The following is a 111,715-nucleotide window of genomic DNA, read 5'->3' as shown; positions in this document are numbered from 1 at the left end:
ATCAGCCTTGCCCTTGAGGGCCGACACGACCGAGGTCACAAGCTCTGGCAGGCTGGTCCCGACGGCAACGATGGACAGGCCGATGACGGTCTCCGAAATGCCGAACATGCGCGCCAGATCAGAGCCGCCATGCACAAGGAAACGCGCCCCGAAGATCACACCTGCAATGCCGCCCACAGCAAGCAGCAATGAGACGAGCAGTGGCTCCTTCGTTTCGATCACTTCCGCTTCGCCGGAATGGACTTCACTCGCGGCAGAGCCCTTGCGCCGGTCGAGCAGCACTGAAAGCACAAGATAGACAAGAAGGACGCCGATGAAGGCAAGGCCCGTCATCCGCGTGAAGCCGTCAATCCAGATGACAGCCGCGAAAACCGCCGTAACAGCCACCATGAAAAGACCGTCACGGGCGAGCGCGCGCGGGTTCGTGACGATTGGGCAAATGACGCAGGCCGCGCCAATAACGAGCAGCACGTTGGCGACATTCGACCCGATCACATTACCAATGGAAAGTCCGGTCGCCCCATCAGACAGCGCCTGAAGGCTGGTGACGAGCTCGGGCATCGATGTGCCGAAGCCCACCAGGGTCAAGCCGATCAGCAGCTCTGACATGCCGAGCCTGCGCGCGACGCCGACAGAACCGCGAACGAGGAATTCGCCGCCTGCAAACAGCAGGACCAGGCCGCCTAAGATAAGGGCAATCATCATTGTCATAGTCATCTAACTCCCAACCAGAACGGCATTCTGCTCACGCGCGGCGCTCAATATCTGCCGCGAATTCCCTTGCGGGATGAAACGGCTACACTGGTCGCGTGAATGGAAAGGAAAATCAATGCGTCTTGCATACCGTGCCCCACTTCTCGCAGCCTGTCTCTTTCTGGCGTCCTGTGCCTCACAAATGACCGCCGACACTTCTGCAAACTCGGCTTCGCTTCAGACCGAGCGTATCGAAGCTGTGATCCAGAAACAGGCTGACGCCTGGAATCGCGGCGATATCGACGCTTTCATGGATGGATATCTGCGTTCATCCGAACTGCGCTTTGCTTCAGGCGGCACTGTCACGCGCGGGTTTGAGCCAACGCTTGCGCGCTACAAGGCGCGGTACGACACGCGCGAGGCGATGGGCACGTTGTCATTCACCGAGCTCGAAACCGTCCTTCTATCCAAAGACGCCGCCGTGCTTCACGGCCGCTGGCAGCTCACCCGCGACAATGACACCCCCTCAGGCCTCTTCACGCTTGTCTTCCGCAAGATTGGCGGCGACTGGCAGATCATCAGCGACACAACGACTTCGGCAGACTGATTGCGCTTGGCGCCCGCTTCGACATAGACAGGCGAAGACGCCAGCAGGCATCATGAATGGGGGACGGACAGGATGGCGCGCGCTACGCTCGATCTTGAGACACATACATCGCGGCTGGAAGCAGCCATCGAAAGCATCTGGTTTCGTAACCTGATCACGGCGCTGATCATCCTGAACGCGATCGTACTGGGTGTCCTCACCTATCAGGAAGACTTACCGCCAGCGCTCGTCGTCTCACTCAACGGCATCGACAGGGCGATCACTTATATCTTCGCGGTCGAGATTTTCCTGAAGCTCGTCGTCTATCGCCTTCTTTTCTTCCGCTCCGGCTGGAACTGGTTCGATTTCATCGTCGTCGGCATATCGCTTGCGCCGGGAAGCCAAGCCTTCTCGGTGCTGAGGGCGCTGCGCGTCTTGCGGGTGCTACGGTTGCTTCACGTCGTTCCAATGATGAAGCGTATTACCGAAGCGCTCTTGAAAGCCCTTCCGGGTATGGGCGCCATCGTCGCCGTCCTGGCCCTGCTGACCTACGTCTACGCGGTCATGGCGACCAACATGTACGGGAATACCGACAATGAAGAGGTGCTGCAGCTTTTCGGCGACCTGCCGAGCTCTGCTTTCTCGCTGTTTCAGGTCATGACGATGGACGGGTGGCGGTTTGAAGTCGTTCAGAAAGTTATTGATGATGGCCATCCATGGGCCTGGCTGTTCTTCGTCACCTTCATCTTCATCGCCAGCTTCGCCGTCCTGAACTTGTTCATCGCCCTTGTTGTCGAAGCTCTCGCCGCTGAGCAGAGAGCGGCAACCGACGAGCTTCTGGAAGATATCGAGGAAGACGTTGAGCACGCCGAAGAAGAGCGTGACGAGATCCTGAAGCTGCTGACGTCGCTGCGCGAGGAAATTGCCAGCGTGCGCGCCGCCGTCGATCAACGTGAAAGCAGCGGGAAGACCAGCGAATAGCAGTGAATTCTCACGAACTCGTAATGGTTATTATTGCCATTTGTGAGTATAGGTCCCTGTCCCCACGGCCCAATCCGATTATACTGGCAGTCTAATGAGCCTTTGGCAGTTGCTCATCGATGGCGGAAAACGCCTCTTCGATCCCGATACGCCGGAAGAGCCGGTCGGGAGCGAACAGGCCTGCGCGCCTGATCCCAATGATGTCGGCTTCACCGCAGCGGTGATCGGTCTCAGCGCCAAGATGGCGGCGGCGGATGGCCGGGTCAGTGATGCCGAAGTGATGATGTTCTCGCGCATCTTCCGCGCTTCGCCCGAAGACGAAGCACAGGTCCGGCGCGTCTTCCGCATCGCCCAGCAGACGGTGCGCGGATACGAGGCCTATGCCCGCAAGATCGGCAAGAAATACTCCGCGCGCCCCTGCCTTCTGGAAGGTGTCCTCGACGGACTGTTCATGATCGCCGGCGCTGATGGCGCGGTCACCAGCGATGAGATGGAGTATCTGCGTACGGTTTCAGAGGCCTTCGGCTTTGACGAGACGACGTTCCGGCGCATCCGGGCGAGCCATCTCGGGCCGGACCGCGACGACCCCTATCATATCCTTGGCGTCGCCCATGATGCCGCCTTCGATGATATTCGCCGCGCCTATCGCCGCCTCATGGCCGATAACCACCCCGACCGGATCGTCGGGAATGGCGCCCCACGCGAGTTTGAGCTCGCCGCCCATGACAAGGCTGCCGCCATCACGGGCGCCTATGCGCGCATTCGGGCAGAAAGAGGCCTGATTGCGGCAAACTGAGGGTTTCCGCCGCAGAGAGATTGATTCCGGCGCTTTCAGCCTTCACATTCGTCTGCAGGAGACACGCACATGACATCAGCACGCACCCCGATTTCAGCAGACCTGTTCCTCAGCCGGATTGCTTACGCCTTTAAAGAGGCGGCACGCTGGACGCTAAAGGGCCTGCTTGCGATCGCGATCGTGTTCATGGCCGGTGTCATTGCAGTGATTACTGCTGCCGCGGGCCTGTTCATCGCAGCCGTTGCCGTGCTGCTCAAACTCACGACAGGCAAGGCAGCACCGCGTCGTCCGCAATACGCTGGCGGTGAAACCGACGAAAGCGGTATCACGCTGGAAGCCCACCGCACCGCACGCGGCTGGACCGTCGAACGTTAGAACCCGGCCGCTGCTCGCTCACCCCAGATCGTAAAAGTCACGTACCGAACACGCTTGCCTGCGCATTAAACGCATCTGCATCGACCTCGTGACGTAAAGGCTGTCCCGCCAGGAAACTCGACAGGTTTTCAAGAAACTGCTCGTCATTGCGGCGCTCGGTGCCTTCAGTTGTAGGCGCCGTATGCGGCGTGAGCGTAATGGACGGATGCTTCCAGAGCGCGCTGTCAGCCGGAAGCGGCTCCTGACGGGCAACATCGAGCGCCGCGTGTGCAGGACGACCCTGATCCAGCGCCGCCATCAACGCGGCTTCGTCGACCAGTGGTCCTCGCCCGACATTGAGGAACAGGCTGCCAGGAGACATGGCAGAGAAGAAAGCAGCATTCGCCAAATTCTCCGTGGCTGTTGTAAGCGGGCAGCAGAGAAGCACAGCGTCGGCAAGGCCTATGTCTTCCGGCGTCAGCTGATCTGGATGCAGCATGTGATCGGCGAATGGAGAGACCGCGCTGGAGCGGCGCACCCCGGTGACATGCGCGCCAAGGGCTTTCAGCCTGCGACCGACATTCTCACCGATATGGCCGAAACCATAGATCAGCCATCTCGTCTCGCCGACTTCACGAAAAGGGACTTTCTGCCAGTTTCGCTCTGCCTGAGCACGTCTGCGCGCAGCGCCTTCGCCAAAGAAGTCGAAAGCGGCCCAGAGCACCCATTCAGCGATGGCGTGGGCTTGTACATGGCTGACGGTGTAGATCTCGGCCTTCTGACCCACCGTCTGGAGAAACTCATTATCGAGACCTGCGGCGACCGACTGGAACCAGGCAAGGCGCTCTGCGGAATAGACGGCTTTCACGAAGTCACGCACCGCCGGGCTGAAAAAGGCATCCGTATTGCCGTAGACAATAACACCTTTGGTCCCTTCGCTGCCCCATGGCCGCCTGAATTGCGAACTATCGTTTAAGGTGTGGGGCGCTATTTGTTCAGCCAGCGGCTTGAGACGCGCCTCCAGCCGGGAGAAGGTTCTTTCATGTATAAGAAGATCGTACAAATCGCGCTCCCGTGCCTGCTTGGAGTGGCCTTTCTGCCAGTCCAAGCCGCCCATGGCCAGTATCAGGCCGAGGGAGAGTACGCAGATGTCCGAAGCCAGGACTATCTGCGCGACGTCGTGGCCCTCTCTTCGACGCTTGGCTCTGCCCACGCTCTGCGCGTGCTGTGTAATGGCCGCAATGACCAGTACTGGCGCAGCTATATGCAGGATCTGCTGAGCCTCGAAGCGCCCTACCAGGGCCGTCTGCGCACCTCGATGGTCGACGCCTTTAACACCGCCTATTCGGCCGAGGCCGCGCGCAGGAACTCCTGCGACGACAGCGCCGTTTCGGCCGAGCGGGTTTATGCTTCAACGGGTGAGCGGCTCGCCAATGCGCTTGTGCAGGCGAACCTTCCCGAAAGCGCGCGCGGAAACGAGAACTAGTCCTCGCGCTTGATCCTCGCCTTGCCACGGCCGATGGCAAGCGCCTTCACCGCACCCCTGAATGTCCGCACTTCCTGACTGGTCCACTGACCGCGAATGAACGCGTTGCGTAGATTCCGGGTCATGAGCGGCGTCTTGTCCGGCGGATAGAAATAGCCCGCGCGCTCCAGCTCATATTCGAAATGCTCGAACATGCCGATCAGCTCGGCGCGGCTGGCAACGTCGCTGACCCCTGCCTCGGCACCCTCAAAGCGGCCTTCCTGACCAAGCGCATCACCCCAGGCATGAGCGAATACAATGACAGCCTGAGACAGGTTGAGAGAGGCGAAAGCCTTGTTGACCGGATAGGTCATGATCGCATCGCTGAGCGCGACATGGTCATTGTGGAGGCCTTGCGCCTCATTGCCGAACATGATGCCGGTTTTCAGAGACTGCTGGCGGACGAGCCCCACGGCGCCTGCCGCCGTAACCACAGGCTTTTCCATACCGCGCGGCCGGGCTGTGGCCGCGATCAAGTAGCCTAGATCGGCGCAGGCGTCCTCAACGCTGTCGAAAACAGAGACTTCGACGCCTGCCTCAAACGCGCCTGCTGACATCGGTTCAGCCGCCGGGTTGGGCCAGCCATCGCGCGGCGCCGCAATGCGAAGTTCGGTCAGCCCGAAATTCAGCATGGCGCGAGCGGTAGAGCCGATGTTTTCGCCAAGCTGCGGCTCTGCGAGAATTATGATTGGCCTAGTGGACATAAGCGAAAGCCTATGCCGCGCAGGCTTTTCAGGAGCAAGCACCAAGCCGCATTTCGCACCCGGCCATGGCCCTAATGGTCGTTATCAATACACTGGGTCGAACAGGAATTCAGGGTCGATTGAAAAACAGAGTTGCACGGGCCATCAGTTCCACCATTCCCAAGACAATCGCTTTGCGCGGCCCGGGCATGGTCGAAACAGTGATTGTGGCATTGCTGAACTGTATGCTCCGGCGGCATATGGAAACCTGCCGTCAGGCCCCGCCAGTCACCATAAGTGCCCCAAGTCGACATTCCATTCGGCATCGTTGGTATGGCACTATCATAGTATGGGTCATCTGGGCACTGAAGTCCGAAACACGCAAATCCGCTTTCGGTTAGTCCGACACTGCCTCCTGTCGTACTTTGTCCAAAGGCGGCTCCACAGAATGTAGCGACACAGAATGCGGACGCTCCGATTATTTCCTTCACCATCTTCCTCCCCTTTCAGTTAAGCCCATAGGCTTTCATGACAGGGAAAAAAAAATCAACCCAAAGGGTAACCACGTACTTAAAGTTATTTTTCGGTCATTCGCCTGAATAGTCCGGCCAGCCCATCGAACGGAACTGGCCATTGGCAGTAAATTGCGGCTGGAGACCTGCATCCTGCAGAAGCTCGCGCAGCGCCCGGCGCGGCTGGCTCAGCTCATCTTCAACGATGGCGCGTATGCGTTCACGCTGCCCCGGTGTCGCGCCCATCAGCTGCAGCGACGTGAAATAGACTTGCTTATCGATGACACGGTCAGAACTGCGGGATGCCCAATCGCTAAGCCCGTCCCAGAACCCGAACAGGTTGCGCTGCTTCAGATAACCATCTGTCGCCAAGGCAATAAAATCGCCGCAGGCGAAGGGCCCGCTTGTCGCGCCGCGCTCAACCGCCGTCTCCAGCGAACCGCCCTCAAGGGTCGTGACGCAGTCCTCGAATGCATTCTGATAGACGGACGACAGGAAGCCTTCCGGCGCCTCCATCTTTGATGCGATCAGCTGGTAGGCGATGGAATTGGCAAAGCCGTCATGGATCCAGGCAGCTTCTGGACCGCCAAGGACAACACCGTTCCGGGTCTGGAACAAGCTGACGAGTTCGCGGATCGTATACCAGTGCAGATAGGCAAGTGCATCGCTATTGCGATTGGAGAAGCCCTGCCCGCCAAGCTCCAGCATGATCTGGCTGTCCAGCACGCTCCCCTCAACCGAAAGCCCGCGCGCCTGCGCGCCTTTATAGGCCACGATTACCGAAATATCGCGCTCCAGCTCAGCGTCCCAACTGGTTTCCAGCGTAGCGAGAAACCCTTCAATGGCGCCCGGCAAGCTCGAAGACAGCCATTCCGGAAGGTAAGGGTCTGCGAGGAACGACAATCCGTCATGAGCCTCATACTCGCCGTCCCCTATATAGATGTACTGGTCCTGCACACGGGCGCTCAACGTGTCTTCTGACACATCTTCGCTGGTCAGGACCGGCCCTTCCGCTTCGACTGTGAGGGTCATCGGCAGCACGTCAGATGACAGGGCACTCAGATCGCCGTCCAACGCTTCGACGCTTTCGATATCCTTGAACCCGATAAGTTCGAACTGCGCGTCGTGCACGGCGATGCCGCCACCAGCAAACGTGACAAACGGCGTCGGGTCATTCGGCAGCTGCCCGGTCAGGGGGATGATGCTGAACTCGATCTCATCGACTGGTTCATCCATGACGATCACATCGATGCCATCCAGCCGTCCAAGGCGGACACCTTCGGTCTCAGGCGACCAGGTCGCGGACCGGTAGCCCGTCTGCGAATGCGCGAGTGCATAGACAGGCTGCGGCGCATCGAAGCTGTAACGGACAAACCAGTTGCCATCGTCTCTCGGACCGACCGTGACACTGGCCGCTGAAGCGTCCCTGTCGGCCTGTCGTGACTGCGCATTTGAAGGCACGGCGAGCACGCAAAGGCTCAGCGCGGCGGCAAGACTTAGTCGGGTGAGTTTCATGGGTACGCTCAATCAGCTGTTGCAGGCGCGAATACCGCTTTTGACCATTCGACCCCTTCTGCTATAGCCGCCCGGGATACAGTGCAACTAAGAGGACTTTCACACGATGGCAAAGATCAAGGTCAAGAATCCGGTCGTCGAGCTCGACGGCGATGAGATGACCCGCATCATCTGGCAGATGATCAAGGACCGCCTCATCCACCCCTACCTCGATATCGATCTCAAATATTTCGACCTCGGCATCGAAGCCCGCGACGCGACCGATGACCAGATCACGATCGACGCGGCAAACGCCATCAAGGAACATGGCGTTGGCGTCAAATGTGCGACCATCACGCCAGACGAAGCCCGCGTTGAGGAATTCGGCCTGAAGAAGATGTGGCGTTCGCCAAACGGCACGATCCGCAACATCCTCGGCGGCGTCGTCTTCCGTGAGCCAATCGTGATTTCCAACGTGCCACGTCTGGTGCCAGGCTGGACCCAGCCAATCGTCATCGGCCGTCATGCTTTCGGCGACCAGTACCGCGCAACCGACTTCAAATTCCCTGGCAAGGGCAAGCTGACGATGAAGTTCGAAGGCTCGGACGGCACCGTCATCGAGCACGAAGTGTTCGACGCGCCGTCCTCCGGTATCGCCATGGGCATGTACAACCTCGACGAGTCGATCCGCGACTTCGCACGTGCCTCGTTCAACTTCGGCCTGTCGCGCAAGTGGCCTGTTTACCTGTCGACCAAGAACACCATCCTGAAAGCCTATGATGGCCGCTTCAAGGACCTGTTCCAGGAAGTGTTCGACAATGAGTTCGCCGATGCCTTCGCTGAGTTCGGTGGCACCTATGAGCACCGCCTCATCGACGACATGGTTGCAGCAGCCATGAAATGGTCCGGCGGCTATGTCTGGGCCTGTAAGAACTATGACGGCGATGTCCAGTCCGACACCGTTGCCCAGGGCTTCGGTTCGCTTGGCCTCATGACCTCTGTTCTGATGTCGCCAGATGGCAAGACGGTCGAAGCTGAAGCCGCACACGGCACGGTGACCCGTCACTACCGCAACCACCAGAAGGGCGAAGCGACCTCGACCAACTCGATCGCGTCGATCTACGCCTGGACCCGTGGCCTTGCCCACCGTGGCCGTCTCGACAACACGCCTGAGGTCACCAAGTTCGCTGAAGACCTCGAGCAGGTCGTCGTCGAAACCGTTGAAAGCGGCAAGATGACCAAAGACCTCGCGCTTCTCATCGGTCCAGATCAGGACTGGCTCACCACCGAAGGCTTCCTCGAGGCCGTGGCTGAGAACCTCGAAAAGAAGATGGCATAAGGCGCTAGCGCCCCATCACCACATTGCGAAGCCCCGGTCACATGGCCGGGGCTTTTCTTTTGGCCCTTTCCGCTGTGCTTTCGGCAAAATGCTGGTAGGAGCCGTGAGGAGCAGGGTGATCTTCGATGCCTGATATGCAGAAACATGCAAAGCAGCCAGGTTGCCTCTGGGCGATCGGGGCTTTCTTTGGTCTGCTCCTCGTCGGCTATATATCCACCCTCATCTTCCAGCCACACCGGCTTGGGCAGGTGAACCATTGCCTCGGCCCGATCATGAACGCCGAACCGCCGCTCCAGAATACCTGCATCTTCCCGATCAACGCTGAGCTCTGTCTCTATTCAAGGACAGCAGACGACATCTGCAAGACAAAACGGCTGGAGCCTGATGAGGGTTTCGAGCGGGCCGAGATCGAAGCCGATCTCGCGCGTCTCAGCGGGCTGCTCAGAGTGGAAACCTATGCCTGCAAGCTGCCTTACATGCCCGGCATGGTCGAGGATATGAATACAAAGCGGATGAAACAGGGCTGCCTGCCAGAGGGGGAAACACGCCAATGAAAAAGTTGCTCTCGAAAGTACCGAACTGGCTGCGCATCGTCCTGGTTGTCGTACTGGTCACGATAAGCGCCAACGTCCTGTCGCGCTTCACCAATCCCTCCGCGCATGCAGGCGCCAATGACTGCCTTTCGCGTGATGGGAATACCGGCCCTTACACCAATGCCTGCGAGAAGCCGATCAATGCGCGCTACTGCTTTCGGTCTGCCGGGCTGGAGAAGACATGCGGCGTCGTTGAGCTCGCTCCTGGCGAGATGATGAGTGACCTTCGTGAGGAGGCAGATGCCGCGCGCGAAATGCACGACTTCAACCGCACGACCGTGCATGCCTGCGCCCTGCCCTATGTGCCGCAGGACGTGCCAAGCACCAATAATAGCGCGCGTATGGTCGATGGCTGCCGCAAACCCCGCGACTGATCGCGGTTTTTTGGCGGGCCGAGCCTAACCGTTGATGATGATCGGGTCGCCCGGCTTGGAAATTGGCGCGGCCTCTTCGATCGCGATCGGCCCTTCACAGATATCGGTCAGCCGGCCACGCTGGCGCTCGGAGGCTGGCTGCGGAATGCGATCCTCATAGCCGTCGGCAATGAGGTCACAATTGCAATCCACGCCGTCGATCTTCTCGCCATCGATGAGGTGTTCAACAATCTTGCATCCGGCGTCGTCGGCCTTGGTCCACATACGCGTATTGAAGCTCTGCCCGCTTTCAGTGTCCCAGCTCGTGGAGATGGAGCGGCAGATTTCCTCAGCCGTTGCAGGCAGGCATACGGCGATGGCGGCGATAACAATAAGACGCTGTTTCATACTGCAAACCAAAGCATGAACTGGGCCAGTCTATCCAGCCCTAACCAATGATGACGTGTTCCTCATTGAACCAGAGAGGCGAGCGCGGCAAGTCGATAAACTTGCGCTCATCCTCCAGCAGCGCTGCGCCAGCTTCGGCATTGCCTTCATTCTGGCCTGCCTCGAACAGCGTGTCCCAGCTTTCGAAGTAGATTTCCGCGATGCCGTCATACATGTCCGGCGCGTCCCGGCTCGCGCGCATCACGCCGTTGAAGTCATGTGTCAGTGCATGCACCTGCACATAGCGCGCAATACCCAGCGTCTTGGCATGTTTGGCGACAAGCGGGGCGTGGTTCTCTCGCCAATAGGTCTGGAATTCATCCCGGCTGAGATGCGGCAGCCTGTGCAGGCAGAATGTAAGCTTGATCATTGAGGTCCTCCCTTATGTTTCGGGAAGACTAGCGCGGAAATGGCCTAATCGACCAGTTCGTAGCGATAGGATTCGATCACCGTGTTCGCGAGCAATTTCTCGCACATTTCCTTGACGCGAGCGTCCGCCTTGTCCTTGGCAACGCCTTCGAGGTCGAGCTCGATCACCTTGCCGATACGTGCGCTGTGCACTTCGTCATAGCCCATACGGCCAAGCGTGTCGGCAACCGCCTTGCCTTGCGGGTCAAGAACACCGGGTTTCAGGCCGACATGGACAATGGCTTTCATGACACTCGTCTCCGCTCGGAATCGACGCTGCTGCGTCCTTGTGATCTGACGTCCTATTGAAAGGCGAGCGCCGCTGCAACTGCGCCCGCCACAACAAGTGCACCGACGATCCACGGCGCGCGATTGAGCCAGGTGAAAGCCGCCACACGCTTCTTAAAATCAGCCCGGTCATTCACATTCGGAAAAGGGCTGTCCGGGATAGGCACGCCGAGAAACGCACACAGCGGCTCCCAGCCTTCCTTCGGGTGGAAAACGAGCAGCCGCTCTGCCGGAATCTCAGCCTTCACGGCCGCCTCATGTTGTTCGAAGATCTTGCGTGCATAGTCGCGATCCTCGAACTTGCCGTGAAACACCCGGTCCCAGATCGTGCTATAGGTCATTTCCTTGATCTTGCGGACCTTCGGAATGAACGTCATCCAGTTCGGGATTTTCTTGCTGACCGGATAGATCGTTTCCAGCGCGCTTTCATACCAGCTGTCAAAGCTGCGCGTCGTGAGGATCACCTTGGAGCCCGGAAAATGAACCGAAAGCTCACGCCAGTAGGCCGAAGATGGAAAGTCGACACTGGCGTGAAAGCCGTGAAACACTTCATCCCAGTCCGGCTTTTCACCGCGCCCGATTGAATGCCAGCTATTGAGCTGAAACTCACTCGGAAACACCTCCATCATGTGGTGGCACTTGGCAAAGCCAAGCTGTTCCAGAGCCACTTTCATTGAAAGCGTGCCGGTGCGGCCGAAGCCTGCGCCTACAATCTTGAGTGTCATGTTCCCGTTCCCCCACAGAAGGGAGAACGCTACTTCATGCCGCTGGTGAAGTCGATCACATCGCCGCCCTGGGCGCTTTCCTTGATGATGCCAAGGCGCCGGGCAACTTCTGCATAGGCTTCCGTCACGCCGCCAAGGTCGCGGCGGAACCGGTCCTTGTCGAGCTTTTCATTGGTCTCATAGTCCCACAGACGGCAGCTATCAGGGCTGATCTCATCAGCCAGGATGGTGCGAACCATCTCGCCTTCGAAATGGCGGCCAAACTCAAGCTTGAAGTCGATCAGGCGGATGCCGACGGCCGAGAAAAGGCCGGACATGAAGTCATTGATCCGCAAGGCGAGCGACACGATGTCGTCCATCTCCTGCTGACTGGCCCAGCCGAAGGCCGCGATGTGCTCTTCGGAAACCAGCGGGTCGCCCAGCTCATCCTTCTTGTAGCAGAACTCGACGATGGCACGCGGCAGCGTTTCGCCTTCCGGAATGCCAAGGCGCTTCGACATGGTGCCCGCAGCGACGTTGCGCACGATCACTTCCAGCGGAATGATCTCCACCTTCTTGATCAGCTGCTCACGCATGTTGAGGCGCTTGATGAAGTGGTTCGGAATGCCGACCGCTGACAGGCGGGTCATCAGGAATTCGCTGATGCGATTGTTCAGGACGCCCTTGCCGTCGAGCACGGCTTTCTTTTCAGCGTTGAACGCCGTCGCATCATCCTTGAAATACTGGATCAGGGTGCCGGGCTCTGGTCCTTCGTAAAGGATCTTGGCCTTGCCCTCATAAATCATGCGTCTGCGCGACATCGCTATCCCTCCGCCAAGGGGAGACGCGCTGCAGGATCAGCCGCTCTGCGCCCCCAAGAACAAGGCGGAGTGATAACGCGAGTGCTCTTGCTAAACAAATGATGATTCAGCAGGCGCCGTTGGGGGTTGCGGCACTGACGCACCGCTCTAGCGTCTTGCGCAGGCACGCCATGGCAATCTATATCCCGGCAAAGCCAGTCATGCCCAATCAAGAGGAGGGCTTACCATGAGCACATTCGACGATCGCGAGCGCGCCGAGGAAGCAAAGTACGCGCACGACAGCGCGCTGCAGTTCAAGATCATGAACCGACGCAACAAGCTGCTCGGCCTCTGGGCTGCAGACCTGATGAACCTGTCCGGCAGCGAGGCTGAAGCCTACGCCAAGTCCGTTGTCATGTCCGACCTCGAAGAACCAGGCGACGAAGACGTTTTCCGCAAGGTGCGCGGCGATTTCGATGCCAAAGGCGTCAACCGCTCTGACGCACGCATCCGCGAGCACATGGCAGAACTGCTGGCCGTCGCGCGCGAGCAGATCATGAAAGAAGTCAAGGACTAGGCCTGACGCTTACTGCTGCTGGGCCGGCTGCTACGGCCGGCCACAGCATGCATGCTGAGCGCGAGCAGGCCTTGAAGCAAGCGCCTGTGCGCCACACATTCCCTGCAGTTAACGGGAATTTCCGATTGGAGACGAGAATGAGCGACGACGTCCAGCAAGCCATCGACAAGGCCGTGAAGAGCAACGATGTGGTGCTTTTCATGAAAGGTACGCCCACCTTCCCGCAATGCGGTTTCTCGTCGGTCGTCGTTCAGGTTCTCGACTATCTTGGCGTCGACTACGCCGCCACCAACGTGCTCGAAGACCAGGCCATCCGCGAAGGCATCAAGGTCTATTCCGACTGGCCGACCATTCCGCAGCTTTACGTCAAAGGCGAATTCGTCGGCGGCTGCGACATCATCAAAGAGATGTTCGAAAGCGGTGAACTGAAAGAGTTCATGGCCGAAAAGGGCATCGAAATGGAAGCGGCCTAGGGCCCACCATCCTTCAGATTAGCAGGATCGAGGCGCCGGAGACGGCGCCTCTTTTCGTTTGTGTTGCCACGCCGCGCGCGGCCGCTAGTTTGCTTGCAACGATATGCCGGCAAGCAGGGAGCGCCCGATGAAACTATTTTCCGCTATCACCTTCGCTGCAGCATTGATTGCTCTGCCAGCCAGTGCCGAAGACTGGGCCGCGCAGGCGCAGAAGCACACCGCTCAACTCGACAACTTTGAGTTCGGCACCGGCGAAACCATGCCGATCACCATGACTTATTATACGCTCGGCACACCAGAACGGGATGCCGACGGCAAGATCACGAATGCGGTCATGCTTCTCCATGGGACGGGCGGCAGTGGCACCTCCCTTCTGCGTCCGCTCTTCGGCGACGAGCTGTTTGGCCCGGGCCAACCGCTGGATCTTGCAGACACCTACATCATCTCGCCCGACAATCTCGGCCACGGCGACAGCTCCAAGCCGAGCGACGGCATGAGGCTGGATTTCCCGCGCTATGATTATGACGACATGGTCCGCGCCCAGTATCGCATGCTGACAGAGGACGCAGGCGTCGATGGCCTCGACATGATCATCGGCACCTCCATGGGCTGCATGCACAGCTTCGTCTGGGGACCTGAGTATCCCGGCTTCGTAGACCGCTTCGTCCCGCTTGCCTGCAATGCCATCGAGATTGCTGGCCGAAACCGCATGTTCCGCCAGATGATCATCGACGGCTTCGAGGACGATCCTGACTATGACGCGGGTAATTACGAAGACGCATCAGACCTTGAAACGGGCCAGCTCATCTATGCGAACACGCTTATCCTGGCGGGTGGAAACCCTTACCGCCTTCAGGCTGAAGCCCCGACGCGGGAGGCGGCGATTGAGGCCCTGCACGCCTCGCAGGAAGGCCTGAGAGCCCGCGCCGTCGATCCAAATGACACGATCTACCAGTTCGATGCGTCACGCACCTATAACCCTGCGCCGCGCCTCTCTGAAATCGAGGTGCCCGTGCTCTGGATCAATTCGGCCGACGACTTCATCAACCCGCCCGGCCTCGGTGATCCTGAAGCCCTCGCCGCCCGAATGCCAAACGCCCGCTTCGTGCTCATTCCAGCCAGCGAAGAAACCCGCGGCCACGGCACACATACGGCCGCAGCCATCTGGAAGGATGAACTGGTCGCGTTTCTGGAAGAGCAGCCGGACTAGATGCTCGCTGCGGGATAAGGCTGCGCTACCGCGCTATCACGCTTTTCATTGAGCTCCGCCGCTGGTAAACGCGCGCCCCATGAGCACACTTGTGGAAAATCCGCCGATCGCGCCTGTGAAGCCCCAGCCGAAAGTAGGCATTGTCTCGCTTGGCTGCCCGAAGGCACTGGTTGATTCAGAGCGCATCATCACGCGCCTGCGCGCGGAGGGCTATGCGATCTCTCCGGACTATGCCGGCGCAGATCTTGTCCTCGTGAATACGTGCGGCTTTCTGGACAGTGCGCGCGATGAGAGCCTTGAGGCCATCGGCGAAGCGATCGAGGCAAATGGCAAGGTCATCGTGACCGGCTGCCTTGGCGCAGAACCCGAGGTGATCCAGAAGGCGCACCCCAAAGTGCTCGCCGTCACCGGTCCGCACCAGTATGAGCAGGTCATGGACGCGGTGCATACGCACCTGACTCCGCCGGCCAATGCCTATACCGACCTCGTGCCGGAAACCGGCCTGAAGCTCACCCCGCGCCACTATTCGTACCTCAAGATCTCAGAGGGCTGTAATAATCGCTGCAGCTTCTGCATCATCCCGAAGCTGCGCGGTGACCTCGTCTCCCGCCCGATCCACCATGTGCTGACGGAGGCTGAGCAGCTTGTCCGCGCCGGCGTGAACGAACTTCTCGTCATCAGCCAGGACACCTCCGCCTATGGCCTCGACGTGAAATACGCGCCGCAGATGTGGAAGGGCGAAGAGTATGACACGCGCTTCCTCGACTTGGCGCGCGGCTTGGGCTCACTCGGCGCCTGGGTGCGGATGCACTATGTCTACCCCTACCCGCATGTCGACAAAGTCATCCCGCTGATGGCTGACGGGACCATCCTTCCCTATCTCGACATCCCGTTCCAACATGCTTCGGCCAATGTGCTGAAAGCGATGAAGCGCCCTGCCAAGCAGGACCGCGTGCTGGAGCGTATCCAGCAATGGCGCCGCGATGTGCCGGGCATGACGATCCGCTCGACCTTCATCGTCGGCTTTCCCGGTGAGACTGAGGAAGATTTCGAGATCCTGCTCGACTTTATCCGCGAGGCGAAGATCGACCGGGCTGGCTGCTTCAAATACGAAAACGTCCAGCACGCCGAGAGCCGCGACCTGCCGGGTCATGTGCCTGAAGAGGTCAAGGAAGAACGCTGGCACCGCTTCATGGCCGTGCAGGCAGCCATCTCAGCTGAGCGCGCCGAAGCGCAGGTGGGCACGGTTCAGGACGTCATCATCGACGGACCGGGCGAAGCCGATGGCGAAATGTTCGCCCGCACCAAGGCCGACGCGCCGGAAGTCGATGGCATGGTCTATCTCGACAATGCCCGCCACCTGAAACCAGGCGACATCGTCAGCGCCCGTATCACGGACGCCGACGAATACGACCTCTACGGCGAACCAGCCTAGACCGGGCGGACCAAAACCGCCCTCATCCTGAGCGAAGTCGAAGGACGAGGGCGCCTTATGGCCTAAGGCATTCCAGCCTAGTTGCTGATATCGTTGCGGATGCGGACGGCAGCGTCCTGCGGAATGCCGAGCTCTTCGAACGTCCAGCTCAGCTCAACGCCTTCAGGCACATAGGCTTCGCAATAGTCCTGACGCTCGCGGTAGAAGCCGACGGAGAAGCGGTTGTCGCCCGTCTTGTCTACGTCTGCACCGATGAAATCCTTGGTCGTGCAGCCATTCGACGTCACGCGGGCGGTGATGATCCCATTGCTCACATCGGCGCCCATAAGCTCACCATAGGAGCGGTCGCCGCCCCAGTCCGCGCGGACATGTTCATCGGCATCGACGATCACGCAGCCGCCCAGAAAAAGGGCGGCACCAGCAGCCGCGATGGACAGGCGAAGGGCGTTGTTGAGTTTCATTTCGAAAATTCCTTATTGACTTGCGATAATTATTCGTATTGTTTTTCGATAATCAAGAGTCAAGCGAATAGTTCGCCAGCCCACACAGAAGTCAGACAGGACCACCAAATGACCCGCCGCATTGCCATCGCCGCCATCGCCCTCAGCACCGCCTCTGCCCTGCCCGCACTCGCCGAAACCCGCACTTACGACGTCGGCAATTTCGAAGGTATCGACGTCTCCGCAGGTATCGAAGTGATCTATGAAACAGGCACGGCCAAGTCAGTCAGCGTCGAAAACAAGGACGGCGATTTCAGCGACATCATCGTGGAATCAAAGGGCGGCGAACTCGTCCTGAAACGCCCGCGCAAAATGGGCTGGGGCCGTCGCCGCGCGCCATACACGGTCACCGTTGGCGTACCATCCCTCAATTCGATTGAAGCCTCATCCGGCTCCAGCGTCTCTGGCGATGGCCTCTCTGGCCCACGCGCCAATGTCGAGGTTTCCTCAGGCGCAGACGTGGAGATCCGCGGCATCAACGCTGAAACCGTGATCGCCCAGGCCTCCAGCGGCGCCAGCATGGAAATCGCCGGCACGTGCACGACCATTGATGCCGACGCCTCCTCTGGTGCGAATCTCGATGCAGGGGACCTCATCTGTGAGCGCCTGACGGCTGACGTTTCCTCAGGCGCGTCAATCGACGCTCACGCCAGTCAGAGCGTGCGTGCAGACGCGTCCAGCGGCGGCAGCGTGAGAGCTTTCGGCGGCGCAGGTGACGTGTCGGTCGAGAAATCGTCCGGCGGATCTGTCCGCGTCGTCAGCTGACCCCGGTCCCACCCCGGGGAATGCGAGAGGCCTTCCATCTGGAAGGCCTCTTTCTTTTGTGGTCCGGGAATCAGGACCCGCCTAGCTGAAATCATAATCCTCGGCGCGAAGCTCCAGCTGCGGCCAATCCAGCTTCATGTCTTCAAGCGTGCCGCGCACGATACGCGCGATGGCCGCATTCCGGCGGGTGCGGCTGTCAGACGGGATCACATACCACGGCGCCCACGGCGTCGAGCATCGGTCCACCATCGTCTCGTAAGCATCCATGAATTGCGGCCAGAGCTTGCGGTCATCAAGGTCACCCGGATTGAACTTCCAGCGCTTGTGCGGCTCGGTCACGCGTTCCTTGAGGCGTATGCCCTGCTCCTCATGGCCAACGTGGAGCATGAACTTCAGAATGGTGACGCCATTCTCACTCAGCAGCTTCTCGAACTGGTTGATCTGCTCATAGCGCTGCTCGACCATGTCGGCAGGCGCGAAGTTTCGCACTTTGACGACCAGCACATCCTCATAGTGTGAGCGATCAAAGATGCCGATGAAGCCTTTGGGCGGCACCGCCTCATGCACGCGCCAGAGATAATCGTGAGCCAGCTCTTCCTTGCTCGGTGCCTTGAAGGCTTTCACTTTCACGCCGAGCGGTGAGGTCTGCGCAAAGACATGCCGGATCACACCGCTTTTGCCTGACGTATCCATGCCCTGCAGAACGACAAGTAGCGCGCGCTTCTGCGAGGCGTAGAGCAGGTCCTGAAGCTCATCGATAGCCGCAGCGTCGGTCTCCAGCTGCTTGCGGGCATGCTTCTTGTCAGGGAAGAGCGCCCGGTCGCCGCTATCGCGCGATGAGAGATCAAAGCCCTGCCCCGGCGCAGCCAGGAAACGCTGACGGACCTCCTCGATTTCTGGTGACGACATCAGGGGTCTCCTACATTCCGGTCAAAGAAAAAGCCGCGCCCAGAGGAGCGCGGCTTGATCGTAACTTCAAGTGCCTGAAACGGCTTAGGACGAATAGAATTCGACCACCTGAGCTGGTTCCATCTTGACGGCGTAAGGCACGTCAATGAGCTCAGGAACGCGGACCAGCGTTGCGGTCATCGCCTTCGGATCGACTTCAATGTACTCCGGGATATCACGCTCTGGCGAACCCAGTGCTTCGAGCACCAGTGCCATGTTGCGCGACTTCTCGCGGATTTCGACAACGTCGCCCGGCTTCAGACGGTAGGAGCCGATGTTCGTTTTCACACCGTTCACTTTGACGTGGCCGTGATTGACGAACTGACGGGCAGCAAAAATGGTCGGCACGAATTTCGCGCGGTAGACAAAAGCCTCAAGACGGCATTCGAGCAGGCCGATCAGGTTCTCTGCCGTGTTGCCCTTTTGACGGTTTGCTTCGTCATAGGTGCGGCGGAACTGCTTCTCGGTGATGTCGCCATAGTGGAACTTCAGCTTCTGCTTCGCCATGAGCTGAAGACCATAGTCAGACGTCTTCTGACGGCGGCCCTGGCCGTGCTGGCCTGGCTTGGTCGGACGCTTGTTGACTGGTGATTTGGGGCGGCCCCAGATGTTTTCACCGACGCGGCGGTCGATCTTGTACTTCGTCGAGTGACGACGTGACATGGTAGTCTTCCTTTTACGACGTGGGCCGGTGAAGCGTCCCTAACGAGCTTCACGATTACAACGGCGGCGCCACACCATCCCGTCCTGAAGGCGCGGGTTAAATGCGAAAAGCCCCGTCAGGTCAAGAGGACGCGCTGCTTTGCTTTTGCCGGCCCTGACTGGCGTTTCCACCATTGCCGCGATTGCGGTTCCGGTTGCGCGAGCGAGGCTTGCGTTTCGCCCGCTCACCGCCGCGAGTCGGATCGAAATTCTTGCGCTCGCTTCCGCCGCCCTGTTCGTTGAACTCAGGCACTATGCCTTCGGTCGGGATCTTGGACCCGATCAGCTTTTCGATGTCGCGGAGCAGCTTGCGCTCCTCGCCGTCGCAAAGCGAGATCGCCGTGCCGCTCTCACCCGCGCGCGCCGTGCGGCCAATGCGGTGGACATATGATTCCGGCACGTTGGGCAGCTCATAGTTTACGACGTGGCTGACCTGGTCGATGTCGATGCCGCGGGCTGCGATATCCGTCGCCACAAGCACGAGAAGCTTGCGGTTCTTGAAGGCGTCGAGCGCCTTGATGCGCTGGTTCTGGCTCTTGTTTCCATGGATCGCCGCAGAGGCGAGGCCTGCCTGCTCCAGATGGCGGGCAACACGGTCGGCACCGCGCTTGGTCCGCGTGAAGACGATGGCGCTCTCGACCTTCTTGTCCCGGAGGATATCGACGAGGATATCGCGCTTCTGCGTATGCGGCACAAAGCGGACGGTCTGATCGATCCGGTCCACGGGCTTCGACACCTGCGCGACGGCAACGTTCACAGGATCGTTCAGGAACTGGTCTGCAAGCGCGCGAATATCCTTCGGCATGGTCGCGGACAGAAGCGCGGTCTGGCGCTCCTTGGGCAGTTGCTGGAGGATTTTCTTGATCTGCGGCAGGAAGCCCATGTCCATCATGTGGTCGGCTTCATCCAGAACCACGGTCTGGATATCGTCAAACCGGACGGCGTTCTGCGATTTGAGGTCCAGCAGGCGGCCCGGCGTCGCGACAAGAATGTCGACGCCGCGCTCCAGCGCGCGGATCTGCTTTGAAATCTTCAGGCCGCCAACGACAACGGTGGAAGACAGATGGCCATGCTTGCCGTAGGCGCGAACGCTCTCTGCAATCTGGGCAGCAAGCTCACGCGTTGGCGCCAGGATCAGCGCGCGGCAGGTCTTTGGCGACGGACGCGTACCAACACCCAGCAGGCGGTGAAGGATGGGCAGGGTAAAGGCAGCCGTCTTGCCGGTGCCGGTCTGCGCCGTCCCCAGCACGTCGCGCCCCGTCATCATGGCTGGTACGACCTGCGCCTGAATTGGCGTCGGCTGGTCATAGCCTTCAGTTGCGAGTGCACGAAGGAGAGGCTCGGCGAGGCCGAGGTCTTTGAAATTGGTCAAAAGAATATCTTTCAGTTGTGGCCTGACCGCGGTCATCTTCCGCGGAGGCGCAATAGGCTTGCTCGCAGCAGACCAGTCTGCCGCGTTCGGGTTCTGCGCTGATCAGGACTTGCTTTCGTCAAGGCAACGATCGGTTGGGAAAGTCGCTCGATCCGGGCTGTCTGGCTCTCGGATCACAAGATCGATGCCTGAGGCGTCTGGGGGTCGAGATAAGGCTTCCGCTAGAAAGCGCAACCTGAATTCACTGCAGTGCAGCAAATCTGCGTGTCAGACACCCGGCTCAGGATCGAGATAGTCAGCCATCTTGGTCTTGTCAGCCTTCTCCGAAACCCACGCCCAGGCGGTAAGCGTGATGAAGAAGATCAGCAGGCACGTGCCCAGGATAATGGCGAGCCAGCCCGGGATGGCGCCGATATGCGCGCGCTCCAGCGCCTGCTCGATGGAAGAGGCCTCGATCGGGTGGATCCAGATTTTCGCGAGATAGGCCGCATACTGGATAATGAAGATCCAGAGATAGTTGCGCCGCAGCCTCTGCCCCATCGCCCGGAAGGATGAGATGCGATGGCGCGGGTGGATGTAATCGTCTGAGAGCGCGCTGCCGCGGTCCTGCGGGATCATGGCGCCCCGGCCGCGCAGGATCGGCACCATCACGGCAAGCTCGAGCAGGCGCGCGCGAAACTTCCAGACCATGAAGTAGCGATAGCGGCGCGCCTCAAGGAACAGGAACATCACCGTCAGCATACCCACCAGAACAATCGGCAAGGGCGAGGCGGTTGCGCTTGCAAAGCTGACGGACAGGGCGATACCGGTCGAGACCACGGCCCAGTTCGTCGTCATGTCGAGACGCTGGCGCCAGATCGTCGAACGATAGACTTCAGCGCGGTAAAGGTGCGCAAGCGCGCCTATTTCCTTCGACCCGGCTATGGGCTCGCCTGATTTCTGCGGGACTTCATCGTCTGACATGATCGGACCATAGGCTGCTTCGCGCACTGCGTCACCATTGAGAAGGCGTCCATATGCCCCGATTGGGCCTACCCTGCGCACGGCGCCCCCTGCCTTGCAATTGTCATAATTTTTCTATTGACCACAACTGTAATCAGGAATATCGACTACATCCGTAATCAAAAGAGGCTGTATCATGCAGATCGCGCCTGCCGAACTCGAAATCATGAATGTCCTGTGGGACCAGCCCGGAATCGGTGCTGCCGAGATTGCGGACGTCCTTGCTTCCGACAAGAGCTGGAACATCCGGACCATCAAGACCATGCTCGGCCGCCTTGTCGAAAAGGGCGCGCTCGCGACCGAGGCTGAAGGCCGCCGCTATCTCTACCGGCCACTGGTCAAGCGCGGTGACTATCGCCGCAAGGAAGCGCGCCAGTTTGTCGACCGCATGTTTGGAGGACGCGCTGCCCCGCTGGTGGCGCACCTCGCCGACGGCAAAGGGCTCAGCGCCGAAGACATTGCTGAACTTGAAGCACTTCTGGGGGAACTGAAGAAATGACCTTTCTAAACGAGCTTCATCCGCTGCTGCTGAACAGCATTCAGACCAGCCTTGCCGTTGGTTTCCTGTTCGGACTGGTTCTCGTCGTCAGACGCCCATTCGCCCGCCAGTTCGGCGCAAAGGCGGCCTATGCCCTCTGGCTCGTGCCACTTGCACGCCTCGCCATGCCGCCGCTGCCTGCAAACATTTCCCTGTTCGGCTTTCTGGCCCCAACCGAGCCACAGCACACGACGACCGTTTCGAGCATCACCGAGCGCGTTCACGCGGTCGCCGTCGATGCGGGCACTGTTGCACATGCCCGTTCGTTCGAAGCGCCTGCCGCACCGGTTGCACCGCTCCCGGCCCCGGTCGAAGCCGCTGAGCCAGGCATGCTCGATGCGCTGATGCAAATCGCACCCCAGCTCATCCTTCCGGTCTGGATTGCCGGCAGCGTGCTTGTGCTCGCGACCGCATGGCGCAAGCAGGCGGTCTTTCACGGCCTCATCCGCGACGATTCCGAGCCTGCCTCGGACCGCGTTGCAGAGCTGACGGCCAAGATCGCGAACGAGCTCGGCGTGAAGCGCAGCTATGATGTGCGCTCCAGCCTTCTGAATGGCAGCCCGCTGGTCACGGGCCTCGTCAAACCTGTCATCCTCCTGCCAGCCTGGTTCGAGGACGACTACTCCCCGCGCGAACAGCGCGATGCGCTGACGCACGAGCTGACGCACGTGAAGCGCAATGACCTCCTTGCCCTGCAGGCCGCCCAGCTCGTGCTGGCCCTGCAGTGGTTCAACCCACTGGCTCACCTCGCCATGCGTGCATTCCGCGTGGACCAGGAGGCAGCCTGTGACGCCGATGTGCTTCGGGCGGGAACATCGTCGGCGTTCTCCTATGGTCAGACCCTTGTGAAGGCGGCGCGCCTTGCAGGTCCGGCCGATGGTGCCTTTCGCGGCGCCAACCTCACCCTGACGCATCCCATAAAAGAAAGACTTATACTGATGCAGAACACCGCCCCGACGCTCCGCCGCCGCCTGCTCGGCTCAACGCTTGCCCTGACCCTAGGCTCTGCCGCCATCGTCGCGACCGCTTCCTGCGCCGCAAATGCATCCCCGCAAGACGCTGCGAACAACGAACTGGCAGGTGGCGCCGAGACCACCGAGCGTCACGCAAAGGTCTATCGCTTCAGCTCGAACGGCAATGACGATGACCGCCAGTTCGTATTGCTGAGCGACCCATTCCAGAAGCTCAGCCCACGCCTCGAAAAGCTGGAGGAGCTGGATCTCTCCGACCTCGAATCGGAAATGAATATCCTCGCCCTCGAAATGAGCGATCTCGGCGAGCTTGAGGAGCTTAAGGAACTCGAAGGCCTCACGATCATGGGCGACCTGTCCAAGCTCAGCGGTCTTGCTGAGCTCGGCAACATGTCCTTCGATTTCGACCTCACGGTCTCGGATCTGGACGAGCTGGGTGTCGAAACGGTCGAAACCGAGAACGGCGTGAAGATCATCATCCCGGGCCGCGAACTCATGCTGTCGCGGAATGGCGAAGGCGCTCTCTCACTCGATGTTGAGGCGCTGGAATCCTTCATCGAAGCTCATGCCGAAAGAATGGAGCACATGGCAGAGCGCCACGCTGAGCGTGCCGAACGCATCGCTCTCGTTATCGAAGAGCGTGTCGAAGCCCGCGCAGAACGAATGGAAGAACTCGGTGAGCAGATGGAGCTTCGCATCGAGCGCGCCTTTGAGGACGGCCTCGAAGAAGACCTCGAAGCCGCCGGTGCAATCGTCGAGGAGATGGCTGAGCAGTGCGAAGAGCGCGAAGCCGACCTCAACACCCCGACCATCATTAGCTTCACCGAAAATGGCGAGACCTATCGCGCCCTGTGCGTGAATGGATCGAGCGATCGCCTCCGCGACGAGGACGTCACCGCATTCATCGCTGGCAACCCGGAACTGACCGAAGCTGAACGGGCCCGCTTCGACGAAGATCGCTCCTACAGCTACAGCTATTCCTGGTCCGAGAACTGATCTTTCTTCTCACACGAGCGAGATGTTCTCGTCAGGATAAAGGCCCCTGCTCCGACCCGGCAGGGGCCTTCTTTATTTCAGCAGTCTGCCGCGCAGAGCCCGCTGGACCAGCAAGGCAATGCCGAACAGGACAGTCGTCAAGCCAAGGAAAGCTGCCAGCTTCAGCCACCAGCTGTCGAAACGGTCCTTGCCGGTGATATCCATGATGTGGAAGCGCCAGAGCACGTCGAAGAGCCTCCACTTGTCAGTGCGTACCGCCCGCACCTCGCCGCGCGTTGCATCGACCCAGAATGTCGCCTTGTCCTGCCCGTCGAAATCGACCCGCCAGAGCGGCGATGAACTGCCCGCCTCACGCGGCGGCGTCTCGACCAGCACCGCAGAAACGATCTCCCCCCGTCCCCGCCAGCTTTCCAGCGCAATAGCACGCACTTCCGCTGCCCCGATGGGCGCCAGCGGCTCACCAGTCTCGAAATCATGAAGCGACGCGCCGGTCTCACCAGTGGCAAGCCAGACCGTCTCGCCGAGCACGCGGCGCACTTCGAGCTTGATCGGTGCAGCATCCAGCTGCGGTAGCGACGTCTCTTCCAGCGCAGCCATGTCGATCGGTTGAGGGCCCGCGCGCAGATGCTCGCCGCGAATGGTCTCGATCGGGAAAAGTGTGAAATAGAAGCCGCTCAGCGTCCAGAAGAGAAGCTGCGCCCCGACAACAAGCCCCAGCAGCTTGTGTGCCCGGCTGATCTGCCTTGCCCGCTTCGACATTCGGTAATCCCCTGCACTCTTCCCGCTCCCCAGAAACGGCGAAGTTGCAGCTATGTCGAGAGTAGGCCCTCAGCCCTTATTGACGCAGGAGGCTGCCGATCTCCTCTGGCAATTGCCCACGCCTTGCGCGTTCGAGTGCGGCAAACACCATGAGGTGCGTGAACGCGTCCGTGATCTCACCATCGAGACACATACCGACCAGGTCCGGGAAAGAGACACGTTTCACCGTCAACGCCTCAGAAGGCTCCGGCTGCGCCTCGCCCTCTCGCAGCCCCCAGGCAAGATAGCCAATCGCCTTCTCATCGCTCACGGAATTCGACACATCCCAGCGGCCCAGCGCCTGCCAGTGCTCGGCGCGAAGACCTGTTTCCTCAGCCAGTTCGCGTTTCGCCGCATCTAAAGGGTCTTCCGCCTTGGGGCCGCCGCCTTCAGGCAGCTCCCAGCTATAGGCATCAAACGGAAACCTGTGCTGGCCAACAATCCAGGTATGACCGCTCGCATCAATCGGCAGCACACCAATGGCGAGGTTGGCGTAGCGCACCACGCCATAGATGCCCGGACTTCCGTCTGGATGGGCGACCTGGCTGGTCTCCACGCGGATCCAGGGGTTCTCATAGGAGAGCGCGGTTTCGTGGACCGTCCAGGGGCCGTTGCGGCGGGGATGTGCATCATCAGACATGACAAAGCGATTAGGCCCTCACCTGCCTCTTGCAAAGGGAAAGGCCCGATAGGCCAGATGCTGGCGCACGCTGCGCAATCGGCGTATCGCAAGACCGCATGAGCCCGCTTAGCGCCGCCATAATCCTTCTTGCCACGCTCGTGACGGCTTTCATCTCGGGCATTTTCGGCATGGCGGGCGGCCTGATCCTGATGGGCGTCCTGACCGCTCTCCTGCCCGTGGCCACGGCGATGATCGTTCACGGCGCCATCCAGATGGTGTCCAATGGCTGGCGGGCCTGGCTGCTTCGCGGGCAAATCAACTGGGCGATCTTCGCCCGCTATGCGGCCGGCTCGGTTGGCGCGGTCCTGCTGCTTGCGCTGCTCGCCTGGCGCCCGGACAAGACCGTGGTCTACCTCCTGCTCGGCCTCACCCCGCTCATGGTCTGGGTGCCGCGAAAGATCATCGACGTCGACATCCAGAAGCGCGGACAGGCAGAGGCGGCGGGTTTCATTGTCCAGGCTCTCAATACGCTGGCAGGCGTCGCGGGGCCACTGCTCGACCTCTTCTTCGTGCGCACCGACATGACACGGCAGGCCATCGTGGCGACCAAGTCGGCAACGCAGGTGCTCGCTCATCTTATAAAGATCGCCTTCTGGAGCCTGCCCATCCTTGCCGCAGCAGGTGAGATATATATTCCACCACTCTGGCTCTTTGCACTGGCTATTTCGCTCTCCATGAGCGGCACCTGGCTCGGCGGGCTGGTGCTGGAGCGAATGAGCGACATCAATTTCAAACGCTGGATGCGCTGGCTCGTGACGGTCATCGGCCTTGTCTACCTCGCTCGCGCAGCCGGGCTTCTTTAGCGCAAAAGAAAACGCCGGCACCCAATAGTACCGGCGTTCCCTGTCAATCAAACGAGGCCAAGCCCTAGAACTTGTAGCCTGCGCTGAACATCGCAGCGTGCGTGTCCGTATTGCCGAAGCCATACCAGGTGTATTCACCCCGCAGATTCCAGTTCTCCGTCAGCGCATAATCGAGACCACCGCCAAGGGCTGCGCCGTCTTCAGAGTCCTCGATCGTGGTGATGGCGGTGCCACCCGGCGTCTGGATCTCAGCGTCTAGGTCGACAAAGGCGTAACCGGCGCGGCCGAAAGCATCGAGACGCTCGGTGACCGGCACTTCTGCCTTGCCGTAGATGCCGACAAGATAGTTGAGGCCAATGTCGCCGGAACCCGCGATCAGGTCGTTGAAGTCGCCGTCATTATTGTCATCGAGATTGAACTCGTCTTCATCGACATTGTAGTCGAACTCGCCATCATCGATGCCGGTCGTGATATCAGACTCAAGGCTGAACCAGTCATTGAACTGATAGCCAGCGCGCGCCGTGATGGCGTTCGTGTCGACGCCGCTATCGGCACCATCAGGCTGGATGTCGAGATAGCTATAGCCACCTTGCAGATAGAAGCCCTGTTCGTCGGAATAGGATTGCGCCGAAGCCGATCCGGCAGCGACGATCATTGCACCTGCTGCGGCGGTGCCAATAAGCATGGTCTTCAACATGGGAGGTATCCTTTTTACGTTCTGTAACTCTACCGCTCCGGTTTATGTCCGGAACGGGAAGGGAAACGACGCGAAAAGAACCCCGTTCCTGCCCTGCATGCACCCACATGCATGTGTGGCAATCAGGCATCACTTTCTGTAATTTAATTTAACAATTCCAAAGTGTTAACGGCTCTCTTCTGCCTCATTCCCGACATATTCCAGAAGGTCTCCGGGCGTACAGGAAAGCGCGTCGCAAAGCCGGATCAGCGTGTCGAATCTGACGCCTTTCACCTTGCCCGATTTGAGCAGCGAGAGGTTGGCTTCCGTCATACCGATTTCGGCGGCCACATCCTTGGCGCGGCGCTTCCTCAGCGCCAGCATGACATCCAGCCGGACAATGATCTCACCCGGGAGGGCATTCTCCTCAGACGAACTGGTCATTGTCATCCTTGAGCGCGATGGCATCCTCGAAGACACTCGCCAGCCCGTGCAGGGCAAATCCCATCAGACCAACGCCGAGCGCGAGATCGGTAAAGCTGAATATGTTGCGGCTGGTTTCATCACCGACCCAGCCGAGCACTGCCGGGATTATCACGGCGCTGGTGACCGCTGCCCAGATCAGGCTGTCCGCACCCTGACGCAAGGTCTTCAGATTCCGCGCCGTGAACACCTGACCCTGACCGCAACGTCCAAAGAAAGACGCGAAATCAGCCAGCGCAAACGCGATGAAAATTGTCGGCCCGGCTTTCAGGAGGCCGATCATGAAGCCATTGAGAAGCGGAAGAATGTCCGCGCCGCTCTCGAAATACTGACCGCCGACTTCCTCGCCGACAAAGTAGGACACGTTCACCGACAGAATGGCGACGGCCACCCACGCCAGGATTGAAAGCGTGTCATATGACCCCGCCTTGCCATTACCGCTTGAGTTTTTGTCGTGCGCCATGACCGCCCCCATCCAGAAAAGATGGATGCCTTATATCAAAGAATTATTGCTACACAATAATTATTTATCTTAACCTGTTTCCAGATCAGTGCATTCAGCCTCGCCAACCTTGAGGTCATACTGGCGTGGCCCGACCCAACCATCTGGCATGCGCTCGCCGGTGCCGGTGAGTTCCACGATCAGCGTACATTCGCCAGCCGTGACGATGTAGGTATCAAACCCGTCCGTCTCGATGGCGTCGATTGGCCGGCCATCCAGCGCATCGGACACTTCACCGCTCTCTATGATGCTGACCAGCTCGCGCTGGCGCTGATATTGCGGCGGCAGGGCCGCGCTCGCGATAAGCGGCAGGGCAACGAGCCCCGTCAGGATCAATGCTGGTTTCATGGTGTGGTCCCCCTTCAGAAGCGATGCTGCCCTGAAAGCTGCCACCCGATCAAGGCGAGATCATGCCCGGCGCGCGCGAAAGAAGTCGCGAAGCAACTGGCCCGCTTCCTCGGCATGGCCAAGGTCCTGATAGACTTCAGGCCGCCAGTGACAGGTCGGCTGGTCAAAGAAGCGCGGGCCGTGCACCACGCCGCCGCCCTTGGGGTCTTCCGCGGCATAGATCAGCTTGCCGATCCGCGCGAACGAGATCGCTCCGGCGCACATCGCGCACGGCTCCAGCGTGACATAGAGCCAGAGGCCTGTGAGCCTGTAATTGCTCCGGTTCATGCCTGCCTGACGGATCGCGACAATCTCTGCATGCGCCGTCGGATCATGGATCCCGATCGGTCCATTGCGTCCTTCGGCGACCACTTCATCGGTGCGCGGGTCCACGACTACGGCGCCTACCGGCACCTCGCCATCGGCGGCAGCCTCGCGTGCAAGCTCAAGCGCGCGCGTCATATGTCTGGAGTCTGGCACCATGCTTTCGCTCATACAGCCGCCCACGCTTTTCGCCACCCCTGCATGATGCTAAGCGCCTCGCCCATGCGGATCATATCTGGAAAATTCAAAGGTCAGGCCATCGCTGCGCCTGCGGGCCGGGACACAAGGCCAACCTCTGACAGAGCGCGCGAGAGCCTGTTCAACGTGCTGGCCCACGCGTCCTGGGCACCTGACCTTGAGGGCGCACGTGTCATCGACCTGTTTGCAGGCTCTGGCGCGCTCGGCTTCGAAGCGATCTCGCGCGGCGCAGCCTTCTGCCTCTTCGTTGAGACCGAAAGCGCGGCCCGCGGCGCGATCCGCAACAATATCGAAAGCTTCCAGCTTTTTGGAAACACGCGCATCCATCGCCGCAGTGCCACCGATCTTGGGCCGAAGCCCGCAGGCGTTGGTGAGCCATTCACCCTCGCCTTCATGGACCCGCCTTACAATAAAGGGCTGGTCGAGCCATGCCTCGCGACGCTCAAAACCGGCAACTGGCTTGCCCCGGACGCACTGGTCGTCGTTGAGACCGAGGCCCGCGAAACCTTTGAGCATCCGGGCTTCACAGAGGTCGATACGCGCGAAGCCGGCAAGGCGAAGATCACCATGTTGCGCTTTGGCGCCTAGGTCTTGAAGAAGACCTCCTCGATGTCGACGGTGGAGCTATAGCCCACCTTGTCTTCGCACTTCTTCAGCCAGTCAGCCGCCGCCTTGCGCCCCTTGTCCCGCAGCCCGGTCAGGAACTGCCAGCTTGTGTCGAACTTGGTATCGAGGCTCAAAAAGGACAGCACATCATCGCCCTGTATGGCGTGCATGAGTGGGCCATCGGATTTGGTCCTACCAAACGGCCATCTTCTTGGAGGCTTCGCCTCTTGGACGTTATCTTTGCGAAGCTGGTTCAGAAGCGACGTGTTGAAGATGATCTCGTTCAGCCTGTCCTGGATCTCCGCTGCACTTCGCGGCGTCGTCGTCCGCTTGATCGGGTTCAGCGTCACCAGAAGGATGTCGCGCGTATCTTTCCGCTTCAGCAGTGGTTCGAGGTTGGGATTACCGACATACCCGCCATCCCAATAAGGCACGCCTTCAATCTCGACCGCCTGAAAGACTTGCGGCAGGCAGGCCGAGGCCAGAACCGCATCGCAGGTCAGCTCGAGGCCGGTGAAGGTCTTCAACCGCCCCGTCTGCACATTGGTGGCAGCGACATGTAGGTCGACACCGCTCGACCTGACCGCATCGAAATCGATCGTTTTCAGGATATCGCGCAGCGGGTTTATGTTTGCCGGATTGAGGTCGTACGGGCTGAAGAAGGTCGTCATCACCTTGGCGACATTGGTCGTCCAGAACCCGAACGGACTGCCGATCAGTTCCTGTGCCATCGGATTGGACGGCGCGGACCGATAAAGCGCGCCCTTCTTTGAAATGTCGCTCCAGAAATTCTCCAGCGCGACGCGTGCGCCCTTGCGTCCGTTGTTCCGCAGACCTGAGAGATAGGCCACCGCATTCATGGCGCCGGCGGACGTCGCCGAAATCGCGCTGATCTCCAGCTTGTCCTCTTCGGCCAACCGGTCCAGTACACCCCAGGTGAAGGCGCCATGCGATCCGCCGCCCTGCAGGGCGAGACTTATCCGCTTTTTGCTCGACGATGAGCGCGCCATACTGTGTCCCCCAACCTCTGGAATTAGATTGCACTTCAGGTTTGCTCAATGCCATTCGTAGAAAATTCACCAAAACTTGCCGACGGCGTCCGGCCCCAGCCAGCTGCTGGCATTGTGTGCCTGCGCGGTGATCAGGTCCTTCTGATACGTCGTGGGACGCCGCCAATGACGGGGGAATGGTCGCTGCCCGGCGGGCGGATCGAAGCGGGCGAAACCGCGAAAGACGCCGCCCTGCGCGAACTGAAGGAAGAGACCGGGGTCGATGCGCGCATTGCGGGTCTTCTCGATGTCGTCGACGCCATTATCAGGAACCGCGAAGGCACGCTGATCACCCGCCACTATGTGCTGTGCGACTATCTCGCCATCTGGACGGCGGGCGAACCGGTCGCTGGCGACGATGCGGCAGAGGCGCGCTTCTTTGATCTTGCCGAAGTCCCGGGCCTCAAACTCTGGGATGAAACGAGCCGGATCATTGATGCAGGCGTCGCGCTTGCCGCCTCGCTTCCTCAGAATGGCAAATGATGGCATAATCTCCTGATCGAAGCGCTCCGCCAAAGAGAGCGCAGAAGGGAGACTTGAGGTGAAACTCACCTCCACCATCGCAGCTTTACTGACCGTGCTGACGCTCGCGCCGCTCAGCGCGCACGCCGCTGTCAGCGATGATATCCCGTTCGAGATCACAGACTCCGGCCATATGGTGGTTACGCTTCGCCTGAACGGGCGCGAAGATGTGGACGCCATCGTCGACACCGGCGCCACCTTTCCCATCATCGACAGCCAGTCCGCCGCGCTTATTGGCGTGGCCCCGCCCGCCAGCCCGGCTCTGATCGAGATCATCGGCCTTGGAGACGTACGCACCTTTCCGGTCATCGACGTTGACCGTATGAGCGTCGGCCCGGTCCGGGTGGACGCCGCGCAGGCGGCCTACAACAACAAGGTGAGGTTCCCCTCGACCGGAAATGTCATCCCGGCGAGCAGCCTGCCGCAGAGGACGCTCGATTTCGATTTCGAGAGATCCCGGCTGCGGGTCTATGACGGCGCGCCAGCCCATATCAGCCGGTCGCTTGTCACCCGTCTTGAGGTGACACGAATCGGCGGACTGCCCTTCATCGAGGTGAGTGTGAACGGCACAAAGGGACTGGCCCTCATTGATACCGGTGCCAGCGTCTCGGTCGTCAATTCAGCTTTTGCGGAAGGCGCAAGCCGCTCGCGCGATTCCGTCCGCGACATCGAACTCGTCGGGGCGACCGGAAACATCACCCCCGTCAAAGTCCTGTTCAGCCGCCGGTTTGAAATCGGTGACTTCGAAGTCGACCGCTTCAATGTCATCGTCTCGAACCCCGAATTTCTGGACCGTTTCGGACTGTTGGACACGCCGGTCATGATCCTCGGTCTCGATATCCTGAAAGCCTTCAGGCTTCAGATAGACCGCGAGGAAGACCTTGTGCGCTTCGCCCTGCCAGATCGTGGCCGCAGGCCCGGCGCTGGCATTTCCCTTCGCGCGCGATAGAAACCAGATCTCAGCGGCACACAACTTTCCCCCTCGTCATGATTGCATCCGGCAAGGCTCTGCAGCTTTATGCCGGTCAAACATTCAGGGAGAGTAATATGGCCTACGCACCTTTTGATCTGACCGGCAAAGTTGCGCTCGTCACGGGCGGCAATCGCGGCATCGGCTACGGCATGGCAGAGGCGCTGGCCGCGTCGAATGCACATGTCGCGATCTGGGGCCGCAAGGAAGCGGCGAACAAGGAGGCGGTGGAGGCACTGTCGAAACTTGGCGCAGGCGACGTAAAAGCCTGGAGCGTCGACGTTGCAGATGAAACGGCCGTGGTGGATGCCATGAAAGCGACCGTCGACGCATTTGGCCGCGTGGACACCTGTATCGCAAATGCGGGCGTCGGCTTTGGCGCCTCCAGCTTCATGGAAATGACCACCGAAACCTGGAACAAGAACATGGCTGTCAATCTCGACGGCGCGTTCTGGACCCTTCGCGAAGCAACCAAGCACATCACAGAGCGTGCGAAGGCCGGTGATCCGGGCGGCTCCCTCGTCGGTGTGGCTTCGCTCGCCGCAATCTCTGGCGCTGCGCGCAATCAGGCATATGCAGCAACCAAGGGCGGCCTTATCTCAATGCTGAAAGCGATTGCGGTTGAAACGGCGCGCTACGGCGTCCGCGCCAATGCGATCCTGCCGGGCTGGATTGCCACCGACATGACTGAGACCGCGCAGAACACCGAAGTCTTCCAGACCAAGGTGATCTCACGCGTTCCGGCCCGCCGCTGGGGCGAGCCGAAAGATTTTGGCGGTGTTGCTGTGTATCTAGCCTCAGATGCCTCGTCCTACCATTCAGGCGATACGTTCCTGATCGATGGCGGCTACAACATCTTCTAGATCTTACTGGGGGGTGGTTTCGCTGGTCGTTTCCGGCGAACCATCTTCTTCCATGCCATATTCACCGGTCAGGTCGCCCTCTGGCGTGGGCACAGAACCTTCGCTGTCCATGTTAGCGGGACCCGTGTCGACGCGGGTATCAACGACGGCATTGTCGTTCGGCTCCTCTGAACCGTCGCCATCAATCAGGTCTTCTGTCTCGGCGCTACCATCCTGCTCGCCGTAGACATATTCAGGCGTCCCGGTTTCTGCGCCAACTTCTTGCGACACATCCTGTTCGCGGTCGGTGCACGCGCCCATCAGAAGTGCGGACGCTGCGAGAAGTACGATCTTGAAGTTCATTCTAAACTCCTGTGGCGGTGGGCCACGGCTGCTCGGGTTAATCTGTGTAAATAATCGGTGAAGCGGCGATTGGTTCCGGGCGGCGGCGTTAACACTCTCGTCCTGCCGTCGCGAGACGACTTCACAAACCAGCCTGAGAGCGCATTGATGGCGCCCAAGATACTTTGGGAGATAGCATCATGAGCCTGCACACACCGCTTTGCGATTTTCTGGGCGTGAAATACCCGATCATGCTCGCCGGCATGGGCGGCGTCTCGTACGCTGAGCTTGCCGCCGCCATGTCAAATGCCGGTGGCTATGGCGTCCTCGGCATGGCTGGCACGACGCCGGATTTCATCGCCGAACAGATGAAGAAGGTCCGCCAGCTGACGGACCAGCCTTTCGGTGTAGACCTTCTGGCCGCCTCGCCCGAAAGCCTCGAGGAATCCGTCGATGTCATCATCAATGGCGGCGCAGACAGCTTCGTAGCCGGTCTCGGCGTGCCAATGCCGATCATGGAGAAGCTGAAAAAGGCCGGTCTGAAAGTCATGGTCGTCGGCGGCGCGGTGAAGCACGCCATCAAGGCGGAGCAGGCAGGCTGTGACGCCGTCATCCTGCAAGGCGGCGAAGGCGGTGGCCATACCGGTCTTGTCGGCACCATGCCGCTGGTCGCGCAGGCCGTCGAAGCCGTCGACATCCCAGTCATTGCCGCGGGCGGCATTTATGATGGGCGCGGCCTCGCAGCGTCTCTTGCCCTTGGCGCTGTCGGCGTCTGGATGGGCACGCGCTTCATCGCTTCGGAAGAGGCGCACGCGGCAAACCTCTACAAGCAGACTGTGGTTGGCGCAGGCGATACCGACACGACCCGCACGCGCTGCTATTCCGGCAAGCCGATGCGCTGCCGCACCAATGAGTATATCCTCGACTGGGAAAGCCGCCCGGAGGACATCCAGCCCTTCCCGCACCAGGCGATCCACTCCAACAAAACCGGCGTGATCGGCGGCATTGGCGGCATCACCGATGAAGCCAAGCTCAATGCGGACACGTCCTGCTTCGCCATGGGCCAGTCTGCAGGCGGCGTGAAAGACGTCCTGCCGGTGAAGGACATCGTCGAGCGTATCATCGCCGAAGCCGATGCCAGCATCGCAAAAGTCGCGGGCTACCGCTCAGAAGTGATAGCTTGAGCCTGATCCTTCCGGCGATTATTAGTACACGTTCTAATTTTTTGAACGGTGCCAATCGCCGGAAGGACAGGACCCATGCAGAAACTTAAATCGTATCTGGGCTGGAAAGTAGACTTCACCACGCCTGAGGGCGAAGCGGCGTATGCTGCGCCCGATTCCGTTTCCTGGCGCGTCTTCAAGAACCCGATCGCGCTTGCCATTGGCGGTGTTGCCGCTGTCCTGCTTGAATTTGCCGATGCCCGCATCCGCTCTGGTGTCTGGGATCACTCGGTCTTCAAGACCGACCCTATCGGCCGCTCACAACGGACCGGCATGGCCGCCATGGTCGGTGTCTATGGCCCGGCCAGCGCCGCACGCCGTATCATTCAGGGCGTGACCAACATGCATGCCAAGGTCGAAGGCACGACCCCGTCCGGTGAGGCCTACAAGGCGCTGGACGTGGAGCTGCTCGACTGGGTCAGTGCGACAGCTGGCTATGGCTTCCTGACGGCCTATGACCGCTTCGTGCAGCCGCTTTCCTATGAGGAAAAGTGCCGCTTCTATGAGGAAGGCGTCGACGTTGCCCGCCTCTACGGCGTTGAAAGCCCGCTGCGCAAACCCGAAGACTTCGACGCCATGCTGGCCAGCCTCCTGCCACGGTTTGAGCCGCACCCGATCAACACCGAATTCCTCGACATCATCAAATCCGGACAGGCCGCGCGCAACGTGCCAAAGGCGCTGCACCGGGCGCTCGCGAATGCCTCTGTCTCCATCCTGCCATCATCGGTCCGCGACCGTCTCGAACTTGGCAAGGAATACAACCTCAATCCCGTCTCATCCCTTGCCGTGAAGGCCATGGGCCGGGTGGCAGAGCACACGCCCGTCAAAGGCAGCCCGCCCGCCGACGCTGCCGTCCGGCTCGGCCTACCATGGAACTTCGCCTGGAAAAGCGAGAGCGCCAAGGCTCGCCTGATGGCGGAACATGGCGCCGCGCAGGTTGCTGCCGAATAAGCCTCTCTCCGAAGGAGAAATCGCCGCTGCAGCCCTGACCCTTTTTTGCCTGCAGCGGCGATAGGTCTCCCTCAATCGACTTGCCAAGTTTTGCCTGAGGGTGTTGGAACGCATCCAACCCTTTTGAACAAAGCGATTGAGGAGGAAATTCATGGGCGTACTCGACGGAAAAGTGATCCTGGTCACCGGTGGCGGTAACGGCATCGGCAAGGAATGCGCGCTGCTCGCAGCCAAGGAAGGAGCAAAAGTCGTCGTCAATGATCTCGGCGGCGGCCTCAGCGATGCGGGCAGCGATGCCGGCGATGCGGGCCCGGCCGAAAAAGTCGCTCAGGAAATCCGCGCCGCTGGCGGCGAAGCTGTTTCGAACTCTGACAGCGTGACGGACTACAAGGCCGTCGAAGGCATGATCGAACAGGCCAAGGATGAGTTCGGCGGCCTGCACGGCATCATGAACCCGGCTGGCATCCTGCGTGACGGCATGTTCCACAAGATGTCCGAAGCCGACTGGAAGGCCGTCATCGACGTTCACCTCAACGGCTCCTTCAACGTGACCCGCGCATCAGTGAACCATTTCCGCGACCAGGAAGACGGCTCCTACGTCCTCTTCACCTCGACGACGGGTCTTATCGGAAACATTGGCCAGGCAAACTATGGCGCCGCCAAGCTCGGCATTGCCAGCCTGTCGCGCATCATCGCCATGGAAGGTGAGCGCAAGAATGTTCGCTCCAACGTCATCGCGCCATTTGCATGGACCCGCATGATCGCGTCCATCCCTGTGAAGGACGAAGCCGGCCGTGAGCGCGTCGAGCGCATGAAGAACGGCATGCGCGCCGATCAGGTCGCCCAGCTTGCCGTTGCACTCTGCGCTGATGCTGCAAAGGATGTCAGCGGCCAGATATTCTCTGTGCGCGGCAATGAAGTCGTGCTCTTCGACCAGCCGCGTCCGGTGAAATCGGTTGCCCGCCTCGAAGGCTGGACGCCAGAGACGCTGCTCAATCAGGGCCTGCCTTCGATGAAGGGCAGCTTCATGGACATGGGCGCGACCACCTCGGTCTTCCCGTACGAACCTATCTAGGCATCAGGCTCTGGCTGCAGCGTCCATTCATTCGGGCGCTGCATAAGTCATCTGCCCAACACCCCATTGGCGCGGCAGCGATGCCGCGCCATTTCTGTGTCCGGAACACAAAACCGGAGATGACCCATGATCGATATCAGACGTTTCACAGGGCTCGGTGCATTCAGGAATGAGTGGCTCGACGCCCATTATCATTTCTCTTTCTCGCAATATTACGACCCGTCCCGCATGGGCCACGGCAAGCTGCGCGTCTGGAATGACGACAAGATCCGTCCCCAGACCGGCTTCCCGCCGCATGGCCACCGGGACATGGAAATCATCACCTATGTCCGCTCTGGCGCGATCACGCACCAGGATTCCATGGGTAATAAGGGCCGCACCGAAGCCGGTGACGTCCAGGTGATGAGTGCCGGTCGCGGTGTGCAGCATTCTGAATGGAATGCTGAAAATGAGGAAACCACCCTCTTCCAGATCTGGATTGAGCCAGCCACGGCAGGCGGCGAGCCAGGCTGGGGCGCACGCAAATTCCCGAAGGCGGACCGGTCGGGTTCGTGGGCTGTCCTCGCGAGCGGCGACGTGAGCGATGAAGCTCTGCCGATCCGTCAGGACGCAAAGGTGCTCGGTGCGACCGTAAAGGCCGGCGAGACGCTGGAATACAGCGTTTCGGCAGGCCGCCACGGCTATCTCGTCCTTGCAGACGGATCGGTCGACCTCAACGGCAAGGACCGCCTGAATGCCCGCGACGGCGTTGCGATCACGGGCCCCGAGAAAATCACCATTAACGGTGTGTCTGACGCAGAGATTGTCTTCGTCGATACCGTCTAGGCCGCCCCTCAAAGCTGCTGCCTGCCTCGGCGGGCAGCAGCTATATCGCAACCGCGACTACGCTGGGCGCGTTTCTCTGCTATAATAGGCAAGTGCCTTTTAGAGGAGGTAAGTTCATGAAAACCGCATTTCTCGCCCTTACAGCGATGGCGCTCTCCCCGTTTGCGTCCGCCACGGATATCGAAATCACCTATTCGCCTGAGTTTCAGGAAAAGCTTCAGGATGATTACGGCATCAAGGAAGGCGACAAGCTCAAGGACGACATTCGCAGCGATCTCGAACGCGAGCTGGGCAAGGCGAACCTCGATCCGGCGCGCGTCTCGGTGACGATCGTCGATGCGAAACCCAACCGCCCGACCATGGAGCAGATGGGACGCCGCCCTGGCCTCGACATGCTTCGTTCAAAGTCGCTCGGTGGGATGGAGCTTGCAGGTGTTGCCTATGACGCAAGCGGCACGCCCGTTGGCCAGCTGCAATATGACTGGTTCGAAAATGACATCACGCAGGTCGTCGCCTCTGGCGTCTGGAGTGATGCCTCACGCGCCTCGCGCCGCTTTGCGCAGAAATTCGCTGAAGAGCTTTCAGACCCGGAAAGCTAGGGCCTACTGACCAAGCTCCAGCGTGCAGCTTTCATTCAGGCTCGGCCGCGACAGCGTGATGCGGCTGAGCCCTGGAAGCTCGGCTTTGATTTCACGCGCGGCCCAGAGGCAGATGCGCTCCAGTGTCGGCACTGACAGCCCATCAATCTCATTCAGAAGCGAGTGATCGAGCTTCTCTGCCGTCGCCTTGAGCGCTTCGGTCAGCTTGCTGAAATCCTCGACCCATTCCTCGCCCGGCTTTACCCGTCCCTTGATGGCGGCCTCGAGGCGGAAGGAATGCCCATGCAGATTGCGATACGGGTGGCCTTCAGGCTTCCCGCCCATGAAATGCGCAGCCTCAAAGGTCACCGCCTTCGAGATCTCGAACACTTCGCCTGACGGGCTCAGGGCAGCCCGATCAGTTTGTGGGTTTGTAAGCTCAGTCGCCATTCCGGATGCTTCATACAGTAGTCGGCCGCAGCCGCGATGTTTTCGGCCTGCCTGTTATCATCTTTGGGCTGAAGGAAGAAGTGTTCGAACTGCAGCGCAGCAAAACGCTCTGGCTGCGCTTCTGGCTCGGTCTGCGGATAGACGAGTTTCAGTTCATTCCCGCTAAGCTGCACGATGTCCGAATTTGCCTTGGGCGACACGCATATCCAGTCGAGGCTCGCTGGCGCAGGCAGGGTCCCGTTCGTTTCCACCCCAACCTCGAAGCCGCGGGCATGCAGCGCAGCAATCGCCGCCTCATCAAGCTGCAGCAGCGGCTCACCGCCCGTGCAGACCACATAGCCCGCGCCGCTTTCGCCCGTCTTCTTCCGCCATACGGAAACAACATGATCGGCCAGCGCATCTGCGCCTTTGAACTTGCCGCCATTCTCGCCGTCCGTGCCGACAAAATCAGTATCGCAGAACTTGCAGACCGCGCTTTCGAGGTCGCGTTCCAGTCCGCTCCAGAGATTACAGCCCGCAAAGCGCAGGAAGACGGCCGCACGCCCGGTCTGTGCGCCCTCGCCCTGCAAGGTCACATAGGCCTCTTTCACGGAATAGGTTTTCAACTCTGGCGCTCCCGCCACTTTTCATAGCCCTTGGCGCGAAGGTCGCAGGCAGGGCAGTTGCCGCAGCCATAGCCCCAGTCATGGCGGGTGCGATGGTCGCCCATGTAACAGCTATGGGTCTTCTCGACGATGAGATCGACGAGCGCCTCGCCGCCAATGTCAAAAGCCAGCTGCCATGTTTCCGCCTTGTCGAGCCACATGAGCGGCGTCTTCAGGGTGAATTGCCGGTCCATGCCGAGCGACAGCGCTTTCTGCTGCGCATCAATCGTGTCGCGCCGGCAGTCCGGATAGCCGGAATAGTCCGTCTCACACATGCCTCCGATGATCACATCAATCCCGCGGCGCCAGGCCAGGGCGGCCGAAAGCGTCAGGAAGATGAGATTGCGCCCCGGCACGAAGGTCGACGGAAGACCGTCCTCATTCTCCGTGATTTCAGTCTCGCGGGTCAGCGAGGTTTCGCTGATCTGGCCGAGGACGCCAAGGTCGATCAGATGGTCCTCGCCGAGACGGTCTGCCCATTGCGGAAAGTCCTGGCGAATCGCGGTCAGCACATGCTCCCGGGCATCCAGCTCCACGCGGTGGCGCTGGCCATAATCAAATCCCACAGTTTCAACGTGGCGATAGCGCTTTAGCGCAGACGCGAGACATGTTGTGGAATCCTGTCCGCCGGAAAACAGGACAAGTGCTGATGATGACTGGCTCATAGCCCGGGCAGATAGCAGACGGGCCAAGTCGCTCCAAGCTAAACCTTCCTTAAGGTCAGCCCCCAGTTACCCAAAAAACACGGCAAATATTCAAGTTCTCGTGTACCGAGTAAGTTGTTGACAAATTGTCACATCTACCGATCAACTATCCAGCGGGGCACGACCAAAAACAAAAAAGTCGGCCCGTGAGGAAACGCAATCAATGAGACGGTCGACCAGAATGGCCGCTCATCTGGGAGGAGTTGAGATGACTAAAAAGACACCCGAAAAGTATCTAATGCTGGCGGGCGCCTCGGCGATCGCACTCAGCATGCTTGCGCCGGTCGCGACCGCGCAGGACGACGGCGGCGATGTAGAAGTCCGCCGCACGCTTGGCACGGTTCTCGTGACCACGCAGAAAACCGAAGAGTCCATTCAGGACGTTCCAATTGCCGTGTCGGCCTTCGATGAAGAAGCGCTCGAAAAGCTTCAGCTGACCGGTGGCCCTGACCTCGTCCGCTCGATCCCGAACGTGTCGTTCACCAAGGGCAACTTCGGCGGCTCCTATAACTTCAAGATCCGCGGCATCGGTGCCGACCTCGTTGCCCAGTCCGGTGACGCTGGTGTGGGTGTCCACCAGAACGACGTGCCTCTGACGGCCAACCGGCTCTTCGAAGCTGAATTCTACGATGTGGAACGCGTCGAAACCCTGCGCGGCCCGCAAGGCACGCTTTACGGCCGTAACGCAACGGGCGGCGTGATCAACGTCATTACCGCAAAGCCGGTCTTCGAAGAATTCCAGGCTGACCTGAACCTCACCTACGGCAACTACAACACCTTCAAGGCGAAGGGCATGTTGAACGTCCCGCTCGGTGAGAAGGCCGCATTCCGCCTCGCTGGCTCGCTGCTTCAGCGTGACGGCTATGTGGACAACGTCGTCACCGGCAACGACATCGACGACCGTGATCTCTACGGCTTCCGCGCCACGCTGGCCGTTGAACCGACAGACCGCCTCCGCGGCTTCATTTCCTATGACTATTTCGAGGAAGACGATTCGCGTCTGCGCTCGGGCAAGCAGCTCTGTGACAAGGATCCGTTCCTGACGAGCTTTGCGAACATCCCAATTTCCGGCGCTGACCAAGTCTACACCACGCTGGGCTGTCAGGAAGCACCTCTCAGCCAGTCTACTGACCGCGTGAACTCTGCTGGTACGCTCGGCGGTGGTCTCGGTATCGCGGCGGGCCTCCTCAACGGCGACGCCTTCACCGATCCGCTGATCCAGGATCTGCGCACCATCGAATCGGCTTTCGATCCTGTCTACAAGGCTGACCAGGAGCTCTTCACATGGAAGGCCGAGTTTGATCTCACTGACTCTCTCTTGCTGACCTATCTCGGCAGCTATAATGAGACGTCTGCCGTGTCGGTCGAGGACTATAACAAGATCGCACCGAACGTGACGTTCAACGATCTCTCCGGTATTCCTCCAGGTATCAGCCCGACAGCGGACCTCTACAACGCCCTCTTCCCTGGCGGGGTTGTGAACGATCCACAGCTGGGCGCGTCGAACACGTTCCGCACGTTCGACATCTCCGGCGGCGGCAGCGAGCAGACCACCCACGAACTGCGCCTGCAGTCGGACTTTGATGGCCGGTTCAACTTCAACCTCGGCGCCATCTCCGTCGACTTCGAAGCTATCGACCCGAATGACCCGACCGCTGGTTATGTCGTTCTGTCCAACACGCTCACCGCGCTGACCCAGTTCAACAACGCGACCGGTGGCGGCGTCTTTGGCGGTCCGGTTCCGATCGACACCTCTGGTGGCTCGGTTGGCCCGATCAGCAACTTCAGCGGCTTTGGCGGCAACTATTTCCGCTCGCTCTCGCCGTACCGTCTGGAATCCTTCGCTGTCTTCGGTGAAGGCTATTTCGACCTGACGGATAACCTCCAGCTGACCATCGGTCTTCGCTACACCGATGACCAGAAGGAGCAGGACAACATCCCGACGGCCCTGTTCGTGCCTAACCCGAACCCGACAGCCAACCTTTCACCACAGCCAATTCCTGGCAACGACAATGACGATGCCGGCGACGGCAGCTACAATGTCGCTTTCGAGGAAACCACAGGCCGTATCGGTCTCGACTGGCAGCCTGATCTCAGCTTCACCGATGATACGCTGATCTACGGCTTCTACTCGCGTGGCTATAAGGGCGGTGGTATCAACCCGCCACAACCAGCCGGTGCGTCGAACTTCCCGCAAACCTTCGATCCGGAGTTCATCGACTCCTACGAAATCGGTACGAAGAACACGCTCGCCTCAGGTGCCCTGCAGCTGAACGCAACGGGCTTCTACTACAACTATGAAGGCTACCAGATCACGCAGATCGTGAACCGCTCATCTGCGAACTTCAACATCGATGCAAAGCTGCAAGGCTTCGAAATCGAGACGATCTGGAACCCGGCGTCGACCTTCGTGATCAACGCCAACCTCGGCCTTCTCGATACCGAGATCCAGGACACCTTCGCGATCGACGTGCTTGACCGCACCAATGGCCGTGCTGACCTGATCACGCTGAAGAACGCACAGACCTATTCGAACTGTGTTGTCTCGGCGCAGGGTTACGCCACCGTGCTCGGCGCGATCCAGGCCGGCCTGCTGGCACCTGGCTCTACCGCAGGCCTCTGCGTCGGCGCCTTCGCCGGTCAGGAAGCCGCCTTCGGTGTGCCAAGCGTGACCTACACGGACTCGACCGGCACGACCCGCACGATCGGCGGCCTGACGCCGTTTGATGGTGAGGCCAAGGATCTCGACGGTAACTCCATTCCAGGTGCGCCGGAAACGACGCTCAGCCTGGGTGCAGAGTACACCTTCGAAGGCATCTTCGGCGGCGCCTGGGATGCTCGCATCCGCGGTGACTACTACTACCAGGGCGACAGCTTCAGCCGCGTCTGGAACACCGGCGGTGACCAGCTGGAAAGCTGGAACAACCTCAACCTCGCTGTCGTCTTCTTCAATGACGAGAACGGCCTCGAGTTCGAGATCTTCGGCAAGAACGTCACCGATGAAGAGGTCATCACCGGCCGCTACCTCACCGATGACAGCTCGGGTCTCTTCTCCAACATCTTCCTGACCGAGCCACGCCTCTACGGTGTGCGGGTCCGCAAGAGCTGGTAGTCAGGTCTGATACAAATCCTGAAAGGGCGGCCCTCGAAAGGGGCCGCCCTTTTCTTTTGGGCAGGTCAATTGCGTTGCCCGGCCAAGCCCCTAGATTACCGGACAGACAATCGTGGGAGAGATCATGAGATTCCTGGCACTGACAGCGAGCGCCCTTATTCTAGCGGCCGCCTGCTCGCAGCCCGACACTGAGGCGCCTTCGCAAACTGCCGAAACCGACACGCCGGCGGCAGAAGCAAGCGAAGGAGAGACCGGCGAGACCGCGGCTGATGCGCTTGTCAGCGAAGACGGCTTCCGCCTGACGCCCGTCGCCACTGGCCTCGAATTTCCCTGGGACATGCTCTTCCTTCCTGACGGCACAATGCTCGTCACAGAACGCAGCGGCGCCATCCGCCTGGTTCGCGATGGCGAGCTTCTGCCAGAGCCGGTCGCCGGGACGCCAGAAGCTCATGTGAATGCGCAGGGCGGGTATTTCGCCATGGCGATCGACCCGGACTTTGCCAGCAACCGCAAACTCTACCTCGCCTTCGCCAAAGGCACCGCCGAAGAGAATACGACCGCCGTCGTCTCCGGCGTCCTGTCGGATGATGCGAGCGAACTGACCGATGTGCAGGAAATCTTCACCGGCGCGCCGCGCGAAACCTCCCACCATTATGGCGGGCGGCTGGCCTTCCTGCCCGATGGCACGCTCATCGTCACGCTCGGCGAAGGCTTCCGCTATATGGAAGAAGCCCAGAACCCGCAGAATTATCACGGCACAATCGTCCGCCTGAACACGGACGGCTCCTTCCCGGAAGACAATCCTTTTATCGATGGCGAGAACGGCCTGCCCGGCGTCTGGAGCTATGGCCATCGCAATGTGCAGGGCCTCGTCTGGGATGAAGCCCGCGAAACGCTCTGGGCGCATGAGCATGGGCCAAAAGGCGGCGATGAGCTGAACCGTATCGAAGCCGGCAATAATTATGGCTGGCCAGCCATCACCTATGGCGTGAACTATGACGGCACCATCATCACCGATGAAACCGAAGCGCCCGGCATGGAGCAACCGGTCATCAAATGGGTGCCCTCCATCGCCCCGTCAGGCATGGCGCTTGTCAGCGGCGACGTCTGGTCTGAATGGGACGGCGACCTCATCGTCGGCGCCATGAATGGCCCGCGCGGCCAGAAGCTCGTCCACATCATGCTGGACGAGGAAGGCAATGTGACCGGTCAGGCCGACCTCATGGCCGATCTCGAAATTCCCTTCCGCGATGTCGCCATCGGCCCGGACGGCAATCTCTATGCGGCGACCGCCAATATGGACGGCGTCGTCTACCGCATCGACCGAAACGAATAGGCCAAGGAAGCCACTCTTATGATCATTCTCCACCACCTGCGCATCGGGCGCTCGATCTTCACTGTCTGGCTACTGGAAGAGCTCGGCCTCGACTACGAACTCAAGGTCTATCACCGCCATCCGCAGACCTTCCGTGCGCAGGAAGACCTGAAAGAGGCCACCCCGCTCGGCAAGTCGCCGACCCTCGAAATCGACGGCGTCATGATGACCGAGTCCGGCGCCATCGCCGCCTATCTCGTCGATCATTACGACCCGGACGGCAAACTCGCCCCGCCGCGCAGCGACAAGCAGGCCTGGGCCGAATTCCAGCGCTGGCTCCACTATCCGGAGGGCTCTGCCTTCCTGCCGCTCTTCATGCGGATGCTACAGGCGCGCGAAGGCGACAATCCTTCTCCGGTTCACAAGGCGTTTGCAGATGGCGAGGTGCCGCTCCATCTCGGCCTGCTCGACAAGCAGCTTGAAGGCCGCGAGTTCATCCTGGGTGACAAGTTCCAGGCGCCAGATATCGGAGTCACCTATATCTGCAACATGGCAGAACGGCTTGGAGAGCTCGGCCCCTACAAGAATCTCCAAGCCTATTATCATCGCAACATGGAGCGCCCCGCCTGGAAGCGCGCCAAGGAACGCGCGGTCGAGTAGCGCACTCAGTTCCCCACCCCGACCCTCCCCGCTCGCGGGGAGGGGGCGATGCTCACAATGGGAAGCGCAAGTTCAAAGCTCGGCGAAACTGTATCCCCTCCCCTCTAGGGAGGCTTAGGGTGGGGCCTTCCTAGCGCCGCGAGCGCATCGCCGCCGCCAGCGTACCTTCGTCGAGATGATCAAGCTCGCCGCCATGCGGCACGCCCTGGGCAAGCCGCGTGGTGGTCACGTCCAGCCCTTCCAGCTGGTCGCGCACATAGTCGACGGTGATCTGCCCATCGAGCGTAGCGCTGAGCGCGAAGATCACTTCCTTGACCTCGCCGCCTTTGACCCGGTCCACCAGCATGCCGATGGTCAGGTCTTCAGGTTCCACGCCGTCTAGCGGCGACAGCACGCCGCCAAGCACGTGATAGCGGCCGCGAAAGGCGCTCGCGCGCTCCAGTGCCCAGAGGTCCGGCACATCCTCAACCACGCAGATGACGCTGTCGTCCCGGCCCGTATTCTGACAGACCGCACAGGGCTGCAGCGTGTCGTAATTCCCGCACGTCTTGCACTGCTCGATCCGGTTACCGGCCTCGGCCAATGCGTCCGCGAGCGGCATGAGCAGCTGGTCCTTGCGTTTCAACAGGTGCAACGCCGCTCGCCGGGCCGAGCGCGGGCCCAGACCGGGAAGCTTCCCGATCAGCTCAATCATTTTCAGGATTTCAGGTCCCGCGCTCTTCTGGCTCATTGAAGCTTAGAACGGCATCTTGAAGCCGGGCATCATGCCGCCAAAGCCGGAGGTGGCTTCCTTCATGGCCTTTTCCATTTCCTCGTCGAGGCGCTTTCGCGCATCGCCGTGCGCTGCCTTGACCAGGTCTTCGATGATCTCGGCTTCGTCTTCCAGAAGGGACGGGTCGATGTTCAGGCTGACCATTTCGCCCTTGCCGCGCAGGCGAACCGTCACGAGGCCAGCGCCAGCAATGCCTTCAGCTTCGATCTGTTCGATCTTCTGCTGGGCTTCCTGCATCTTGGCCTGCATCTCTTGGGCCTGCTGCATGATCTTTGAGAGGTCTTTCATACCCACGGGACCTAGCCTTTCCTTTGATTGGCAACGCGCAAGGGGACGACATTGTCCTCTGCCACGGGCTCTTCAAGTGTATCGCTGCCGCGCACGTCCAGAATCGTGAGGCCGGGAATGGCGCTGATCGCGGCGGCGACGTCCGTGTCGGCCTTTACCGCTTCGATCCGTTCGCGCTTCAGCCGGTCTTCGCGCTCGCTGATCGTTTCGCCCGGCGTCTCGCCCCGCTTGGTGCTGACGTCCCACTCATGGCCGGTGGCAATCTCGAGGAAGTCTGTCAGCCTGCGAAGCAGATCGACCGGCGCGCCATCTTTCAGGTCGCAGCTGATCGTGCCGTCGGCAAAGACGAATGGGCGGATATAGGCCTTCGCCTCACCCCAGAGGACGGGCTCACGCTCTTTCTCCAGAAGGTCGAGCACATCTTCAAACTTAGAGAGGCGCGCGCCCGGGTCGCCGCCGACAGGCACGACATTCGGGTCAGACTTCCCGCCCTTGCCGCGCGCGCTGGAACCGCTATTGCCGCCGCCTTCGGCGATCATCCGGGCCGCATCTTCCGGGGAAGGCAGGCCCGCCGCCGTTACAAGGCGCAGGATCACCATGCGCAGGGCGACGTCCGCCTCCGGCGCACTTTGCGTGTCGCGATAGCCCGATAGCAGGATCTGCCAGTTGCGCTGAGCCTGCGCCGGGGTGACGCTGTCAGCGATCTGACGGGTCCGTGTCGTCCAGTCGGACGGGCCGGGCAGCGTATAGTTGTCGCCCATGGCCTGAACCGTCGCGACATCGGCAGCGATCTCCAGCAGGTCCTTCATCAGGATCAGTGGGTCGGCACCGATCTGGATCTGGTCAGTGATCTCGCTCACCGCCTCGCTCGCCTTGCCGGTCACCGCGTACTCAAACGCATCGAGCAGGCGAAGCCGGTCGCCGAGACCCAGCATGTCGCGCACCGCTGCGCCAGTAATCTCGCCGCCATCAAGGCCCTGCACGATAGCCTGATCGAGGATGGAAAGACCGTCGCGGACAGAGCCTTCAGCGGCCCGCGCAATCAGTGTGATGCCCTCTTCGGAAATCTTCGCGCCTTCGCGGCCAGCGATCTTGCCGAGGTGCGCAGCAAGCTCGCCCGTATCGAGGCGTTTAAGATCAAAGCGTTGACAGCGCGACAGCACCGTCACGGGCACCTTGCGGATTTCGGTCGTCGCGAAGATGAACTTCACATGTGGCGGCGGCTCTTCCAGCGTTTTCAGGAGCGCGTTAAAGCTCGCCGTCGAGAGCATGTGAACTTCGTCGATGATGTAGACCTTGTAGCGCGCCGAGACGGGCGAATAGCGCACCCCGTCCAGCAGGTCGCGCATGTCTGCCACACCAGTGCGGGACGCCGCGTCTAGCTCCAGCACGTCCGGATGGCGGCTTTCCATGATGGCCTTGCAGTGCTCACCCGGCGGGTCGAGCTTGAGGCTCGGGCCCGGATGATCCTCACCCTCATAGTTGAAAGCGCGCGCCAGAAGCCGGGCGGTCGTCGTCTTGCCGACCCCGCGCACGCCGGTCAGCATGAAAGCGTGGGCAATGCGATTGAGCTCGAACGCGTTGCGCAGCGTGCGGACCATCGCCTCCTGACCGATCAGGTCAGAGAAAAGCTTCGGGCGATATTTGCGCGCCAGCACCTGATAGGACGGCCCCCCCGAACCGGGGGCAGCTTCTTCCTCCGCAAACATGGAGAAAGTCGCGTCATCGCGCTCATCGTCGCCGGGAAGATCAGTTTCGTCGCTCATGCGCGTTTACTAATGGCAGGGACTCGGGGGTCTCGGCAATGGCGCGCCAGCGGTTTTGCAGCCTTTGCCTGTGAACCGATCGACCTAGCTCTAGCCAGCGATGACCAAGGCACTCCTGATCTTTCCGCACCATCTGTTCAACCACCATCCGGGGCTCGACAAGCGCCCGGACCGGATCTGCCTCGTCGAGGACACGCTGTTCTTCGGCGACCGGCAATATCCGATGAGCTTTCACAAGCAGAAGCTCTGGCTGCACCGGGCGAGCATGGCGCGCTATGCCAAGCGGCTCGAAGGGCTGAAGCCGGAATTTGAATATGTCCGCTATGAGGCTGGCAAGCCTTTGCTGAAGCCCCTTCTAGCACGCCTTGCCAAGGCGGGGATCAAGGAGATCGTCACCTGCGACCCGTCTGACTTCATCTTGGAAAAGCGCCTCAAGGCCTATTGCGAGGCCCACGACCTCGACCTCACCCTGATCAATACGCCGCTCTTCCTGAATACACCGGGCGAGAACCGGGCGTGGCGGGAAGATAACAAGTCCTGGTTTCAGGCGGAGTTCTACAAGCGCCAGCGCCGTCATTTCGATGTCCTCATGAATGGCGACAAGCCGAAGGGCGAGCAGTGGAGCTTTGACGATGAGAACCGCAAGAAAGTCCCGAAGAAGCTGAGGGACAGCGTTCCCCAGCTCCCTGCCAAAGAGCCGGACGAGATCGAGGAAGAGGCCCGGCGGTCAGTCGAAGAAGATTTCCCGGACAATTACGGATCGCTCGACACCCTCTACTGGCCAACCAGCCATGAGGATGCCGAAAGCTGGCTCGGCGCCTTCCTGAATGAGCGGTTCGAGCTGTTCGGACCTTATGAGGACGCCATTCTGGAGGGCGAGAGCCTGCTCTGGCATTCGGCGATCACCCCTATGCTGAACATTGGGCTCCTCACCCCGCAGCTGGTTCTGGATGCGGCCAAGGCCTTCATCGAGACGAAAGACATCCCGATGAATTCCGCCGAAGGCTTTATCCGGCAGGTCATTGGCTGGCGCGAGTTCATGCGCGCGACCTATGAGGATATCGGCGTGCCGATGCGCACGACGAACCATTGGGGACATACGCGCAAACTGCCCGAAAGCTTCTGGACCGGCGAGACCGGGATCGACCCCATAGACGATGTCATCAAGCGCATCCTCAGGACTGGATACTGCCACCATATCGAGCGGCTGATGGTGCTCGGCGGGTTCATGTTCATCTGCGAGATCGACCCCGACGATATCTACAGATGGTTCATGGAGATGTTCGCCGACTCCTATGACTGGGTCATGGTGCCGAACGCCTATGCGATGAGCCAGAATGCCGATGGCGGGCGCATCACGACGAAGCCTTATTTCTCCGGCTCAGCCTATATCCGGAAGATGGGCAACCATGAGAAAGGCGACTGGTGCGATATCTGGGACGGCCTTTACTGGCGCTGGATCTGGCGCAACCGCGAGCAGCTGGCAGGCAATCCCCGCTGGGCGATGATGGTGTCCATGGCCGAGAAGATGGATGAGGGAAAGCGGGACGGGCATTTGAAGACGGCGGCCAATTTTCTGAGGGGCTTGGGGTAGGCCCCACCCCGACCCTCCCCAAGGGGGAGGGGGATGGCGTCGTGCAGGGTTTTGAAGCAAGCGCCTTTGCTGGAAGGTCTGCGCCCCCTCGCCTTAAGGGGAGGGTCGGGGTGGGGCCAGCACCAGCAGCCGCAGACCCGGTTGGGTGCGGCTTTTCAATCGATTTCACCTGGGGTCAGCGCGTACGCCCGCGTCCTTCGACTTCGCTCAGGATGAGGGCGTTTGGGATTGCAGTCTAGGGCGGCAATATCACCTGCGGCAGGCCAGCGATGGCATCGCTCTGCCCGGCCAAAACGCCGCCAATACCCATCATCAGCACTAACAGCGCAAGGCCCTCGCCGGCACGCGCCATCAATGCGGCCGCGCGGGCATCAGGGTCGAGCTTTTCCCATGGGGTGCGGGCGGCATAGGCCGTCCAGTCGCATGGGTCCTTTGCGTCCTCGCGGACATCGAGCGTGATATAGATCCGCCCATTGCGGGCGACCGCATAACCGACAAGGCCGGAGCCGCCTTCGGCGCGGCGCGCCTTCAGATAGGCCTCAAGCCGGTAAAGGTCCCAGAAGAAGACCGGCCAGAGCCAGACTTCCAGGACCGCAAGCGTGCTGAGGATGAAGGAGCGCTTGACCATGGAGGCGACCATAGTCGGGCCGCCAGAGGGGCGGACAAATTCGGTGCAAGGGCGGTGTATCTGCCGGTGTACTGGCGGTGCAGCCACGGTGTTTTGAGGGAAGCTGGTGCAGACGCTGGACTTTCGCCCCGACGGGGTGAAAAATCAGGCGGGACAATTTTCCAAGGCTTTTGTGGTGGGAGGCCTCTTCATGCTCAAATGGCTTCAGGCAGCGCTTCTGGCCGCCTCATTCTTCGGGGCGGCGCATGCCCAGAATTTGGTGATCACGCCAGTGCCCGAAGCGCCGTGGGCAGAGCCCGGCAGCGTCACCTACCTCCAGAATGAGCGCGCCAAGACGCTCTATGCCAGCGGGCAATATGAAGAAGCGCGCCAGATCTGGGAGAGCCTCATCCCCTATGGGAGCCTCGAGGCGCACACCAATCTCGGCGTCTATTATCGCCAGGGCAAAGCCGTCACACCCGACTATGACAAGGCGGTCGCGCTCTGGCAGGTGGCGGCGGCGCAGAATTTCCCGCCGGCGCTCTACAACCTCGCCGCGCTTTACCGCGAAGGCTGGCCGGGCCATCCCGCAGACCCCCAGAAGGCGTTCGAGACCTACGTCATGTCGGCGCGCGCGGGCAATGAGACAGCCGCCTATGTCGCCGCGCAGATGGCTTTCAATGGCGAGGGCGTGCCGGTGAATTTCGAGGATGGCCACAGGCTGCTGCGGCTTGCTGCAGACCTTGGGCATCCGAACGCCTTCCTCACCATGGGCAAGTTCGATGAGCTCGGCCTCAACCCGGAAGGCGACCTCCTCTCTGCCCGCGAATGGTATGAGAAGGCCCAATCGATGGGCCATCCGATGGCGGCGAGCGCCATTGCCTCCCTGCCCCCGCTCGACATTGAGTTTGCGACTACGCTGATGCGTCAGGGCCGCCACCAGAAGGCGCGCTATCTTGCAGACCGGCTCTGCTGGGAGATGAATGACGCCTATTCGTGTGAGCTGGCGGGCCGCTATGACCTCCTCGGCGCGGACGGTGTGCCGCGCAATTATGAGCGCGCCGCCATGTCACTGGAGCGGGCCTGTCTCGCTAATGTCCACAAGGCCTGCGTGAACTTTGCCCATGCAGTGGCCGAGGGCAGCCAGATTGCGCCGGAGAAGTTCACGCCGCTGCAGTTCCGCCGGGCCGAAAACAACTATGCCGCCGCTTGTGACCACCAGCAGGACTATGCAGCCTGCGCGGGTGTCGTCTTCTTCAACTATTACCCCTATTTCGGGCTGAACAGCCGCGAGCGGATCATGAAATATGGCGCGCGAGGCTGCATGAATGGCGGCAACCAGTTTGCCTGCGATGTCTGGATGCCGATGTTCAATGCCTCGCTGCCGCCTGTGCCGCGCGAACGCTCCAGTTCCGGCTTTGGCAATTTCCTCGGCAATACGCTGACCGCCGTGGTGGGCGGGCTGGCGGCCGGGGCAGAGGCCTATGCGGCGAATAGCGGGACGTCGAGCGGGTATTCCGGCTCATCCTACTCAAGCGCATCAAGCAGCCAGAGCTCCACCGGCAGCATGCGGGACTTCAACCAGTATCTGCGGGCAGTGAACTCCATCGGGACGGCTTATTCGGCGCCATGCCCGGCGAGTAATCCTTATTGTTGATGGGTGTTGCTCCCTTCTCCTTGGGGAGAAGGGCCGGGGATGAGGGGGCCTGCGTGTTCGGCCAGTCACGTACGTGTCAGTGATGCGAGATGATGACATCACTGCCGGGGAACCACTTTGCCCAAACGTAGCGCCCCCTCACCCCTAGCCCCTCTCCCAAGGGAGAGGGGAATGCCGTTACCAATGATAAACGCCCTCATCCTGAGCTTGTCGAAGGACGAGGGCGGTGAGCGGAGCGCTTTAGAAGAAACACATGCCCCACCCCCTGCCCCTCACCCTGATCGCAACCCTCTGCCTCACCGCCTGCGCCGCCTCCCCCGCCGTGGCCGACCAGAATGCGGCGGACAGGGCGGCACGCGACCTCATCGAACAGCTCGGCGCCCAGCAGACCTTTGCGATGCTCGGCTGGCAGCAGAACGCCGACTACAAACCGGCGGAGACCTGTTTCGAAACGTGGGCGGCGGCCGCCGATTTCACCGCGCCGGGCCTGCCAGATTGCGACGCCCACGCCGACGACCTCGCCCGGCTCTATGCCTCCTATGGCACTGAGGTAGACCCGGTGGTTTTCAAGTCAGGCGCCTACTGGGCCGCGTGGGCGGATTTCGGCCTGGCGTTTCCGGGCCTCGTCGCGGACTGGGAAGCGGCTGGTGGCAGCGAAGGTGATGCGAGCTTTCTGGATCACCCGGTCTGCGCCGCGCCGCTGCAGCAGGGCTGGGAAGGCTCGGCCTATTTCTATGACGGCGCTGAGCATCCGCTGTGCCGGCTCTACAAGATCGATCCGGTCGCGGCGGCGCAGTAGGGGGCGTTTCTCCCTTCTCCAGAATGCGGGGGAGGGAATAACTCCAGCTCTTGAACGTCATCCCGGAATTTGCGCCAGCAAATATCCGGGACCCAGAGCACTTTGAGACACTGGGTCCCGGATCGCCTACGGCGTCCGGGATGACGATTTTTGAGACGTGAGCCGTATGACCGCCCTGTTTCAGGCGCTCAAGGCCGGGCGGCTTGCAGCCGTGCCTGCGGCAGCCTTGACCGCCTGAAACCGGCCTGTCCTTGCTGGCTATGGCCGAATGGCGGGGTCCGCCATTCGGCCAGCACTAGAAACTTGCTGGCCCGGCACGAACACCTCAATGTGCAATTGGTGAAGCGATTAAGGAAGCACTGTGGTTAAGGCTGTTTTCGTGCAGGGCACTGCGTCCAAGTACGACGATCAAATCGGTAAGTATTACCATTTTCCGCGCCGATATCTGCAACGCGTGCAGGAAGCCCTCGGCGATTGGGTCGTCTTCTTTACCCCGGTAAAAGATCCGGGCGTCGCACCAGAAGAACGTGGCACTTATCGCGGCACGGCCCGACTGGTAGACATTCAGCCAGACCCGAATATCGCCGACCATTTTTATGTCAGCCTTGAACGGCCCACTGTTCAGGACTTTGCTATTGGCGTGCCGCGCATTGTCGATGGTGAGTTTCTGGAACCGCGCCTGGCTGGAAAAGCCGGACGCGTGAACACGGGCGTCGCTCTTCAGGCGGTGCGTCATATCTCGGATGAGACATTCGATAAAATCATTGCCCAAGCCGTGAAGCGCGAAGCGATTGAGCTTCCCCGCTATGAGGATGTTTCCGAAGATGAGCGCCCCGGCTTTGCCGACGCGCCCACTCCATTTCTTTTTGACCATGATCGTCAGACGATTGCATCACTCACAAACAAGCGCGTTCGCGATCGACGGTTCAGGCTGGCAGTCTTGATGGCTTACGAAAAGAAATGTGCCATTACCGGCTGGGACTTCGTGAACGGTGGCGGGCGCGCGGAAGTCGAAGCCGCTCATATCATACCAGTAGAGAACGACGGGCGAGACATCGTCAACAATGGCCTGGCGCTCTCTGGAACTGTCCACTGGATGTTCGATAAAGGGCTGATCAGCGTTGCTGATAATGACGAAATTCTGATCTCTCGAAAGGTCAATGACGCATCAAGCATCGAGCGAATTATCAATCCGTCGGGGCGTCTTATTCGACCAAAGCGCCGCGCACACCAGCCACACCCAGCGTTTCTGGACTGGCATCGCCGCAGGCACGGTTTCGCTGCTTAAGGGTTTGGGTGAATAAAAGCGGAGACTGGACAGTGACCCGAAGCGAAACTCGTTAGGGCTGCTTCGTTCCCGACCTGACCCGGTTGGCGAGGACTTCGTCCACCGCCAGCCTCCTGACCCCCATATCGCGTTTTGAAAGCGGGGTGACAAGGGGGCGGATGCTGATAGGGATATCGGCATGGCTAATACGACCAATTCCGATTTCATCCCGCTGGGCGCTCGCCCGATTGACCGCGCCGGCCATCACCGCACCGATGCTGACTGGCTGGCCTCTGCCTATGCGCGCGATGATGTGCTTGTCCTGTTGATGCAGGGGGGCCTGCCGCTGCTGGCGAAGGATGGCGGGCTTGTCTGGCTGGGGCCGGAGGCGGCGAAGCTCGCGCCCGGGTCTGAGCCGCTGTTTCTGGGCCTCGACAAGAATGGCACGCCTGTCTTCGCGGTGGAGATGCCGGGGGACTTTGATGTCGAAGCCTCGCTGATCGCCGGGACGGGGGAGTTTACTGATTTTCGCCAGGCCATGGGCCTGATGAGCGAGATGGAAGCCAACCTCGCCTCTACGGCGCGGTCCCTGTTTGAGTGGCATCGCTCGCACCGATTCTGCTCACGCTGCGGGGCAGAGAGCGCGCGCGCCGAGGCAGGCTGGAAGCGGGCCTGTACCGAGTGTACGGCCGAGCATTTCCCGCGCACCGACCCGGTCGCCATCATGCTGGCAGTGAAGGGCGACAAGTGCCTGCTGGGCCGTCAGAAGATGTGGCCGAAGGGCATGTGGAGCTGTCTGGCGGGCTTTATCGAGCCGGGCGAGACGCTGGAACAGGGCGCCGCGCGCGAGGTGCATGAGGAAGCGGGCATCCACTGCGACCCCGCCAAGACCGAATACCTGTTCTGCCAACCCTGGCCGTTTCCGTCGTCCCTGATGATCGGGCTGATCCTGCCCGCCGAGAGCGACGAGATCTCCGTCGACAAGAATGAGCTGGAGACCGCGCGCTGGTTCTCGCGCGAGGAAATCCGCCGCGTGCTGGCCGGCAAGCATGACGAGATGTTCGCGCCCCCGCCCTTTGCCGTAGCGCACCACATCATGAAGGAGTGGGCCGAGCGGGACGAGTAGTCTGGTGGTTCGCCCCCTCCGCCCTGCCGGGCACCTCCCCCGTCCACGGGGGAGGATGGCGTGACGCCGATGGTGGTCCTTCTTCCCCCGCATGCGGGGGAAGTGGCCCGCGAATGCGGGTCGAAGGGGGCAAATTCATCACACCGGAACGAGATGCCTGAGCTGGCGTTTGTCTGTTTTTAGACGAGGGACCCCATCATGGACGTAATCCGTATTCTTCTGGCCATCCTGATCCCGCCGCTGGGCGTGTTCCTGCAGGTGGGTCTTGGCCTGCACTTCTGGCTGAACATCCTGCTGACGCTGCTTGGCTATGTGCCGGGCATCATCCACGCCGTCTGGGTGATCCTGCGCAAGTAGTGAAGGCGTCGAAGCGAGAAAAAAGGCCCGGCTGAACGATCCCAGCCGGGCCTTTCTGTGTTCAGGTCTAAGCTCTGCTCAGCCTAGAACTTGAAGACTGCTGCGACGGTAAACGCGTCGGCTTCGATATCCTCGATATCGTAGCGGGTATAATCGCCGCGGACGCCGAACTGCGAGCTGACCATCAGCTCTGCGCCTGCGCCATAGCCGACGCCGCTATCGCTGCTGCTCTCGGCGAAATTGAAGCCGCCGCCCGTTGCAGACCCTTCGACTTCGGCATTCACGGCACCAACGCGGCCATAAAGGCGGAATTGTTCGTTGATGGGCAGGTTGGCGCGCGCAAATGCGCCAACGATGTAATTGAGCTCAAGCTTCGCATTAACGCCTGCAATGCTAGCTTCCTCGTCGCTGACGCCAACAGCGGCTTCGCCCTCAAGCGCAAACCACTCGTTGAAGTCATAGCCCACGTGCCCGCCGACAGCGCCGAGGTCGATCTCACCGGACTGACCCGCGACGTCGTAGTCTATATTGACGAAGGTGTAGCCGGCATCGGCGTAGAAACCTTGAGCGGATGCTGGAAGAGCTGCAGCTGCGAGGGCAGCTGCGGCGATGATTTTCTTGGACATTCTGATATTCCTCTACCTACGCCGTCCACTCGGACAGCGCTCGGCCAGTGGCCGGTTCTCTACAAAAATTACAGCCAGCCAGCGAGTACCAGCCGACCGCGGCGGACCCGTAAATCAGCTCACCTTAAGATGGAATTAAGAGGCAGAACGAGGAAGACCCCGCACTGAGGGGAGGTGCGGGGTCTTCGAGCCGGAAGTGACAAGGCGGGGTGAGGGGAGGAGGGATTTTGCCTTGTTACTTCAGAACCTCCGGCCAGTTTACATTCGCTCTATCAATGTGCATCGCGCGGTCTTGTTCCCAGAGATTCTGAACATTTTTGTTGTAGTTGAGATAGAGCTTTCCATCGACGATCGCCCAGTGGTCTGCGTCGCCTTTCGCGGTGTAGCCTTCGGACACGGCCCAGGCGCAGTAACCGCCGAATTGTGGTGCATATTTTTCCGGATCGGCGAGGAAAGTGTCGAGGTTTTCCTGGCTCGCGAAGCGGAACTCTGCGCCCTGGTACTCAGTCGAAAAATCACGGCTGCCTTTGACGGGCCGGCCTTCGGTAAAATAGGCGACCGGGTCGTGGCCTTCGACGGCGGTGTTGGAGAAGGTGCCTGTATAGACTGGCGCCTTGTCGGCATGGGCGGGCGCGGCGAAGGCGAGGCCAGCAGAAGCGAGCATGAGCGCGGCGGCAGCGTGTCTGATCATTGGGTTGAACCTTTCGAGGTAGTGAGGGAGGGCGCAGGGCCGGTCAGGGCAGCGGCGACACCGCCCGCAATGGCGGCGATTTCCCGGCGGCGAATGAAAATGAGGAGAAGCGAGGTCGCGAGCACGACGCAGGCCATGAAGAAGAGCCCACCGCCATCATTGTTCGGGTCGATGCCAAGCGGGGTCCAGAGGTGGAAGTTCACCGCGCCGCTCATCACCGCGAAGGCGATCAGTGCGCCGAGGCCCTGCAGGCGTCGGAGGGCGGGGAGGATGCCAAGGAGGAGACACGCGGCGGCCGCGAGCTCTGCCGTGCCGATGACATACTGGCTGAAAAGGCCGGTCTGCGCGAAGAGGCCCCCCGCCCCGAAACTCTCTGCCCAGGCATCGAGCTTGCCGAAGATGACCTGCGTCTCCGGTGCATTGGTGAATTTGAAGCGCAAACTGTCGAGAAAGACGAGCGATGCGATGACCGCGATAATATGCGGTGCGAGTGATTTGATACGGTCCAGCATTGTGCGCCCCCTTTGGCATGCGGCCTGTGGTGGCGAAGAGGTATAGACGAAGTCTCTCAACTGCGAATGACGCCTGCGTGACGGGGCGTCACGAAAGGGTGAGCCTCGGCGTGATTTGCGCTGCCCCCTCGCGCAGCGGAAGCCTATTGCCTATATGGAGGGGCGCGCGGGCAAGATGGAGACGAGCGGCGATGGACAGGCTGGACGCAATGCGGCTCTTCATACGTGTCGCCGACACGGGAAGTTTCTCCAAAGCGGCCGCTGATCTCGAGATTGGCCAGCCGACGGTGTCGCGGCGCATCCAGGACCTTGAGGCCCAGCTTGGCGCGGACCTGTTCCTGCGCACCACGCGCGCGCTGAGCCTCACCGAGGCAGGTCAGACTTTCTATGCGCGGGCAAAATCCATCCTTGAGTCTTTCGAGGCGGCAGAGGCCGAGGTGCGCGGCCTCGACAATGAGCCTGTCGGCCAGCTGCGTATCAGCGTGCCGCATTCGCTATCGCGGGTCGTGATCGCCCCGGCGCTGGCGAGCTTCATGCGGCGCTATCCGGACCTGTCGCTGGATGTGATTTCAGACGATTCCTATACCGACCTCGTCCAGGAGGGCGTCGACCTCGCCTTCCGGCTGGGACAACTTGCCGATTCCAGCCTGATGGCGAAGCGTATCGCGCTCAGCCCCCGCAAGCTCTGGGCCTCGCCCATCTATATCGCGCAGCAGAAGTCCGTGACGCGGCCGAGCGAACTGGAGCCCAATGACGCGCTGTCGCTTCGCCAGCAGGCGGGCGCCGCGATGTGGGAGCTGTCGCATAAGGAAAGTGGCGAGACCGACAGTCTGCGCGCCGCAGGCCGGTTTCGCGCGTCGTCCGGTGACATGCTGATCCAGTGCGCGCAGGATGCGCTCGGCTATATTCTCGCGCCGGACTGGCTGGTCTGTGAGAAAGTGCGAGAGGGGCAGCTGGCGCGCCTGTTGCCTGACTGGGAGGCCGAAGCCCTGCCGCTGAACGTCGTCTGGTCAGGCGGCAAGCTGAAAGGCAAGGCGCGGCTTCTGGCAGATCACATCGCCGAAGCGATGAAAGCCAAGGAGCTGCAGGAGCCGGAGGCGGTCTAGTAAAAAGCCCCGCAGGTGTTACTGCGGGGCTTCGCTCATTTCGATGGCATGGTTCGACTTCGCTCACCATGCGGGAGTAACCTGAAGGCCTACTCCTCTACGTCCATCGTTTCGGTTTCGGTCTCGGTTTCCGTTTCGGATTCGACCTCTGTCGCTTCCGGGGTCGCGGTTTCGCCGGCCTTTACGTCTTCGATCCAGGTGTTGACGCGGCGCTCGAGCAGTTCGAGCGGGAGGGCGCCGCCGCCGAGGATGGTGTCGTGGAAACCGCGAATGTCGAAGTCATCGCCAAGCTCCTCACGGGCCATTTCGCGCAGTTCGAGGATCTTGATCATGCCGATCTTGTAGGCGGTCGCCTGGCCCGGCATCACGATGTAACGCTGGATTTCAGAACGGGCCTGCTGGTCGGTGACGGCAGCGTTCTCGGTGAAGTATTCCCAGGCTTCCTGCTCGGTCCAGCCCTTTGAGTGGAGGCCCGTGTCGACGACGAGGCGGATGGCGCGCCAGATTTCAGAGCCGAGCCGGCCAAACTCAGACTGAGGCGTCTGGAAGGTGCCGGGCATCTCGCTGGCGAGGCGCTCTGAATAGAGGCCCCAGCCTTCGGAATAGGCGGTGAAGCCAGCCTGCGTGCGGAATTGCGGGATGTCCTGCAGTTCCTGCGCGATGGAGATTTGCATGTGGTGGCCCGGAAGCCCCTCATGATAGGCGATCACTTCAAGCTCACGCTTCGGCATGGAAGTCATGTCGGAAAGGTGAGCGTAATAGGTGCCGGGGCGCGAGCCGTCTGGCGTACCCGGATAGTAGTGCTGGGCGGCGCCGTCCTGCTCACGGAATGGCTCCACGCGCTTCACGATGAGATCGGCTTTCGGAAGGATACCGAAATAGTCCGGCAGCTGGCCTTCGATATTGTCGATGGCAGCAGTCGCATCGGCGATGTACTGGTCAGCGCCTGCGTCATTGTTCTCGTAATAGAGCTCACGGTCGTCGGTGTTCTCACGCAGGTAGACGAAGAACTCCTGCAGCGTGCCGTCGAAGCCGAACTCTTCCTTGACCGCTTCCATTTCGCCCTGCAGGCGCTCAACCTCTTGAAGGCCGATTTCGTGGATTTCGTCTGCGGTCAGGTCGGTCGTGGTCGAGACCTTGAGGCGGTAGTTGTAATACTCCGCGCCGCCCGGCTGTGAGGTGAGGCCGGTCGGATTTTCCGGGGCGTCTTCAAGCTCCGCCTCGGCCCATGCGATGAGGTTTTCATAGGCAGGCTGGAAGTCTTCGGTCAGCGCGGTTTCAGCCGCGGCCATCAGCTCTTCAGCGCGCGCTTCGTCGATCTCGCCGGCTTCCTGCAGGTTCGAAATTTCCATCTGGACGTCGGCCCACAGGTCAGATGGCTCGCCATCGGTGAATGGCGCGCCGGTAATGACCTTGCGGGACTGGTCGATCACGCCTTCGAGCGCGAAGTCCGGGGTTTCGACGCCGCGGCTTGCGCTTTCCTTGGCGATTTCGAGAAGCTGGTTGCCGGCGCGGGCGCCTTCGCTGATCCGCGAGATGTAGGCTTCCATGTCGGCTTCATTGTCGACGCGGTGGAACTGGATGAGGACGGTTGGCAGGAAGCTCTGCGCGCCATTCATCTGGTCGAAGGTGAAGCCGTTATAGAAGTACTCCATGCCTTCTTCGGCCTGCTCGGTCTGGTACTTCCAGATGTCCCAGGAGTTCTTGGCCTCTGGTGTCAGCTTGTCATAGTCGAAATTGGCTTCCATCTCGGCGAGCGTGTCGAGGCGCCACTGGAGCTGTTCCTGCGCGGCCTCATAGGACATGTCGTCGATTTCGTCATTGCGTTCTTTGCGGCCAAGGAAGGTGAGCTGGATCGGGCTCATCATGACCTGTTCTTCGTACTTCTCGTCGAACCAGGCATTCAGGCGGGCGGTTTCCGCCTGAATTTCAGCTTCGTCAGCGGCGGCAGTTTCCGTCGTTTCGGCGCCCGCCTCCGGACTGGTGCCCTGCTGGGGCGCTGAGGTCTCACCACAGGCAGCAAGGATGAGGGCAAGGGCGGTGGCAGTCGCTGACAGCTTGACGCGCATGAAGAAAACTCCTGATCTTATCGATTTTCGCTAAGAAGCAGGAAATTTGCCCGGACGCAAGGCAGGAGGGCGAATTCACCCTCCCGCCCCGCCAGATCAGGCATAGCGTGTGCGCAACATGGCCCAGATGGCGCGCAGACCGCACGCGGCGCCGCCTTCAGGGCGGCCATATTTGGAGACGCGCCAGCCCCAGACATCAAGGTGCACCCAGCGGCGCGCATCGACGAACTGCTTGAGGAAGATCGCCGCCGTGATTGAGCCTGCAAAGCTGCCGCCCGAATTCTGAATGTCGGCGACAGAGCTTTTCAGCATGGATTTGTACGGGTCCCAGAGCGGCATGCGCCAGACAGGGTCACCGGAAACCGCGCTGCCCGCATTGATGGCGTCAGCAAGGTCGCCGTCATCGGTATAGAAAGGCGCAAGCTCTGGCCCGAGAGCGACGCGGGCGGCGCCGGTTAGCGTGGCGAAATCGACGAGAAGGTCCGGATCGCTTTCACAGGCACGCGTGAGCGCGTCGCCGAGGATGAGGCGGCCTTCAGCGTCTGTGTTATCGATCTCTACGGTCAGGCCCTTGCGGGTCTGCAGGATGTCGCTCGGGCGGAAGGCGTCGCGGCCGATCGCGTTTTCCACCGCGGGGACGTAAAGCTTCAGGCGGACCGGCAGGTTCGAGCTCATCACGAGCTTGGCAAGCGCGATAACATGGGCAGAGCCGCCCATATCCTTTTTCATCAGCTTCATGCCGGCGCCGCCCTTGAGGTTCAGACCGCCTGTGTCGAAGGCGACGCCCTTGCCAACGAGCGCAAGCTCTGGGTGGTCCGGATTGCCCCAGGACAGCTCCATGAAGCGCGGGGCTTCAGGCGCGGCGCGGCCAACCGCGTGCACCATCGGGTAGTTTTCCTTGAGCAGGTCATCGCCGGTGATGACTGAAAGGTCGGCGCTGAACTGTTCGGCAAGCACGCGGATCGCAGCTTCGATACCAGCCGGTCCCATATCCTGGGCCGGAGTGTTGATGAGGTCCCGGAGGAGCGCGATCGCGTCAGCTTCGCGGTCGAGTGCTTCGGCGTCGCCGCCATCACCGATAACGAGGCGCGGGGGGTTGGCCTTGTCCTTCAGGTAGCGGTCGAAGCGGTAGGCGCCATCGGCCCAGCCCGCCGCGATGTTCGCCATTTTCATGTCGCCATCGCGTTCAATCTTGTAGTCGCCTGCAGGCAACTTGGCGGAGAGAGCCGCAACGGCCAGCGCATCGGATGTCTCGCCGAGGCCGAAAAGGACATCGGCAATCTCACCTTCGGGGCCGGCGGCAATGACCATGTCGCCGCTGCCACCCTTGAAGCCCTGGGCTCTTGCCTGTGCCTTGATGGCATCAGAGAGACTGGCGGAAGCTTCACTCCATTCGCCGGACCGGAAGAGGTGCAAGCGGGCGGGGCTGTCGGCGCTGGCAGTGAACGCTTTGTGCATGGGTGATCGATACTCCGAAGGTCTAACTGGTTAAGGCAATCAACATCTCAGTTAACTGATCCTTGAGGCTTGGACGCGCAAGGTGGCAGCGTGAATCAGTTTGGCGGGAGGTTGCCCGATGTCTGTCCAACGCGCAGCTCTTTATCCAGTTTCTCTTTGTGTCCTGTTGCTGGCATCTGCTTGCGCATCGACCGGGGCGAGTGACAGCACGGCAAGCGCGGAAGCGGCGCTGCAGGCGGCTTATGAACAGGAGCTTGCGCCCGCGACACCTGAAGAGATCGCAGAGGTCCAGCGCGCCGATGCGCTGACACGTGCGAACTTCTGGGCTGGCGAATTCCGCAAGGACCCGACAAATCTTGAAACGACGATCCAGTTTACCCGCGTGCTGCGCGAGATTGGCAGCCATGCACGGGCGATCGATGTCCTGTCCGGCGCTATTCCGGCGCATCCGCAATCGGCCGAGCTCCAGCTGATCATGGGCCGCGCGCTGATGAGCGAGGGCCGCGTGGGCGAAGCGGCAGAATCCTTTTTCCAGGCGAGCGTGATCGCGCCGCAGGATGCGACGGCGCATGCCGCGCTTGGCCTCGCGCTCGACCGGCTGGAGCGTCACCGCGATGCGCAGACCTCTTATCTGCGTGCGCTGCAACTGGATCCGGAGCGGGCGTCGACGCTGGCCAATTATGGCCTGTCGCTGGCGCTCACCGGTGATCTTGAAGGCGCCGAGGCCCAGCTTCGCAAGGCCTATGACCTGCCGGACGCCGACGGGCGCGTGCGCCAGAACCTCGCGCTGATCCTCGGGCTGCAGGGCGAGTTTGACGCGATGCGCGCGGCCGACCCGCATGCACCAGCGCGGACGATGGAAGCGAATGTGACCACGATGCGCGGCCTGCTTGCCCCAGCGCGCAATTATGAAGCGCTGGTGATGGATGAGGCTGAGACCCCTGCCCCGCAGATCCAGCAGGCGCCTGAACAGCAGGAGCCAGAGCGCCGCGGCGTGCCGCAGCTGCGCGGATCACTGAGCAGCAGGTAAACTTTTACCCAGCCAAGCCGGGGCCACCGGCACTCTTCAAAAAATGATCTGACTGTCTGGGCGATGTGCGCCCTGCGCGGGCCCGCTATCGCGTCTCTGCGTTGATATTGTTCTGTGCCTGCATCTCTGAGTATTTGATGTAGGCCGGGCCGAGCACGACGAGGAAGAGCACCGGCAGGAAGAACAGGATCATCGGCACGGTCAGCTTGGCTGGCAGGGCGGCGGCTTTCTTCTCGGCTTCGGACATCCGCATGTCGCGGTTTTCCTTGGCCATGGTGCGCAGCGCGTCGCCGAGCGGCGTACCGTAGCGTTCTGCCTGCATCAGCGCGAGACAGACAGATTTGACGCCCTCATGGCCGGTCCGCTTGGCGAGGTTTTCGTAGGCCGTGCGGCGTTCCTGGAGATAGGCAAGTTCCGCAGTCGTCAGCTGGAATTCTTCAGCGAGGTCCGGAGAGGCTGCGCCGATCTCGCCGCCGACCTTTGCGAAGGCGAGCTCGATCGACATGCCGGACTCGACGCAGATGAGCAGCATGTCGAGCGCGTCCGGGAAGGCCTGCATGATAGATTGCTGGCGCTTCTGGGCGATATTCGAGACGTAGAGGTTCGGCGCGTAAAAACCTGCCGCCGCGCCGAAGACGACGGCGCCAATCTTCATTTGCGGGTTGAGGCCCATATCGTTGACGAAGAAGATATAGAGGAAGGCGACGAGCGCCATGACCATCGGCAGGACGAAACGGCAGAAATAGAAGATGGCAAGTGGGCGCGGCCCGCGCAGGCCCGCCTGGACGAGCTTCTGCTCGACATTCGGGTCCTCGAGCATCTTCTGCAGGTTCAGCCTGCCGGTGATCTCGCTGATCCTGCCGGAATTGTCTTTCTTGAGGCCGCGGCGCTCCAGCGCATCGCGGTTTGCCCGGCGCAGGCGTTCACGCTGGGTGGTCACCTGCTTGAGGCGTGTTTCGAGCTTGTCGCCCTTGAGCAGCGGCATGCCGACAGACAGGATCGTCGCAAACATGGCGACGGCAGCCAGAACCGAAGCCAGCATTGCTGGCTGCGTCAGGGAAGAGATGAAGTCGATCATGCGCCCCTCCCCTAGATATCGAAGCTGATCATTTTGCGCATCACGGTCACGCCGGTGATCATGAGGCCTACGCCCATGAACAGGATGGTGTGACCGGTCGGCTTGATGAACAGCTCCATGATGTAGCTGGGCGTCGTCATGAAGACCATGAAGCCGACGGCGAAGGGAAGACAGGCGATAATGCCTGCGGACGCCTTCGCTTCAGACGACATCGCCTTGATCTTTTCGCGCATCATCTTGCGCTCACGGATCACCTTGGACAGGTTGCCGAGCGCTTCAGAGAGGTTACCGCCGGACTTGGCCTGGATGGTCAGCACGATGACGAAGAAGTTCACTTCCGGCAGTGGGACGCGTTTGTAGAGCTGCTGCAGCGCGCGCTCTGTCGTCATGCCCATTTGCAGATTGTCGGTCAGCGCCTTGAATTCGGTGCCAAGCGGAGCCGGGCTTTCCTTGGCGATGATGCGCAGACATTCGGTCAGCGGCAGGCCGGACTTCACACCGCGCACGATGATGTCGATGGCGTCGGCGAACTGGGCCGTCATCTTCTTGTAGCGGCGCTTGGTCAGAAAACCGATGATCCAGCGCGGAATGCCGAGGAAACCTGCGACAGACGCAGCGATAATCATGGCGGGACGCGACTTGATCTCGATACCCGCAATCGGCGGCGGGCCTTCTGCGCCAGAGATGAAGGTCACGAGCGCCAGGGCGACACCGAGGACAGCGGACAGCGCCCAGAAGGTTTCCGGCTTTATCGTGAGACCTGCCTGAAGAAGCTTGCCCTGGATATCCTGTGGGACGAGCGACTTGCGGCGCGCTTCATCCTGCTCACGCAGTTTGTCCAGCATCTGCTGGGTCTGGCGGCGGCGCTGTGAGGCAGGGTCCTGCTTCTGATTGTTCTTGCCGCCCGTGCGGCCTTCTTTCAGCTGACGCGCACGGCGGGCCGCGTTGTCATTGTCACCGCCGGTAAGCGCAAGGCCGATACCGGCCAGCGCCACGAAAGCGAGGCCTGCAACGAGAAAGATGAGAAGGTCGCCGCCCAGCATCAGGTGTCCAGCGCATCGATCGCCTTGGCGAGGTCGCGCTCCATGTTGAAGTAGGAGGCCCGCTCCCAGAAGCGTGGGCGGCCGATGCCGGTGCCGCGGTGGCGGCCCTTGACCCGGCCATCCTCGTCTTCGCCCTCGACCTCGAACTTCATGATATCCTGAAGGATGATCGTATCACCCTCGAGGCCCATGACCTCGGTGATCTGCATGATGCGGCGCGAGCCGTCGCGAAGACGGGACGCCTGCACGACGACGTCGATAGAACCGACAATCATTTCGCGGATCGTTTTCGCAGGCAGCGAGAAGCCACCCATGGTGATCATGGATTCAACACGGCTGAGGGCTTCGCGCGGCGTGTTGGCGTGCAGCGTGCCCATGGAGCCGTCATGGCCGGTGTTCATGGCCTGGAGAAGGTCGAACGCTTCGGGCCCGCGAACCTCACCCACGATGATACGCTCAGGGCGCATACGCAGACAGTTCTTCACGAGGTCGCGCATCGAGATCTCGCCAGAGCCTTCAATGTTCGGCGGGCGGGTTTCGAGGCGCACAACGTGCGGCTGCTGAAGCTGGAGTTCGGCAGAGTCTTCACAGGTGATGACGCGCTCTGTCGGATCAATGAAGCCGGTCAGACAGTTGAGAAGCGTCGTCTTACCTGAACCCGTACCGCCGGAGATCAGGATGTTACAGCGCGAGTGACCGATGATGCGGAGAATCTCGGCGCCGGCCTCTGAGATCGAGCCGAACTTCACAAGGTCAGCGAGGCGCAGCTTGTCCTTCTTGAACTTACGAATGGTGAGCGTCGGGCCATCAATCGCCAGTGGCGGGGCGATGACGTTCACACGAGAACCGTCAAGGAGACGCGCGTCACAGATCGGTGAGCTTTCATCGACGCGGCGGCCAACCTGGCTCACGATGCGCTGACAGATGTTCATCAGCTGGGCATTGTCGCGGAAGCGGATATTGGTGCGCTCGATCTTGCCGTTGACTTCGATATAGGTCGTGTCGGCGCCGTTCACCATTATATCGGCGATGTCATCGCGGGCCAGAAGCGGCTCCAGCGGACCATAGCCGAGCACATCGTTACAGATATCGTCGAGCAGGTGTTCCTGCTCGGAGATCGACATGACGACGTTCTTGATACTGATGATTTCCACGACGATGTCGCGGATTTCCTCGCGCGCGCTTTCAGCATCGAGCTGGGCAAGCTGGCCAAGGTCGATCGTGTCGATCAGCGCGTTGAAGATGGTCGTCTTGGTCGAGTAATACTCTTCAGAGCGCGTATCGACGCGGTGAACGCGCTCTTTCGCCATATCCGGCGGCGGTTTTAGCGCGACCGGCTTCTGGCCCTGACCGGGCGCGCCAGATGGCGGCGGGGCGCCTGCAGGCTTTTGCGCTGGCGGCGGCGCAGCCGCAGCTGGCTTCGGCGCTGGCGCCGAATTTGGTGCTGGCTTTAGAGCGTTTGCTGAGCGTTTGCCGAAGGACATGGAATTGTTCTAGCGCCGTTTACTTTCCGAGAAGTTTCTTGAGCAGGGACTTCTCCGGCTGAACTGTCTCTCGGCCCGACAGCATGCTGGCGAGCTGGTCGATGGCGACAGCCGGTTTGGACTGTGGGTCTGCCTCTGAGATCATCTGGCCTTTATTGGACGCCGTGCCGAACAGCTGCGGGTCAAATGGCAGGACGATTTCGGGCTCTGCCTCGATGGCGGCGGCGAAATCCTTCACCGGGATCTCAGGACGCTTTGGTACGCCCATCATGTTGATGACGAGGCGCGGCGCGCGGTCATTCGGGCGCTGGCTTCTGAGCTTGTCGAGCATGTTCTTGCCGTTGCGCAACGACGCGAGGTCTGGCTGGCAGACAAGGATGACTTCGTCTGAGCTGATCAACGTGTTGTAGATCCACTGCGACCAGCCATGCGGCAGGTCGAGAACCACATAAGGCATCAGGCGGCGCACGCCCTCGATCACGGTCGAATAAGCGGCGGCGTCAATGTCCATGAGCTGGTTGACGGTGGCGGGCGCTGTGAAAAGCGAGAGCCGGTCGGTCGCCTTGGCAAGCAGGCGCGAGATGACGGCATCGTCGGCGCGGTCTGGTGCCAAGAGCGCGTCGGCCACGGTCTGCGGCGTCTCATGGTTGAAGTCGAGTGACGTCGTGCCGAAGGAGAGGTCGAGGTCGACGAGCGAGGTGTTCACCCGCGCATTCTCTGCCAGTGACCAGGCCAGATTGTGCGCGATCGTCGAGGAGCCGACACCGCCCTTGGCGCCGACCACCGAGATGGATTTGCCGACGAAAGGCGATTCCGGGTCGGTGAAGATGTTGCCAATGGAGCGGACCATCTGGACCGGCTCGATCGGTGGGACGAGATATTCGCTGACGCCGCGCGCCACGAGCTGGCGGTAAAGCGCGATATCATTGGTCGCGCCGACCACCATGACTTCGACGCCTTCCTCGCAATGGCCAGCAAGCTGGTCGATCTGCGCGATCATCTCGCTGGAGGGCGCAGAGGATTCAACGATCAGGAGGTTAGGCGTCTGATTGCTGGACAGGTGTTCGATCGCAGCCGGAATGCCGCCCGGAATGATGCTGACGGACGCATTGGCCATGCGCCGGTCGCTCTTGACCCGGTCGATGATGGACGAGACGCGCTTGGTTTCGCAGAAGGCCAGAACGGAGATTGCCGGGATCGCCCGGTCGCCGCCTTCGAAAGCCTGCATCGACGGGATGCTCACCTGCGGGCCAAGGTCATCTTCCTCACGCGCGCCGGTCAGCTGACCGACAAGATCGTTATGGTCATCGGCGCCGTCGCCGAAGTCGAAGTCGTCATCGAAAAGTGCGTTTTCTCTGCTCATCGTCTTTCAGGACCTTCGATCGTCACTCAAATTCAGTTCACTGCTGTCGAAACAGCGCTTGTTTCAGCCTCGCCGCGCTCTGCCCCGGTCGGCTGGCCTTCACGGAAGAGTTCCAGCTGCGCCTGGCGACGCAGAACATCCCCTTCGTCCAGCGGGCGATTGCCGAGAAGGTCGGATGGGTCAGCAATCATCGCCGCCTGATTGACGCGGATGGAGCAACCGAGGGCTGGCATGTCGTTATTGCTGCGGATGTCGGAAAAGCTGACTTGCGACTTCTCAGGGCAGTATGGCGCGATGGCGACATAGGACTGATAGGTCATGATGAGCGGAGCATCGCGCCGCCCGCCTGCATCATAGGCGCGGGCACGGACATCATCGAGCGCCACGCCGCCAGCCCAGGCGATTTCGCGGGCCTCTGAAACAGCGGCGACAGCATAAGGGTCAGCGCCATATGCCGATGGCACAGCGACGATCAGCAGGCCATGTCCATTGCGACGATATTCGGAGACGAAGGAACGAACGCGGTCTTCCTGTCCGGCGCGCAGCCATGAGCTGCGGCTGTCGATGGCAAGTTCGAGGCGCTGGCTGGTTTCGCCGACGCCGATCTGGTTGCGGTCGAGCGTGGTGCCCGTCTGATAATCCGCAGGCACGAGATTGTTGGGGCTGGTCGCGCAGGCGCCGAGCATGGCGGCGGCTGCAAGGGCGCTGATCAGGCCAGAGGTCTTGAGATGATGCATCGGAAGCTCTCCTATTCCTCTATGAAGCCGACAGGCGCGTTGTAGTTTTCGCGGCTGAGGCCTTGGCCATCGCGGGCATAGACAGCGTTCAGCGCGCCGAAGAAGACCGACTGGGCGTCGGTGGCGTTCACATAGCCATCAGCAGGCGTACGCAGATTGCCCTTGTTTGTCGGGTCGATCAGGTATGGCGTGATGATCACGACAAGCTCGGTTTCCTCGTTGAGGAAGTCACGCGACTGGAAGAGCGCGCCTAGAATTGGCAGGCGCTTGAGGCCGGGAAGCTGGTCGAGCGACTGGCGAGACCGGCTCTGGATCAGGCCAGCAAGCATCATCGAGCCACCGCTAGGCAGTTCGACCGTGCTTTCGGCGCGGCGAACCGTGAGGGCCGGAATGGTCAGCGCTTCGGTGGTAACGACATTGCCGTCGCCATCGACGCCAGCGACCGACTGGCCCTGGAACGCGCCCTGATTGGTCAGCTCGGAAACCTCGGTCGAAACCTTGAGCGAGATACGGCCTTCGGAAAGGACGACCGGGGTGAAGGCGAGGCCCACACCATATGGCTTGAACTCGATCGTGACGCGGCCATTGTCGTCCTGGCCGACCGGGACCGGGAACTCACCGCCCGCAAGGAACTTCGCGCTCTCGCCGGAGATGGCAGAGATGTTCGGTTCAGCCAGCGTGCGTACGATGCCGATACGCTCGAGCGCGTCGATCCCTGCGCCGATGGTCGTCTCACGGCCATTTGCGTCGAAGGTGGAATAGCGCGGATTGAAGTTGAGACCGCCGAGGGAGGCGCCCTGCACGGCGAGGCCTGTTGCAGATGCGATATCGAAATTGATGACGTCTTCAAGGCTGCCAATGGAGCTGCCGGCAATATCGATGCCGAGCTGTTTGACGACCGAGCGCTGCATCTCGACGATGCGCACTTCGAGCATCACCTGATCCTTGGCGGCGACGCTCAGCATGTTGACGGGCTCAAACTCCTCATCGCCGGAATAGGCCTTGATGAGGCGCATGACCTGGTCGGACTGAAGGACGCTGTCGACATTGCCGCTGACGACCATGTTGCCGCCGATGCTCTCGATTGCGACGCGTGCGCCGGGCACGTAGCGCTCAACCAGTCGCTCCAGCGCGGCGGTATCGGCATTCACGACGATTTCGAGGTTGAGGATCGGACGGCCGTGACGGTCGAACAGGAAGGCGTTGGTTTCGCCGACTTCAACGCCGCGGAAAATCAGGCGCTGGGCCGTCTGGACAACAGCGTCAGCGATGGATGGGTTGGTGATGACGACATCGGCGACCGGGCGGTCGAGCTCGATCACCGTGGATTTGTTCAGGCCAAGGCGGATCGTCTGCGAAACGCTGGTCTCGCCCGGCTCCATGATGGAGACGCCAGAAATACCCTGTGCTCCGGCCGGGACCGGAGCAGTAAGGAGCGCTAGCGAACACACCGCTCCAAGGCTGCGCAAGATCGCGCTCATCAGCTTCCCCCGCTCACATTACCGTTCTTGAAGACACGCACACCGCTGCCCCCTGCCCCGCTGTCGCCGTCGAGAAGGCTCGTATTGGCAACCGGAACGCCCTGGTTTTCATCAGCATCGGCAACACTGCGCAGAGACAGCGCGATGGAGCCGAGGCGGCTGGAATGTGCGAGCAGCTCTGCCTGACGTGGCTCAAGCTCAAGCGTTGCGGTCGAGCCGGTCAGCGTCGGGACGCCGTCCATCTCACCGAACATCTGGTCGATGGCGAGGACGCGGGCATTGCGGATCACCGTCTTGGTGAGCGTGGTGTCGCTCATGCCGCGGTCGCTCATCACTTCGACGTCATAGGTCAGGATCACGTCGACGCGGTCATCCGGAAGGATGAAGCCGGCAGACGCGGACTCTGGTGAAATCTCGACCGCAATGGCGCGCATGCCAGGTGCCAGGAGCGCGGCCATGAAACCGGTCTCGCCCTTCTTGACGATTTTTTGGTCGACAATTGGCTCGCCTTCGAGAAGCGGGGTTTTCACGACGCTGCCGGACAGCTCTTCAACCGCGTCAGGAGACTGTTCCTGAATGAAATAGGCCGAGTTGAGGGCGCGCTCTGGCCAGTCGGCCCAGCGGAAATCATCAGGGGTGAGCAGGGCGCCGGTGCGCATGCTGCTGCGGGCGACAAGAACCTTGGTGGACGAGACCTCAACTTCGCGCTCGATAACCTGCGGCTCCATCTGGACCTGCTGGACCGGCGCGCTGGACATGCCGCGTACGAGAAAGGCAGCGCCGATCGCAGCAATGGCGGCGACGATCAGGATGATCAGACGAATGGGAGACATCGGATACCTTTCCGGCTCGAACCAGCCCCGCGAACCGGAGCCCCTCATCCGACAATTTTGCATCCACAGACTAAGGCATAGTTAACTTGCCGAAATCGCTATGCGCCCAGTCCTGACAGCAGCGGGGAGAAAGGGATGGCATAGAAAGCGCCGCCTGCGATCGCGACGCCGTAGGGCACGCCTGCACCATGCTGCATCGTGCCCCGGGCAAAGCCAGGCGCGGCATCAGCCGGGACAAGTTTTCGCGCGACGATTACTGTGGCGGCAAGTAGACCGCCGACGACGGCCATGGCGGTCACGAATGGCATGGCCGCTTCCGGACCGAGCCAGAGCATGACGCCCGGGATCATCTTTGCATCGCCGCCGCCAAAGACGCCGAAAGTGAAGAGAAGCACCGAGACGACGAAAGCAATGACGCCTGCAAGCAGGTGCTCGCCCGCAACGTCCCAGCCCGGCGCAGAGATGATGACCGCCGGGACAAAAAGGAAAGCGATGATTGCGTTGAGGCCATTCGAAATGGTCAGCGTCTCGATATCGCGGACCGCCGCGTAGACGCAGAGCAACAGGAAGAGAATGGCAAAAAGCTCAGCGATCATAAGAGTTTGCTCCCGTCGGGATCTTGCATTGCCATTCTGAACTAGCGGGTAAAGTTTGACACCGCGCTAATGAAAAGAGCCGCCCGGGCGCCCGGGCGGCTCTTGTATCGTTCGTCCGGTCAGGCCGGACGTCCCTTCACGGGCCAGCCTTAGAGGGCGTTGGCGACCGTGTTGAAGGTGTCGGAGGTGCTGGTGCCGAGGGCGGAAACAGCGCTGATGATCGCGACGGCGATCAGGGCAGCAATGAGACCATACTCGATAGCGGTTGCACCCGACTCATTCTTGAAAAAACGTACAAGCTTTTGCATTTGGAGGCTCCATCATCATGCATTTATGACGTTCCGAATTGCATTTGTTTTTGCCGGAACATGGATGCTTCTACAGCGTGCAAATAAATATCACGTAAACCGGTCAATGAAATTTCTGAACACTTCGAACAGAGCCGTTAACCAAGTTCAGAACGCTTGAGGCGGACCCGCCCCCGCAGACCCGTTAGGCTTCGTGAAACCTTCTACAGGGTAAGTCTTACCAAAGACACTATACCTTATAGGAGCGTCTGCAATGAAACTGATTTCCAGGCTCGCCGCCGCCTGTCTCATGGCTGGCGCAGTAACCATGACCGCAGCTGCACAGCAAATGACGGTCGAGACCGGTACGACCAAGCCGCTGCGCCTGTCGCGCGCCGCTGCCAATGTCGTGATCGGCAACCAGAACATTGCCGATGTCGCCGTTGCGGACCCACACATGATTTTCCTGACGGGCAAGAGTTTCGGCACGACGAACCTCGTCGTCCTCGACGCCAACAACAACATCATCGTCGAGACCGATGTGGTCGTGACGACGAATGCCGCCAATCTGGTAACCATCAATCGCGGTGGCAGCTCTTTTACCTATGACTGCGCGGGCGATTGCCGTGATGCGCCGGTCCTTGGCGACAATGAGGATCACTTCTCCCGCTCACTGGACCAGGCAGAGCAGCTGAAGCGCCTCACGAACTAGAGGTCGCTGCTCCAGTATAGAACAAAAGAAAGCCAGCCTCCTCGTGGGGCTGGCTTTTTCGATTTACCTTAAAGGAATGGGCCTAGCGGCTCGGCCGGCTATTGGTCGCCGATGCGAGGGTTGGCTGGCTCTGGGCGGCCGCGACAGCAGCGGCTTCATCGATGCTGGCAGAATAGACGGGCGCAGCGATATCCGACAGCGTGCCGATTGCGCGTCCATCGACCCGCCACTCAAATGCGGTGCCGTCACGCACGGTCACGGTCCAGTCAGCGCCGACGCGCGGGTAATAGATTTCACCGCGTGCCATCGTCCGGCTACGGAAGATCGTGCCATCAGGCCCGCGCACCTCAATCCATTCAGGGCGGTTCGCGATGATGGAGAGCTCAGGGGCATCAATCTGCGCTGTCTCAAGCGGCGAGCGCGCAAAGAGGCTTTCCTGCGCGGTATTCACTGCAACAACGCGCTCGGCGACGGACGGGGCAGAGCGACCTGTGACGCTGTCACCCGGCGCCATAAGGAAGGCAATACCAACACCGGCTGCGACGACGCAGGCCATGACAGCGGCCGGGATAGCCACCCGGCTGCCGCGGCGCGGCTGGACTTCAGCGACAGACGAACGCGGGACGGCCGTGGCCAGCTTCGGATTGTCATCCATCGGGAAGTCGGCAAGGACGTTCTCTGGCGGGATACCGAGATATTTGGCGTAGCTTTTCGCAGCAATCCGCGTACGGCTCATATCGTAGCCGGGCGGCTGCATTGTGCGCTCAAGGCAATCAATGGCCCGCTGGTTCAGGTGGAGCGCGCTGGAGACAGCCGCGATGCTCAGCTCCTGGCGTTCGCGCGCCGCGCGCAGAATGCCGCCAGCAGTGAAATTGTCGATCAGGCTTTCGCGGGGTGTCGAGGCGACGGCGGCGTCTTCGATGACGTGCGGTTCGCCTGAGGTTTCGCTAGCTTGGGAATCAGGATTTTCATCGCCAGTTGAAACTGGTTGGTCCGAAATTTGTTCGGCTTCGGAAGACGCAATTTGTTCTTTACGCTCGTCGTCGTTCATGACGCGATTATCCAATCGGTGACTGGCGGATGAATTTTGGAAACTGCATACCCCGTGCCATGCAGCCCTTAGGGTATACGCTGCCTATCCATGATCTTTCAAGGCAATTTTCTGTATCGCGGCAATGGATAATACTTCGTTACGCAAATTGGCATTGGATTCATAAATTGCGGCGCGAAATTCAGGACCAAAGGTAGAAATATCGAGGCTTCTGAGCATGCGCTTCACCGGTCCGATGCCCGATGCGGGCATGGAAAGTGTATGGAAACCAAGCCCGATCAGGCACAAGGCTTCCAGTGGATGGGAGGCAATTTCTCCGCATACGGATACCGGAAGTTGATATCGCTCGCACTCCTGGCGGACCATATCGAGGAACCGCAGAGCAGGCCGGGAGATGAAATCGTATCGTTCCGAGACAGCTGGAACCATGCGGTCTGCCGCAAAGAAGAATTGTAGAAGGTCGTTCGTCCCGACCGAGATAAAGTCTGCTTCTGAGGCAAGCTCGCCGAGCGAGAAGGCGAGTGCAGGCGCCTCGAGCATGGCGCCGGTACGCACTTCGCACGGTGCCTGAAAGCCGCGCGCCGCGCTCCACTCAATTTCTTCCATGAGGAGCGCCTTGGCCTCGAAGAACTCTTCGGCCTTCGTCACCATAGGGAACATGACGCTTAATGGACCGCCATCGGCGGCCCTGACAAGCGCGCGCAGCTGGCGGCGGAAGAGGCCCGGTCGATCCAGCGCAAAGCGGATGGACCGCCAGCCGAGGGCGGGGTTTTCTTCCTCACCCTTGTTCGCGTTTGGCAGCATCTTATCGCCGCCAAGATCGAGCGTGCGGAAATGGACCGGACGGTTGCCTGCATAGTCGAGGATCTGCCGGTAAAGGCCGATCTGCGATTCCATCTTTGGCAGCGTGTCAGAGACGAGGAACTGGAATTCGGTGCGGAAGAGACCGATGCCCTCGGCGCCCGTCTTGTCCATCGCGTCCATATCGAGGGCGAGACCGGCATTCAGCATCAGCTTGATATCGACGCCGTCGCGCGTGCGGGAGGGCTGGTCCTTTAAGGCCTGGAAGGCGGCCTGACGCTCTGTGCGCATCAACCGCCGCGTCTCATAGGCCGTCAGCAGGTCCTGGTCGGGACGCACATGGAGCGTGCCCTGCTCCGCATCGACGATCACCTGATCGCCCTGCGCGACCGCATTGCTGATCCCGGCCACGCCGCCAAGGGTGGGGATCCCGAGCGCGCGGGCGACGATTGCTGCGTGACTTGAGGGGGCGACCTCCTCAAGGATGATCGCGGCCAGACCGGAATTGCGATATTCGAGGAGTTCAGCCGGGCCGAGCCGGCGCGCGATCAGGACTTCGCTTGCGGCGCCCGGCTCTGCTCCATCATCGCTTACCGCCGAGCCGTCACTGCCTGCCAGGACACGCAGGAGCCGGTTATCGAGATCTTCAAGGTCATGCAGGCGTTCGCGCAGATATGGGTCGGCAGCGTTCTCTAGCTTGACCCGGTGCTCGCGGCGCGAGCGGTCCACCGCAGCCTCAGCCGAGAGGCCCGAGCGGACGGTTTCTTCCAGGCGGACCGCCCACATCGGATCGCTGGCGAGCATCTTGTAGGCTTCCAGAACCTCACGCGGTTCGCCGAATATGGCGCTCACATCATTGGTGAGCATGCGGTCGAGTGAGGCCTGCAGCTGCTTGAGGGCCGCGCGAAGGCGGCGCGCTTCGGCGTCCGGGTCATCTGTGAAATAGCGCGCTGGCGAGACGATTGGGTCATGCAGCCGTGCGGTGCCAAGGCCAAGGCCTTCACCGAGGATGCGCCCTTTCAGCGTGATCGGGCGGCTTTCGCGCGGGTCGGACGAAGATGGCTGCGTCGGCACATCAGAAGCGACGACCTCAGCCAGCACCATGGCGATGGTCTGCAGACTGTCGACTTCGTCTTCGTCGTAAAGCCGCTCTGTCCGGTTTTGCACGGTGAGAACGCCGATGACGCGTCCGCCGCGCAGGATCGGCACACCGAGAAAGGCGTGATACGGGTCTTCGCCCGTCTCCGGCCTGTAGGAGAAGGCTGGATGGCGCGGCGCATCCTGAATGGAGAGCGGCTCTCCTGACAGCGCAATCTGGCCGACAAGACCTTCATCGAAGGCCATGCGGGTTTGGTGCACAGCGCTTGCGGCAAGACCTTCGGTGGCGACAAGCTCTAGCTCATCAGTGTCGGTGCGTTTGTAGATGGAGCACACATCAGCGACCATCGTGCCCGCAATAAGGGTCACCACCTTCTGGAGGCGGGTGTCAGCCTCCATGTCGCCCGCCATGACATTGCGCAGGCGATTGATCAGGAGTCGAGGGACCGAAAAACTTTGGGGCATAGCAAGCCGCTCTTGGCGCGCGTGGCTACGTAGCGTCAAGTCCAAAGGCAGTGTGGAGTGCACGTACGGCGAGTTCGGTGTAGGCCGCATCGATGAGGACCGAAATCTTGATTTCGGAGGTGGAGATCACGTCAATATTGATCCCCTTCCTGTAGAGGGCATCGAACATTGTGCCAGCAACGCCGGTATGGCTTTTCATGCCGACGCCGATCACCGAAACCTTGGCGACATCGCGCGACACGCTGAGCGATTCAAAGCCAATATCTGCCTTGGAATTGAGCAGCAGTTTCTCTGCGTTTTCGCTGTCAGCGCTGGTGCAGGTGAAAACCATGTTGGCGCGCTCAGGACCGCGCGCATTGGCCTGCACGATCATGTCCACATTCACGCCTGCGTCTGCCAGCATGGAGAAGATGCGGGCCGAGACGCCCGGCTTGTCCTCTACGCCATAGAGAGTGACCTTGGCTTCGTCGCGCGAATAGGTGACGCCGTTGACGATCTGTTTTTCCACGATTTCATCCTCACTGCAGACATAGGTGCCTGGATTGTCTTCTCCGGGCTGCGCGAAGCTCGACAGCACACGCACGCGCACCTGGTGGTTCATGGCGAGCTCGACCGAGCGCGTCTGGAGGACCTTTGCGCCCAGCGACGCCATTTCGAGCATCTCTTCATAGGAAATCTTGTCGAGCCGGCGCGCCTGCGGAACGATGCGCGGGTCCGTCGTGTAGACCCCGTCCACATCGGTATAGATATCGCAGCTTTCTGCACCGAGCGCGGCGGCAACCGCCACGGCGCTGGTATCGGACCCGCCCCGGCCGAGTGTCGAGACACGGCCTTCATCGGTCACGCCCTGAAAACCGGCGATGACAGCGATCTCGCCGCCATCGACAGCGTCCAGGAGGCCTGAATTCTCAAAGCCCATGATACGCGCCTTGCCGTGGGCAGAGCTGGTCTTCATGGCGAGCTGCCAGCCGAGCCAGCTGCGTGCCTTGAGGCCGCGCTTGCGGAGGGCGAGCGCAAGAAGTCCGCTGGTGACCTGCTCTCCAGAGGAAACGACGACGTCGTACTCATCATCGAAAGACGGGCCGCTGAGATTGTCGCCAGCCGCGCCGCGCGCGAACCCGACGAGCTTGTTTGTCTCACCGGCCATGGCCGAAACGATCACTGCGAGCTTCTCGCCCTGGCTTGCCCGCCAGGACACAAGATCGGCGACATGCGCGATCCGATCAAGATCGCCCACCGACGTACCGCCAAATTTCAGAACCGTGCGCTGCATTGCCTCGCCGCCTGGCCCTCCCAAATAGAGATAAGACCGATCATATGATCGGGGGCATCAGGATATGCCCGGATGTCCCGCGCGCAGCTTTAGTCGTGTCAGGATGCGAGCGCAAACAGGATTGCTAAAGAGATGGATGAATTCTCAGAGAATACCGTAGCGGAACCCCGCCAGCCGAGCATCGACCCCGACGAGGTCGCCAAATTCTCTGCCATGGCGGCAGAATGGTGGGACCCGAAGGGCAAGTTCAAACCGCTGCACAAGTTCAATCCGGTGCGCCTCGGCTTCATCCGCGATACGGCCTGCGCCCATTTCGGACTGGATGGAACGGCGCGGAAGCCGCTTGAGGGGCTGCGCGTGCTTGATATCGGTTGCGGCGGGGGTCTCGTCAGTGAGCCTATGGCCCGGCTTGGCGCAAGCGTCACAGGCGTCGATGCCAGCGAAGCAAATATCAAGACAGCGCTGACCCATGCGCGCGAAGGCGGCCTCGACATCGACTATCGCGCGGGAACCGCAGAAGGTTTGCTGGAGGCAGGCGCCGAACCCTTCGACATCGTGCTGAACCTTGAAGTCGTCGAGCATGTCGCCGACCCGGCGCAGTTCATGAAGGACACGGCCGCGCTGCTGCGTCCGGGAGGGCTGATGATCGCTGCGACGCTGAACCGGACCCCGAAAGCGTTTGCGCTGGCCATTGTCGGAGCTGAATATGTACTGCGCTGGTTGCCGCCCGGCACGCATGAGTTTTCGAAGTTCCTGACGCCTGCAGAGGTCGCCGCACCGCTGCAGATGGCAGGGCTTGAAACCGACCGCCCGCAGGGTGTGTCCTACAATCCGGTTTCGGACAGCTGGCGCCTTTCGAATGACACGAAGGTCAACTACATGCTCGTCGCGCGGCGGCCTGTATCGCCTGGAGGCGGTTAATGATCACACCTGAAGATGTCCTGTCTTACTGGATCGGCGATACGGCCACATCGACCGGACAGCTGAAGGAAAAGAACAAGCTCTGGTTCGCCAAGAGCTTCGAGACGGACGAGGAAATCGCGAGCCGCTTTACCGATATTATCGGCGCGCTTGCAGCAGGTCTCGCCGCCGACTGGGCAAATCGCGGCGCACGAGGGCGACTGGCGGCCATCATTGCGCTGGATCAGTTCAGCCGGAACATCTTTCGCGGTCACCGCTACAGCTTCATGCACGATCCGCTGAGCCGCCACCTGATGCAGGTCGGCCTCGACCTTGGCCAGGACAGGACGCTGTCGGAAACCGAGCGCGTCTTTTTCTACCTGCCGGCTGAGCATTCAGAGAAAATGGCGGACCAGAATCTCTCTGTCTCTCTGTTCGAGAAACTCAGCGAAGACGCCCGCCCGGACTATAAAGAGTTCTGCAAGACGACGCTCGATTATGCCTACAAGCACCGCGAAGTGATCGAGCGGTTTGGTCGTTTCCCGCACCGCAATAAGCTTCTGCAACGCACGTCTACGCCGGCTGAAGAGAAGTATCTTTCTGAGCCGGGCGCAGGCTTCTAGGCAGCCAGACGGGCGCCCCTCTCGCTAAGTCAGACTTGCAGCTATGCGCGAGCGGTGGTTGCAATTGAAACCTGGCGGGCCAGATAGCCGTGCTGGACGATGGACGAGTGGCCCGATGCAGAGTGAAACAGTAAAGACAATCGCACCGGCCGTCCGCCCTGCCCTCCCAATGCCACTCTGGGAATTCGTTGGCATGATTGCCGCGATGATGGCGCTGAACGCGCTGGCCATCGACACGATGCTGCCTGCGCTGCACGACATCGCGCAATCCTATGGGCTGCAGGAGGCCAATGACCAGCAGCTGGTGATCTTTGCCTATGTGCTTGGCTTCGGGGCGCCGCAACTGGTGTTCGGGCCAATCTCCGACAGTGTCGGGCGCAAGAAGATCGTGCTTGGCTGCATCGCTTTCTACACGATTACGGGCTTTGCCTGCATGGCGGCGACGAGCTTTTCCATGCTGCTGGTGACGCGCTTCCTGCAGGGGATCGCAGCCTCTGGCATTCGCGTCATCGCGGTCTCTGTCGTTCGTGACCTTATGGGCGGGCGGGCCATGGCGCGGCTGATGTCGCTTGTGATGACCGTGTTCATGGTGGTGCCGATCCTTGCGCCGTCTCTCGGCCAGGGCGTCATGCTGTTTGCCCCCTGGCAGTGGACCTTCGGCGTCCTCGGGATTGCAGGCCTGCTCATGATGGTCTGGATCAGCCTGCGCCTGCCCGAAACGCTCCCGGCAGAGAACCGCCCTCCCCTCAATCTCGGTGGCTCGTTCAAGGCCTACAAGCAGGTCCTGACCACGCGCGTCACGCTTGGCTATATGTGCGCGAGCGGCGTCATCTTCGGGGCGCTCTTTTCTTATGTCGCATCGTCCGAACAGGTCTTCCGTGACGTCTTCGACAAGGCTGACACATTCGTGCTCTGGTTTGCGGGGATCGCAGGCGCGCTCTCCATCGCAAACTTCATGAACTCTCGCATTGTCGAGCGGATCGGCATGCGCCGGGTGAGCCATACGGTCCTGCTTGGTTTCATCGTGCTTGCGGGCATCAACACACTGGCCATGATCCAGTTCGGCGAGCGGCTTATCATCTTCTACCCGCTCTTCGCCCTGACCTTTGCCTGCTTTGGTCTTATCGGCGCGAACTTCTCGGCGCTCGCCATGGAGCCGCTGGGCAAGATCGCCGGGACGGGCAGCGCCGCCTATGGCTTCATGACGACCACCGTGGCGAGCTTTTTCGGCTGGCTGGTGGCGAGCCGTTTCAATGGGTCGGTCGTGCCTATTCTTGAAGGCTATGTCGGGCTTGGCCTTGCCTGCCTCCTGATCGTCCTCTTCACCGAGAAGGGCCGCCTGTTTGGCAGCCGCGACGATCCCGAATACGAAGACTGATTTTCTCAAGCTCTGCAGAATCGGGACAGGTTATTAAAAATCCGTCCCGCCAGAGTCCGTGAGGCACGCCATGGTTGCAGGATTTTCGCTAAGCGAAAGAATCCCGGCGAAAATTTGAACTGACGCCTCGTTCAACTATTGTGTGGGTATGCATGAGAAAGTTCGCATTAGCTTGATAGCTGGCGCGACGATCCTGGCAGGGCTTAGCACAACGAGGTGTAACTCCGCGCCAGAGACGACCAATGTCGTTCAGGGCGGGTCTGTCGAGACCATCCGAGAGGATGGAGATCTGATCGTTTTGACGCTCGAAGGCCCGACGACGTTCAGCGCATCGCGCGCCGGCGCGATCGGCTATGAAGCAGACCTAATGAAAGCCTTCGCCGAAGACCTCGGCGTGACGCCCCGCTTCATCCAGATGGACAGTATCGATGAGATACTGGATGCCATGGAGGATGGCCGGGCGCATCTGGCCGCTGCCAATCTGACAATTACGGACGCCCGCAAATCGAGGCTGTCCTTTGGTCCGGCCTATCGCAACGTTGAAGAGAGCGTGGTCTGCCACCAGAGTGGACCTGCCCCGCAGACGCTTGAAGCGCTATCGCAAGTCAGCCTCTCGGTTGTCCGGGGCTCCACCTATGCCGAAACGCTCGAAGGCCTGAGTGAAGATTATCCGGCCCTGTCCTTTGAAACAGAAATTGCAGGCTCGGCCCTGCCTATGCTGCGCGATGTAGCCGAGCAGCGGGTGGATTGCACGGTGGCTGACTCCCACCTCGCCGAATATGCAAGGCGGCTATATCCCGACCTCGTGATTCCAATGACACTGACCGAGGCAAGGCCGCTCGGCTGGGTCTATAATTCAGAGATCGCGGGCATGGATCAGGCGCTGGCCGGCTGGTTCATGGAAGCTCACGCCAACGGATATCTGGAAGAGCTGGACGAACACTGGTTCGGCCATCTGGATGAGTTTGACTATGTCGAAGTCCTTCGCTTCGTCGAGCGGGTAGAAGATCGCCTGCCACTCTATCGAAATTATTTCGAAGCCGCCGCTGAAGAGAAGCCGTTCGACTGGCTACTCTTGGCTGCGCAGGCCTATCAGGAATCGCACTGGAATCCTGACGCCGTCAGTCCAACAGGCGTTCGCGGTATCATGATGCTGACGCGGCCGACGGCGCAGGAAGTCGGTATCCAGGACCGGACTGACCCTGCCCAGAGTGTGGATGGCGGCGCACGCTATCTTGCGCGGCTTTATGACAGGCTGCCCGACGCCATCCAGGGCGAGGACCGCCTCTGGTTTGCGCTTGCGGCATATAATGTCGGGATGGGCCATGTTTACGATGCCCGCACGCTGGCGCGAAGGCAGGGTCTCAACCCGAATGACTGGCAGAATATCGAGCGGATGCTGCCGCTTCTGACGCGCCCGAAATACTACAACTCAGTCAATCACGGCTATGCGCGCGGCTATGAGCCGGTGCGCTATGTCGAGCGGATCCGCGACTATTACAACATGCTGCGGGCGAACGTGCCGGTCTGATCGACCGGCACTTTCCCACTCTGCTGGCCTAGGTCGACTTCTTCGATGCGTCGTCGATCAGGTCAGCATTGATGCCCATGCTGCCCATACGCTCTTTCCAGCGCTGGCGGGCAAGCTTCTGCATGTCTTCGACGACATCCTGCTCATCAATGATTTCGAGGCCGAGCAGGGTCTCGACAATGTCTTCGAGCGTGACGAGGCCGAGGACGGTGCCAAACTCATCCACGACAACGGCGATATGACTCTTGTCCTCCATGAGGAGACCGAATGTGGCCGATGCCGTTTTGCTGTCCGGGATGGTCAGGATATCGCGCTTGAAGGTGCCAAGCGCGGCGTCGAACTCATCGCGGGCCTGCGCCACGAGAAGATCGTTTTTCAGGACATAGCCCGTCATGTCATCCGTATCGCCAGCCGATACGAGGATGCGCGAAAATGGCTTTTCAGAATGCTTCTGGAAGAACTCGTCGACATTCATGGTCGCGGGGACCGAGAAGATGACCGGGCGCGGGGTCATGATATCGCGGACCGACAGGCGGTTGAGCTTCATCACATTCGAAAGGATGCGGTGCTCACGCGCATTGATCGCGCCTTCTTCTGCGCCGATGCGGGCCATGGCCTGCAGCTCGTCGCGGCTGAAAGTCGGCTGACCATGTGCGCCAGCCGAAACTAGTTTGGTCAGCTGTTCGAAAATGATGACGAAAGGCGTCAGCAGGATGGTGAGCCACCAGATGAGCGTGCCCATCAGCGGAGCCAGCTTCTGCCAGTAGGCCGCGCCAATCGATTTCGGGATGATCTCAGAAAAGACGAGGATGAGCAGGGTCAGAACGCCCGACGTCACACCGAGATAGGCGTTGCCGAATACCACGGCCGATTGCGCGCCAACACCCGCCGCGCCCACAGTGTGGGCAATCGTGTTAGCCGTCAGGATGGCTGCAAGCGGCCGGTCGATCCGCTTGCGCAGCTTGGCGAGCACCTTGCCCCCCGGCTTCTTCTGCTGCTCCAGTGTTGCGATGTAGGACGGCCGGACTGAGAGAAGGACGGCTTCGGCCACCGAACAGAAGAACGATACGCCGATCGCAATCGCGAGATAAACAAGAAGTAGGGTCATGGTGCTGTCGGGCCGTCAGGCCCGTGAGGTCTCCTTTGTCAGGCTGGGTTTTGAGATAGGTCCCTGCGCGTAACGCGCAACGTGCGCGCCGCGTTGCACCTAAACCTTTTCCAGCCAGGCATCCTCTACCGTGTCGACGACATCGCTCATGATCGACGTGATCTTGAAGTCTTTTGGGGTGTAGACGCGGCGCACGCCCATCTGTTTCAACGCGCGCTCATCCTCTGGCGGGATGATGCCGCCAACGATGAGGGGCACATTCTCAAGGCCAATCTTGCGCAGCTCTGAAATCGTGTCGCGGACGAGGTCGAGATGGCTGCCCGACAGGATGGAGAGGCCGACGACGTGGGCGTTGGCCTCCTTGGCCTGCGCGGCGATATCCGCCGGCGTAAAGCGGATGCCTTCATAGACGACATCCATGCCGCAGGCGCGTGCGCGGCTGGCAATCTGTTCGGCGCCATTCGAATGTCCATCAAGGCCGGGCTTGCCGAGTACATAGGTGAGCTTGCGGCCGAGCGCTTCGGACACTTTCTCAACCCGCGCGCGGGTCTTTTCGATGTCCTCGTCGCCGCGCGTCTCGACGGTCAGCGCGACGCCGGTCGGCCCGCGATACTCACCAAAGACTTCGCGCAGCGCGCCGCCCCACTCACCTGTGGTGACGCCTGCCTTGGCGGCGGCGATGGACGGCTCCATGATGTTTTCGCCGGACCGGGCCGCTTCCTGAAGGGCTGAGAGCGCGGCCTGAGCAGCGGCCTCATCACGGGATTTGCGCCAGTCCTTCAAGGCTTTTACCTGGCCCGCCTCAACCATCGGATCGACGGTCTCGATCATTTTCTCGCCTGCGCTAAGCGGGCTGTCGGCTGTTTCCTGATAGCGGTTCACACCGACCACGGTCTGCGCGCCGCTTTCAATGGCGAGGATGCGCTCAACATGGGCGCCGACGAGGCTTTCCTTCATGTAAGGCACGGAATCGACAGCGCCGCCCATCTCATCGAGGCGGGCAAGTTCGGCGCGCGCGCCCTCTTTCAGCTCATTGGTCTTCGCATCGACGACGTGGCTGCCGTCGAACAGGTCCTCGAATTCCAGAAGGTCTGTCTCATAGGCGAGGATCTGCTGGAGGCGCAGCGACCATTGCTGGTCCCATTCGCGCGGCAGGCCCATCGCCTCGTTCCAGGCGGGCAGCTGGAGCGCGCGGCAGCGGGCGCGCTTGGAGAGGGTCACGGCGAGGGCCTCGAGCAGGATGCGGTAGACATTGTTCTCCGGCTGCTGCTCCGTCAGGCCAAGCGAGTTGACCTGTACGCCATAGCGGAAGCGGAGCGCTTTCTCGTCATCGACGCCGTAACGCTCGCGGCCAATCTCTTCCCAGAGATCAGTGAATGCGCGCATCTTGCAGAGCTCTGTCACGAAGCGCACGCCTGCGTTCACGAAGAAGGAGATGCGGCCAAAGACGGTCGGGAAGTCCTCATCAGGCACCTGGCCGCCAGCCTTTACCTTGTCGAGCACGGCGCAGGCGGTCGCGAGCGCGTAGGCGAGCTCCTGCTCTGGCGTCGCGCCGGCCTCCTGCAGGTGGTAGGAGCAGACGTTCAGCGGATTCCACTTCGGCACTTCGGTGTAGCACCAGCTGACCATGTCGGCGATGAGGCGCATGGATGGCTCCGGCGGGAACACATAGGTGCCGCGTGAGAGGTATTCCTTGATGATGTCGTTCTGGGTGGTGCCGCGCAGCTTCTTGCGGTCATCGCCGCGCTCATCGGCGAGCGCCACATAGAGAGCCAGCAGCCAGGCCGCAGGCGCATTGATCGTCATGGAGGTGTTCATTTCCTCCAGCGGCAACCCCTCAAACAGGGTGCGCATATCACCAAGATGGCTGACCGGCACGCCGACCTTGCCGACCTCGCCGCGCGAGAGAACGTGGTCGCTGTCATAGGCGGTCTGTGTTGGCAGATCGAAGGCGATGGAGAGGCCCGTCTGGCCACGCGCGAGGTTGGAGCGGTAGAGCGTGTTGGATTTCGCCGCGGTGGAATGGCCTGCATAGGTACGGAAAATCCACGGCCTGTCGGCATCGTGCTGGTAATCGCGTTCACTCATTTATACGCTCCTCCTTATATTGCGGCGCAACATGTACCGAACGTAGCGTCAGGGCAAGTTCTACCAGTTGGGGGATTGCATCACGCCGCTCGCAAAACAATCTTGCGCTGAGAAGGCGCCCGGCGGGCGTGTCTGCTCACAGGGGCAGGCAAGCCGCCACGCGAGAGAGCCGAGGCGCACTGGCGCGGTGCGGCGCAGTCTGGAGCAGAACACATGACCGGCCTTATCCGACTGAGCCTTGCCCTGCGGCTGGCTGCCCTGCTTGCCCTGCCGCTCGCGATTCTTACGGCTGTGGTCATGGAGCGCAGCGCCATCATGGTCGTGCTGATCGCCGCGGTGATGACGGCAGTGCGCCCTGTCGTCCTTCGCGCCGTCAAGCAGCGCCCACCGCCATGGCCCGGGCTTCAGAAGCTTGCGCCGAAGTTTGTCGGCATGGTCGTTCTGGGCGGCATCCTGTTCGTTGCCTTTGCCGGGATTGCGGCGCTGTTTACCGAAGTCGACCTCGAGAGCCGTCTGACGATGGCCGATGCAGCCATCCTTGGGTTCTGGGGCGCATTTGCGGCGATTTGCCTCGCCATTCCGGTGAAGCTGCTGGACGGGGTGATCGACACGTCAGGCGCGGGCCTGAAAGTCGGTCCGTTTGCCATAAGCCCGGATGGGACATCGCCCGGCGACGATGGCGGTGAGATCATTGAGGGCGAAGTGATCGGGCGCGGCCCGCGCAAGCCGGACGGTCGCGATTAAGTCAGAGACAGCGCGTTCTAGAACGTGGTATTTCCCCGTCCTTCGGCGCAGACGGGGGATGGGAATGGCTGACTTTCTGGGACTGGTGGCTGCGTGCCTGACAACGGCGAGCTTTGTGCCGCAGGCGATCCTCGTGCTTCGGACGCGCAACACCGATGGCCTGTCGCTTTACATGTACCTGCTCTTCACAACAGGCGTCGCCTTCTGGCTGGTCTATGGCGTGCTGATCGAAAGCCTGCCCATCATCATCGCCAATCTGATCACTGTCGTGCTCGCCTCCATGATCCTGACCGTGAAGCTGATGAATACGATGTCTGCCCGGCGCGCGATTATCCGTTCGCGTTGAGCCACGACGCGCGGGCATCGAGATCTGCGCCAATCCCGCGATAGTACTGGCCCTGCACCCGGCGCGTCACTGGCCCAGGCTTGCCCATGCCAACCGGTTTTCCATCCAGCTGCACCACAGGCAGGATGAGACCTGTCGCAGACGTGGTGAACACTTCCTGCGAGGTCAGGAGTTCATCGAGGCTGATCGCGCGTTCCTCTACCGTGATGCCTTCGCGGGCGAGATGGGCGAGGACAGACTGGCGGGTAATGCCGGGCAGGATCTGACGGCCGAGGTTGCGGGTCACAAGCGTATCTGCGTCCAGCACGACCCAGAGATTCGCCGATGCGCCTTCGGTCACCATGCCGTCTTCGTGGAGAATAGCGCCGAACGCACCGCCGCGCTCCGCCTCACGATAGGCAAGTGCCTGCGAGAGAAGCTGGGTTGTCTTGAAGTCCCTGCGCTTCCATCGCTGGTCCTCGACCGTGATGGCCGAGACGCCGTGCTGTGCCTTCTCGCCGATGAGATTGCGTGTCTCGCAGAACATGAAAAGGCCCGGCGTGAGCGTTTCTGGCCCACCAAAGTCCCGGCGTCCATAGGCCCCGCCGGTGACCTGAAGATAGACGAAGCCTTCAGTGACGCCGTTTCGGGCGATCAGCTCTTCGTGCAGGCTTTTCAGGCGCTCAGCGAGGCCCTCACGCGGGATATCGATGCCGTCCAGCGTGCGACCAAGGCGCGCCATGTGTGGGTCGAAATCGATGAGGTTACCATCGAAGACGGCGGTCACTTCATAGGCGGCGTGTGAGAAAAGAAAGCCCCGGTCGAATGGCGACAGGCAGGCCTCATCCTTCTTCACGAATTCACCGTTCAGATAGACGATCTCAGCAGGCTGCATGGCAGGAAAACTCTCATTCTTTCGATCCGGGATGTTGCGCTGCAGCAAATTTTTCCTTGCCTTAGCGTCAATGATTTGGTCAGTGTCCCGCCATTGAGGAGATTTGTGAAGCAAAACAAAAATATTGCTCACAAGAGGACTATCGGAGGATTTGTAGAATGAGTGTTGCGACAATCGCGCGTGAGAAGAAAGATATTTACGAAGTCGGTGAGATTCCACCTGAGTTCCACGTGCCGAAATTCATGCATGCCTGGGCAATTCGCCGTGAGCGCCATGGCCGCCCGAATACGGCCATGCAGGTCGAGCAGGTGCCCGTGCCGGAGATCGATTCCGACGAAGTGCTCGTGCTCGTCATGGCCGCTGGCGTCAACTATAACGGTATCTGGGCCGGTCTCGGCGAGCCGATCTCGCCCTTCGATGTGCACAAGGCCGATTTCCATGTCGCAGGCTCTGACGCGTCCGGTATCGTCTGGGCCGTTGGCCGCAAAGTTACCCGCGTAAAGCCGGGCGACGAGGTCGTTATCCATTGTAACCAGGATGATGGCGACGATGAGGAATGCAATGGCGGCGACCCGATGTTCTCCCCGTCCCAGCGCATCTGGGGCTATGAAACGCCAGACGGCTCGTTCGCGCAGTTCTGCCGCGTTCAGGCGCGCCAGTGCATGCCGCGTCCAAAGCACCTCACCTGGGAAGAGAGCGCCTGCTACACGCTGACGCTCGCCACCGCCTATCGCATGCTGTTCGGCCACCGTCCGCATATTGTGAAGCCGGGCAATAACGTCCTCGTCTGGGGCGCATCCGGCGGTCTTGGCAGCTTCGGCGTCCAGCTCTGTGCCGTCACCGGCGCGCATGCGATCGGCGTCGTCTCCGACAATGACAAGTTCGACTTTGTCTATTCGATGGGCGCCAAGGGCGTTCTGAACCGCAAGGACTATAATTGCTGGGGCCAGCTGCCGAAAGTGAACGGCCCTGAATTCTCCGACTATATGCGCGAAAACCGCAAGTTCGGTAAGGCGATCTGGGAGATCACCGGCAAGAAGGATGTCGACATCGTATTCGAACATCCGGGCGAAAGCACTTTCCCGGTCTCTGTCTTCGTTGTGAAGCGCGGCGGCATGGTCGTCATTTGTGCGGGTACGACCGGCTTCAACCTGACCATGGATGCGCGCTTCCTCTGGATGCGCCAGAAGCGGGTGCAGGGTTCGCACTTTGCAAACCTTGCGCAAGCTTCGGCGGCGAACCAGCTGGTCATCGACCGCCGCATCGATCCGTGCATGTCGGAAGTCTTCCCTTGGGCAGATATCCCGGCCGCGCATGAGAAGATGCTCGATAACAAGCACCTGCCGGGCAACATGGCCGTGCTGGTGACATCGCCGAAGCCGGGTCTGCGCACCGTCGAGGACGTGCTCGCCGTTTCCGGCCAGGCCTGAACGCACGCACAGGCCGCAATTCATTAGGTACGCACCACTAAATGGTGTACCGTCGTCTCTGCTGGCGCTTTGCCAGCGGAGACCTCACCCCAATGCAGCTTCTCGCGCTCGCCTTCACCCTGGCACTTGCCCTTCCCGCGTCTCCGCGTGACCGCACGCAGGTTGCCTGGTCGTGTGATCTCGGTGGCTCTCCCGCGATACTGGAGGCTGAATACGATACTGTTGACGTGAGCGGCGCAGGCGTCGCGCCTGTCCGCGAGAACATCAACGAGTTTATCGCGAGCGGCGCAGGCAAGGTCTTCTTCAATGGACGGCTGACGCTGGACGATCGCAGCTATGTCTTCAGCGGCGAGGACCATCTCGCCGAATTCACCAATACCTCCACCCTTGATCGCTTCCATGTGCATATCATTCGCGAAGGGGACGTCCTGCGCCTCAGCGAAGACCGGGACGACGGCGAGAACAGGGTTTATTTCTGCCAGCTCGTGAACTGAGGCTGGCACTCCCTCTTGCCCACGCGCGCCGCGCGCACCAGAGTGGCCCGCAAAATAATGGCGATTGAGGGAGGGCCAGTATGTTCAAGAAAATCCTGCTTGGGGTAGGCGTTGCTTTTCTGGCCCTGATCGCTGTTCTGGTCATCCGCACGCTCAACTATGGCGGCGTGCCGGACACGGTGCAGAAAGTCGAGCTGCCAGAGCCGCCAGCGATTTCGGCCGATACAGCCGCCCGGCACCTCTCTGAAGCCATCCAGTTCCGCACGATCACGCTGTCATCCGGCGACCCACGGCCCGGTCAGGAAGGCCCGTGGCTTGAGCTGCAAACCTGGCTGGAAGAGACCTATCCGGCTTTCCATGCCGCCGCATCGAAAGAGACCGTGCCCGGCGGCTATACCGTCCTTTACACATGGGAAGGGTCTGCCCCCGCGCTCGATCCGCTTCTCCTCATGGCGCACCAGGATGTTGTCCCGGTGAACATCGGCACCGAAGGCGACTGGACCGGCGCGCCTTTCGCGGGCGAGATCGTCGATGGCTATGTCTATGGACGCGGCGCGATGGACGATAAGGGCTCTCTCGTCGCCATCATGGAAGGCCTTGATGCGCTGGCCCGCGATGGGTTTGAGCCGCAACGTACCATCCTGGTGCAGCTCGGACATGATGAAGAGGTGTCCGGCTCTGGCGCCGAGGCAGGGATCGCGCTTCTGAAAGAGCGCGGGGTGTCGCCTGTCATGGCGCTTGATGAAGGTTTCATGGTCGTTCAGGACAACCCGGTCACAGGCGGCACGCTGGGCCTGATCGGCGTGGCCGAGAAGGGCTATGTCACCGTCCAGATCACCGTCACGGCGGAGGGTGGGCACTCATCTGCACCGCCGCGCGATAGTGCCACGGTGCGCCTGTCGCGGGCGCTGATCGCGCTGGATGAGAACCAGATGGACGCGGATCTCTCCGCCTCACCAACCTCCGAGATGATGCAGGTCGTTGCCAGCGAGATGGGCTTTGTCCAGCGCATGGCGCTTGCAAACCAGTGGCTGCTGGGCGGCATGGTCGAGAGCGGCTTTGCAGCGTCACCGCAAGGCAATGCGATGATCCGCACAACGACGGCACCAACCATGCTGTCCGGCTCCGCCAAGGAAAACGTGCTGGCGCAGCGGGCAACCGCCATCGTCAATTTCCGGGTTCATCCGAACAATACGGTGCAGGATATTCTGGACCATATTGGTGAGGTGACCTCTGATATTGAGGGCCTCGAATACGCACCTGTTGCGGGCGGCATTGGCAGCGAAGCGTCTGGCGTCAGCGCGACTGACAACCGGGCCTATGGCGTGCTGCACGCCGTGGCGACCGAAGTTGGCGGCGGCGCGCCCGTCACCCCTGCCCTCGTTATCGGGGCGACCGATGCGCGTTATGCCAGCGCGATCACCGACAGCGTCTATCGCTTTGCGCCGAGCATTGTCGGCCCGGCGGACCTTGCAGGGTTTCACGGCACCAATGAGCGCCTCAGCGTCGAGAATATGGGGCACCTGTCACGCAGCTATGCGCAGATCGTGATGGCCATGGATACGCCGGAGGATGGCGAGTAGAGAAAGCGAGCGCGCTACAGAACCGCACTATCCGTCACTTTCTGCCAGCAACCCTGTGGTTCGACTTCGCTCACCATGCGGGTCTATTGCCGACGCTAGAAATGCCCGCATGGTGAGCGAAGTCGAACCATTTAGACGTAGGCGTCGACGCCGCGCCAATGCTGCCACACTCCAACCTTCGCCCACTTCATCAAAGGCTTAGTCGCCCTCTTCCTCCAGTTCGGCAGCCTCGATCCGCGCGACGCGACGTTCAAGGGCGCGTTCGCGGCGCTCCTGCTTGGCATTTTCCCGCTCTCGTATCTCATCTGAGAAGGCGCTGGCGAACACGCCGGCAGGCAGGGCGACCATGCCGATGCCGGCAATCGCGATGACGGACGCGAAGAACCGTCCAAGCGGTGTCACGGGATAGACGTCGCCATAGCCAACCGTGGTGAGGGTTGCGATGGCCCACCAGATGGCACGCGGAATGGACGCGAAGCTCTCCTGCTGCTGGCCGCCAACGCCCTCGACGAAATAGAGCAGCACAGCCGAGATGTAGACCAGCGCCATCGCCATGGCGAGCGTGGTGAAGAGCTGCGTTCCTGCGCGCGAGAGCGTGGCGCCTAGAACGTCAAAAGCCGGGATGAAGCGAGAGATCTTGGCAAGGCGCGCTAGCCGCAGCACCCGCAGCACCATGACGATCTGCGCACTGGCATCATCGGGTGCGAGCAGGATCCACAAAAGCTCTGGCAGGAAGGCGACAAGGTCGGCAAGGGCGTAGCCAGAACAGATGTAACGCACGCGGCCACGTAAGCCGCGATATTCAGGGTTTTCACCTGCCACCCAGAGCCGAAGGAGGTATTCCAGCGCGAAGATGATGATGATCGCGACATTGAAAACATCGATGGCGCGCATCCACGCCTCGCCCATGGTCGGCTCTGTCTCCAGCGCGAGCGCGAGAAAGCTGAGCAGGACGAGGATGACGATGAAAAGGTTGAAGGGCGACAGGCCCGTCTTTTCGCGCGCCGTGGGCTCCATCTGCGTGTAGAGACGCTTGCGCAGCCCCATCTGCGTCATGATGTGATGCATCGCCATGGCTGCTTGCCCCCCGCCTTAGAGGGCAAGCTTAAGCGCGATACGGCTATCCCCGCAACACACCGCCGGTGGCCTTGGTCACGTTGGCGATGATGGCTTCGGCGATCTTGTCGATCTCCTTGTCCTTCAGCGTTTCGCCTTCCGGCTGGATCGTGACTTCGATGGCGACGGACTTCTTACCCGGGTCGATGCCCTTGCCCTGATAGACGTCGAAAACATCGACCGCCGTGATGAGCTTCTTGTCGCCGGCGCGGGCCTGACGGACGATATCGCCAGCTGGCACGCCTTCATCGACAACGAAGGCAAAGTCGCGGCGGATCGGCGTCAGGTCAGCGCGCTGTAGCACCGGACGCGTCTTCGTGGCTTTCGCCTTCATCATCGGCAGGGCGTTAAGATTGAGCTCAAAGCCATAGACAGGACCGTCGACATCCAGCTCTTTCAGGACGCGCGGGTGCAGCGCGCCGAAATGCGCGATCGTGACCTTGGGCCCGAGCTTCAGGCAGGCCGACTGGCCCGGATGCCAGTGATCCTGGCGCGGGGCTTCGATCTGGAAACGCTCTGGCGGCTGGTCGAGCTCTGCCAGAAGGGCGAAGAGATCCGCCTTGGCAGCGATGGCATCATAAGGGGCGAGCGCGCCGCTCCAGTGACGGGCCGTCACAGGGCGCACGAGCGCAGCGACCACGTTGCGCTGATCCTTCGGGCCGTCGCCGAGATAGACGGGGCCAGCTTCGAACAGGCGCATCTCCCGCTCGCCGCGGTCTGCGCCGCGTTGAGCGGCAACGGCGAGGTTGGCGAGGATGCTCGGGCGCATCTGGTTGAGCTCGCTGGCGACGGGGTTCGAGAGGGTGAGCGCATCACTGCCGCCGCCGAACAGTTTTGCCTGCTCCTTCGGCATGAAGGACCAGGTCACCGTCTCAAGAAAACCACGAGCCGCCATGACACGGCGCGCCGCACGGATGCGGGCCTGCGTCGGCGTGATAACTGCGGTGCGTCCGCCTTCGAGCGGCGGCAGCGACTGGGTCGGCAGCTTGTCGTAGCCGGTGAGGCGGGCGACCTCCTCGACGATGTCGGCGGACTGCTCGATATCGAAGCGCCAGCTTGGCACGGTGAGGTACCAGGCCTCGCCCGTATCCTCGAGGCCGAAGCCGAGATCCTTCAGCATCTTCTTGAGATCGGCCGGCTTGATTTCGAGCCCTGTGAGGCGCGCAACGTCGCGCTTGTCGAACAGGACCTTGGCGTGCGGCGCCGGAGGCTGGCCCGCAATACGGCTGACCGAGACCTCACCGCCGCCATACTCCTTGATGAGCATGAGCGCGAAGTTGAGGCCATCGACACAGCTTTGCGGATCCACACCGCGCTCGAAGCGGTAGCGGGCATCGGAAATGATGCCGGTGTCACGGCCCGTACGGGCTGTGCGAAGCGGGTCGAACCAGGCGCTCTCGATGAAGACGTCGGTCGTCTCTGCACTGACAGCCGTGGACTGGCCGCCCATCACGCCGCCGAGGCCGATCGGGCCGCTATCGTCAGCGATGACGCACATCTCTGTGCCGATCTCATAGGTCTTGCCGTCGATGGCTTCCAGCTTCTCACCCTCGCGGCCGAGACGGGCAACGACAGCGCCCTTGAGCTTAGCCGCGTCATAAGCGTGAAGCGGACGGGCGCGGTCGAACGAGATATAATTGGTAATGTCGACGAGCAGCGAACGCGGCGTGATGCCGAGCGCTTTGAGACGCTGCTGCATCCAGTCCGGCGATGGGCCGTTTGTGACACCGCGCACAAGCGCACCGGCAAAGACCGGGCAGGCCTGCGGGGCTTCGAGCTGGATATCGACAGGACAGTCGAAGCTGCCTTCGACTTTCTTGATCGGGTTTTCGAGGAAACGCCCTGCCCCGGCTGCGGCGAGGTCGCGGGCGATGCCCTGCACACCGAGCCAGTCTGGGCGGTTCGGGGTAACTTCGAAATCGATGACCTTGTCGGTCAGGCCGAGGGCTTCGGCGGCTGGCGTGCCGACTTTCCAGTCGCCTTTGAGGTCCGCAATGCCGTCATGGTCCTCGCCTGCCTCAATCTCCTTGGTGGAGCAGAGCATACCGTGGCTCTCGATGCCGCGGATCTTGCGCGGCTTCTTGTCGAGCGCGAAGTCGAGACCGGGAATATAGGTGCCGAGCGGCGCGTAGATGGCGGTCATACCGGCGCGCGCGTTCGGCGCCCCGCAGACGATCTGCTTGGTGCCGTCCTTAGTCTCTACCGTGCACACACGCAGGCGGTCGGCATCCGGATGCGGCTCGGCCGCGGTGACGTGAGCGACCGTGAACTCGGACAGTTTCTCGCCCGGATCTTCGACATGCTCGACCTCGAGGCCGGCCTTCAGCATCGTCGCAAGGATATCATCCAGCGGCGCCTTGGTCGCGAGATAGTCCTGCAGCCATGAGAGTGTGAACTTCATCGTCTATTCCACTTCCGGGGTCGGTTCGGTTTGAGGGGCGCGCACATCGTCCGCGAGGTCCTCGAAAATATCTTTTTCGCTGCGCTGGCAGCGTTTTACAGGCTCGGCACGGCTCATGCTGACGCCCATACCAAGGCCGCGCGCCGTCCAGCAGCGGTCGAAGACAGAGCAGTAGCAGATTTCCACATCAAGCTCGCTCCACGCTGCAGCGGCTGCATTGCGCTGTTCGAGCGTCACCTGCCCGCGCGGCCAGTCGACACGCAGGGGCATGATGGTGTCGCCGGGCGCAACAGCGCGTCCAATCAAGCTCGACCAGGATTGCTGATAGCCGGGCGGGAATGTGTCCGCATAGGGCGTCAGGTCCTCGACGATCTCGCCATCCTTCAGCATTTCGACCCGCTCGATCAGGGCCGGGCCGACACCGCTATTGGTAAGGCGGATACCCATTGCAGAAGTTGTGGGGGTCTCCGAGACGAAGCCCTCGATCTGGACGACAGGGAAGACGGCGCCATGCTGCTGGGCACGCATGACGCGTCCCTGGTCCCAAGCAATGAAGACTGCAATCGCGCTGGTGATCACCGCGCAGATCGCAATCAGCATTTCTGCCTTGTTGCCGTTACCCATGGCCTGTCCCGCCTTCTAGCTCAGCCCGCCGGAGACGCTGGGCGTAGCCCATGGCCGGAAGCCATAGTGACGGCTCCAGCCTGCATCGGCTTCGAAATAGGGGCGAAGGTCCGGCATGCCGTATTTCAGCATGGCGAGCCTGTCGACGCCCATACCGAAGGCGAAGCCCTGATACTCATCCGGGTCGATGCCGCAATTGCGCAGCACGTTCGGGTGGACCATGCCGGAACCGAGGATTTCCATCCAGCTGTCGCCTGCCCCGATCTCGATCGAGTCGCCGACCTTGGTATATTTCACGTCCATCTCGGCCGATGGCTCGGTGAACGGGAAGAAGTGCGGGCGGAAGCGTGCCTCGACATTGTCGACCTCGAAGAACTCGCGCACGAAGTCGATCAGGCAGCCCTTGAGGTGACCCATATGGATGTTCTTCTCGATGACCAGACCCTCGACCTGATGGAACATCGGCGTGTGGGTTGCGTCCCAGTCATTGCGGTAAACGCGGCCCGGCACGAGGATGCGGATTGGCGGCTTCTGGGCCTCCATCACGCGCACCTGGACGGGGCTGGTATGGGTGCGCAGCACCTTCGGCGCCGCGCCTTCCTGCGGGTGGAAGAAGAAGGTGTCGTGCGTTTCGCGCGCCGGGTGGCCTTCAGGGAAGTTCAGCGCCGTGAAGTTATGCCAGTCATCTTCAATGTCCGGGCCTTCAGCGACGGTGAAGCCCATATCGCCGAAGATGGCAGCGATCTCTTCGAAGACCTGCATGACCGGGTGCAGCTTGCCCTCAGGCGCGGCAACCGGCGGCAGGGTCATGTCGATACGCTCGGTCTGGAGTTTCTTCTCCAGCTCGGCTTCTTCAAGCTCTGACTTGCGCGCCTCTACGGCGTCCTGAACACGGTTGCGCAGGCCATTGAGCTTGGGGCCCATGTCCTGACGCTCTTCCGGGCTCATGCCGCCAAGCGTCTTCATCAGGCCAGAGATGCGGCCCTTCTTGCCGAGCTCGGCCACGCGTACCGCGTCGAGCGCAGCAAGGTCGCCTGCTGCAGCCAGCGCGTCGAGCGCTTCTTTTTCGATCTTATCGAGTTCAGACATGAAAAAGCCCCGTTGGGTTTAAGGCCGAACGGGGCTTTTCCGCCCCGCCTTGGCGGTCGGAAATAGCGGAGAAATGCGAAAAGCGGAACGCTTAAGCTGCGAGCGCGCCCTTGGCCTTCTCCACCAGTGCGCCAAAAGCTTCTGGTTCGTGGACGGCAAGGTCAGCCATGACCTTACGGTCAACTTCGACGCCAGCCTTGGTGAGGCCGTCGATGAAGCGCGAATAGGTCAGCTCTTCGTCATGGATGCGGACAGCAGCATTGATGCGCTGGATCCAGAGCGAACGGAAGGTGCGCTTCTTCTGCTTGCGGCCGATATAGGCGTACTGGCCAGCTTTCCAGACAGCAGCGTTTGCCGTGCGGAAAGTATTCTTGCGGCGGCCATAATAACCTTTGGCTGCCTTGATGATCTTCTTGTGGCGGGCGTGTGCCGGCACTTTGTTACGTGAACGGGGCATCTTGGCCTCCTGCTAGTTCAAATACGGTTCGAGTTCGATCTGCGTCCGGCCTAGAGGCCGTAGGGCAGGTACTTCTTGACGCGTGCGACGTCCGCATCAGCAACCGGCTTGGTGCCGCGGTTCTGACGGATGTACTTCGCGTTGTGGCTGATCAGGCGGTGACGCTTGCCGGCGACGCCGTGCTTGAGCTTGCCTGTGGCCGTGAACTTGAACCGCTTCGCAGCGGCCTTCTTGGTCTTCATCTTCGGCATTTCGATCTCCTGTCGGGACGCACAAGGCGACCACTGTCTAGTCGTTCATGAGCCCGCAGGCATGCCGTTTTGGCCCGCAGTGCTCGAAAGAGGGGGCTTATGACGGAAAGACGCGCCTAAATCAAGGCGTCAGGACATGCCACTGCAGCGAAACTTTGCAGCACATCTATCCCCCAACATTCCCAGCGAAAGCTGGGCCCCATGGCGGTTGAGCACTCACGCCGCAGCCGCCATGGACCCCACCCTTCGGTGGGGAGGCGGCGGACTGGCAATTACGTGAACGCTGAAAGCGACCGCGCCCTAGCGCGGTGCCATCACCATGGTCATCTGGCGGCCTTCGAGCTTTGGCTCCAGCTCGACCTTGGCAGTCTCGGCGAACTCTTCCTTGACCCTCTGGAGGAGCTCCATGCCGAGATGCTGGTGCGCCATTTCGCGGCCGCGGAAGCGGAGCGTGACTTTCACCTTGTCGCCATCTTCGAAGAAACGCGTCATCGATTTCGTCTTCACCTCATAGTCATGGGTGTCGATGTTCGGACGCATCTTGATTTCTTTGAGCTCAGCCGACTTCTGCTTCTTCTTGGCAGCCGCCTTCTTCTTCTGCTCTTCGTAGCGGAGCTTACCATAGTCGATGATCTTGCAGACCGGGACTTCCTGGTTAGGCGACACTTCCACCAGGTCGAGGCCGGCCTCAGCGGCGGCATCCAGTGCAGCCATGAGCGGCATTACACCCTGCTTTTCGCCTTCTTCGTCGATCAGCAGAACTTTCTCTGCCTTGATGTCCCGATTGATGCGCGGCCCTGTGTTTCTTTTGGATGGCGGTGCCGCATGCGGTCTACGTGCTATGGCTCTTCTCCTTTGAGCAAATTAAAGCGAACCGGAATATGCCGATTTCCGGCCGAATTTTCAAGTTTGGGCGACTTTATCGCGCCCGGGAATTGCACCAAGCATCTGAACGGCCTGCCAGACGTCACGCACGCTAAGCTCATCGAGCGTCGGCGCCTGACAGATAATCATCTGCGCGCCGCGCGGCGCGGCCTTTGATGGGTCGCTCTCGCTTGTGGCAAAAAGGGCAACGCCCGGACACCGGGAAAGTGCCGCCATATGCATGGGGCCAGTGTCATTGCCAACAGCGAAAAGCGCCTGATCGGCCAGCGTCACGATCTGGAAAAGGCTGGTGCGATTGACGAGATTCTTGGTGCGCGGCTCGGCCTGACAGATCGTCTGCGCGATCTCTGCTTCGGCCTTGGACCCGATCAGGACTGGCGTAACGCCAGCTTCCGCGATGCGTGAGGCAAGGGCTGCATAGCGCTCAGGTGGCCAGCGCTTGGCGCTGCGATGGCTGGAGGCGCCCGGGATAATCAGCGCATAGGGCCCGTAAATCGAGAAGTATTCCGGCAGGAGCGACGGCGAGTCGCCGAGCGCACGGCGCACAAACGACATGTCCGGCATGGGCGGCCATTGCCCGCCGGTCGTCTCTGGCCCGAGACCCGCGATTTCGAGCTGAGCGCCGAACCGGTCGATGCTGTGCATGCGCTCGCGCTCAGGCCCCTTGTGTTCAAATGCAGCACCGGCAGCGTGACCCGACCAGAGCGGCGGCTTGCGCATCGGCATGTTCAGCGCCTTGAAATAGTTCGCCGTACGGCCCGACGTCTGGAGGTCGTAGACGATGTCGTATTTCTGCTCGCGGATGCGTTTGAGGAGCGCGCGCGTCGCCTTCAGGCCTTCGGGGCGTCCATCGGTCTCGATCTTCTGGAAAAAGCCGGTCGCCTTGGCGAGGCCCTCATAGGGCGGCGTCGTCAGGAGCGTGATGCTCGCCTTTGGATGGGCCGCGCGGATGGCGCGCATGGCCCCAAGCGCCAGGACGAAATCGCCCAGAGCGCTGAGTTTGATGACGAGGACGCGCCTGGCTTTCTCTCCAGGATTAGCGCTTCTGCTCAATTCGACTGCTCCTCACGCGCTTCGAAGACGCGTTTGTAAACCGACAGGGTTGCGACCTGCAGACCCCGTTTGGAAAACCGCTCACGCACATGGGTACGGCCAGCTGCCCCAATCGCGTGTCTTTCTGGCCCGTCCAATGCAAGGAGCGCGCCGATTGCGGTGGCCAGTGACGCAGGGTTTCCCGGCTCAACCCGTAGTCCTGTCCGCCTGTCCTCAACGATCTCACGCTGGCCGCCATGATCTGCCGCAATGACGGGTTTGCCCATGGCAGAGGCCTCGGCGGCGACCCGGCCGAACGCCTCAGGACGCGTGGATGGTGCAAGGACAATATCTGAGGCAGCATAGGCCGCGGCCATGTCATCGGTATGACCGACGATTCGCACGGCATGGCCGAGCCCGTATGTCTCGATCGCCTGCTCCAGCTCTTCCTGGTATTTGTCGCGCCCCTGCGCGTCGCCAGCGAGGATCAGGATGGTGCCAGCGCGCAAGCTTTCATCCAGTTTGGAAAAGGCCTCAATCGCCACAAGCTGGCCTTTCCAGCTCGTCAAACGTCCGGGCAGCAGCAGGATTGTCGGCTTTGCCGCTTCGATCTGCCAGTTGTTGCGGATCGCCTCGATCCGGTCCGGGTTGACGGCAGCCTCATCGAACACGTCAAAGTCCACCCCGCGCGGGATGGTGACGAGGCGCTCACCAGGTGTGCCGTGGACGGACTGGACATGATCTGCGGTCCATTCGGAATTGGCGATGACGACGTCGCCGCGCGCCATCACTGAATTGTAGACCTTTTTCAGCGCAGACTTGCCGGAATAGGCACCGTGATAGGTGGTCACGAATGCGCGGCCTGTGCGGCGCGCAGCCCAGAGCGCGCTCCATGCCGGGGCGCGTGACCGTGCATGGACGAGGTCGATGCCGCACGCCTCGATCAGGTCTGCCAGCTTGCCCGCATTGGAATAGATGCTGAGCGGGTTCTTAGTTTTCAGGGCGAAGGGCACATGTTCGCCGCCTGCTACCTCCAGGGCGCTGACAAGCCGGCCACCTTCACTGGCGACAATGGCGCGCCCGCCCGCTTCGATGATGGCTTCGGCGACTTCCAGCGTCGTGCGCTCAGCCCCACCGGCCGACATTTCGGGGATCACCTGGAGTATGGTCTTGCCGCCAAGGTCTGGCAGCGCCGTCTCTGTCATGCGTACAGGATCTTTCTCTCGCACCCGTTCTGGCGTGAATGCAGCAATTCACAGCCGCTCTAGCGCGGAAGCAAGGTGTTCGCCAAGGGACTTGGTTGACAAGACCTGCAGCCCGCGCAACGCCTTCCTGCCATGACGACACAGTATTTCGAAACACCGCAAGGCCGCCGTATCGCCTTCCGCCGCAGTCACGGAAAGACGGACCTCACCTTTGTGTGGCTGTCCGGTTTCAAGTCCGACATGATGGGCGGCAAGGTCACCGAACTGGAAGCATGGGCTGCTTCGCAGGGCCACAGCTTCCTTGCTTTTGACTATTCCGGGCATGGCCAGTCGGGCGGCGCATTCGAGGACGGCACAATCAGCGCCTGGCGCGAAGACGCTCTGGCGGCGATCACCGAGCAGACAGACGGCGACCTCATCCTTGTCGGCTCCAGCATGGGCGGATGGATGGCGCTATTGTCGATGATGGCGCTGCCGGACCGCGTGAAGGGGCTGGTCCTCATCGCGCCAGCGCCAGACTTCACCGAAAAACTGATGTGGCCTGAATTCTCAAGCGAGGCGCAGGCCGAGATCATGGAAAAGGGGATGCACCTTCGCCCGTCGGACTATGGCGACCCATACCCGATTACACGTGCGCTAATCGAGGACGGCAAGACCTGGTCGATACTGGACGAAGCGATCAGCTTTAACGGCCCTGTGCGCATCCTGCAGGGGATGCAGGACCCGGATGTGCCATGGAAACATGCCGAGCGGCTGGTCAGCGCCATGACGAGCGAAGACCTCGTCTTCCACCTCATCAAGGATGGTGACCACCGCCTGTCACGCCCGCAGGATATTGCGCGGCTGAAAGCGACCTGCGCGGAAATCGCTGAGGCTGTGGGTGCCAGCGCCTAGTTCGGGCGTTGGCCATCCTCGCCGGTCATGCCGTCCCAGAACTTCTTGACGCGGCCGAGAAAGCCTTCGCTTTCCGGATTGCAATCAGCGCCTGAGCATTCGCAGAACTCACGCAGCAGCTCTTTCTGGCGGGCAGACAGGTTGCGCGGGGTTTCAACGATCATCTCGACGAAGAGGTCGCCGCCATGGCCGGAGCCGCGAAGCGATGGCATGCCCTTGCCGCGCAGGCGCAGCTTGCGGCCCGTCTGCGCGCCTTCCGGCACGGTGACGCGAGCGCGGCCGCCATCGATGGTCGGGATTTCGATCTCGCCGCCAAGGGCCGCAGTCACCATCGGCACAGGTGCCGGGCAATAGAGGTTCGGCCCGTCGCGCTCGAAGATGTCGTGTTCTGAAACGTCAATGAAGATGTAGAGGTCGCCCTTTGGACCGCCATTGAGGCCTGGCTCACCCTCACCAGCGAGGCGGATACGCATGCCGCTCTCGACACCTGCAGGGATCTTGACCTGAAGCGTGCGCTCTTCGCGGACCTGACCGGCACCGCCGCATGTCTTGCAGGGGTTTGGGATGACCTTGCCGCGGCCTGAACAGCGCGCGCAGGTACGCTCCATGGTGAAGAAGCCCTGCTGGGCGCGGACGCGGCCTGCGCCCTGACAGGTCGGGCAGGTTTCCGGGCTGGTGCCGGGCTCTGCGCCGCTACCATCGCAGGTGCCGCAATCGACCGCCGTTGGCAGTGTGATCTCGGTGTCCTTGCCGGTAAAGGCGTCCTCGAGCGAGATTTCCAGATCATAGCGAAGGTCATTGCCGCGTGCGGGACCATTGCGCCGACGGCCGCCGCCAAAACCGCCACCGAAGACCTGGCTGAAGATATTCTCGAAGATGTCGCCGGGATCGCCCTGACCGAAGGGGTTGCCGCCGCCGGGGCCTGCACCGCCGCCTTCAAAGGCTGCGTGGCCAAAACGGTCATAGGCAGCGCGCTTTTCCGGGTCGGAGAGGATCGCATAGGCTTCACCGACTTCCTTGAACTTCGCCTCGGCGGCATCGTCGCCGGGGTTCTGGTCAGGGTGGTATTTCAGCGCAAGCTTGCGATAGGCGCTCTTGAGGGCCTTTGCGTCGACGTCTTTCGAGACGCCCAATACTTCGTAATAATCCTGTTTACTCATGTCAGGCGATCAACTGGTTTCTCTGTCTGGCATTGCGGTGACAGGTGGGCGCGGTGCGCGCGCTGCGCAAGTGCTGGCCTGCGCGCGCACCTGATTCAACCTGATTGCGGGATATCAGACCGCCTGCAGCTCTGGCAGCTTGCTGCCAAGGATGCGGTCAGCGACCTCTTTCGGGACGATGAAGTGCGTCTGTTCCAGCGTCTTGTCCCAGTTCTCCAAGAGCTCTTTCGCGCGCTTCGAACCGGTGCGTTCGGCATGCATTTCGAGCAGCGTCTGATAGCGCCCGATATACTCTTCCGACATGTCGGCGAGCGGGTACCAGTCGATGGAGTCCGGGTTGGCGACGCGGGCGAAGTTACCTTTCGGATCCCAGATCCAGGCCATGCCGCCCGTCATGCCAGCGCCGAAATTGTCACCGACCGGACCGAGGATCGCAACGCGGCCACCCGTCATATACTCGCAGCCATTCGCGCCGCAGCCTTCAACCACCGCCTCTGCACCGGAGTTGCGAACGGCGAAGCGCACGCCCGCCTGACCCGCCGCAAAGAGGCGGCCATTGGTGGCACCATAGAGGCAGGTATTGCCGATGATGGTGTTTTCGGACGCCTCCAGCTGCGCATCACGGCGCGGGCGTAGCTGGATCGTTGCTCCAGACAGGCCCTTGCCGACATAGTCGTTCGCGTCGCCATAAACGTCGAGCAGGAGGCCCTGCACCGAGAAGGCACCGAGTGACTGACCGGCGCTGCCTGTCAGGCGGATACGGAGGCGCCCCTCAGGCAGCGCGCGCTCACCGAACTTGCGGACGATGGCCGACGAGCAGCGTGCACCGATGGAGCGCTGCACGTTCTGAACGTCATATTCGAGCTGCATCTTCTCACCGCGCGTGAAGAAGGGCTCACCATCGCGCAGTATTTGCGCATCGAGCGTTTCGACAACTTCGGTGCGGTGGTCAGGACGGTAGACGACCGGCTTGGTGGTCTCGACCTTCACCAGGAGCGGGTTGAGGTCGAGGTCATCAAGGTGCGAGGCACCGCGGCTGACCTGCGCCAGAAGATCGGTGCGGCCGACGGCTTCATCGAGAGATGAGAGGCCAAGGCTTGCGAGGATGTGGCGGACATCTTCGGCGAGGAAGGACATGAGGTTCACGACCTTCTCGGCCGTGCCCGTGAATTTCTTGCGCAGCGCTTCGTCCTGCACGCAGACACCGACCGGGCAGGTGTTGGAGTGGCACTGACGCACCATGATACAGCCCATGGCGACGAGCGATGCCGTGCCGATGCCGTATTCCTCTGCGCCCAGCATTGCCGCGATGACGATGTCGCGGCCAGTGCGAAGGCCGCCATCGGTCCGCAGGGTGACCTTGTCGCGAAGATTGTTGAGCGAGAGGACCTGATGGGCTTCTGCGAGGCCCATTTCCCATGGCAGGCCTGCATATTTGATAGAGGTCTGCGGGCTTGCGCCCGTACCACCAACACCGCCAGCGATGAGGATCACGTCGGCTTTGGCTTTCGCGACGCCTGCGGCCACCGTGCCGACGCCTGACTGCGCGACGAGCTTCACGCAGACGCGGCATTCAGGGTTGATCTGCTTCAGGTCGTAGATGAGCTGGGCCAGATCCTCGATCGAGTAGATGTCGTGGTGCGGCGGCGGCGAGATGAGCGTCACACCCGGCGTGGCGTGGCGGTTCTTCGCAATCAGCTCCGTCACCTTGAAACCAGGCAACTGGCCGCCCTCACCAGGCTTTGCACCCTGGGCGATCTTGATCTCGATTTCGCGGCACTCATTGAGATATTCCGCGGTCACGCCGAAGCGACCGGAAGCGACCTGCTTGACGGCGGAGTTCATATTGTCGCCGTTCGGAAGGGGACGGTAACGCTCACGGATTTCACCGCCCTCGCCGGACACGGATTTCGCGCCGATCCGGTTCATGGCAACGTTGAGCGTACCATGCGCCTCAGGTGAGAGCGCACCAAGCGACATGCCCGGCGTCACGAAGCGCTTGCGGATCTCATTGACCGACTGAACCTGCTCAAGCGGGATCGAGGTCTGGCTGCGGGTCTTGAAGTCGATCAGGTCGCGCAGCTGGATAGGCGCGCGGCCGCTCAGCGCGTCGACATAACGCTCATAAAGGGCGTAGTCACCGCGGTCGCAGGCCGCCTGCAGCATGTGGATGAGGTTGCCATCGAGAGCATGCGGCTCACCCGATGCGCGCAGGCGATAGAAGCCGCCGACCGGAAGCGAGATGACGTCCTCGTCGAAGGCAAGCTCGTGGCGTTCGACAGCATTGTCCTCAAGGCCAGCGAGACCAATGCCAGAGATGCGGCTGGTCATGCCCGGGAAGTAGTCCGCCACAAGGGCGCGCGAGAGACCGAGCGCCTCGAAGTTATAGCCACCGCGATAGGAAGAGATGACCGAGATGCCCATCTTGGACATGATCTTCAGGAGACCTGCCTCGATCGCTTTCTTGTAGTTCTGGACATAGTAGTTGAGCGGCTCGTCACCGAGCAGGCCGCGCGCGTGGCGGTCAGCAATCGCTTCCTGCGCGAGATAGGCGTTAACGCAGGTCGCGCCGACACCGACGAGCACGGCAAAGTAGTGCGTGTCGAGACATTCAGCCGACCGTACGGTAAGCGAACAGAAGGTACGCAGGCCCTGCGCGACGAGATGGCTATGCACCGCGCCCGTCGCGAGGATCATCGGGATCGCGACGTTCTCAGGATCCTGGTTCTCATCAGACAGGACGATGTGCTCACGACCGGCACGAACAGCCTCTTCTGCCTCACGCTGAATACGTGAGAGGGCCTCTTTCAGGGCGCGACCGTCATGTTTCACACTGGCGATCGGGAAGGTGCAATCGATATGCTCGACGCCTTCATCAAGCACGTCCATCAGCCGGTGGTACATGCCGGTCGAAAGGAACGGGCTTTCCAGAACGAAGACGTTCTGCTGGGTCTCGTCCGTGGTGAGGATGTTGCCGAGGTTCTTGAACCGCGTCTTCAGCGACATGACGCGGTCTTCGCGCAGAGGGTCGACGGGCGGGTTTGTCACTTGGCTAAAGTTCTGACGGAAGAAGTGCGAGAGCGGGCGGCATTCCTGCGAGAGCACCGCAACCGGCGTATCATCGCCCATCGAGCCGATGGCTTCCTTACCGTCCTCTGCCATCGGCGCGAGGATTAGTTCTGAGGATTCCAGCGTGAAGCCGGCGACCATCTGGCGGCGCAGCAGCGCCTCCTTGTCGAAGAGGCGCGGCTCTTCGCCGTTCATGATGTCGACTTCGAGCTCTTTGACGTTCTTCAGCCAGTCCGAATACGGGTGCTCGCCAGCCAGCTCGTCGATGATCTCGTCATGCTCATAAAAGCGGCCTTCTTCGAGGTTGGCCGCGATCATGCCGCCAGCGCGCACATGGCCGCGGCGGACGACATCATGACCACTGAGCGGGCACATCCCAGTCTCGGAGCCGACAGCAAGAATGCCATCGGAGGTCAGCGCATAGCGCAGCGGGCGCAGGCCGTTCCGGTCAAGACCGGCGACAGCCCAGCGACCGTCATAGGCACAGATGGCGGCAGGCCCGTCCCACGGCTCCATCACGGAGTTACAGTAGGCGTAGAGCGCAGCATGCTCGTCCGGGATGATCGACGCGCGCTTGGACCAGGCTTCCGGAATGAGAAGCGCCTTGGTCATCGGCGCGGTGCGGCCGGCCTTGCAGAGGATTTCGAAGACCGAATCAAGCGCGCCAGAGTCAGAGAGGCCCTTCGGCACAACGGGCTTCACGTCTTCGACATCATCACCGAACGCACCGGAGACCATCTTGATCTCATGGCTCTTCATCCAGTTGAGGTTGCCGCGCAGCGTGTTGATCTCGCCATTATGGGCAAGCATCCGGAAGGGCTGTGCCAGCTCCCAGCGCGGGAAGGTGTTGGTCGAATAGCGCTGGTGATAGATGGCGATCGGCGAAACGAAGCGCTCATCTTTCAGGTCGAGATAGAAGTTGTCGATGTCCTGGGCGAGGAACATGCCCTTGTAGATCAGCGATTTGTGGCTGAGCGAGCAGATATAGAAGCTCGGGATACCAGCCTCGCGTGCCTTGCGCTCAATCCGGCGACGGCAGAGATAGAGCGCGCGTTCCAGCTCATCAGAGGTCCGGCCGCGGCTGTCGCGGAACATGACCTGCTCGATTTCAGGGCGGGTATCAGCTGCCTTCTGGCCGATGACCGAGATGTCGACCGGAGGCTGGCGCCAGCCATAGATGTAGAAGCCGAAGTGGAGGATTTCGGTCTCCACAATGGCACGGGCCGCTTCCTGATTGCCAAGATCAGTACGTGGCAGGAAAATCTGGCCGACGCAGATCGGGTCATCTGTCGGGTTATGGCCGGTGCGCTCTGCCTGCTCACGGAAGAAGTCTTGCGGGACCTCGATCCGGATACCAGCGCCGTCACCGGTCTTGCCGTCTGCGTCGACGGCGCCCCGGTGCCAGACATTCTTGAGCGCCTTGATGCCCATCTCGACGATTTCGCGCTTGGGCTTGCCATCAAGAGAAGCAACGAGGCCGACGCCGCAGGCATCTTTCTCGAACTCTTCATCATAGGCGTGCGCCTCGATCAGCTTCTGGCGTTCTTTGAGGTATTTTTCGATCGTGTCGGTCATGTCGGTATCCCTGGAAGGGTTTGTCTTGGAGCGCTGTCGGTCAGGCCGGTCTATTCAGCGGCGACGGGGGCAGCGGAGGCCGTGCGGGCCATCTGTTTCATACGCTTGTGCATGCTGTCGGCTGCGTCGCGTCCATCCTTGATGGCCCAGACGACGAGCGAGGCACCGCGAACGATGTCGCCAGCGGCAAACACGCCCGGCAGGCTCGTTTCGAGCGTTGCGAAATCAACCTTGATGGCGCCCCAGCGGTTCACGGTGAGAGCAGGCTCATTGAAGAGTTGCGGCAGGTCTTCAGGGTCAAAGCCCAGCGCCTTGATTACCATGTCGGCTTCAATGTCGAACGTCTCGCCGGTCTTCTCAGGGGACTGACGGCCAGATGGATCAGGTGCGCCCAGTTTCATGCGCGCGGCGCGCACGGCTTTCAGCTTGCCGCCTTCGTCATCGATCAGCGCTTCAGGAGAGGCGAGCCATTCGAAGACGACGCCTTCTTCCTCAGCATTTGCCACTTCGCGCTGTGAGCCCGGCATATTGGCGCGGTCACGGCGGTAGAGACAGGAGACAGATGTCGCGCCCTGACGGATGGCTGTGCGCACACAGTCCATGGCCGTATCGCCGCCGCCGATGACGACGACCTTGCGGCCTTTTGCGTCGAGCGTGCCGTTCTCGAATTCAGGCACGTCATCGCCGAGCCCCTTGCGGTTCGACGTGGTCAGGAAGTCGAGCGCCTTGTGGACGCCTTCGCAACCTGCGCCCGGCACCATCAAATCGCGCGCCTTGTAGACGCCCGTCGCGATCAGCAGCGTGTCATGCTCGTCGCGAAGGTCTGACAGCTTGTGTGTCTCACCGATTGAGGCGTTGAACTCAAAGCGTACGCCGCTTTCCTCAAGCCGTTTGATGCGACGCTCAACGATGTGCTTCTCGAGCTTGAAGCCCGGAATGCCATAGACGAGCAGGCCGCCGCCGCGGTCATAGCGGTCATAGACAGTGACCTGATAGCCCTTGCGGCGGAGCTGTTCTGCGGCGGCGAGGCCGCCCGGCCCTGCACCGATGATACCGGCGGACTGTTCGCGCTCACGCGGAGGCTTGATCGGGGTGACATAGCCCTGCTCCCACGCATTGTCGGTGATGTAGCGTTCCATCGCGCCAATGGTGACCGTGCCGTGGCCGGACTGCTCAACCGTGCAGATACCTTCGCATAGGCGATCCTGCGGGCAGATACGTCCGCAGATTTCGGGCATGTTGTTGGTGGCAGAGGAGACCTGGTATGCCTCTTCCATCCGGTCTTCGGCAGCGAGCTTCAGCCAGTCAGGAATGTTGTTGGAGAGCGGGCAGCCCTGCTGGCAGAACGGGACGCCACACTGCGAACAGCGCGCCGCCTGATCTTCGGCAACCGTCTGGGCGTAGTCGCCATAGATTTCCTGAAAGTCGCTGCGGCGCGCTTCGGCCGCGCGTTTTTCAGGCATGGTCGGGTTGATCGACGTGAATTTCAGCATGCGGCTGGCCATGGCGCCCATCCTTTTCGTGCAAGTTTGTGCCCTATCGGCGCTTTTCAGCAGCTTTGCAAGGCAGATTCATTCACCACATATCGTGATGATATATTTTATTTGGTTTGATCATCAATATAGCGCCAAAATCCAAGTTTGGCAAATTTAACGCATATCATATCGATATACATTTTGCGCGGGTGCTTTCGCGCTCGAAGCGTGACATAGGTTTGAGCGTCCAACAGACCGCCGGGACTAGAACTATGTCGCTTCTCCAGCTTGTCATCATTTCTATCGTGCAGGGCATATCGGAATGGCTTCCGATCTCGTCGTCTGCGCATGTCCTGCTGACCGCGAATATCTTTGGCGTTTCAGGCGAAGACGAGCTGATGGTGAACGCCATGGCCCACCTAGGCACGCTCTTCGCGCTGTTCGCATTTTTCTGGAGAGACACTGGCCGCGTCGTGAAGGGCAGTTTCGAACTGGTCGGCATTGGCCGCGAAAATGGCCGTCTGACAGATGGCGGCAAACTTGCCCTGCTCATCCTTGTGGCGACGCCGCCTGCCCTTCTGGCCGGACTGGCACATGAGCTTGTCCCCGGACTTGATGTCCTGCGCAGCGCCTATGTGATCGCCGGCACGACGATTGTATTCGGCCTGCTTCTCTGGTGGGCAGACGTGAAAGGCCCGCGCCATCGGACCGAAGCCGACATGACGCTTCGTGACGGCATACTGATCGGCCTCGCGCAGGCGCTTGCCATGATCCCGGGCGTCAGCCGTTCAGGCGTCACGATGACGGCGGCGCGCGCCCTCGGCCTGTCGCGGACGGAGGCAGCTCGCTTTGGCATGCTGTGCGGTGCGCCGGTGCTACTGATCGCGGGCAGCTATGCTTGCCTCAAGCTCGCCACCGCAGATGCCGGCGAAGTGACGGTGCCGCTCTCCGACGGCCTGATCGTGGCGGGCCTCAGCTTCGTGACGGCTTTTGCGTCCATCTGGGCACTGATGGCGCTCCTCAACCGGATGAGCTTCCTGCCCTTCGTGATCTACCGGGTGCTGCTCGGCATCGCCATTCTGGCAGCGATCCCGCTCATCGGCCTCTGATCCAGAGCTCCCGGCAAAGCTGAAGGGGGAAGCTTACGCTTCGCCCTTCTGGTGGAATTCACCATAGGCACGGTAGCGCCACAGATAGGTCGGCACGATGGCTTCGATGCTTTCAATGTCCTGAACGCCGAGGTCTTTCAGCGTCAACGCATCGTCGGCAACGACATTGTCTGTCTTCAGCATATCGACCTGATCGCCCGTGATCGGCGGCGGGCCGAGAACAGTGTGCAGCGGCAGGAACGGGATCTTCCAGATCGCGCCAAAGGTCAGGCCCATTGGCTTGGCGACGAAGTATGGCAGCGGCAGCGCATAGCGCTTGCGGTCGATGGTCTCGCCGATGAAGTCGTAAAGCTCATTGAACGTATAGGTGCGCGGGCCGCCGAGCTCAAAGGTCTTGCCCTGAACATCGTCGCGGCTCACAGCGGCCGCGATAGCTTCGGCGACATCGCCCGCATAGACAGGCTGGAGCTTCGTCTTGCCGCCGCCGATGGCCGGCAGGAAAGGCGCAACGTTCGATACCGGATGGGCTGCCATGCCGGCGAACTTGTTGAAGAAGTCATCCTCAGGCCCGAACACGATGGACGGGCGCAGGATGACAGCTTCGGGGATCGCGTCGCGCACGGCCTGTTCGGCCAGCGCCTTTGTGCGCGCATAATCGGACTCGGAATTTTCATCCGCGCCAATCGCCGAAATCTGGACGAAGCGCTTAATGCCCGCGGCAGCTGCGCACTCGGCCACGGTCTGTGCACCGCCAAGCTGAGCGGACTCAAAACTCTGGCGGCCTTTTTCGTAAAGGATACCGACAAGATTCACGACGGCGTCGGCGCCTTCGATGGCGCGCTCGACCGAGAGACGGTTGCGAACGTTGGCCTGCGCAATGTCGATCCAGCCCGGAGGCCCCGCGAGACGGACATCGCCAGCAAGGTGCGGACGGCGCACCGCGATGCGGACGCGGTAGCCTGCCTCGACAAGTGCGCGGGCCGCATAGTGACCGATAAAACCGGAGCCACCAAAAAGAGTAACAAGACCTGTCGACATGAGCGCTGAACCTCTATTCCGCAGCCTGTTTGAAATGATCTGCGCCTTTCATCATGCCGTGACATGATTGTCCATGCGACGAAAGGCAAGCCATGTGTATCGCGCCTAACCGCCCTGGCGCAGGGATCGTTCAAGAACCTGTTGCGAGCCGAAGGCGAGGCGGAGCCGGTCTGTCGCTTCGGCGAGCGCGGTGCGGCGCTCTGCGACAAGCGCCTCCTGCGCGCGGAGCTGTTCAACGAGACGGCGCGAACTTCCATTCCGCTCCGCGAGGCTGATCGCAGCAAAATCCATCGGCTCGGCTGGTGCCTGCAGTGCGGCGCGCATGGCAGCAAGGTCTGTTTGCGCACGCTCCAGTGCGAATTGCGCTTCGGCCATGTCCTGCTCGGCCCGCTGACGCTTCAGTCCGACAAGTTTCTTCAAGTCCGCCGCCGTTTTCTTCTTCATCGGTTTCACGGCATCCCTCCCCTAGAGATGCTGACGCAGGCGATCGACGAAGCTGATGGCCGCGGCCACAGCAGCGAAGTGCTCGGTATGGATTTCCTCGTCAATCTCAACGAGGCGATAGATGGACCGGGTCGCTGGCGGGTCGCGGTAGATCGGCACGTCATGGGCGTGCGCCACCTCACGGATGCGGGCGGCCATATGGTCGACGCCCTTGGCAACGACGATTGGCGCACGGTCGCTATCGGGCTCCCACTTCAGGGCGACGGCATAGTGCTCCGGGTTGACCATCACGACCGTGGCGTCCTTCACATTCTGCAGCATCTGGCCCTTGGAGATTTTCTGGCCCTTCTCGCGGCGTTGCTGCTTCAGGTGCGGGTCGCCTTCGCTGCGCTTCATCTCGTCCTTCAGTTCCTGGCGGGTCATCTTCAGCTTGTTGGCGTGAAGCTGGCGCTGGATGAAGAAGTCAGCGCCGCCGAGCGCGAACTGGAAGACGCAGAAGATAATGATGATCGCCGTCACCTGGCTGAAGGTGAACTGGAAGAATTGCGACAGCTGGACCGCACTACTGGCGTAATAGTTTTCGACGAAATGATAGAGAAACAGCGAGGCCAGAAGCCCCGCAAACAGCATCTTTGCGGTGTCCTTGCCAAAGTCGATCAGGCCCTTTGGACCGTACTTTTTCTTGAGGTTCTCAGCCGGGTTTAGCTTGTTCATGTCCGGCTTGATCGACTTGGTCGAGAAGGCCACAGCGCCCTGAACGATGACTGTTGCCAGCACCAGCACGACCAGAATTCCAAAGAGCGGCAGGATCTGCATGAGCACGCTGGTCAGCCAGCGGCGCGACTGCGCGCCCGTCCCGGCGAAGATGTCCTGTGCATAGCTGTCGGCATGATAGAACATGGCCGAGAAGTCGTTGAAGATACCGCCGGCAAGCACGGTGCCGAACACGGCAGACGCGATGACCATGCCCAGCATGAGAGAGAAACTGGTCGCCTCTTTCGACTGGGCGACATTACCTTCTTTTCGGGCCTGGCGTTTCTTCTGCTCTGTGGCCTCGAATTCCTTCTCGCCGCCACCGCTATTCTGGTCTTCAGCCATCCGGCAGTCTCCCTATAGCCAGCCGATGATGGACGGGACGCGGTCGCCCCAAACCAACAGCATTGTTGTGATTGAGAAGGCGAGCAGCATGATACCAGCCCCGATCATGAAAGGTGCGCCGACAAAGGCCACCATGAGCGATGGAAGCGCCTTGTTTATGAAGCCAAGACAGATGTTGTAGAGCAGGTTCACCGCCACGAATGGCCAGGCAAGCATAATGGCAATGCCAAACGCTTCGAAGCCGCGCATGACGAAGAACATCGGGTCGATCAGGCCCAGCGCGCCGGCTGGAATATCGCTGTATAGCGTCACCACCCGCGCGAAGACGGTGACATGATAGTCCATGCTGAGCAGCAGGGCCGCGCCCGCCATGGCGAGTGCGTTTGCCGTGATGGTCTGGGCTTCGGTCTCCAGCGCAATACCCAGCATCTGCGCAAGGCCGATCACCTGAGCGATGATCGTGCCCGTGATCGACAGCATCCAGATCGCAAGCCGCAGGAGCAAGCCGAAGAAAAGGCCGATCGTCGCTTCCAGGGCGAGGTAGCGGAAGAACTCACCAAGGCCTGAGAGGACCGGAAGCTCCACCACGCCGCTGGCGGCCAGCGAGATGGCGAAGACGAGGATGATCATCGCCCGCACGCGAACTGGCACGGCCTGCTCGCCAACGCCTGGCATGAAGTAGATGATGAACCCCACCCGCGCCATGATCAGCATCACAGCGCCGATCCAGTAGACGGCCTGTCCAGATGCGAGCAGCGTATCGGGCACTAAACGACCCCGACGATGTAGGGTTTGCTCCTCGACCCGATCTCCTCATAGGCGAGGACAGAGTTGCGGATGCCTTTGCTCGACAGGACCGTATGGATGAAGCGGCGGCGACGGGATGTCGTCGCGATCGACG

At 60.9% G+C, this 111,715-nt stretch carries 115 protein-coding genes and 1 other RNA gene (2 of these 116 cut by a window edge); 48 read left to right on the top strand and 68 right to left on the bottom strand.

The features are described 5' to 3' along the window. A protein-coding gene (locus KUV46_08690) for a calcium/sodium antiporter (protein ID QYJ02378.1) crosses the window boundary here: on the bottom strand, nt 1–705 show its 5' portion. It extends 330 nt beyond the left edge of the window; the window shows 705 of its 1,035 coding nt (coding positions 1–705); its start codon is at nt 703–705; the stop codon falls past the left edge of the window. A gap of 124 nt (nt 706–829) precedes the next feature. On the opposite strand from KUV46_08690, the gene KUV46_08685 reads away from it, so the two are divergent. The 4 genes from KUV46_08685 (at nt 830) to KUV46_08670 (ending at nt 3,431) form a co-directional block, all read left to right on the top strand. After that, entirely contained in the window at nt 830–1,300 is a 471-nt protein-coding gene (locus KUV46_08685) for a nuclear transport factor 2 family protein (protein ID QYI99434.1), read from the top strand. Between the two features lie 72 nt (nt 1,301–1,372). Continuing rightward, on the top strand, nt 1,373–2,260 hold the full coding sequence (locus tag KUV46_08680) for an ion transporter (GenBank protein ID QYI99433.1): 888 nt from the start codon (nt 1,373–1,375) through the stop codon (nt 2,258–2,260). A 94-nt stretch (nt 2,261–2,354) separates the two neighbouring features. Continuing rightward, entirely contained in the window at nt 2,355–3,056 is a 702-nt protein-coding gene (locus tag KUV46_08675; protein ID QYI99432.1) for a molecular chaperone DjiA, read from the top strand. Nucleotides 3,057–3,125: 69 nt separating this feature from the next. After that, nucleotides 3,126–3,431 carry a hypothetical protein gene (locus KUV46_08670; GenBank protein ID QYI99431.1) on the top strand — a complete coding sequence of 102 codons (306 nt, stop codon included), beginning with the start codon at nt 3,126–3,128 and terminating at the stop codon, nt 3,429–3,431. A 37-nt stretch (nt 3,432–3,468) separates the two neighbouring features. Here the strand turns inward: KUV46_08670 and KUV46_08665 are convergent, their stop codons facing one another. Further along, nucleotides 3,469–4,473: a hypothetical protein gene (locus KUV46_08665; protein QYI99430.1), complete on the bottom strand. Its 1,005-nt coding sequence runs from the start codon at nt 4,471–4,473 to the stop codon at nt 3,469–3,471. Here KUV46_08665 and KUV46_08660 point away from each other — a divergent pair. Further along, nucleotides 4,453–4,896 carry a TIGR02301 family protein gene (locus KUV46_08660; GenBank protein QYI99429.1) on the top strand — a complete coding sequence of 148 codons (444 nt, stop codon included), beginning with the start codon at nt 4,453–4,455 and terminating at the stop codon, nt 4,894–4,896. The two genes, KUV46_08665 and KUV46_08660, sit on opposite strands and share 21 nt — an antisense overlap. On the opposite strand, the gene KUV46_08655 is transcribed toward KUV46_08660, so the two are convergent. After that, nucleotides 4,893–5,639, bottom strand: a complete 747-nt coding sequence (locus KUV46_08655) for an RNA methyltransferase (GenBank protein ID QYI99428.1) — start codon at nt 5,637–5,639, stop codon at nt 4,893–4,895. The two genes, KUV46_08660 and KUV46_08655, sit on opposite strands and share 4 nt — an antisense overlap. A gap of 566 nt (nt 5,640–6,205) precedes the next feature. Beyond that, nucleotides 6,206–7,645, bottom strand: coding sequence for a hypothetical protein (locus tag KUV46_08650; GenBank protein ID QYI99427.1), 1,440 nt, complete (start codon nt 7,643–7,645; stop codon nt 6,206–6,208). Between the two features lie 106 nt (nt 7,646–7,751). On the opposite strand from KUV46_08650, the gene KUV46_08645 reads away from it, so the two are divergent. The 3 genes from KUV46_08645 (at nt 7,752) to KUV46_08635 (ending at nt 9,930) form a co-directional block, all read left to right on the top strand. Next, nucleotides 7,752–8,963, top strand: coding sequence for an NADP-dependent isocitrate dehydrogenase (locus tag KUV46_08645; GenBank protein QYI99426.1), 1,212 nt, complete (start codon nt 7,752–7,754; stop codon nt 8,961–8,963). 125 nt (nt 8,964–9,088) lie between these two features. Further along, nucleotides 9,089–9,517, top strand: a complete 429-nt coding sequence (locus KUV46_08640; protein QYI99425.1) for a DUF3830 family protein — start codon at nt 9,089–9,091, stop codon at nt 9,515–9,517. Next, the gene (locus tag KUV46_08635) at nt 9,514–9,930 is read left to right on the top strand and encodes a hypothetical protein (GenBank protein ID QYI99424.1); all 417 of its coding nucleotides are present in this window, start codon (nt 9,514–9,516) and stop codon (nt 9,928–9,930) included. Before KUV46_08640 ends, KUV46_08635 begins: the two co-directional genes overlap by 4 nt. Before the next feature lie 24 nt (nt 9,931–9,954). Here KUV46_08635 and KUV46_08630 read toward each other — a convergent pair whose 3' ends face one another. Genes KUV46_08630 through KUV46_08610 form a run of 5 tightly spaced genes read right to left on the bottom strand, consistent with a single transcriptional unit; the run spans nt 9,955 to nt 12,577 of the window. Continuing rightward, on the bottom strand, nt 9,955–10,317 hold the full coding sequence (locus tag KUV46_08630) for a hypothetical protein (GenBank protein QYI99423.1): 363 nt from the start codon (nt 10,315–10,317) through the stop codon (nt 9,955–9,957). A gap of 40 nt (nt 10,318–10,357) precedes the next feature. Next, nucleotides 10,358–10,726: an EthD domain-containing protein gene (locus KUV46_08625; protein QYI99422.1), complete on the bottom strand. Its 369-nt coding sequence runs from the start codon at nt 10,724–10,726 to the stop codon at nt 10,358–10,360. A gap of 44 nt (nt 10,727–10,770) precedes the next feature. Continuing rightward, on the bottom strand, nt 10,771–11,013 hold the full coding sequence (gene purS, locus KUV46_08620) for a phosphoribosylformylglycinamidine synthase subunit PurS (GenBank protein QYI99421.1): 243 nt from the start codon (nt 11,011–11,013) through the stop codon (nt 10,771–10,773). A 53-nt stretch (nt 11,014–11,066) separates the two neighbouring features. Next, the gene (locus KUV46_08615; protein QYI99420.1) at nt 11,067–11,777 is read right to left on the bottom strand and encodes a sulfotransferase family protein; all 711 of its coding nucleotides are present in this window, start codon (nt 11,775–11,777) and stop codon (nt 11,067–11,069) included. A 29-nt stretch (nt 11,778–11,806) separates the two neighbouring features. After that, nucleotides 11,807–12,577 (bottom strand): phosphoribosylaminoimidazolesuccinocarboxamide synthase, encoded by a 771-nt coding sequence (locus KUV46_08610; protein QYI99419.1) that lies wholly within the window; start codon nt 12,575–12,577, stop codon nt 11,807–11,809. 226 nt (nt 12,578–12,803) lie between these two features. Here KUV46_08610 and KUV46_08605 point away from each other — a divergent pair, with 226 nt between their 5' ends. From KUV46_08605 to rimO, 4 genes are all read left to right on the top strand, one after another. Next, complete coding sequence (locus KUV46_08605) at nt 12,804–13,133, top strand: DUF1476 domain-containing protein (GenBank protein ID QYI99418.1); 330 nt, start codon at nt 12,804–12,806, stop codon at nt 13,131–13,133. 137 nt (nt 13,134–13,270) lie between these two features. After that, a complete protein-coding gene (gene grxD, locus KUV46_08600) occupies nt 13,271–13,606 on the top strand; it encodes a Grx4 family monothiol glutaredoxin (GenBank protein ID QYI99417.1) in 336 nt (111 codons plus the stop codon). Nucleotides 13,607–13,733: 127 nt separating this feature from the next. Then, nucleotides 13,734–14,816, top strand: a complete 1,083-nt coding sequence (locus KUV46_08595; protein ID QYI99416.1) for an alpha/beta fold hydrolase — start codon at nt 13,734–13,736, stop codon at nt 14,814–14,816. A 79-nt stretch (nt 14,817–14,895) separates the two neighbouring features. Beyond that, nucleotides 14,896–16,251, top strand: coding sequence for a 30S ribosomal protein S12 methylthiotransferase RimO (rimO, locus tag KUV46_08590; GenBank protein QYI99415.1), 1,356 nt, complete (start codon nt 14,896–14,898; stop codon nt 16,249–16,251). A 77-nt stretch (nt 16,252–16,328) separates the two neighbouring features. On the opposite strand, the gene KUV46_08585 is transcribed toward rimO, so the two are convergent. Continuing rightward, entirely contained in the window at nt 16,329–16,712 is a 384-nt protein-coding gene (locus tag KUV46_08585; GenBank protein ID QYI99414.1) for a hypothetical protein, read from the bottom strand. Between the two features lie 108 nt (nt 16,713–16,820). Here KUV46_08585 and KUV46_08580 point away from each other — a divergent pair, with 108 nt between their 5' ends. Beyond that, nucleotides 16,821–17,516 (top strand): DUF2807 domain-containing protein, encoded by a 696-nt coding sequence (locus tag KUV46_08580; protein ID QYI99413.1) that lies wholly within the window; start codon nt 16,821–16,823, stop codon nt 17,514–17,516. A gap of 81 nt (nt 17,517–17,597) precedes the next feature. On the opposite strand, the gene KUV46_08575 is transcribed toward KUV46_08580, so the two are convergent. The 4 genes from KUV46_08575 to KUV46_08560 all read right to left on the bottom strand — a co-directional run bounded on the left by KUV46_08575 (nt 17,598) and on the right by KUV46_08560 (nt 21,582). Next, nucleotides 17,598–18,425: a hypothetical protein gene (locus KUV46_08575; GenBank protein QYI99412.1), complete on the bottom strand. Its 828-nt coding sequence runs from the start codon at nt 18,423–18,425 to the stop codon at nt 17,598–17,600. 84 nt (nt 18,426–18,509) lie between these two features. Next, a complete protein-coding gene (rpsD, locus tag KUV46_08570) occupies nt 18,510–19,127 on the bottom strand; it encodes a 30S ribosomal protein S4 (GenBank protein ID QYI99411.1) in 618 nt (205 codons plus the stop codon). Nucleotides 19,128–19,248: 121 nt separating this feature from the next. Further along, on the bottom strand, nt 19,249–20,538 hold the full coding sequence (locus KUV46_08565; protein ID QYI99410.1) for a DEAD/DEAH box helicase: 1,290 nt from the start codon (nt 20,536–20,538) through the stop codon (nt 19,249–19,251). Nucleotides 20,539–20,805: 267 nt separating this feature from the next. Continuing rightward, nucleotides 20,806–21,582 carry a DUF2270 domain-containing protein gene (locus tag KUV46_08560; GenBank protein QYI99409.1) on the bottom strand — a complete coding sequence of 259 codons (777 nt, stop codon included), beginning with the start codon at nt 21,580–21,582 and terminating at the stop codon, nt 20,806–20,808. Between the two features lie 94 nt (nt 21,583–21,676). On the opposite strand from KUV46_08560, the gene KUV46_08555 reads away from it, so the two are divergent. Both KUV46_08555 and KUV46_08550 read left to right on the top strand, forming a co-directional pair. Continuing rightward, nucleotides 21,677–22,039, top strand: a complete 363-nt coding sequence (locus tag KUV46_08555; GenBank protein ID QYI99408.1) for a BlaI/MecI/CopY family transcriptional regulator — start codon at nt 21,677–21,679, stop codon at nt 22,037–22,039. After that, entirely contained in the window at nt 22,036–24,045 is a 2,010-nt protein-coding gene (locus KUV46_08550; protein ID QYI99407.1) for a hypothetical protein, read from the top strand. The genes KUV46_08555 and KUV46_08550 overlap by 4 nt, the downstream gene beginning before the upstream one ends. 72 nt (nt 24,046–24,117) lie before the next feature. Here the strand turns inward: KUV46_08550 and KUV46_08545 are convergent, their stop codons facing one another. Beyond that, nucleotides 24,118–24,804 (bottom strand): hypothetical protein, encoded by a 687-nt coding sequence (locus KUV46_08545; protein QYI99406.1) that lies wholly within the window; start codon nt 24,802–24,804, stop codon nt 24,118–24,120. Nucleotides 24,805–24,880: 76 nt separating this feature from the next. After that, nucleotides 24,881–25,483 carry an NUDIX hydrolase gene (locus tag KUV46_08540; protein QYI99405.1) on the bottom strand — a complete coding sequence of 201 codons (603 nt, stop codon included), beginning with the start codon at nt 25,481–25,483 and terminating at the stop codon, nt 24,881–24,883. A gap of 98 nt (nt 25,484–25,581) precedes the next feature. Here KUV46_08540 and KUV46_08535 point away from each other — a divergent pair, with 98 nt between their 5' ends. Then, entirely contained in the window at nt 25,582–26,328 is a 747-nt protein-coding gene (locus KUV46_08535) for a sulfite exporter TauE/SafE family protein (protein ID QYI99404.1), read from the top strand. A 64-nt stretch (nt 26,329–26,392) separates the two neighbouring features. Here KUV46_08535 and KUV46_08530 read toward each other — a convergent pair whose 3' ends face one another. The 5 genes from KUV46_08530 to KUV46_08510 all read right to left on the bottom strand — a co-directional run bounded on the left by KUV46_08530 (nt 26,393) and on the right by KUV46_08510 (nt 28,859). Next, nucleotides 26,393–27,025, bottom strand: a complete 633-nt coding sequence (locus KUV46_08530) for a porin family protein (protein QYI99403.1) — start codon at nt 27,023–27,025, stop codon at nt 26,393–26,395. A gap of 165 nt (nt 27,026–27,190) precedes the next feature. Further along, nucleotides 27,191–27,448 (bottom strand): helix-turn-helix transcriptional regulator, encoded by a 258-nt coding sequence (locus tag KUV46_08525; GenBank protein QYI99402.1) that lies wholly within the window; start codon nt 27,446–27,448, stop codon nt 27,191–27,193. After that, nucleotides 27,432–27,950, bottom strand: coding sequence for a DUF2975 domain-containing protein (locus KUV46_08520; protein ID QYI99401.1), 519 nt, complete (start codon nt 27,948–27,950; stop codon nt 27,432–27,434). Before KUV46_08520 ends, KUV46_08525 begins: the two co-directional genes overlap by 17 nt. A 69-nt stretch (nt 27,951–28,019) precedes the next feature. Continuing rightward, on the bottom strand, nt 28,020–28,337 hold the full coding sequence (locus KUV46_08515; GenBank protein ID QYI99400.1) for a hypothetical protein: 318 nt from the start codon (nt 28,335–28,337) through the stop codon (nt 28,020–28,022). Between the two features lie 60 nt (nt 28,338–28,397). After that, nucleotides 28,398–28,859, bottom strand: a complete 462-nt coding sequence (locus KUV46_08510) for a nucleoside deaminase (protein ID QYJ02377.1) — start codon at nt 28,857–28,859, stop codon at nt 28,398–28,400. A gap of 63 nt (nt 28,860–28,922) precedes the next feature. On the opposite strand from KUV46_08510, the gene rsmD reads away from it, so the two are divergent. After that, complete coding sequence (gene rsmD / locus KUV46_08505) at nt 28,923–29,486, top strand: 16S rRNA (guanine(966)-N(2))-methyltransferase RsmD (GenBank protein ID QYI99399.1); 564 nt, start codon at nt 28,923–28,925, stop codon at nt 29,484–29,486. Here rsmD and KUV46_08500 read toward each other — a convergent pair. After that, nucleotides 29,483–30,514 (bottom strand): patatin-like phospholipase family protein, encoded by a 1,032-nt coding sequence (locus KUV46_08500; protein ID QYI99398.1) that lies wholly within the window; start codon nt 30,512–30,514, stop codon nt 29,483–29,485. The two genes, rsmD and KUV46_08500, sit on opposite strands and share 4 nt — an antisense overlap. Before the next feature lie 48 nt (nt 30,515–30,562). Between KUV46_08500 and KUV46_08495 the strand changes: the two genes are divergently transcribed. The 3 genes from KUV46_08495 to KUV46_08485 all read left to right on the top strand — a co-directional run bounded on the left by KUV46_08495 (nt 30,563) and on the right by KUV46_08485 (nt 32,908). Next, nucleotides 30,563–31,036 (top strand): NUDIX hydrolase, encoded by a 474-nt coding sequence (locus KUV46_08495; protein ID QYI99397.1) that lies wholly within the window; start codon nt 30,563–30,565, stop codon nt 31,034–31,036. Nucleotides 31,037–31,094: 58 nt separating this feature from the next. Next, entirely contained in the window at nt 31,095–32,024 is a 930-nt protein-coding gene (locus KUV46_08490; protein ID QYI99396.1) for an aspartyl protease family protein, read from the top strand. Between the two features lie 98 nt (nt 32,025–32,122). Beyond that, nucleotides 32,123–32,908, top strand: coding sequence for an SDR family oxidoreductase (locus tag KUV46_08485; GenBank protein ID QYI99395.1), 786 nt, complete (start codon nt 32,123–32,125; stop codon nt 32,906–32,908). Nucleotides 32,909–32,911: 3 nt separating this feature from the next. Here the strand turns inward: KUV46_08485 and KUV46_08480 are convergent, their stop codons facing one another. Then, entirely contained in the window at nt 32,912–33,250 is a 339-nt protein-coding gene (locus KUV46_08480) for a hypothetical protein (GenBank protein QYI99394.1), read from the bottom strand. A 179-nt stretch (nt 33,251–33,429) separates the two neighbouring features. Between KUV46_08480 and KUV46_08475 the strand changes: the two genes are divergently transcribed. The 5 genes from KUV46_08475 (at nt 33,430) to KUV46_08455 (ending at nt 37,902) form a co-directional block, all read left to right on the top strand. After that, nucleotides 33,430–34,413: a nitronate monooxygenase gene (locus KUV46_08475; protein QYI99393.1), complete on the top strand. Its 984-nt coding sequence runs from the start codon at nt 33,430–33,432 to the stop codon at nt 34,411–34,413. 75 nt (nt 34,414–34,488) lie between these two features. Continuing rightward, entirely contained in the window at nt 34,489–35,403 is a 915-nt protein-coding gene (locus KUV46_08470) for an oxygenase MpaB family protein (protein ID QYI99392.1), read from the top strand. Between the two features lie 151 nt (nt 35,404–35,554). Continuing rightward, nucleotides 35,555–36,478, top strand: coding sequence for an SDR family oxidoreductase (locus tag KUV46_08465; GenBank protein QYI99391.1), 924 nt, complete (start codon nt 35,555–35,557; stop codon nt 36,476–36,478). A gap of 126 nt (nt 36,479–36,604) precedes the next feature. Continuing rightward, the gene (locus KUV46_08460) at nt 36,605–37,303 is read left to right on the top strand and encodes a pirin family protein (GenBank protein ID QYI99390.1); all 699 of its coding nucleotides are present in this window, start codon (nt 36,605–36,607) and stop codon (nt 37,301–37,303) included. A 116-nt stretch (nt 37,304–37,419) separates the two neighbouring features. Further along, nucleotides 37,420–37,902 carry a hypothetical protein gene (locus KUV46_08455; protein ID QYI99389.1) on the top strand — a complete coding sequence of 161 codons (483 nt, stop codon included), beginning with the start codon at nt 37,420–37,422 and terminating at the stop codon, nt 37,900–37,902. Between the two features lie 3 nt (nt 37,903–37,905). On the opposite strand, the gene KUV46_08450 is transcribed toward KUV46_08455, so the two are convergent. The 3 genes from KUV46_08450 to queC are packed head-to-tail and all read right to left on the bottom strand — an operon-like array spanning nt 37,906 to nt 39,640. Beyond that, the gene (locus tag KUV46_08450; GenBank protein ID QYI99388.1) at nt 37,906–38,331 is read right to left on the bottom strand and encodes a 6-pyruvoyl tetrahydropterin synthase family protein; all 426 of its coding nucleotides are present in this window, start codon (nt 38,329–38,331) and stop codon (nt 37,906–37,908) included. Continuing rightward, on the bottom strand, nt 38,286–38,936 hold the full coding sequence (queE, locus tag KUV46_08445; GenBank protein ID QYI99387.1) for a 7-carboxy-7-deazaguanine synthase: 651 nt from the start codon (nt 38,934–38,936) through the stop codon (nt 38,286–38,288). Before queE ends, KUV46_08450 begins: the two co-directional genes overlap by 46 nt. Then, on the bottom strand, nt 38,933–39,640 hold the full coding sequence (queC, locus tag KUV46_08440) for a 7-cyano-7-deazaguanine synthase QueC (GenBank protein ID QYI99386.1): 708 nt from the start codon (nt 39,638–39,640) through the stop codon (nt 38,933–38,935). Before queC ends, queE begins: the two co-directional genes overlap by 4 nt. Before the next feature lie 247 nt (nt 39,641–39,887). On the opposite strand from queC, the gene KUV46_08435 reads away from it, so the two are divergent. From KUV46_08435 to KUV46_08425, 3 genes are all read left to right on the top strand, one after another. Further along, nucleotides 39,888–42,791, top strand: a complete 2,904-nt coding sequence (locus KUV46_08435; protein QYI99385.1) for a TonB-dependent receptor — start codon at nt 39,888–39,890, stop codon at nt 42,789–42,791. 124 nt (nt 42,792–42,915) lie between these two features. After that, entirely contained in the window at nt 42,916–44,127 is a 1,212-nt protein-coding gene (locus tag KUV46_08430; GenBank protein ID QYI99384.1) for a PQQ-dependent sugar dehydrogenase, read from the top strand. 18 nt (nt 44,128–44,145) lie between these two features. After that, the gene (locus tag KUV46_08425; protein ID QYI99383.1) at nt 44,146–44,766 is read left to right on the top strand and encodes a glutathione S-transferase family protein; all 621 of its coding nucleotides are present in this window, start codon (nt 44,146–44,148) and stop codon (nt 44,764–44,766) included. A gap of 130 nt (nt 44,767–44,896) precedes the next feature. Here KUV46_08425 and recR read toward each other — a convergent pair whose 3' ends face one another. Genes recR through KUV46_08410 form a run of 3 tightly spaced genes read right to left on the bottom strand, consistent with a single transcriptional unit; the run spans nt 44,897 to nt 47,592 of the window. Next, the gene (gene recR / locus KUV46_08420) at nt 44,897–45,496 is read right to left on the bottom strand and encodes a recombination mediator RecR (protein QYI99382.1); all 600 of its coding nucleotides are present in this window, start codon (nt 45,494–45,496) and stop codon (nt 44,897–44,899) included. Between the two features lie 6 nt (nt 45,497–45,502). Then, entirely contained in the window at nt 45,503–45,826 is a 324-nt protein-coding gene (locus KUV46_08415; protein ID QYI99381.1) for a YbaB/EbfC family nucleoid-associated protein, read from the bottom strand. A gap of 11 nt (nt 45,827–45,837) precedes the next feature. Next, a complete protein-coding gene (locus KUV46_08410) occupies nt 45,838–47,592 on the bottom strand; it encodes a DNA polymerase III subunit gamma/tau (protein QYI99380.1) in 1,755 nt (584 codons plus the stop codon). 100 nt (nt 47,593–47,692) lie between these two features. Here KUV46_08410 and KUV46_08405 point away from each other — a divergent pair, with 100 nt between their 5' ends. Then, nucleotides 47,693–49,186 (top strand): cryptochrome/photolyase family protein, encoded by a 1,494-nt coding sequence (locus tag KUV46_08405; protein ID QYI99379.1) that lies wholly within the window; start codon nt 47,693–47,695, stop codon nt 49,184–49,186. Between the two features lie 235 nt (nt 49,187–49,421). On the opposite strand, the gene KUV46_08400 is transcribed toward KUV46_08405, so the two are convergent. Further along, nucleotides 49,422–49,814: a hypothetical protein gene (locus KUV46_08400; GenBank protein QYI99378.1), complete on the bottom strand. Its 393-nt coding sequence runs from the start codon at nt 49,812–49,814 to the stop codon at nt 49,422–49,424. A gap of 190 nt (nt 49,815–50,004) precedes the next feature. Here KUV46_08400 and KUV46_08395 point away from each other — a divergent pair, with 190 nt between their 5' ends. The 3 genes from KUV46_08395 to KUV46_08385 all read left to right on the top strand — a co-directional run bounded on the left by KUV46_08395 (nt 50,005) and on the right by KUV46_08385 (nt 53,537). Beyond that, entirely contained in the window at nt 50,005–51,450 is a 1,446-nt protein-coding gene (locus KUV46_08395) for an SEL1-like repeat protein (protein ID QYI99377.1), read from the top strand. 253 nt (nt 51,451–51,703) lie between these two features. Next, on the top strand, nt 51,704–52,249 hold the full coding sequence (locus KUV46_08390) for a hypothetical protein (protein QYI99376.1): 546 nt from the start codon (nt 51,704–51,706) through the stop codon (nt 52,247–52,249). A gap of 361 nt (nt 52,250–52,610) precedes the next feature. Beyond that, nucleotides 52,611–53,537: an HNH endonuclease gene (locus tag KUV46_08385; protein QYI99375.1), complete on the top strand. Its 927-nt coding sequence runs from the start codon at nt 52,611–52,613 to the stop codon at nt 53,535–53,537. A gap of 17 nt (nt 53,538–53,554) precedes the next feature. Here KUV46_08385 and ffs read toward each other — a convergent pair. Then, an RNA gene (gene ffs / locus KUV46_08380) (signal recognition particle sRNA small type) lies at nt 53,555–53,651 on the bottom strand. Nucleotides 53,652–53,715: 64 nt separating this feature from the next. On the opposite strand from ffs, the gene nudC reads away from it, so the two are divergent. Both nudC and KUV46_08370 read left to right on the top strand, forming a co-directional pair. After that, on the top strand, nt 53,716–54,642 hold the full coding sequence (nudC, locus tag KUV46_08375) for an NAD(+) diphosphatase (GenBank protein ID QYI99374.1): 927 nt from the start codon (nt 53,716–53,718) through the stop codon (nt 54,640–54,642). A 198-nt stretch (nt 54,643–54,840) separates the two neighbouring features. After that, entirely contained in the window at nt 54,841–54,999 is a 159-nt protein-coding gene (locus KUV46_08370) for a YqaE/Pmp3 family membrane protein (GenBank protein QYI99373.1), read from the top strand. Between the two features lie 83 nt (nt 55,000–55,082). Here the strand turns inward: KUV46_08370 and KUV46_08365 are convergent, their stop codons facing one another. The 3 genes from KUV46_08365 to KUV46_08355 form a co-directional block, all read right to left on the bottom strand. Next, nucleotides 55,083–55,625, bottom strand: a complete 543-nt coding sequence (locus KUV46_08365; GenBank protein ID QYI99372.1) for a porin family protein — start codon at nt 55,623–55,625, stop codon at nt 55,083–55,085. A 235-nt stretch (nt 55,626–55,860) separates the two neighbouring features. Continuing rightward, nucleotides 55,861–56,316, bottom strand: coding sequence for a YHS domain-containing protein (locus KUV46_08360; protein QYI99371.1), 456 nt, complete (start codon nt 56,314–56,316; stop codon nt 55,861–55,863). After that, a complete protein-coding gene (locus KUV46_08355; protein QYI99370.1) occupies nt 56,313–56,828 on the bottom strand; it encodes a hypothetical protein in 516 nt (171 codons plus the stop codon). Before KUV46_08355 ends, KUV46_08360 begins: the two co-directional genes overlap by 4 nt. A 191-nt stretch (nt 56,829–57,019) precedes the next feature. Between KUV46_08355 and KUV46_08350 the strand changes: the two genes are divergently transcribed. After that, the gene (locus KUV46_08350) at nt 57,020–57,934 is read left to right on the top strand and encodes a LysR family transcriptional regulator (protein ID QYI99369.1); all 915 of its coding nucleotides are present in this window, start codon (nt 57,020–57,022) and stop codon (nt 57,932–57,934) included. Between the two features lie 89 nt (nt 57,935–58,023). Here the strand turns inward: KUV46_08350 and KUV46_08345 are convergent, their stop codons facing one another. Further along, nucleotides 58,024–60,003 (bottom strand): DUF885 domain-containing protein, encoded by a 1,980-nt coding sequence (locus KUV46_08345; protein QYI99368.1) that lies wholly within the window; start codon nt 60,001–60,003, stop codon nt 58,024–58,026. 96 nt (nt 60,004–60,099) lie between these two features. Continuing rightward, nucleotides 60,100–61,461 carry a leucyl aminopeptidase family protein gene (locus KUV46_08340; GenBank protein ID QYI99367.1) on the bottom strand — a complete coding sequence of 454 codons (1,362 nt, stop codon included), beginning with the start codon at nt 61,459–61,461 and terminating at the stop codon, nt 60,100–60,102. Nucleotides 61,462–61,579: 118 nt separating this feature from the next. Here KUV46_08340 and KUV46_08335 point away from each other — a divergent pair, with 118 nt between their 5' ends. Beyond that, entirely contained in the window at nt 61,580–62,491 is a 912-nt protein-coding gene (locus KUV46_08335) for a tetratricopeptide repeat protein (GenBank protein ID QYI99366.1), read from the top strand. Nucleotides 62,492–62,576: 85 nt separating this feature from the next. On the opposite strand, the gene KUV46_08330 is transcribed toward KUV46_08335, so the two are convergent. From KUV46_08330 to KUV46_08290, 9 genes are all read right to left on the bottom strand, one after another. Next, nucleotides 62,577–63,569, bottom strand: coding sequence for a type II secretion system F family protein (locus KUV46_08330; protein QYI99365.1), 993 nt, complete (start codon nt 63,567–63,569; stop codon nt 62,577–62,579). Between the two features lie 11 nt (nt 63,570–63,580). Then, nucleotides 63,581–64,612 carry a type II secretion system F family protein gene (locus KUV46_08325; protein QYI99364.1) on the bottom strand — a complete coding sequence of 344 codons (1,032 nt, stop codon included), beginning with the start codon at nt 64,610–64,612 and terminating at the stop codon, nt 63,581–63,583. Continuing rightward, nucleotides 64,612–65,922, bottom strand: a complete 1,311-nt coding sequence (locus KUV46_08320) for a CpaF family protein (protein ID QYJ02376.1) — start codon at nt 65,920–65,922, stop codon at nt 64,612–64,614. The genes KUV46_08325 and KUV46_08320 overlap by 1 nt, the downstream gene beginning before the upstream one ends. Before the next feature lie 193 nt (nt 65,923–66,115). After that, nucleotides 66,116–67,459: an AAA family ATPase gene (locus KUV46_08315; GenBank protein QYI99363.1), complete on the bottom strand. Its 1,344-nt coding sequence runs from the start codon at nt 67,457–67,459 to the stop codon at nt 66,116–66,118. Between the two features lie 32 nt (nt 67,460–67,491). Further along, a complete protein-coding gene (locus KUV46_08310) occupies nt 67,492–68,196 on the bottom strand; it encodes a CpaD family pilus assembly protein (protein QYI99362.1) in 705 nt (234 codons plus the stop codon). A gap of 11 nt (nt 68,197–68,207) precedes the next feature. After that, nucleotides 68,208–69,677 carry a type II and III secretion system protein family protein gene (locus KUV46_08305; GenBank protein ID QYI99361.1) on the bottom strand — a complete coding sequence of 490 codons (1,470 nt, stop codon included), beginning with the start codon at nt 69,675–69,677 and terminating at the stop codon, nt 68,208–68,210. Beyond that, nucleotides 69,677–70,510, bottom strand: coding sequence for a Flp pilus assembly protein CpaB (cpaB, locus tag KUV46_08300; GenBank protein ID QYI99360.1), 834 nt, complete (start codon nt 70,508–70,510; stop codon nt 69,677–69,679). The genes KUV46_08305 and cpaB overlap by 1 nt, the downstream gene beginning before the upstream one ends. 98 nt (nt 70,511–70,608) lie before the next feature. Continuing rightward, nucleotides 70,609–71,106, bottom strand: coding sequence for a prepilin peptidase (locus KUV46_08295; GenBank protein ID QYI99359.1), 498 nt, complete (start codon nt 71,104–71,106; stop codon nt 70,609–70,611). Nucleotides 71,107–71,255: 149 nt separating this feature from the next. Continuing rightward, nucleotides 71,256–71,414 carry a Flp family type IVb pilin gene (locus KUV46_08290; GenBank protein QYI99358.1) on the bottom strand — a complete coding sequence of 53 codons (159 nt, stop codon included), beginning with the start codon at nt 71,412–71,414 and terminating at the stop codon, nt 71,256–71,258. Between the two features lie 253 nt (nt 71,415–71,667). Between KUV46_08290 and KUV46_08285 the strand changes: the two genes are divergently transcribed. Beyond that, complete coding sequence (locus KUV46_08285; GenBank protein QYI99357.1) at nt 71,668–72,105, top strand: pilus assembly protein N-terminal domain-containing protein; 438 nt, start codon at nt 71,668–71,670, stop codon at nt 72,103–72,105. Nucleotides 72,106–72,187: 82 nt separating this feature from the next. Here KUV46_08285 and KUV46_08280 read toward each other — a convergent pair whose 3' ends face one another. From KUV46_08280 to KUV46_08270, 3 genes are all read right to left on the bottom strand, one after another. After that, nucleotides 72,188–73,156, bottom strand: coding sequence for a helix-turn-helix domain-containing protein (locus tag KUV46_08280; GenBank protein ID QYI99356.1), 969 nt, complete (start codon nt 73,154–73,156; stop codon nt 72,188–72,190). An 84-nt stretch (nt 73,157–73,240) separates the two neighbouring features. Next, nucleotides 73,241–75,520: a phosphoenolpyruvate--protein phosphotransferase gene (gene ptsP, locus KUV46_08275; protein ID QYI99355.1), complete on the bottom strand. Its 2,280-nt coding sequence runs from the start codon at nt 75,518–75,520 to the stop codon at nt 73,241–73,243. Nucleotides 75,521–75,545: 25 nt separating this feature from the next. Beyond that, entirely contained in the window at nt 75,546–76,793 is a 1,248-nt protein-coding gene (locus KUV46_08270; protein ID QYI99354.1) for an aspartate kinase, read from the bottom strand. A 132-nt stretch (nt 76,794–76,925) separates the two neighbouring features. Between KUV46_08270 and ubiG the strand changes: the two genes are divergently transcribed. From ubiG to mltF, 4 genes are all read left to right on the top strand, one after another. Then, nucleotides 76,926–77,714, top strand: a complete 789-nt coding sequence (gene ubiG / locus KUV46_08265) for a bifunctional 2-polyprenyl-6-hydroxyphenol methylase/3-demethylubiquinol 3-O-methyltransferase UbiG (GenBank protein ID QYI99353.1) — start codon at nt 76,926–76,928, stop codon at nt 77,712–77,714. Further along, entirely contained in the window at nt 77,714–78,316 is a 603-nt protein-coding gene (locus KUV46_08260) for a DUF924 domain-containing protein (GenBank protein QYI99352.1), read from the top strand. Before ubiG ends, KUV46_08260 begins: the two co-directional genes overlap by 1 nt. A 115-nt stretch (nt 78,317–78,431) precedes the next feature. Continuing rightward, nucleotides 78,432–79,694 carry a multidrug effflux MFS transporter gene (locus KUV46_08255; protein QYI99351.1) on the top strand — a complete coding sequence of 421 codons (1,263 nt, stop codon included), beginning with the start codon at nt 78,432–78,434 and terminating at the stop codon, nt 79,692–79,694. Nucleotides 79,695–79,866: 172 nt separating this feature from the next. Continuing rightward, nucleotides 79,867–81,225: a membrane-bound lytic murein transglycosylase MltF gene (gene mltF, locus KUV46_08250; protein QYI99350.1), complete on the top strand. Its 1,359-nt coding sequence runs from the start codon at nt 79,867–79,869 to the stop codon at nt 81,223–81,225. 28 nt (nt 81,226–81,253) lie between these two features. Here mltF and KUV46_08245 read toward each other — a convergent pair whose 3' ends face one another. Both KUV46_08245 and KUV46_08240 read right to left on the bottom strand, forming a co-directional pair. Then, entirely contained in the window at nt 81,254–82,333 is a 1,080-nt protein-coding gene (locus KUV46_08245; protein ID QYI99349.1) for a hemolysin family protein, read from the bottom strand. 99 nt (nt 82,334–82,432) lie between these two features. Further along, complete coding sequence (locus KUV46_08240; GenBank protein QYI99348.1) at nt 82,433–84,421, bottom strand: protein meaA; 1,989 nt, start codon at nt 84,419–84,421, stop codon at nt 82,433–82,435. A gap of 213 nt (nt 84,422–84,634) precedes the next feature. Between KUV46_08240 and KUV46_08235 the strand changes: the two genes are divergently transcribed. After that, nucleotides 84,635–85,165: a hypothetical protein gene (locus KUV46_08235; protein QYI99347.1), complete on the top strand. Its 531-nt coding sequence runs from the start codon at nt 84,635–84,637 to the stop codon at nt 85,163–85,165. Nucleotides 85,166–85,223: 58 nt separating this feature from the next. Next, the gene (locus KUV46_08230; GenBank protein ID QYI99346.1) at nt 85,224–85,511 is read left to right on the top strand and encodes a SemiSWEET transporter; all 288 of its coding nucleotides are present in this window, start codon (nt 85,224–85,226) and stop codon (nt 85,509–85,511) included. Here KUV46_08230 and KUV46_08225 read toward each other — a convergent pair. Further along, nucleotides 85,495–86,385 carry an aminotransferase class IV gene (locus KUV46_08225; GenBank protein ID QYI99345.1) on the bottom strand — a complete coding sequence of 297 codons (891 nt, stop codon included), beginning with the start codon at nt 86,383–86,385 and terminating at the stop codon, nt 85,495–85,497. The two genes, KUV46_08230 and KUV46_08225, sit on opposite strands and share 17 nt — an antisense overlap. 158 nt (nt 86,386–86,543) lie before the next feature. Here KUV46_08225 and ccrA point away from each other — a divergent pair, with 158 nt between their 5' ends. The 3 genes from ccrA (at nt 86,544) to KUV46_08210 (ending at nt 89,892) form a co-directional block, all read left to right on the top strand. Continuing rightward, nucleotides 86,544–87,815 (top strand): crotonyl-CoA carboxylase/reductase, encoded by a 1,272-nt coding sequence (gene ccrA / locus KUV46_08220; protein ID QYI99344.1) that lies wholly within the window; start codon nt 86,544–86,546, stop codon nt 87,813–87,815. A gap of 92 nt (nt 87,816–87,907) precedes the next feature. Next, a complete protein-coding gene (locus tag KUV46_08215; GenBank protein ID QYI99343.1) occupies nt 87,908–88,309 on the top strand; it encodes a hypothetical protein in 402 nt (133 codons plus the stop codon). Between the two features lie 80 nt (nt 88,310–88,389). Beyond that, a complete protein-coding gene (locus KUV46_08210) occupies nt 88,390–89,892 on the top strand; it encodes a M20 family peptidase (GenBank protein QYI99342.1) in 1,503 nt (500 codons plus the stop codon). Nucleotides 89,893–90,090: 198 nt separating this feature from the next. Here KUV46_08210 and KUV46_08205 read toward each other — a convergent pair whose 3' ends face one another. The 9 genes from KUV46_08205 to KUV46_08165 all read right to left on the bottom strand — a co-directional run bounded on the left by KUV46_08205 (nt 90,091) and on the right by KUV46_08165 (nt 98,952). Continuing rightward, nucleotides 90,091–90,966, bottom strand: a complete 876-nt coding sequence (locus KUV46_08205) for an ion transporter (protein ID QYI99341.1) — start codon at nt 90,964–90,966, stop codon at nt 90,091–90,093. A 46-nt stretch (nt 90,967–91,012) separates the two neighbouring features. Beyond that, nucleotides 91,013–93,409 carry a phenylalanine--tRNA ligase subunit beta gene (gene pheT / locus KUV46_08200; protein QYI99340.1) on the bottom strand — a complete coding sequence of 799 codons (2,397 nt, stop codon included), beginning with the start codon at nt 93,407–93,409 and terminating at the stop codon, nt 91,013–91,015. Between the two features lie 3 nt (nt 93,410–93,412). Beyond that, complete coding sequence (locus KUV46_08195) at nt 93,413–94,033, bottom strand: hypothetical protein (GenBank protein QYI99339.1); 621 nt, start codon at nt 94,031–94,033, stop codon at nt 93,413–93,415. A 15-nt stretch (nt 94,034–94,048) separates the two neighbouring features. Further along, entirely contained in the window at nt 94,049–95,122 is a 1,074-nt protein-coding gene (pheS, locus tag KUV46_08190; protein ID QYI99338.1) for a phenylalanine--tRNA ligase subunit alpha, read from the bottom strand. Nucleotides 95,123–95,213: 91 nt separating this feature from the next. After that, nucleotides 95,214–95,579 carry a 50S ribosomal protein L20 gene (gene rplT / locus KUV46_08185; GenBank protein QYI99337.1) on the bottom strand — a complete coding sequence of 122 codons (366 nt, stop codon included), beginning with the start codon at nt 95,577–95,579 and terminating at the stop codon, nt 95,214–95,216. Nucleotides 95,580–95,629: 50 nt separating this feature from the next. Continuing rightward, nucleotides 95,630–95,830: a 50S ribosomal protein L35 gene (rpmI, locus tag KUV46_08180; protein ID QYI99336.1), complete on the bottom strand. Its 201-nt coding sequence runs from the start codon at nt 95,828–95,830 to the stop codon at nt 95,630–95,632. 300 nt (nt 95,831–96,130) lie between these two features. Beyond that, nucleotides 96,131–96,673 carry a translation initiation factor IF-3 gene (infC, locus tag KUV46_08175; protein ID QYJ02375.1) on the bottom strand — a complete coding sequence of 181 codons (543 nt, stop codon included), beginning with the start codon at nt 96,671–96,673 and terminating at the stop codon, nt 96,131–96,133. A gap of 60 nt (nt 96,674–96,733) precedes the next feature. Next, on the bottom strand, nt 96,734–97,768 hold the full coding sequence (locus KUV46_08170; GenBank protein QYI99335.1) for a glycosyltransferase family 9 protein: 1,035 nt from the start codon (nt 97,766–97,768) through the stop codon (nt 96,734–96,736). Next, the gene (locus KUV46_08165; protein ID QYI99334.1) at nt 97,765–98,952 is read right to left on the bottom strand and encodes a glycosyltransferase family 4 protein; all 1,188 of its coding nucleotides are present in this window, start codon (nt 98,950–98,952) and stop codon (nt 97,765–97,767) included. Before KUV46_08165 ends, KUV46_08170 begins: the two co-directional genes overlap by 4 nt. A 132-nt stretch (nt 98,953–99,084) precedes the next feature. Between KUV46_08165 and KUV46_08160 the strand changes: the two genes are divergently transcribed. After that, nucleotides 99,085–99,846 carry an alpha/beta hydrolase gene (locus tag KUV46_08160; protein ID QYI99333.1) on the top strand — a complete coding sequence of 254 codons (762 nt, stop codon included), beginning with the start codon at nt 99,085–99,087 and terminating at the stop codon, nt 99,844–99,846. On the opposite strand, the gene dnaJ is transcribed toward KUV46_08160, so the two are convergent. The 3 genes from dnaJ to KUV46_08145 form a co-directional block, all read right to left on the bottom strand. Then, complete coding sequence (dnaJ, locus tag KUV46_08155) at nt 99,843–101,006, bottom strand: molecular chaperone DnaJ (GenBank protein ID QYI99332.1); 1,164 nt, start codon at nt 101,004–101,006, stop codon at nt 99,843–99,845. The genes KUV46_08160 and dnaJ overlap by 4 nt on opposite strands. Before the next feature lie 114 nt (nt 101,007–101,120). Next, nucleotides 101,121–105,650, bottom strand: coding sequence for a glutamate synthase large subunit (gene gltB, locus KUV46_08150; protein ID QYI99331.1), 4,530 nt, complete (start codon nt 105,648–105,650; stop codon nt 101,121–101,123). 50 nt (nt 105,651–105,700) lie between these two features. Further along, on the bottom strand, nt 105,701–107,155 hold the full coding sequence (locus KUV46_08145) for an NAD(P)-dependent oxidoreductase (GenBank protein QYI99330.1): 1,455 nt from the start codon (nt 107,153–107,155) through the stop codon (nt 105,701–105,703). Between the two features lie 242 nt (nt 107,156–107,397). On the opposite strand from KUV46_08145, the gene KUV46_08140 reads away from it, so the two are divergent. Further along, a complete protein-coding gene (locus KUV46_08140) occupies nt 107,398–108,234 on the top strand; it encodes an undecaprenyl-diphosphate phosphatase (GenBank protein QYI99329.1) in 837 nt (278 codons plus the stop codon). Nucleotides 108,235–108,267: 33 nt separating this feature from the next. Here the strand turns inward: KUV46_08140 and KUV46_08135 are convergent, their stop codons facing one another. The 5 genes from KUV46_08135 to KUV46_08115 all read right to left on the bottom strand — a co-directional run. Further along, complete coding sequence (locus KUV46_08135) at nt 108,268–109,272, bottom strand: complex I NDUFA9 subunit family protein (protein QYI99328.1); 1,005 nt, start codon at nt 109,270–109,272, stop codon at nt 108,268–108,270. A gap of 105 nt (nt 109,273–109,377) precedes the next feature. Then, nucleotides 109,378–109,725, bottom strand: a complete 348-nt coding sequence (locus KUV46_08130) for a hypothetical protein (GenBank protein QYI99327.1) — start codon at nt 109,723–109,725, stop codon at nt 109,378–109,380. A gap of 12 nt (nt 109,726–109,737) precedes the next feature. Then, the gene (locus tag KUV46_08125) at nt 109,738–110,814 is read right to left on the bottom strand and encodes an EscU/YscU/HrcU family type III secretion system export apparatus switch protein (GenBank protein ID QYI99326.1); all 1,077 of its coding nucleotides are present in this window, start codon (nt 110,812–110,814) and stop codon (nt 109,738–109,740) included. A 12-nt stretch (nt 110,815–110,826) separates the two neighbouring features. Further along, nucleotides 110,827–111,582, bottom strand: coding sequence for a flagellar biosynthetic protein FliR (locus KUV46_08120; GenBank protein QYI99325.1), 756 nt, complete (start codon nt 111,580–111,582; stop codon nt 110,827–110,829). Then, a protein-coding gene (locus KUV46_08115; GenBank protein ID QYI99324.1) for a flagellar biosynthesis protein FlhA crosses the window boundary here: on the bottom strand, nt 111,582–111,715 show its 3' portion. It continues 1,945 nt past the right edge of the window; only the last 134 of its 2,079 coding nucleotides appear in the window; its start codon lies off the right edge, out of view; the stop codon is at nt 111,582–111,584. Before KUV46_08115 ends, KUV46_08120 begins: the two co-directional genes overlap by 1 nt.

This window comes from Thalassovita mediterranea (assembly GCA_019448215.1).
GTDB lineage: Bacteria > Pseudomonadota > Alphaproteobacteria > Caulobacterales > Hyphomonadaceae > Henriciella.
This window is presented reverse-complemented; position numbering and strand designations above follow the sequence as displayed.

Bases quoted from the DNA above. Each gene is read 5' to 3' on its own strand.
- KUV46_08685 (QYI99434.1), top strand. From the start codon at position 830: ATGCGTCTTGCATACCGTGCCCCACTTCTCGCAGCCTGTCTCTTTCTG.
- KUV46_08680 (QYI99433.1), top strand. From the start codon at position 1,373: ATGGCGCGCGCTACGCTCGATCTTGAGACACATACATCGCGGCTGGAA.
- KUV46_08675 (QYI99432.1), top strand. From the start codon at position 2,355: ATGAGCCTTTGGCAGTTGCTCATCGATGGCGGAAAACGCCTCTTCGAT.
- KUV46_08670 (QYI99431.1), top strand. From the start codon at position 3,126: ATGACATCAGCACGCACCCCGATTTCAGCAGACCTGTTCCTCAGCCGG.
- KUV46_08660 (QYI99429.1), top strand. From the start codon at position 4,453: ATGTATAAGAAGATCGTACAAATCGCGCTCCCGTGCCTGCTTGGAGTG.
- KUV46_08655 (QYI99428.1), bottom strand. From the start codon at position 5,639: ATGTCCACTAGGCCAATCATAATTCTCGCAGAGCCGCAGCTTGGCGAA.
- KUV46_08650 (QYI99427.1), bottom strand. From the start codon at position 7,645: ATGAAACTCACCCGACTAAGTCTTGCCGCCGCGCTGAGCCTTTGCGTG.
- KUV46_08645 (QYI99426.1), top strand. From the start codon at position 7,752: ATGGCAAAGATCAAGGTCAAGAATCCGGTCGTCGAGCTCGACGGCGAT.
- KUV46_08640 (QYI99425.1), top strand. From the start codon at position 9,089: ATGCCTGATATGCAGAAACATGCAAAGCAGCCAGGTTGCCTCTGGGCG.
- KUV46_08635 (QYI99424.1), top strand. From the start codon at position 9,514: ATGAAAAAGTTGCTCTCGAAAGTACCGAACTGGCTGCGCATCGTCCTG.
- KUV46_08630 (QYI99423.1), bottom strand. From the start codon at position 10,317: ATGAAACAGCGTCTTATTGTTATCGCCGCCATCGCCGTATGCCTGCCT.
- KUV46_08625 (QYI99422.1), bottom strand. From the start codon at position 10,726: ATGATCAAGCTTACATTCTGCCTGCACAGGCTGCCGCATCTCAGCCGG.
- purS (QYI99421.1), bottom strand. From the start codon at position 11,013: ATGAAAGCCATTGTCCATGTCGGCCTGAAACCCGGTGTTCTTGACCCG.
- KUV46_08615 (QYI99420.1), bottom strand. From the start codon at position 11,777: ATGACACTCAAGATTGTAGGCGCAGGCTTCGGCCGCACCGGCACGCTT.
- KUV46_08610 (QYI99419.1), bottom strand. From the start codon at position 12,577: ATGTCGCGCAGACGCATGATTTATGAGGGCAAGGCCAAGATCCTTTAC.
- KUV46_08605 (QYI99418.1), top strand. From the start codon at position 12,804: ATGAGCACATTCGACGATCGCGAGCGCGCCGAGGAAGCAAAGTACGCG.
- grxD (QYI99417.1), top strand. From the start codon at position 13,271: ATGAGCGACGACGTCCAGCAAGCCATCGACAAGGCCGTGAAGAGCAAC.
- KUV46_08595 (QYI99416.1), top strand. From the start codon at position 13,734: ATGAAACTATTTTCCGCTATCACCTTCGCTGCAGCATTGATTGCTCTG.
- rimO (QYI99415.1), top strand. From the start codon at position 14,896: ATGAGCACACTTGTGGAAAATCCGCCGATCGCGCCTGTGAAGCCCCAG.
- KUV46_08585 (QYI99414.1), bottom strand. From the start codon at position 16,712: ATGAAACTCAACAACGCCCTTCGCCTGTCCATCGCGGCTGCTGGTGCC.
- KUV46_08580 (QYI99413.1), top strand. From the start codon at position 16,821: ATGACCCGCCGCATTGCCATCGCCGCCATCGCCCTCAGCACCGCCTCT.
- KUV46_08575 (QYI99412.1), bottom strand. From the start codon at position 18,425: ATGTCGTCACCAGAAATCGAGGAGGTCCGTCAGCGTTTCCTGGCTGCG.
- rpsD (QYI99411.1), bottom strand. From the start codon at position 19,127: ATGTCACGTCGTCACTCGACGAAGTACAAGATCGACCGCCGCGTCGGT.
- KUV46_08555 (QYI99408.1), top strand. From the start codon at position 21,677: ATGCAGATCGCGCCTGCCGAACTCGAAATCATGAATGTCCTGTGGGAC.
- KUV46_08550 (QYI99407.1), top strand. From the start codon at position 22,036: ATGACCTTTCTAAACGAGCTTCATCCGCTGCTGCTGAACAGCATTCAG.
- KUV46_08545 (QYI99406.1), bottom strand. From the start codon at position 24,804: ATGTCGAAGCGGGCAAGGCAGATCAGCCGGGCACACAAGCTGCTGGGG.
- KUV46_08540 (QYI99405.1), bottom strand. From the start codon at position 25,483: ATGTCTGATGATGCACATCCCCGCCGCAACGGCCCCTGGACGGTCCAC.
- KUV46_08535 (QYI99404.1), top strand. From the start codon at position 25,582: ATGAGCCCGCTTAGCGCCGCCATAATCCTTCTTGCCACGCTCGTGACG.
- KUV46_08530 (QYI99403.1), bottom strand. From the start codon at position 27,025: ATGTTGAAGACCATGCTTATTGGCACCGCCGCAGCAGGTGCAATGATC.
- KUV46_08525 (QYI99402.1), bottom strand. From the start codon at position 27,448: ATGACCAGTTCGTCTGAGGAGAATGCCCTCCCGGGTGAGATCATTGTC.
- KUV46_08520 (QYI99401.1), bottom strand. From the start codon at position 27,950: ATGGCGCACGACAAAAACTCAAGCGGTAATGGCAAGGCGGGGTCATAT.
- KUV46_08515 (QYI99400.1), bottom strand. From the start codon at position 28,337: ATGAAACCAGCATTGATCCTGACGGGGCTCGTTGCCCTGCCGCTTATC.
- KUV46_08510 (QYJ02377.1), bottom strand. From the start codon at position 28,859: ATGGTGCCAGACTCCAGACATATGACGCGCGCGCTTGAGCTTGCACGC.
- rsmD (QYI99399.1), top strand. From the start codon at position 28,923: ATGCGGATCATATCTGGAAAATTCAAAGGTCAGGCCATCGCTGCGCCT.
- KUV46_08500 (QYI99398.1), bottom strand. From the start codon at position 30,514: ATGGCGCGCTCATCGTCGAGCAAAAAGCGGATAAGTCTCGCCCTGCAG.
- KUV46_08495 (QYI99397.1), top strand. From the start codon at position 30,563: ATGCCATTCGTAGAAAATTCACCAAAACTTGCCGACGGCGTCCGGCCC.
- KUV46_08485 (QYI99395.1), top strand. From the start codon at position 32,123: ATGGCCTACGCACCTTTTGATCTGACCGGCAAAGTTGCGCTCGTCACG.
- KUV46_08480 (QYI99394.1), bottom strand. From the start codon at position 33,250: ATGAACTTCAAGATCGTACTTCTCGCAGCGTCCGCACTTCTGATGGGC.
- KUV46_08475 (QYI99393.1), top strand. From the start codon at position 33,430: ATGAGCCTGCACACACCGCTTTGCGATTTTCTGGGCGTGAAATACCCG.
- KUV46_08470 (QYI99392.1), top strand. From the start codon at position 34,489: ATGCAGAAACTTAAATCGTATCTGGGCTGGAAAGTAGACTTCACCACG.
- KUV46_08465 (QYI99391.1), top strand. From the start codon at position 35,555: ATGGGCGTACTCGACGGAAAAGTGATCCTGGTCACCGGTGGCGGTAAC.
- KUV46_08460 (QYI99390.1), top strand. From the start codon at position 36,605: ATGATCGATATCAGACGTTTCACAGGGCTCGGTGCATTCAGGAATGAG.
- KUV46_08455 (QYI99389.1), top strand. From the start codon at position 37,420: ATGAAAACCGCATTTCTCGCCCTTACAGCGATGGCGCTCTCCCCGTTT.
- KUV46_08450 (QYI99388.1), bottom strand. From the start codon at position 38,331: ATGGCGACTGAGCTTACAAACCCACAAACTGATCGGGCTGCCCTGAGC.
- queC (QYI99386.1), bottom strand. From the start codon at position 39,640: ATGAGCCAGTCATCATCAGCACTTGTCCTGTTTTCCGGCGGACAGGAT.
- KUV46_08435 (QYI99385.1), top strand. From the start codon at position 39,888: ATGACTAAAAAGACACCCGAAAAGTATCTAATGCTGGCGGGCGCCTCG.
- KUV46_08430 (QYI99384.1), top strand. From the start codon at position 42,916: ATGAGATTCCTGGCACTGACAGCGAGCGCCCTTATTCTAGCGGCCGCC.
- KUV46_08425 (QYI99383.1), top strand. From the start codon at position 44,146: ATGATCATTCTCCACCACCTGCGCATCGGGCGCTCGATCTTCACTGTC.
- recR (QYI99382.1), bottom strand. From the start codon at position 45,496: ATGAGCCAGAAGAGCGCGGGACCTGAAATCCTGAAAATGATTGAGCTG.
- KUV46_08415 (QYI99381.1), bottom strand. From the start codon at position 45,826: ATGAAAGACCTCTCAAAGATCATGCAGCAGGCCCAAGAGATGCAGGCC.
- KUV46_08410 (QYI99380.1), bottom strand. From the start codon at position 47,592: ATGAGCGACGAAACTGATCTTCCCGGCGACGATGAGCGCGATGACGCG.
- KUV46_08405 (QYI99379.1), top strand. From the start codon at position 47,693: ATGACCAAGGCACTCCTGATCTTTCCGCACCATCTGTTCAACCACCAT.
- KUV46_08400 (QYI99378.1), bottom strand. From the start codon at position 49,814: ATGGTCAAGCGCTCCTTCATCCTCAGCACGCTTGCGGTCCTGGAAGTC.
- KUV46_08395 (QYI99377.1), top strand. From the start codon at position 50,005: ATGCTCAAATGGCTTCAGGCAGCGCTTCTGGCCGCCTCATTCTTCGGG.
- KUV46_08390 (QYI99376.1), top strand. From the start codon at position 51,704: ATGCCCCACCCCCTGCCCCTCACCCTGATCGCAACCCTCTGCCTCACC.
- nudC (QYI99374.1), top strand. From the start codon at position 53,716: ATGGCTAATACGACCAATTCCGATTTCATCCCGCTGGGCGCTCGCCCG.
- KUV46_08370 (QYI99373.1), top strand. From the start codon at position 54,841: ATGGACGTAATCCGTATTCTTCTGGCCATCCTGATCCCGCCGCTGGGC.
- KUV46_08365 (QYI99372.1), bottom strand. From the start codon at position 55,625: ATGTCCAAGAAAATCATCGCCGCAGCTGCCCTCGCAGCTGCAGCTCTT.
- KUV46_08360 (QYI99371.1), bottom strand. From the start codon at position 56,316: ATGATCAGACACGCTGCCGCCGCGCTCATGCTCGCTTCTGCTGGCCTC.
- KUV46_08355 (QYI99370.1), bottom strand. From the start codon at position 56,828: ATGCTGGACCGTATCAAATCACTCGCACCGCATATTATCGCGGTCATC.
- KUV46_08350 (QYI99369.1), top strand. From the start codon at position 57,020: ATGGACAGGCTGGACGCAATGCGGCTCTTCATACGTGTCGCCGACACG.
- KUV46_08345 (QYI99368.1), bottom strand. From the start codon at position 60,003: ATGCGCGTCAAGCTGTCAGCGACTGCCACCGCCCTTGCCCTCATCCTT.
- KUV46_08340 (QYI99367.1), bottom strand. From the start codon at position 61,461: ATGCACAAAGCGTTCACTGCCAGCGCCGACAGCCCCGCCCGCTTGCAC.
- KUV46_08335 (QYI99366.1), top strand. From the start codon at position 61,580: ATGTCTGTCCAACGCGCAGCTCTTTATCCAGTTTCTCTTTGTGTCCTG.
- KUV46_08330 (QYI99365.1), bottom strand. From the start codon at position 63,569: ATGATCGACTTCATCTCTTCCCTGACGCAGCCAGCAATGCTGGCTTCG.
- KUV46_08325 (QYI99364.1), bottom strand. From the start codon at position 64,612: ATGCTGGGCGGCGACCTTCTCATCTTTCTCGTTGCAGGCCTCGCTTTC.
- KUV46_08320 (QYJ02376.1), bottom strand. From the start codon at position 65,922: ATGGCGAAAGAGCGCGTTCACCGCGTCGATACGCGCTCTGAAGAGTAT.
- KUV46_08315 (QYI99363.1), bottom strand. From the start codon at position 67,459: ATGAGCAGAGAAAACGCACTTTTCGATGACGACTTCGACTTCGGCGAC.
- KUV46_08310 (QYI99362.1), bottom strand. From the start codon at position 68,196: ATGCATCATCTCAAGACCTCTGGCCTGATCAGCGCCCTTGCAGCCGCC.
- KUV46_08305 (QYI99361.1), bottom strand. From the start codon at position 69,677: ATGAGCGCGATCTTGCGCAGCCTTGGAGCGGTGTGTTCGCTAGCGCTC.
- cpaB (QYI99360.1), bottom strand. From the start codon at position 70,510: ATGTCTCCCATTCGTCTGATCATCCTGATCGTCGCCGCCATTGCTGCG.
- KUV46_08295 (QYI99359.1), bottom strand. From the start codon at position 71,106: ATGATCGCTGAGCTTTTTGCCATTCTCTTCCTGTTGCTCTGCGTCTAC.
- KUV46_08290 (QYI99358.1), bottom strand. From the start codon at position 71,414: ATGCAAAAGCTTGTACGTTTTTTCAAGAATGAGTCGGGTGCAACCGCT.
- KUV46_08285 (QYI99357.1), top strand. From the start codon at position 71,668: ATGAAACTGATTTCCAGGCTCGCCGCCGCCTGTCTCATGGCTGGCGCA.
- KUV46_08280 (QYI99356.1), bottom strand. From the start codon at position 73,156: ATGAACGACGACGAGCGTAAAGAACAAATTGCGTCTTCCGAAGCCGAA.
- ptsP (QYI99355.1), bottom strand. From the start codon at position 75,520: ATGCCCCAAAGTTTTTCGGTCCCTCGACTCCTGATCAATCGCCTGCGC.
- KUV46_08270 (QYI99354.1), bottom strand. From the start codon at position 76,793: ATGCAGCGCACGGTTCTGAAATTTGGCGGTACGTCGGTGGGCGATCTT.
- ubiG (QYI99353.1), top strand. From the start codon at position 76,926: ATGGATGAATTCTCAGAGAATACCGTAGCGGAACCCCGCCAGCCGAGC.
- KUV46_08260 (QYI99352.1), top strand. From the start codon at position 77,714: ATGATCACACCTGAAGATGTCCTGTCTTACTGGATCGGCGATACGGCC.
- KUV46_08255 (QYI99351.1), top strand. From the start codon at position 78,432: ATGCAGAGTGAAACAGTAAAGACAATCGCACCGGCCGTCCGCCCTGCC.
- KUV46_08245 (QYI99349.1), bottom strand. From the start codon at position 82,333: ATGACCCTACTTCTTGTTTATCTCGCGATTGCGATCGGCGTATCGTTC.
- KUV46_08240 (QYI99348.1), bottom strand. From the start codon at position 84,421: ATGAGTGAACGCGATTACCAGCACGATGCCGACAGGCCGTGGATTTTC.
- KUV46_08235 (QYI99347.1), top strand. From the start codon at position 84,635: ATGACCGGCCTTATCCGACTGAGCCTTGCCCTGCGGCTGGCTGCCCTG.
- KUV46_08230 (QYI99346.1), top strand. From the start codon at position 85,224: ATGGGAATGGCTGACTTTCTGGGACTGGTGGCTGCGTGCCTGACAACG.
- KUV46_08225 (QYI99345.1), bottom strand. From the start codon at position 86,385: ATGCAGCCTGCTGAGATCGTCTATCTGAACGGTGAATTCGTGAAGAAG.
- ccrA (QYI99344.1), top strand. From the start codon at position 86,544: ATGAGTGTTGCGACAATCGCGCGTGAGAAGAAAGATATTTACGAAGTC.
- KUV46_08215 (QYI99343.1), top strand. From the start codon at position 87,908: ATGCAGCTTCTCGCGCTCGCCTTCACCCTGGCACTTGCCCTTCCCGCG.
- KUV46_08210 (QYI99342.1), top strand. From the start codon at position 88,390: ATGTTCAAGAAAATCCTGCTTGGGGTAGGCGTTGCTTTTCTGGCCCTG.
- KUV46_08205 (QYI99341.1), bottom strand. From the start codon at position 90,966: ATGGCGATGCATCACATCATGACGCAGATGGGGCTGCGCAAGCGTCTC.
- pheT (QYI99340.1), bottom strand. From the start codon at position 93,409: ATGAAGTTCACACTCTCATGGCTGCAGGACTATCTCGCGACCAAGGCG.
- KUV46_08195 (QYI99339.1), bottom strand. From the start codon at position 94,033: ATGGGTAACGGCAACAAGGCAGAAATGCTGATTGCGATCTGCGCGGTG.
- pheS (QYI99338.1), bottom strand. From the start codon at position 95,122: ATGTCTGAACTCGATAAGATCGAAAAAGAAGCGCTCGACGCGCTGGCT.
- rplT (QYI99337.1), bottom strand. From the start codon at position 95,579: ATGCCCCGTTCACGTAACAAAGTGCCGGCACACGCCCGCCACAAGAAG.
- rpmI (QYI99336.1), bottom strand. From the start codon at position 95,830: ATGCCGAAGATGAAGACCAAGAAGGCCGCTGCGAAGCGGTTCAAGTTC.
- KUV46_08165 (QYI99334.1), bottom strand. From the start codon at position 98,952: ATGACAGAGACGGCGCTGCCAGACCTTGGCGGCAAGACCATACTCCAG.
- KUV46_08160 (QYI99333.1), top strand. From the start codon at position 99,085: ATGACGACACAGTATTTCGAAACACCGCAAGGCCGCCGTATCGCCTTC.
- dnaJ (QYI99332.1), bottom strand. From the start codon at position 101,006: ATGAGTAAACAGGATTATTACGAAGTATTGGGCGTCTCGAAAGACGTC.
- gltB (QYI99331.1), bottom strand. From the start codon at position 105,650: ATGACCGACACGATCGAAAAATACCTCAAAGAACGCCAGAAGCTGATC.
- KUV46_08145 (QYI99330.1), bottom strand. From the start codon at position 107,155: ATGGCCAGCCGCATGCTGAAATTCACGTCGATCAACCCGACCATGCCT.
- KUV46_08140 (QYI99329.1), top strand. From the start codon at position 107,398: ATGTCGCTTCTCCAGCTTGTCATCATTTCTATCGTGCAGGGCATATCG.
- KUV46_08135 (QYI99328.1), bottom strand. From the start codon at position 109,272: ATGTCGACAGGTCTTGTTACTCTTTTTGGTGGCTCCGGTTTTATCGGT.
- KUV46_08125 (QYI99326.1), bottom strand. From the start codon at position 110,814: ATGGCTGAAGACCAGAATAGCGGTGGCGGCGAGAAGGAATTCGAGGCC.